Source organism: Pseudaquabacterium pictum (assembly GCF_005403045.1).
GTDB lineage: Bacteria > Pseudomonadota > Gammaproteobacteria > Burkholderiales > Burkholderiaceae_C > Pseudaquabacterium > Pseudaquabacterium pictum.
The window spans coordinates 56,233-155,464 of sequence record NZ_BJCL01000012.1; the positions used below are offsets into that span (position 1 = coordinate 56,233).

Here is a 99,232-nt window from a genome sequence, read left to right on the forward strand (position 1 = left end):
GGCGATGCGCGATCCGATCTTCGTCGGCGGCCAGGAGTGCTTCGTCACTGCCAGCGTGGGCATCGCGATGTACCCGCGCGATGGCCAGTCGGTGGCCGACCTGATGCGCAATTCCGACGTGGCGATGTACTCGGTGAAGGATGCCGGGCGCAATGCCAGCGCCGTCTACAGCCCGATGCTGGCCGGCCACGGCCGCAAGAAGCTGGAGCTGGAGAGCGCGCTGCACAAGGCCATCGAGCGCGACGAGCTGGTGCTGCACTACCAGCCCAAGATCGACGTGCGCTCGGCCCGCATGGTCGGCGTCGAGGCGCTGATGCGCTGGCAGCGCGGCAGCGTGCTGGTGCCGCCGGGCGATTTCATCCAGCTGGCCGAGGACACCGGCCTGATCGTGCCGATGAGCGACTGGCTGCTGCGCGAGGCGGCGCGCCAGGTCAAGGAATGGCAGACCAACTTCGGCTTCTCCGACTCCATCGCGGTGAACCTGCCGAACCGGCTGTTCGAGCGCAGCGACCTGGTCGAGAAGATCCACAGCTGCGTCTCGGCCTACGGCGTGCCGCACCGGTCGATCCAGCTCGAGATCACCGAGACGGGGCTGATGAAGGACCTGCAGAACGTCATCCCGTTGCTGCACCGGCTCACCGAGATCGGTGTCGAGATCTCGATCGACGACTTCGGCACCGGCTATTCCAGCCTGGCCTACCTGACCACGCTGCCGATCGCCGAGCTGAAGATCGACATCCAGTTCGTGCGCGATCTGGGCATCACGCCGCAGAGCTCGGCGGTGGTCACCGCCATCATCGCGCTGGCCCGCAGCCTGGGCCTGCGGGTGATCGCCGAGGGCGTGGAGAACCTGCGCCAGATGGAGGTGCTGCACCGGCTGGGCTGCGGCGTGATGCAGGGCTTCCTGTTCAGCCGGCCGATCCCGGCCAACGAGCTGGAAAGCTGGTTGCACCAGACCGTGCTGCCGCGCAAGGCGCCCTGGATCGTGCAGGCCGGCGGCGACCGGCTGGAGCCCCCGCGCAGCACCGGCGGCCGGCGGCCATGAGGCGTTGAGCATCGGCGCGGCTCAAGGCCGCGCCCCGCCGGCCGATGAAGAACCATCCCCGCTGATGAGTTCTGGAGCCGCTCCCGATGGACGCTGACCGTCCCGCCCCCGCGCAGCTGGCCAAGGGCGCCCTGCGCCGGCTGGCCATGTCCAAGCGCGAGCCCACCCCGGCCAACTTCGCCCGTGCCTATGCCGAGGAGGCCGGCGAGCCCGTCCCGGCCGAGGGCCTGCTGCCGCCGCGCGCGCGGGCGCAGGTCGAGCGTCTGGTGGCCCGCGCCAGCGACGACACCACCCTGCGCACCGAGCTCACCGCCGCGCTGATGGAGGCCCGCTACGACGATCTGCAGCGTGCGCTGGACCGCGGCGCCGGCGCCGCCGCCAGCCAGGGCGCGGCCTGGGCCCAGCTGATCGACCGGCTGGCACGCGGCCTGGAACGTGGCGCCCGCCATTGGACCGGCGCCCGCAAGAAGGACAGCCTGCAGCGGGTGCTCGACGGCAGCCGCAGCGATGCCCAGCGGCTGCAGCAACGGCTCAAGCAGCTGGTCAGCGCCTGGGAGAACGACCAGCCCGACGACGATGTGGATGTGGACGCGACCGACGCGGCAGCGCTGCCGGCCACCGAGCCGCTGCCGCCCGCAGCGGTGTCAGCCGCCGCGGCGCAGATCGCCGAACCTGCTGCGGCGAGCACCGACGCCCATCCCCGCATCGTCGACAACCTGCGCACCACGGTGTGCGCCGGTCTGCCGCCCGGCGAGCCGCGCGCCGTCGAGCTGGCCGACGAACTGTCCGCCCTGGCCGCCCGGGTGGCCCGCGAGGGCGCCACGCCGCTGCTGGCCGATGCCGTGGCCGATGTCTGCCACCGGGTGCAGCGGCTGTTCGGCCTGCGCCATGAGCTGGTGGACGAACTGCTGGCGCTGTGCCGCTCGCTCACCGAGGGCATGGCCGACCTGGCCGAGGACCGCCGCTGGGCCGAAGGCCAGGCCGAGGGCCTGCGCCAGCGGCTGCAGGGCGCCGCCGGCGCCCGGGCGGTGCGCGCCGCCCGCGAGCTGCTGGACGACACCCGCGCCGCCCAGCGCAGCCTGCAGGCCGAGCGCGCCCTGGCGCGCGATGCGCTGAAGGACATGGTGCGCCAGGTGCTGGCCGAGCTGGGCGAGCTCGGCACCGCCACCGGCCGCTTCAGCGACAAGGTGGCCGGTTACGCCCAGGCCATCGAGGCGGCCGATTCCCTCGACAGCCTGGCCGCCGCGGTGCGCGAGATGCTCGACGAAAGCCGCACGGTGCATGACCTGGTGGCCGGCGCGCGCGACCGCCTGGCCGCCGAGCATGCCCGTGCCAGCGCCCTTGAAGCCCAGGTGCTGGGCCTGGAGGCCGAGCTGCGCCGGCTGTCCGACGAGGTGTCGACCGATGCCCTGACCCAGGTGGCCAACCGCCGCGGCCTGGCCCAGGCCTTCGAGGTGGAGACCGCCCGCGTGCTGCGCGAGGGACCGGCGCAGGCGCCGCTGGCGGTGGGCCTGATCGACATCGACAACTTCAAGAAGCTCAACGACAGCCTGGGCCATGCCGCTGGCGACGTGGCGCTGCAGAGCCTGGCCGCGCGGGTGAAGGAATGGCTGCGGCCGGTGGACCACATCGCCCGCTTCGGCGGCGAGGAATTCGTGCTGCTGCTGCCCGGCACGCCGGTGGACGAGGCGCAGCAGGTGCTGACGCGGCTGCAGCGCCGGCTGAGCGCCAGCCTGTTCATGCACGAGGGGAAGGAGGTGTTCGTCACCTTCTCCGCCGGCGTGACGGCCTGGCGGCCCGGCGAGACGGTGGACACCGCGCTGGCCCGCGCCGACGAAGGCCTGTACGAGGCCAAGCGCACCGGCAAGAACCGCAGCTGCATCGCCTGAACGGCAGCGCGCCCGCTTGATGCCCGGCAGGCTTGGCGTCAGGTGGCTGTGGTCAGATCGCCAGCGGAGCCCCGCTGACGCATGCCACACCCTGATCCAGCCACCGCCGGTCCGATGCCTGCCGATCTGGACGCCGGCCTGGGCCGCCACCAGCTGCAGAGCCTGACGCTGGCGCCGGTGCGGGCGGTGGGCGTGCGGCCGCTGCACACGGTGGAGGCGGCCATGGATGTGGTGTCGGTGGTGCGGCTGTTCCGCAGCGCCCGCACGACGCAGGTGCTGGTGCGCGGCGACGGCCTGCCGCAGCCGGGACTCGGCATCTTCAGCACCTCGGGGCTGCAGCGGGCCATCCTCGACGGCCGGCCGCTGGCGCAGCTGGCGGTGGGCGTTCTGGCCAGCCAGCCGCTGGTGGTGGTGGCGCTGGACACGCCGGTGTTCGATGCCCTGGCGCTGATGATCCGCCACCGGGTGCAGCGCCTGGTGGTGCTGCACGCACCGCATGACCAGCTGCCGGCCGTGCCTGCCGAGGCCGACGTGGCCGGCGTGCTGGAGCAGGCCGACCTGCTGAGCTTCCTGTCCAACCACAGCTACCTGGTGACGCGGCAGATCCTGGACGCGGCCGACCTGGCGGCGCTGGAGGCGGCGGCGGCGCAGATCACCCGGATGATCGGCCTGATGCATGCCAGCGGCACCCGGGTGGCCCTGATCGCGCGGCTGGTGCAGGCGTTGAATGCGCGCCTGTTCGAGCGCGCCTGGCAGCTGATCGCCCCGGGCGACCTGGTGGCCCACAGCTGCCTGTTCGTGATGGGCAGCGAGGGCCGCGGCGAGCAACTGCTGAAGACCGACCAGGACAACGCCCTGGTGCTGCGTGACGGCTACCAGCCGCCGGCCGACCTGGACGCCATCTGCCAGCGCTTCAGCCAGGCGCTGACCCGCTTCGGCTACCCGCCGTGCCCGGGCCGCATCATGCTCAGCAACCCCGACTGGCGCGGCAGTGCCAGCGCGCTGGCGCAGCGGGCGCGGCGCTGGCTGCTGATGCCCACCGCCGACAGCGTGATGGCGCTGGCCATCTTCCTGGATGCCCATGCAGTCTGCGGCGATGCGCGCCTGCTGGCCCAGGTGCAGGGCGCGGTGTGGGATCTGGCGGCCGACAACGATGCGCTGCTGGCCCGCTTCGCCGCGGTGGCGCTGGCTTTCGACGGCGCCGCCGAGGCCGCCCACGGCAGCTGGTGGAGCCGCCTGCTGCACCCCGGCGCGCCGCCGCCGCCCGAGGCCGCGCTGGACCTGAAGAAGGCCGGCCTGTTCCCGCTGGTGCACGGCGTGCGGGCGCTGGCCCTGGCCGGCCATGTGCCGGCCACCGGCACGGCCGAACGGGTGGCTGCCCTGGTGGCCGCCGGCAGCCTGCCGGCCGACCTGGGCACTGCCCTGGTGGAGGCCCTGCATGTGCTGATGCGGCTGAAGCTCGACGCCGGCCTGGCGGCGCTGGCCGCCGGCCGGGCCGATGACGGCGTGCACCTGGCCGCGCTGAGCACGCTGGACCGGGACCTGCTGCGGGACACGCTGGCGGTGGTGCGTCGCTTCAAGGCGCTGCTGAGGCAGCGCTTTCATCTCGACGCGCTGTAGCAGCGCCGGCGGCCGGGGCGCCCGCCGGGCACCACTTGCTCAGCATCGCCGACACGGGCTGGTGCCCGGCTGCAGGCCAACGCGCGACAACACGCTCATGCAGGCAGGCGGGACGGTGTTCAAGGGGAGATGCCGATGGCCGCGGCGCGCATCAGGTCCGCGTCGCCCAGTCCAGCGCCGCCTTGCCGCCGGCCGCCGAGGCTGTGCTGACCACCGTGCCCCAGGCCATGTCGATCAGCGACAGACCCAGCGGCCAGCCCTTCAGCGTGGCCAGGTTGGTCAGATCGTAGGTGGCGTAGGCGAAGAAGCCGAACAGCGCCGCCATGCCCAGCGTTTCGGCCCAGCCGCGCGGCGCGGCCGGCGCCAGCTGCGGTGCCACCGCGAACACCACCACCGCCACCGCGTACAGCAGGTAGAACAGCACGGCCACCGGCACCACGGGCTGCTCGGCCATCAGGTGGCCGATGCCCTGCTGGTACAGCGGCTTGGCGATGACGCCCAGCCACAACAGGTCGAGCGCCACCAGCACGGTGGCGGTGCCGGCGTAGGCGGCGGCGTAGCGGTTCATCGTTTCGGCTTCCAGGGTCAGGGTCAGGGTCGGGGGTGGTAGGCCGGAGGCGGCGGCGGGGGGGCAGGAAGTCGCGGCATGATGGCGCCACGGCACGACCATCAAGGCGCAGCGGTCACGCGCCAGACGGTGTTGCCCACGTCGTCGGCCACCAGCAGGCCACCGCGCGTGTCGACGGCCACACCCACGGGCCGGCCCCAGGCGTCGCCATCGCCACTGAGGAAGCCGCCCAGCAGTTCCACCGCCGGCCCAGCCGGGCGGCCATCGCGGAATGGCACGAAGACGACCTGGTAGCCGCTCTTCGGGCGCCGGTTCCACGAACCGTGCAGGCCGACGAACATGCCCCGCGCGAACGGCGCCGGCAGGTCGCTGCCCGCCGACGCGGCCAGCCCCAGCGGCGCCACGTGGGTTCCCAGTGCGAAATCGGGCGTGACGGCCGAGGCCACGCGCGCCGGGTCGCCGGGCTGCACCCGCACGTCGACATGGTGGCCGTGATAGCTGTACGGCCAGCCGTAGAAGGCGCCGTCTCGCACCGACGTCAGGAAATCGGGCACCAGGTCGCTGGTCTATGCGGAACTGTTCAAGCGCCATCGCTCGGCCCAGCACACCGAGATGGCCGGCCAGCTGCTGGAGGCGAGCTGGACGTTGCACAATGTCGAGCAGCGCTTTGCCACCATTCTCGATGTGGCCGAGGCCATCCTGCGGCGGCAGCGGCACTTCTTCGAGTTCGGACCCATGGCGATGAAGCCGATGGGTCTGAAGGAGATCGCCGAGGAGGTGGGCATCCATGAATCCACCGTGTCACGCGTGACCAGCAACAAGTACATGTCCACCCCCTTGGGCGTGTTCGAGCTGAAGTACTTCTTCTCGCGGGCGATGGTCAGTGCCAGCGGCAGCGCATGCTCAGGTACCGCCATCCGCGGGCTGGTCAAGGACATCATCGAGGCGGAGCGGCAGGCCGCGCCACTGTCCGATGCCGACATCACCCGCCAGCTGGCAGACCAGGGCCTGGTGGTGGCGCGCCGCACGGTCACCAAGTACCGTCAGATGCTGCGCATCGAGTCGGTGGAGCGGCGCCGCCGTCAGGCCTGAGCGGGCGTTCGGGCGCAGGCGCTGGCCTGGCGCGGTCCCGGCCAGGGCCGGACGCCAGTCGATCCATGGCATCGCAGCGTTCGTCCAGTGTCTTGGCTGCCGGCGGTTGCCGTCGCCACCTGGGTGGCAACCCGCAGGCCTGTGGCTGTCTGTTGCCACCCGTGTTGCGCGGGCATGCCGTTTGCCCGATCTGGACGGGCGAATCCCCGCCCGACCAGGAGCACGACGCATGAACAAGGACCAGATCAGGGGCGCCGCCAAGGAAGTGGCCGGCAAGATCCAGCGCAAGACCGGTGACTTGTTGGACAGCCCCGAGCAGGAAGCCAAGGGCACGGCCAGGGAAGTGGCCGGCAAGGTGCAGAAGCAGGTGGGCAATGCCAAGGAAGCGTTGAAGGACGGCGCCCGCAAGACCTGACCGCCTGCGGCGCGCCTGCGGCGCGCCTGCGGCGCCGCCCTTGCCATCGGCTGCGCTCCGTGTCAGGTGGCCGGGCCGGGCATGCTGGAAACCTGGACATGACCGGCGCCTTGGCCAGCCCTCACGGCGACCTGTTCAACGCGCGCCCGTGTCTGCGCGCATGGCCATGCCGGTCAGACGCGGTGGCTGGCTCAGGGCTTGATCCGCAGTTCATTGCGCACGCTGGTCGTGCCGCTGGCGCGGGTGGCCACCAGGGCGGCTTGGTCGATCTGGGCCTGGTTGTCGACCAGACCGGTGAGCTTGACCTCGCCCTTGATGGTGTCGACGCTGATGTCCAGGCTCTTGATGTCGGGCTCGCCGAGCAGGGCTGCCTTGACGTTGGAGGTGATGACCGCGTCATCGATCTGGGTGCCGACCGTGCCGGATGAGGCAGGGGTGGGCGCGGTGGGCTCGGGTGCCTTGTTGCAGGCCACCAGCAGAGAGGCTGCCAGGGCCGTGGCAACTGCCGTCAGCAACAGGCGAGATGGGTGTGTCGTCATGGTGGACTCCAGAGTGGGTGAGGAAGGCGTCAGGCCGATCACGGAACCTTAGCGGTCGGCGAGGGCCACCGTCGGTGCGCTGGCGGACCGACGGGCGCGTTCATCGCCGGGGTGGCTTGCCGAGCCAGTGGTTGGCGCACCGCCAGGCACTTCTTGATCGAGCCCCATGCTGTCCATCCAGTCCATCCCGCGGCCGTCGCTGACGCTGCTGGGCGCCGAGCCGCTGCGCGCCGCGGTCGAAGATGTGTCCCACCGTGCCTTCACACCGGCGCGCTGTCCCGTTGCCGGTGATGGCCATCCGGTGGTCATCTTCCCTGGCCTGGGCACCGACGGCCATGCGGTGGCCCCGCTGCGCCGCCACTGCGAGTCGCTGGGCTATGCGGCGCTCGACTGGGGCCGGGGCTTGAACCGCGGCCCGCAAGGCGACCCCGAGGCCTGGCTGGCCGACCTGCAGGCGCATGTGACCGATCTGCTCGGCGGATTCGAGCAGCACGCCACGTTCATCGGCTGGAAGCTGGGGGGCATCTGTGCGCGCGGGTTGGCAAAGTCCTTGCGTCCGCTGGTGTGTCAGGTCATCACCTTGGGCACGCCGTTCGATGCCGGCGCAGGACACACCCATGCGGGCTGGATCTTCCGGTTGCTGGGCGGTGCGGCGCCGCCCTTGACCGCCGCCTGGTCAACCCGGCTGCGCAGTGCGCCAGGCCTGCCCACGATGTCGATCTACAGCCGCACCGACGGCGTGGTGGCTTGGCAGGCATGCAGGCATGCGGTGGAGTCCGACCGGGTGCAGGACATCGAGGTGAGCGGCAGCCACATCGGCCTCGGCTGGAACCGGGCCGTGCTTGGCATCGTCGGGGACCGGCTCGCCCAGGTGCCTGCCCAGTGGAAGCGGTCTGCGGCCGAAGCGGGTGACGACACGCGGCGCTGACAGACGGCGCTGTCCGCGCGATGATCCCGCGGGCATCGGAGCCCTCTGCTGGCGGCCCGTCAGTCGCGCGGCAGCCGCATGACCTCGCTGGCGATCGCAGCGCGCTGGGTTGTCAGCAGCGTCCCGATGCTGGCGTGGCTGGCCACCTCGCGCTGCTGCAGCGCCTTGTCGTAGACGCCGCACAGGGACTCCTCCCCGTCGCGCACCGCCGGCAGGACATTCCGGTCCAGACTGGAAAGCCAGTCGCGCAGCATCACCACGACCTTGTTCACCGTGCCCTGCAGCGAGGTATCGTCTTCACCCGCATCGCGCAGCCGCACCAGCTCGGCCTGCTGTTCCTGCGCATGCCCTTCGTGCAGGCCGATCAGCCGCCGGATGTCGGGCTGGATCTCCGGCTGCGCCCGCGCGAGCATCTCGCGGTAGCCCGTCAGCACGTCGTTCGTGGCGGTGTGAATGTCATGCAGTGCGTTGATTGCCCTTGCGGTCATCGTCATCTCCAGTCAGTGGGTGGCACCGATGGTCATCGCACCGGCGGCGGCGGCGCGGCAGACAGGGCCGCGATGGCTTGTAGGCCAAGACCACATGCAGGACCAGGCGCTGTGCTGGCAGGTGCCGAGCCCGTGCCGGTGTGCAGGCCTTGCTGCAGATGTTGCAAGATCGGCCATCGGCGCCGCTGGTGCCAGGCGCGCACGCAGGCAGGGCGCGGCGCCTGGCCTTTGCGCCCGTTGAGCGGGTCTACCGCCTGCATGCTGGCGGCCTGCGGCGTCAGGTCAGCCGCAGTTCACCGTGCTCGCCCAGGTCGGTGGGTGGGGTGCCGGTGATCGCCGCCCGGGTCATCTTGACCACCTGGGTCAGCTTGCTGTCCTGCACGTCCCAGTAGCTGGCGTGGCTGATCCGCACCTGCACCAAGGCCAGGTCGCTGTCGTCGGCTCCGCCCGGGAACCAGGCAGCGGCCATCGGCGACCACAGCGCGTGCTTCATGGCGGCGTCGTCGACCACGGCGGCGGTCCCCGACACCGAGACATACCGGTCTTCGCCTGGATCGGCGTAGCCGATGTTGACCTGCGGCTCGACCAGCAGGTCGCTGACCGGTGCGCCCTGTGCCGACATGAAGAACCACAGGCGGTCGTCTTCGCCGATCGCCCGGTTCTGCATCGTCATGGGCCGCCCATGCAGATGGCCATTGCCGTGGCGTGTGGTGAACAGCGCAAAGCGGATGCCCTTGATCAACGACCACAGTTGGTCGCGCTCTGCGGCGGCGTCATCGGGATGCGGGGCATTGGACATGGTGTGATGGCCTTGGTGGAGGTGGGGGGTTGGCGAGCCAGCGGCGCCGTTTCCGGTGCCCCGTGGATCACGGTGGGCGCAGCAACCGCCGTCAGGGGGCGTGTCGCCGCGGCGGGCTGGATGCCTGCTGCCGCGGGGCAATCGGCGCGCCCGGGCATCCACGGCGACACGGCGCCCGCATGGCCGTGCCGCGGCCTCGTTCCGCGACGCGGCACGCCGATTGCCCGGGAGACGGTCACCTCATCCACCGCGCACAGGAGCCATCCATGGTCACCGCATCCACCCCAGACTTCGTCAGCCAGCCCGATCAGCAGACCGCCACGACCGGCGCCGATGGCCTCTCCCCAGGCACCAACGGCAGCCGCCCCGACCTGCTGGACGCCATGGCCGACACGGCGCACCAGACCATCGACCGCCTGGCCGAGCAGGTGGCGCCCCAGGTGCAGCGCCTGCAGGCCGAGATGGCCGGCGCCACCGACATGCTGGATGAGCGCGCCGACCAGGTTCGGGACATGACCGCGGACTGGCTGGAGAGCGTGCGCTGCACCGTGCGCGAGAACCCGCTGGCCGCGGTGGGCGCCGCTCTGGCAGTGGGCCTGCTGGTGGCCCGCCTGTCGCGCTGACCCAGCATGGCCGACTCGTCGTTGCCGCACAGCCCGCCCGCGGCTGTGTGGCCTTCCTCAGCGCCGGACGGCGACATCGATCTGGACATCCGCATCCGCCGGATGGAAGAGCAGCTGGTCGCGCGTGAGCAGCGGGTGCGTTCGCGGGTGCAAGACCTGGGCATGCGGGCGCGGAAGGCGACGGCGCCTTCCGCCCTGCTGCTGAAGCTGGCGGCCGTGGCCGCAGCTGGCGGTGCGCTGGTGTGGGGGCTGCAGCGGCGCCACCACCCAACGGCGCCCCTGCGTCCACGTGGCCCTGCGGCCCAGGCTGCCGGGCCCGCGGCGCTGCTGCTGAGCCTGCTGCCGATGGCGTGGCCGATGCTGCCTGCGCGTTGGCGTCAACGGGTGAGCCTGGCCACCGCTGTCACGGTGGTGGGTGTGGCCGTGCCGTTGCTGCAGCGCTTGATGGCAGGCCGCAGCGACCATGCGGCCACTGGCGAGCGCCCGGCGCCCGCCACCGTGGCGCACCTGGACCTGGTGCGCTTTGTCGGCACCTGGCATGAACAGGCCCGACTGCCACAGCCGTTCGAACACGGCTGTGCGGCACCGTCGCGCGTCAGCTACACCCCACAGGGTGGCCTGCTCGGCGTGCGCAACGAATGCCGCAACGCCAAGGGTCGGCTGCGCTCGACTGACGGGGTGGCCCGGGTGGTGCCCGGCAGCGGTGGCGCCCGGCTGGAAGTGAGCTTCCTGCCGGCCTGGCTGCGCTGGTTGCCGCTGGCATGGGCCGATCGGTGGGTGCTGCATGTCGACGAGGCGGCGGCCAACTACCGGGTGGCGATCGTCGGCCATCCCTCCCGCAGGGGGCTGTGGCTGTTGTCGCGCAGCCCGCACTTGCCTGCCGACGAACTGCAGCGCCTGGTGGCACTGGCCAACGGCGTGGGCTATGACACCAGCCGTCTGCTGCCGCTGTGCCGTGCGCACAAGGCGCCGTGACGGCTTGCCACCAGCCAGTGCAGGTCGGGCCGGCGTTCGAACAGCGCCTGCATCGGCAGCACGTTGATCGCGTCGTCCTCGACGCACAAGCCTGCCGTGTCCGCCTGGGGCGGGCACGGCGATTGCCGATGCCGTGACGTCGATCCGACACCGCCGATGCCGGCTGCGGCCCGACATCCCACTTTGATCTCAAGGAGCATTCCCATGGCAGACACCTCACGCGTCATCACTGGCCTCTTCCCTGACCGCGACAGTGCCGAACGCGCCTACCAAGGCGTGGTCGACCGCGGCTACGGCAAGGACGATGTCAACCTGGTCATGTCCGACGCCACCCGTGAGCGCCACTTCGGCAACCGCAGCGCGGGTGGTGGCGACGGTGTCGAGACCGCACTGGGCAACAAGGCGGCCGAAGGTGCCGGCATCGGCGCGGGCATTGGCGGCACCGTGGGGGCCATCGCCGCGGTGCTGGCGGCCGTGGGCACCAGCATCGCGCTGCCCGGCCTGGGCCTGGTGATCGCCGGCCCGGTGGTTGCGGCACTGGCCGGCGCCGGCGCCGGCGGAGCGGCCGGCACGCTGGTCGGTGCGCTGATCGGCCTGGGCATCCCCGAGGAGCGCGTCAAGGGCTATGAGTCCGGCATTGCGCAGGGCGGCATCCTGCTCGGCGTGCGCCCGCGCAGCGACGAGGACGCCGACCAGCTCGCCAGGATGTGGCGGGACGCACGCGGCGCCGACATCCACCGCTGACGCGCCGAGGTCACCGCAGGGCTGCGTGGCACGCAGCCTTGGACCGACCACCGGACGGCGACAACGCCGCCCGGCCCCGGCGCTGGCTCCGGCCGGTCCGCGTGGCCGACCGGCTGCCATGTGCAGCGGCGGGGTCCGCATCCAGGCGCGCTGGGCCGCCGCATGCGCCCGCATCCGTCGGTAGCGTTGCACCACCTGGCGCAGCACCAGGGGCCAGTCGTGCGCCCGGGCATGGTCCAGGGTGCCTGGGCAGCAGCCGACCCGCTTTCCGCGGGGTGGCCGTGGGTCGGCGCCGGCGGCCACCAGCAGGTGCCCGGGGCCCAGCAGGTCCACCGCCCCGGCCAGCATGTCGAGGTGCTTGCCGGCCTCGAGACCGCCGGTGCACACCAGCAGCCGGGTGCCCGATGGAACGCACAGGTGGCGCAAGCTGCGCCGCCGCACCAGCGGGTCGGCCTGCCCGGGATGGAAGATGGCGCAGTCCACCCCCAGCGGCTGGTGCTGGACGTGGCGCAGGCCCCACTGCCGCAGGCGTTGCACCATGCCTTGGCTGGATGCAAGCACCCGGTCGAAACCTGCGCAGAGATTGGCCACGTGCGCCTGGGCGCAGCGTGCCAGGATCGGCCACTTCGATCAGGTCCGGCCTGCGTGCGCCATCAGCTGCACCAGCCGCTCGCGACCCAGCGGCAGCCTGTGGCCACTGGTCCAGGGCAAGGCCACACCGCCGGCGTCGATCAGGCCGCTGCCGGTGGCGCCTGGCGCCATCACGGTGTGACGCCAGTCCAGCCCGGTCAATGCCGCCTGGCGCGCCAACAGCATGCCTTGCTGGCTGGCCCCCGGCCCCCAGGTCGCCGACACATCCAGCAAGTGCGGTCCTCGGGCCACGCGCATGGGTGGAGGAGGCTGCGCACAACGCGTGGTCGACAAAGTGAACATGGCGGCCTCGGGCAATCGGCATGCCCGGTGCGGCGCGCCGTTGCCCTGGCTCGGCAGGAGCGATGCACCGCCAGTCCCACCGATCGCCTTGACCTCGACCCGGTGGTCACCCTGGCCAACCAGCATCCGGATTGGACGCGGGCCCTGGCCATGCCGTTCGTGAAGATCGACGCCGCCACGCGGCCCCGCCGGCCCGACACCCACTGGCTGGGCATGCAGTCCCGCGGGCGCCCGCCACACGCCGGTCACGTCGACTGCATGGACCGTGGCCTGATCTGCCAGCGGGCAACCGGTGCCGACCGGGGCGTCGGCTCCGGCGGGTTCTGGCGTGGCGAACACCACGGCTCCACCAGCAGGGCAACGGGCGCCATCGGCGCACCGAATCCTGCCGATCCAAGCGTGGCGTGCGTCGCGAGGGTTTGCCGGGGCGACCCACGCGACCACGCCGCGCTTGCAGTCCAGGTCTGCGCGCTCGCCAGCGCGCATGCTTTCGGCCGGCGGCCGCCTTCGAATCCTGACGGCTGCGCGGGGGCGTCGTGTTTTGGCCTCGGGCAATCCCGCCCGGCACAGACTGGCGTTCGCCATGTCGCTGCCGCAGGCGCGGCACGTGCTGTTGCGGCGCGTGCGGCGCCGCCCCTGCTTCGAGGGCTGCGGGGCACTGGACGTGCCCCTGGTTCGGTCGCTGGGCGCAGGTCGGGTCAGATGAGGCAGATCCGCCGGATGTGGAGCTCGAAGCTGCCGGCCTGGCGTGCCGCGATCATCAGGCCGACCTGGCGGATGTTTGCGGGGGCCAGCGGTGGTGCACCGGTGACCTCGCGCCCGCGGAAGCTGGCGCGGAAGTCGGCGAGTGGCAGGTGCACGGTCTGCCAGTCGGTCCCCTGGGGGGTGAAGCTGGCCTGGTGGTTCAGGCTGTCGAAGCCGTCGTCGGTCAGCAGGCTGAGCTTGAACCGCTTGTTGTCACCGCGCACTTCGATGAGGCAGGCCTGGGCGCCAGCCAGGCCCCGTTCGCCAGGGCTCGACCGCACCGAGGCAAAGCCTCCGTTGCGCTCCAGCGAGACGGTTCCCTCGAACACGGCGTGACCGGCTGGGGCGTGGCGCATTGCGCTGCGGGAGATGCCGCCCATCACGCGGTCGTCGATGGCCCGCCACGCGGTCGCGGCGTCCGGATCAGTGAAGTCGAACAGTGGTTTGCGCATGGCCGGTGCGCCGCCCATCCGAGCGGGTGGGAAATCCGAACTTCCTTGCACGCGTTCGGATGGCGCTGATCACTGCGCGTCGGTCCATCGGCACCAGTTTGTTCCTGTTGGCAGACGGACGGCAAGAGACGTCTCGGGACTACTCCAGGTTCTGCACCTGCTCGCGCATCTGCTCGATCGCGACCTTCATCTCCACCGACACATTCGTCAGCTCCAGCGCCGACGACTTGCTGCCCAGGGTGTTGGCTTCGCGGTGCAGTTCCTGGATCAGGAAATCCAGCCGTTTGCCCAGCTCACCGCCGGCCAGCAGCAGGCGGCTGATCTCGTCGAGGTGGGCGCCGAGGCGGGCCAGCTCCTCGGCCACGTCGATGCGCAGCGCATAGGCGGCAGCCTCGTTCAGCGCACGGTCGCGCAGCGCCTCGGCCGTCACGCTGCCGCCCGCACCGGCGTTCTGCAGTGCCTCGTTCCATCGGTCCAGGAAGCGCTGCTGCTGGCGCTGCACCACCGCCGGCACCAGCGGTGCGGCCTGCGTGGCCAGCTCGCGCAGGCGGGCGATGCGCTCCTGCAGGATGGCCACCAGGCGGGCACCTTCGCGCGCCCGGGCCTCGCGCAGGCCGTCGATGGCCACGCGCGCCGCGGCCAGCGCCGCCTCGTCCAGCCGCTCGGGCACGCCGCCCTGGCGGCACCAGCCCAGCGCCTCGTTCACGCTCAGCGGCCGGGCGTTGGGCAGCCAGCTGGTGACGGTGGATTCCAGCCGCGACAGCCGGTTCAGCTGCTCGGCCTGGGGCTGCGGCCAGGCGCCATCGGCTTCGCGCTGGGTGGCCACCCGCAGCTCGATCTTGCCGCGCTTGAAGGTCGCGCCGACCAGGTCGCGCAGCGCCGGTTCCAGGCCGCGCAGCTCATCGGGCAGGCGGAAGGCCAGGTCGAGGAAGCGGCTGTTGACCGAGCGCACCTCCACGCTGACGGCCGACGCTGCCGAGGTGCCGCGGCTGGCGGGTTCGTCGGTGCTGCCCCCCGCGCCGTGCGTGGCATGGGCAAAACCGGTCATGCTGTAAACTGACATCGACCCACCAGACAAGGGAAAACACGGATTATGTCAAAGCCCAAGCCTGCCCCTTTGCCCGCGGGCACGGTGGTCGGCGGCTATGCCATCGTCAAGAAGCTGGCAGCCGGTGGGTTCGGCGTGGTCTACCTGGCGGAAGACGCCGACCGCCACAACGTGGCGATCAAGGAATACCTGCCCGCCTCGCTGGCCGAGCGCTCGCCCGGCGAACTGACGCCGCGGGTCAAGCCCGAGAAGCAGCCGCTGTACCGGCTGGGCCTGAAGAGTTTCTTCGAAGAAGGCCGCAGCCTCGCGCAGATCAGCCACCCCAGCGTGGTGAGCGTGCTGAACTTCTTCCGCGAGAACGAGACCGTCTACATGGTGATGAACTACCTGCAGGGCGACACCCTGCAGGATTTCATCGTCACCGCGCGGGACTTGAAGCGCGACAAGGTGTTCCGCGAGAGCACCATCCGCAGCCTGTTCGACGAGATCCTGCGCGGCCTGCGCATCGTGCACCAGCACAAGATGCTGCACCTGGACATCAAGCCGGCCAATGTCTTCATCACCAACGACAACAAGGCGGTGATGCTGGACTTCGGTGCCGCGCGCGAGGTGCTGTCGAAAGAGGGCAACTTCATCCGGCCGATGTACACCCCCGGCTTCGCCGCGCCCGAGATGTACCGCCGCGACGGCACCCTGGGCCCGTGGACCGACATCTATGCCATCGGCGCCTGCCTCTACGCCTGCATGCAGGGCTATCCGCCGAATGACGCACCGCAGCGGCTGGAAAAGGACCGCCTGGCGCTGAGCCTCTCCCGCCTGCGCAATGTGTACTCCGACAACCTGATCGAGGTGACGGAATGGTGCATGTCGCTGGACCCGCTGAGCCGGCCGCAGAGCGTGTTCGCGCTGCAGAAGGAACTGGCCCGCGAGACCGAGCGCCGCTACACCAAGCTGAGCTTCTCCGAGCGCATGAAGCTGCAGTTCGAGAGTCTGAAGACCGGGGCCAAGACGTGATCTGCGGAGCCAAATTCTGGAGGCGGGCCGAGCGCCGGGCCGCTCCCAAGCCGGCCCGCCATCCCCTTGGGGGATCGCGCGGCGTACCCGCCGGGCGAGGGGCTGCACGGTCATGAGGTTCAACGTCTACCAAGTCAGCCGCAAGGGTGGCCGGCCCAAGAACGAAGACCGGATGGGCTATTGCTACACCCGCTCGGCGGGGCTGTTTGCGCTGGCCGACGGCATGGGCGGTCATCCGGAGGGCGAGGTGGCCTCGCAGCTGGCGCTGCAGACGCTGTCGGCGCTGTTCCAGCGCGATGCCAAGCCCACGCTGAAGGATCCGCTGCGCTTCCTGCAGGATGCCGTGATGGCCGGCCACCAGCAACTGCTGCGCTATGCCACCGACCGCGGCCTGATGGACACGCCGCGCACCACCGTGGTGGCCTGCGTGCTGCAAGGCACCTCGGCCTACTGGGCGCACTGCGGCGACAGCCGCCTGTACCTGGTGCGCGGCGACAAGCTGCTGGCCCGCACCCGGGACCACAGCTACAGCGAGCTGCAGGGCGCGCTGGCGCAGTCCGGCCAGCCGCTGCCGGGTGATGCCCACCGCTACAACCGCAATGTGCTGTTCACCTGCCTGGGCAGCCCCGGCAAGCCGGTGGTCGACACGTCGGGCCCGATGGTGCTGCAGGCCGGCGACCGGCTGATGCTGTGCAGTGACGGCCTGTGGGGCGCCGTGAGCGACGAGGCCATCGTGCAGACGCTGGGTGCCCGCACCGTGTCCGACGCCGTGCCCGACCTGGCCGAGCAGGCCCTGCGCAGCGCCGGCAGCAAGAGCGACAACGTGACGGTGCTGGCGGTGGAGTGGGAAGGTGCCGAGCCGCACGCCGCGCCGCCGGTGGTGCACACCCGGGCGCTGGGAGACGAGGTCTTCGCCTCCACCATCCAGGCCAGCCTGGCCGCCGGCGAAGTGCCGGCCGAAGAACTGGACGACGCCGAGATCGAGCGCTCGATCCGTGAGATCAACGAGGCGATCAAGCGGTCGTCTCACAAGAAACCCTGAGGTTCCCGATGAGCCATTTCCAGCGCGGCGATGGCCGCGCGCACGACGCTTTGCGCCCGGTCAGCATCCAGCGCGGCTTCACCCGCCATGCCGAGGGGTCGGTGCTGGTCAGCTTCGGCCACACCCAGGTGCTGTGCACCGCCTCGGTGGAAGAGAAGGTGCCGCCGCACAAGCGCGGCAGCGGCGAGGGCTGGGTGACGGCCGAGTACGGCATGCTGCCGCGCGCCACCCACACCCGTGGCGACCGCGAGGCCGCCCGCGGCAAGCAGAGCGGCCGCACGCAGGAGATCCAGCGCCTGATCGGCCGCAGCCTGCGCTGCGTGTTCGACCTGGCGGCGTTGGGCGAGCGCAGCATCCTGATCGACTGCGACGTGCTGCAGGCCGATGGCGGCACCCGCACCGCGGCCATCACCGGTGCCTACGTGGCGGCGGCCGATGCGGTGGCCTGGCTGATGGCCCAGGGCAAGCTGCAGGCCAGCCCGATCAAGGATGCGGTGGCCGCGGTCAGCGTGGGCATCGTCAACGGCACGCCGCTGCTGGACCTGGAGTACACCGAGGATTCGAGCTGCGACACCGACATGAACGTGGTGATGACCGGCAGCGGCGGCTTCGTCGAGCTGCAGGGCACGGCAGAGGGTGCATCGTTCAGCCGGGCCGAGATGGATGCCCTGCTGGCGCTGGCCGACAAGGGCATCCGCGAACTGGTGCTGGCGCAGCGCGCCGCGCTGGCGAAATAGGGCGGCCGGGCCATGCTGCGCCTGGTGCTGGCGTCGAACAACGCCAAGAAGCTGAGCGAGCTGCGGGCCCTGCTGGCTGGCCTGCCGCTGCAGCTGGTGACGCAGGGCAGCCTCGGCATCGCCGAGGCCGAGGAGCCGCACCACACCTTCATCGAGAACGCGCTGGCCAAGGCCCGGCATGCCGCGCGGGCCTGCGGTGGTGCGGCGCTGGCCGATGACTCCGGCCTGTGCGTGGGCGCACTGGCTGGTGCGCCAGGCGTCGTCTCGGCGCACTACGCAGGCGAGGTGGCGGTGGTGGATGGCGAAGACCGCGAAGCCCGCCGCCGCCGGCAGGATGCCGCCAACAACGCCGCGCTGCTGGCCGCGCTGGCGCCGCACGCCGACCGCCGCGCGCACTTCATCAGCACCCTGGTGGCGGTGCGCCATGCCGACGACCCCGAGCCGCTGGTGGCCGTGGGCCGCTGGCCCGGCGAGATCCTCACCGCCCCGCGCGGCAGCCACGGCTTCGGCTATGACCCGCTGATGTGGATTCCCGCGCTGGACGCCACCGTGGCCGAGCTGCCGGCCGCGCTGAAGAACCAGCACAGCCACCGCGCGCGTTCGGCCGCCGTGCTGCGCGAGATGCTCGGCACGGCCTGGCATCTTTGAAGGCACTGCCGTGAGCCAGGACCTCGTCAGCCGCTACCTGCGCCCCGGCACGCTGCAGCTGGGCGATGCGCCGCCGCTGTCGCTCTACGTGCACCTGCCGTGGTGCATCGCCAAGTGCCCGTACTGCGACTTCAACAGCCACGCCCGGCCGGCCGATGCCGACGGCGGCCTGCCCGAGCAGCGCTACCTCGATGCGCTGGTGGCAGACCTGGAGGCCGCGCTGCCGCAGGTCTGGGGCCGGCCGGTCGTCAGCGTGTTCATCGGTGGCGGCACGCCCAGCCTGTTCTCGCCCGACGGCATCGACCGGCTGCTGACCGCCATCCGCGCCCGCCTGCCGCTGATTCCGGGCTGCGAGATCACGCTGGAGGCCAACCCGGGCAGCTTCGAACGGGCGCGCTTCCGCGCCTTCCGCACCGCCGGCATCACCCGGCTGAGCGTGGGTGTGCAGAGCTTCGACGATGCGATGCTGGCCAAGCTGGGCCGGGTGCACGACGGCACCCAGGCCCGGGCGGCGTTGGCCGAGGCAGCCGCCTGCTTCGACACCTTCAACCTCGACCTGATGTACGCGCTGCCCGGCCAGACTCTGGCGATGCTCCAGGCCGACCTGGACGCGGCGCTGGCCTTCAACCCGCCGCACCTGTCGATCTACCACCTGACGGTGGAGCCCAACACCGTGTTCGCCACCGCGCCGCCGCCGGGCCTGCCCGACGACGACCTGGCCAGCGACATGCTGGATGCGATCACCGCCCGCACCGCCGCCGCCGGGCTGCAGCGCTACGAGGTCTCCGCCTTCGCGCGGCCGGGCCACCGCTGCCTGCACAACCTGAACTACTGGACCTTCGGCGACTACCTCGGCATCGGTGCCGGCGCCCACGGCAAGCTGAGCTACCCGCACCGGGTGGTGCGCCAGGTGCGCTGGCGCGAGCCGCGGCGCTACATGGACGAGGCCCTGTCGGGCGACGGCGGCCGGGCGATGAGCAACGACGACGAAGTGCCGCGCGGGCAGCTGCCGTTCGAGTTCATGCTCAACGCGCTGCGGTTGAAGGATGGTTTCGCGCTGGCCGACTTCCAGGCCCGCACCGGCCTGCCGCTCAGCGCGGTTGCCCGGCCGCTGGCCGCTGCCGAGGCGCAAGGCCTCATCGCGCGGGATTTCGAGCGGGTGTGGCCGAGCGCGCGCGGCTTCGACTTCCTGTCGGACCTGCAGCAGCTGTTCCTGCCGGACTGAGCGCCGGGATCGCCGCCAGCGCCGCGGCCGACTGCGCCAGCTCGTCCTGCAGCCAGTCGCGCAGCGCCAGCAGCGGTGGCCAGTCGGCCCGCGCCGGCGTGGTGGCCAGCCAGAAGCGGTCGGGGCCTTCCTCGGCCACCGTCACCGGAGACAGTTGCACCAGCCGCCCATCGGCCAGCGCATCGGCCGCCAGCAGCTGGCGTGACAGTGAAATGCCCAGCCCCTGCTCGGTGGCCTGCAGCATCAGCCCGGCATCGTTGAAGGCGGCCACCGGCGTGATGCGCGGTGCCAGTCCCTGCAGCGCAAACCAGTCGCGCCACTGGCCGGTGTTGCCCAGCAGAGGCTCGTCGGCCAGCGCCTGGGCACCGCGCCCGGCCAGGCGCTGCGCCACCGCCGGCGAACCGACCACGATGCGCGGCGAGTCCAGCAGCGCCCAGGCCACCAGGCCGCGCCAGGGGCCACTGCCCTGGCGCAGCGCGGCATGGTGGCTGCCGTGGGCCAGGTCCTCGATGTTCTGCGAGGTGTGCAGGTCCAGCACGACGCCGGGATGCCGGGCCCGCCAGCGGCCCATGCGCGGCAGCAGCCAGCGCTGCGCGAACGAGGGCAGGGTGGTCAGGCGCAGCACGGTGGCGGCGTTGGCGCTGGTGGCGGCGGCGTCGCGCAGGGCGCTGTCCAGCTGGGCGAGCGCGGGCGCCACGCCGCGCAGCAGGGCCTCACCGGCGGCATTGAGCACGATGCGCCGGCCCGGCCGGTCGAACAGCTGCAGGCCGGTCTGCGCCTCCAGGTGCTGGATCTGCTGGCTGACGGCGCTGTGCGTCAGGTGCAGCACGTCGGCGGCGGCGCGCAGGTTGCCCCGGCGCGCCACTTCAACGAACGCGGGCAGGGTGTTCAGCGGAAGGCGTGCCATGCTGGTCAGTCTAGCTGACCGTTCCTGCCAGAAATCATCGATTCCCAAGGTCGATCCGGTTGCCTATGCTGACCAGACTGATCCACTGGAGATGTCCATGACCACCGTCTCGATCACCCGCTGCCCGCCGATCACGCTGCCCGAGCGTGGGCTGCGCTTCCTGGCAGCCGGGCTGCTGGCGGCGGCCGATGGCTGGCGCCGGCGCCAGCTGCAGCGCGCCGACGCGCGGCAGCAGCGGCTGGATGCCGCGCTCAGCGAGGACCTGAGCCCGGCCCTGCTGCGCGACATCGGTGCGCCCGCATGGCTGGAGGTGGCGGCCCGCGCCCGGCGGGCTGCCGACGATCAACGGCTGCAGGCCCAGCGGCTGGACGCCTGCCGGATGTTCCTGTAGCGCGACCGCGCCGTGTTCAGACGCGGTGGATGGCCGTGCCCACGGTGCTCTTGAGCCGCTCGATCAGCGCCGGCGCGATGCGCTGCAGCGGCAGCACCTCGTGCGCCGCACCGGCGGCGATGGCCTCGCGCGGCATGCCGAAGACCACGCAGCTGGCCTCGTCCTGGCAGAGGTTCCAGCTGCCGGCGTCGCGCATGGTCTTCATCGCGCGGGCGCCGTCGGCACCCATGCCGGTGAGCATCACGCCCAGGGCATTGGGGCCCACCACCTTGGCGGCGGAGTCGAACAGCACTTCCACGCTGGGCTTGTGGCGGTTGACCGGGTCGCCGTCGCGCACCCGGGCCACGTAGTTGGCGCCCGAGCGTTCCACGCTCAGGTGCATGCCGCCCGGGGCGATGTAGGCATGGCCGGGCAGGATGCGGTCGCCGTCCACCGCCTCTTTCACCCGGATGCGGCACAGGCTGTCCAGCCGGGTGGCGTAGCTCTTGGTGAAGCCCGGCGGCATGTGCTGGGTGATGACCACCGCCGGCGCGTCGGGCGGCAGGTTCATCAGCACTTCCTTGGTGGCCTCGGTGCCGCCGGTGCTGGCGCCGATGAAGATGATCTTCTCGGTCGACAGCCGGCCCAGGTTGGCCACCGGCGCGGCCGGGCGCACGCTGCCGGCGCCGGGACCGGCAGCGGTGGCCGTGCTGCCCGTGCCGCCGGGCGCTGCCGCCGGCGGCAGGCGGCGCACATGGGCGCGGGCGGCGGTGCGCACCTTGTCGGTGATGTCCTCGGCCAGCAGGCGCAGGCCATCGGCCACGCCGATCTTGGGCTTGGCCACGAAGTCGATGGCGCCCAGTTCCAGCGCGCGCAGGGTCACCTCGGCGCCGCGCTCGGTCAGCGTGCTGACCATCACCACCGGCATCGGCCGCAGGCGCATCAGCTTGCTGAGGAAGTCGATGCCGTCCATGCGCGGCATTTCCACGTCCAGCGTGATCACGTCGGGGTTGAGGTTGCGGATCATCTCGCGTGCCACCAGCGGGTCGCTGGCCGCGCCGATGCACTCCATGTCCGGCTGGCGGTTGATGATCTCCGCCAGCAGGCCGCGCACCAGGGCCGAATCGTCCACCACCACCACGGTCGTCTTCTTGTTGGGCATGTTGTCGCGCTCTAGAACAGGTCCACGGAGCCGCCGGCACTGGAGACCGGAGCGGCCCGCTGGGCGGCGATGCGGTCCTGGGCCACGAAGGCGTCGTTGTGGGTGGCCGCCAGGCGCTTGACCATGGCCTTGCCCGACGCAGGCAGGAAGCACACCTTGCGCGGGTAGATCTCCATGACGTCACGGCTGACGATCGGGATGCGCTCGGTCTGCAGGTAGTTGATGACGAACTGCGTGTTGCGCTCGCCCACGTTGATGCTGCTCATGCCGCCGATGACCGCACCGCCGCCGAAGATCTTGGCCTCCAGCGTCAGCCGCGAGGCGCCTCTTTTCAGCAGCTCGTTGATCAGCAGTTCCATCGCGTAGCTGCCGTAGCGGCCGGAATCGCCGGCGCCGTCGGGCAGCATGAAGTGGTTCATGCCGCCGATGCGGCGCTCGCGGTCCCAGATGCAGGCGGCGATGCACGAGCCCAGCGTGGTGGTGATCAGCAGGTCCTCGTCATGCACGAAGTATTCGCCGGGCAGCACCTTCACCGCGTCGTTGCGGAAGTGCGCGTCCCAGAAGAAGAACGAGGCTTCTCCCGGCTTGCGCGGCGCAGACTTCAGGCGCTCCAGCCGGGCTTGCCCGCCCGCGGCAGGCAAGGCGCCTGCAGTCGGGAGGGCACGGGCTGCCGGCGCGCGCGCCGTGATTGGGGTCGACATCATGGGCTGGGTTGTCCTTGCTCGGATGAATATCGGCCGCAGCCGGACAAACTTCAGCCGCGCCGCCGCGGCGGCACGTTCAGACGCGCTGGTAGATGGTCTTGCCGCGCAGTTGGAACAGGTCGCGCGACTCGGTGAAGTTCTCCGAATGCCCCACGTACAGCAGGCCGGCGGGCTTGAGCACCGCATGCATCTGCTGCAGCACCTGGCGCTGCGTGGGGTTGTCGAAATAGATCATCACGTTGCGGCAGAAGATGATGTCGAAGGGCTCGCCCAGGCCGCCGGCGCCGGTCCAGCCGCGGCTCATCAGGTTGAACGGGCGGAACTCGATCAGCTTGGCCAGTTCGGGCTTGACCCGCATGAAACCGGCATTGGCGCCCTTGCCGCGCAGGAAGTGCCGCTGCAGCCGGTCGGGCGACAGGCCGCGGGCGTCGGCGTCGTAGACGCCGCGCTGGGCGGTGGCCAGCACCTTGGTGTCGATGTCGCTGGCGACGATGCGCACAGGCGCTGCGCTGCCCAACGCCTCGACCACGGTGATGGCGATGGAGTAGGGCTCCTCGCCGGTGCTGGCGGCACTGCACCAGATGCGCAGCGGCTTGCCCGGGTTCTTGCCGGTGATGGCCTTCAGGTCGTCGACCAGCGCGTGGAAGTGGTGGTCCTCGCGGAAGAAGGCGGTCAGGTTGGTCGTCAGGCAGTTGATGAATTCCTGCCATTCCGCGTCACCCGACGCACCGGTGTTGGCCTGCAGCCATTGCAGGTAGCTGGCAAAGCTGCGGTGGCTGGTCTCGCGCAGGCGGCGCGACAGCCGGCTGTAGACCATGGCCTGCTTGCCCGCATGCAGGCTGATGCCGGCGCGCTGGTAGATCAGCTCGCGCACGCGGTCGAAGTCGGCCGCGGAGAAGCTGAATTCCTGGTCGGCCGCCAGCGGCGGGCCGGCGGTGGCGCGCGCGTCCGCGGCTTTGGCCGTGGCGCGTGGCGCCGGGGTGGTCGCAGTGGGGGGAGGCAGCAGATCGCTCATGCGTCCAGTCTGGCCGCTGCAGGCGTGGTGCAAGTGCCGAAATGCGGCGGCGGCACCCGCCATCTCCAACCGCGGCCGCGCAGCCGCAGCCTTAGACTGGGCGTGCAATCCCATCGACCCTGCCAAACGCCAGCCCTGCCCGCCGTGGACGCCGCCGCCGCCCCTGCCAACACCAGCGCCTTGCGGCTGGACGTGGCGCTGGCCCTGCTGCGCCAGGCCGGCCAGGCCGAGCCCGCGGGCGACGCCGGCTCGCCGGCCTACCTGCAGGCGCTGATCGACCAGCTGGTCGACCTGTCCAGCCGCGACGCGCTGACCGGCCTGGCCAACCGCCGCAACTTCGAACTGGCGCTGGCCCGCGAGGTCGACCGCGTCGCCCGCTCGGGCGAATCGGCCTTGCTGCTGATGGTCGACATCGACCACTTCAAGCGGGTCAACGACACCCACGGCCACGGTGCCGGCGACCTGGTCATCCGCGCCGTGGGACAGGCCCTGACCGACAGCGTGCGGCCCATGGACCTGGTGGCCCGCATCGGTGGTGAAGAATATGCCGTGCTGCTGCCGAACTGCCCGGCCGCCTTCGGCCCGCAGGTGGCCGCCCGGGTGCGGCAGCGGGTGGCGCGCAGCAGCGTGGCCCTGCCCGACGGCCAGCAGCTGGCCGTCACCTGCAGCGTGGGCGGTGCCTTTGCGCCGCAATGGGTGCGCTCCACCCCGGGCATCTGGCTGCAGCGTGCCGACCTGCAGCTCTACCGGGCCAAGGCCGAGGGGCGTGACCGGGTGTGCCTGGAACACACCGCCGCGCCCGACGTCAGCGTGCAAGAGCGTGAGATGCTGCTGGGCAGCCACGCCATCCAGGATTCGGAATGAGCCAAGCAGATCGAGTGGCCAGCACCCCGCGCGGCGCCGTCATCACGGCGATCACCAGCGGCAAGGGCGGCGTGGGCAAGACCCTGGTGGCCGCCAACCTGGCGGCGGCGCTGGCCCGTGCCGGCCAGCGGGTGCTGGTGCTCGATGCCGACCTGGGCCTGGCCAACCTCGATGTGGTGCTGAACCTGTCGGCCCGCATCACCCTGCATGACGTGTTCACCGGCAAGGCCACGCTGGACGAGGCGCTGCAGCCGGCACCCGGCGGCTTTTCGGTGCTGCTGGCCGGCTCGGGCCTGGTGGAGTACAGCCGCATGACGCCCGAGGTGCGCGACAAGCTGCTCGACGTCATCGCCCAGGTGCGTCCGCGCTTCGACCAGGTGCTGCTGGACACCGGCGCCGGCATCTCCGACGTGGTGCTGTTCACCGTCTCGCTGGCCGATGAAGTGCTGATCGTGGCCACGCCCGAGCCCACCTCGCTGACCGATGCCTATGCCACGGTGAAGGTGCTGGCCACCACCCAGCCGGCGCGGCCGATGCGCCTGCTGGTCAACCAGGTGCAGCGCACCGGCGAGGCACGCACCGTGGCCGCCCAGCTGCAGCAGGTGGTCGACCGTTTCGTCTCGCCCGCGCTGGCGGCGCCGGTGCGGCTGCTGCCGCTCGGCGAGGTGCCGATGGACGCGGCGGTGCGTGAATCGGTGCAGCGCCGGCAGCTGCTGATGGAAGCGCTGCCCGGCAGCCCCGCCGCCGTGGCCCTGGGCGCCGCCGCCGCCCGCCTGCTGCCGCCATGAGCCCGGGCCGCCGCCGGCGCTGGCACACTGCCGGCCCATGCAAGATGACGATGTGGACACCCCCGAGCCCGTGCCGCCGTTCCAGCGCCTGGGTGGCGAGCCTGGCGTGCGCGCCCTGGTCGACCGCTTCTACGACCTGATGGACCTGGAGCCGGCATTCGCCGGCATCCGCGCGCTGCACCCGCCCACGCTGGATGGCTCGCGCGACAAGCTGCACTGGTTCCTGTGCGGCTGGCTGGGCGGGCCCAACCATTACATCGACCGCTTCGGCCATCCGCGGCTGCGCGCCCGCCACCTGCCGTATGCCATCGGCATCGCCGAGCGCGACCAGTGGCTGGTCTGCATGGGCCAGGCGATGGCCGAACAGGCCGTCGACCCGGCGCTGGCCCAGCGCCTGGCCGAGAGCTTCTTCGGCACCGCCGACTGGATGCGCAACAAGGGGGGCTGAGCCCGTGGGTGGGGCGGCTCAGCGCCGCCCGCGCCGGGCCATGGCACCGACGGCGGCCAGCCCGCCCAGCATCAGCGCCCAGGTCTGCGGCTCCGGCACCGGCGCCGCCGCCTCGATGTTGTAGCCCGCCATCTGCGCGCCGACGAACCCGCCCACCAGATTCAGGCCCAGCGGGTCGTTCTCACAGGCGGTGTCGCAGATCACTTCGCCGTCCTCGGGGTTGGTCGGGCCGAGGTAGCGGTAGAACTCGTAGCGGCGCATCACCGCCTTGCCGGCATCGGCTTCGCCGATGTCGTCGACCTTCTCCTTGACCTCGTTGGCGCCCGGGTCCTTGCCATCGCCGATCTTGTCCAGCGGCCGCCGCTGCAGGATGCTCCATTCGCTTTCCACCTCGGCCGCTTCCATCTCGTGGTCGTCCTGCAGCAGATTGCCCAGGTCGATGCGCCGATCGACCTTGGTCTTGAAGGTGCGCACCCAGAAGGCCTCGCCCCACTGGTCGTGCACCTCGGGCAACTCCAGCGCGGCCGGTTCGGCCGGGCGCACCGGGGCGATGGCCTGGATCTGCACCTGCACCTGGGCCGGCGCCGCCGGCTGGCCCACCGGCGGCGGGCTGTAGACCAGGTTCACCGCCGGGATGCCGGCCAGCACCCTGGTGTAGTCGGCGAAGCTCGCCGGCGCCGGGTTGGCCGGGTTCAGCACCAGCCAGGCATAGCGCGTGGTCGCCGGCGTCCTGGCCGACTGCACGCCGTAGTGGTCGCAGGGCGAGGTGATCCAGCCAGCGCCCTTGGCGCCCGGCCAGCAGCTCTCGCCCGCGGTGCTGAAGCCGCCGGCGTTGTCCGGCGTGGTGATGCCGCTGGCGAACACGCCGCCGTAGGTGATGCGCACGCCCGCATGCTGACCCGCGGCGTCGGTGTAGTCCGACACATCCACCGTGCCGAAGCGCACCACGCCGGTGGTGCCCCAGACGCCGAAGTTGCGGTTCAGGCCGAACACGCTGCCCACATCCGCCTTGTGGAAGCTGCTGTCCTCGAACTCGATCTCGAAGCCGTATGCCGGCCGGCCAGTGTTGTTGACGACGTCGAAGTTGGCGAGGCTGCCGACCACGCTGACCACGGCGTGTGACGGCATCGGAACCAGGGCTGCCAGCGCGGCGGCGGCCAGTGCAGTGCGGGAGAGACGGTGAAATGGTCGGACCAAGGCAAGCTCCTGAAATGGCCACCAGCGGGCCCATCTGCACATGATCCGGACCGCGCTGAACACGACCTGAACACGGCCCGCCGTCCCCGCGTCTGCGGGGGCGGCGGCGTCAGCCGGGCTGGGTGTCGCTGCCGAAGTCCAGCACCGCCGCAAAGCCGCGGCCGTCGGCCACCGGTGACTGCAGCTGCAGCTGCGCGCCCGACTGCCGGGCGATGGTGTCCACCATCGCCAGCCCGAGGCCGCTGCCCTGCAATGCATGCCCGGGCCCGCGGTCGAACGGGCGCACCAGCGTCGGCAGCAGGGCTGGCGCCACGCCGGGGCCGTCGTCCTGCACCGCCAGCTGCTGGCCGGCGACGGTCACCACCACCTGGCTGGCGCTGCCACCGTGCTTTAGCGCGTTGTCAATCAGGTTGCGCAGTGCGATGCCCAGCGCGTCGATGTCGCCGCTGACCGGCACCGACGGGCCGCGCACCTGCAGCTGCAGCTGGCCGCTGCGGGTGGCTTCGGCGAACTCGTCGACCACCAGCACCGCCAGCTGCACCAGGTCGACAGGCTCGCGCTGCAGCGCCACGCCCGATTCCACCCGCGCCAGCTGCAGCAGCCGCGTGGCCAGGCCGGTCAGCCGGTCGAGCTGGCGCAGCAGGGACTGGGCCTGGGTGCGGGTGCCGTCGTCGGTGCTGGCCTGCACCAGGCGCTGGGCCTGGGCCCGTGCGGCGGCCAGCGGCGTGCGCAGCTCGTGCGCGGTGTTCGCGGCGAAGGCGCGCTCGCTGTCGATCAGGCCAGCCACCCGCGCCAGCAGGCTGTTGACGGTGGCCAGCCAGGGCTGCAGTTCCACCGGCACCTGCTGCACCGACAGCGGCCGCAGGTCATGCAGCGGACGCTGCGCCAGCTCGCGGCGCGCCGGCTCCAGGCTGTCGAAACCGCGGCGCAGCAGCCAGTCCATCGCCAGCCAGGCCACCGGCAGCAGCGCCAGCAGCGTGCCCAGCAGCCAGCCCACGCCGGCGCGCATGCCGGCATGGCGGTGCGCCAGCGTCTCGGCCACCTGGGCGCGGCGGCGGCCGTCTTGGGCGGTCAGCGTCAGCACCAGCCAGTCGCCGGCGGGCCGCACGCCGTCCGGCGCGCCAGGGTCCAGCGCCGTGGGCGGGGCGCTGGACGAGCGCAGCACCAGCCCGGCCTGCGCGTCCTGCACCTGGTAGACGATGAACTCGTCATGCGGTCGCAGCATGCCCTGGCGCGCGGCGGTGTCGGGCGTGGCCAGCGCGGCCTCGGGCAGCATCAGCAGCCGCTCGGCGGTCTCCTTCAGGGCACTGTCGAGCACCTCGTCGGTGCGGGCCCACAGGCCGGCGCCGGTGGCCCCGGCGGCCAGCAGCCACAGCACCACCAGCAGGCTCAGCAACCGCCGGCGCAGCTGGGCATGCAGGCTCCAGGCCGGCGCGGGCAGGGCCGCTGCCGGCGCCCGCCGACGCAGCCGCCCCAGCGCCCGGGTGGCCGGTGCGCCGCCGCTGGCGAGGTCGGGCTCAGCGCTCAAGCCGGTAGCCCAGGCCGCGGTGGGTGCTGATCAGCCCGCCGCCCAGCTTCTTGCGCAGCCGGCTGACGATCACCTCCAGCGAGTTGCTCGACGCCTCGGCCAGGCCCAGGGCCTGCAGCCGGCCCTCGATCTCGCCGCGGCTGAAGATGCGGCCGGGCCGCTGCGCCAGGCAGGCCAGCACCGCCCATTCCATCTGGGTCAGGTCCACCGGCGCGCCGTCCAGCCAGGCCTGGTGGGCATCGGTGTCCAGGCGCAGGCCGCCCACCGACCCGGCGGCCGCCGCTGGCGCGGTGCGGCGGGCCACGGCCAACACCCGCGCCAGCAGTTCATCCAGGTCGAAGGGCTTGACGAGGTAGTCGTCGGCACCGGCGTTCAGGCCGCGGATGCGGTCGCTGACCTGGTCGCGCGCGGTCAGCACGATCACCGGCCACAGCTGGCCGGCGCCACGCCACAGGCGCAGCAGGTCCAGGCCATCGCCGTCGGGCAGGTGCAGGTCGATCAGCGCCAGATCGGGTGGCGGCGCGTCCCAGGCCTCGGCCACCTGCCGGCACCAGTGCACCACATGGCCGGCGTTGCTGCAGTGGTCGGCCACGGCGCGGCCCAGGTCATGGTCGTCTTCGAGCAGCAGCAGGTTCATGGCGGGGGCAGCGGGGATGCAGCCCGGAGTGGACCCGCCCGGGCTTAACGCTGCCTGAAACCGCGGCACCATGTGGCGGGGCTCAGCGCGACAGGCCGGCCAGCAGCACCACCAGCGCGCCGGCGCCGCCCTGCGGACCGCTGGCCTGGGCGAACGCGATGACCTCGGCGCTTTGCGCCAGCCAGCGCTGCACCTTGGCTTTGAGCACAGGCTGGCGCCCCGGCGAGCCCAGGCCCTTGCCATGCACCACCCGCACGCAGCGCATGCCGCGGCGGTGGCATTCGCGGATGCTGTCGGTCAGCATGCTGCGGGCCTCGTCGCGGGTGTAGCCGTGCAGGTCGATGTTGCCCTGCAGCGCCCAGTGGCCGCGGCGCAGCTTGGTCACCACGTCGGGCCCGATGCCGGGGCGGCGGAAGCTGAGCCCGTCGTCGGTGAGCAGCAGCGATTCGATGTTGACCTCGTCGGACAGCGATTCGGCCAGCGCCGCGGCCTCGTCGGCCTCCCGCATGCGCGGGTGCGGCGGCGGGCGGGGCAGGTCCAGCTCGGCCAGGCCGCGGTCGGGCATCGGATGCACCGGGCCCACGGTGCGGGCGAACAGGCTGTGGGCGTCCTGCTGACGGCGCTGCTGCAGGCGCTGGGCCGCCAGCGCCCGGGCCTGGCGCTCGGCCGCCTCGCGGGCGCGCTGCTGCAGTTCGTCGCGCACCTGGGCGAGGTCGGCCAGGCTCCTGAGCTTGGCGCGGTTCACAGCAGGCCCCGCTCGGCGAAGCTGACCACCAGGCCGCAGCCGACCACCAGGTGGTCGAGCACCCGCACGTCCACCAGGGCCAGGGCGTTCTTCAGCGCCTGGGTGAGGTGCTCGTCGGCGCGCGAGGGCTCGGCCACGCCCGAGGGATGGTTGTGCGCCAGGATCACCGCTGCCGCGTTGCGCGCCAGCGCGCGCTTGACCACCTCGCGCGGGTAGACGCTGGTCTGGCTGACGGTGCCGGTGAACAGCGTGTCCAGGCTGATCAGCCGGTGCTGGCTGTCGAGGAACAGCACCGCGAACACCTCGTGCGGCAGGTGGCCCAGGTGCAGCTGCAGGTAGTCGTTGACCTGCTGCGGCGATTCGAACACCGGGGTGTGCGCCAGGCGCTGGGCCAGGGCGCGGCGGGCCATCTCCACCACAGCGGCCAGCTCGGCGCGCTTGGCCGGGCCCAGGCCCTTGATGCCCTTCAGGGCATCGGCGCCGCCATGCAGCAGGCCGGCATAGCCGCCGGTGCGGGCCAGCACGTCGTCGGCCAGTTGCAACACGCCCTGGCCGCGCACGCCGGTGCGCAGCAGCAGGGCCAGCAGCTCGGCGTCGGCCAGGCTGGCGGCGCCATGCTGCAGCAGCTTTTCACGCGGGCGGGCGGCGGCGGGCAGGTCCTTGATCGACATGGGCAGGTGGCGGGTCCGGAAGGCAGGCCGGCACAGTCGCCGCCCCGTAGAATGCCAGCTGAGTCTATGCGGCGCCGTCGCGCCCCGGCATCCCCCTTCAGCCCCCCATTCAGCCTCCATCGGCACCCCCATTGGCGTGAACACCATTCAGGAGGGGTCGTTCCTGACCCTGCACTACCGGCTGGCCGGCCCCGACGGCGCGGATGTGATCAACACCTTCGCCGACAAGCCCGCCACGCTGTCGCTGGGCACCGGCCAGCTGGCGCCGGCCATGGAGCGGCGGTTGCTCGGCCTGGCCGAGGGCACGCGCACCAGCTTCAGCCTGGCTGCCGGCGAAGCCTTCGGCGAGCGCAATCCGCAGATGCTGCAGCGGGTCAAGCGCAGCCTGCTGGCCGAGCTGGGCGACCCGGATGCCGAGTACCAGGTCGGCGACGTGGTGCAGTTCCCCACGCCCGACGGCAGCGGCCAGTACGCCGGCGTGGTGCGCGAGGCGGGCGAGGGCTGGCTGCTGTTCGACTTCAACCACCCGCTGGCCGGCCAGCCGGTCACCTTCGAAGTGCAGGTCATCGGAGTGCTCTGAGATGGACACCAAGCCCGCCACCGAGCAACACCTGGTCAGCGATGTGCTGCTGGCCGAGCCGCGCGGCTTCTGCGCCGGCGTCGACCGCGCCATCGAGATCGTCGAGCGGGCCATCACCCGCTTCGGCGCGCCGATCTACGTGCGCCATGAGATCGTGCACAACACCTACGTGGTCAACGATCTGAAGACCAAGGGCGCGATCTTCATCGAGGACCTGGCCGACGTGCCGCCCGGCGCCACCCTGGTCTTCAGCGCCCACGGCGTCAGCCGCGAGGTGCGCGCCGAGGCCGACCGCCGCGGCTTCCAGGTCTTCGACGCCACCTGCCCGCTGGTCACCAAGGTGCATGTGGAGGTGGCCAAGCTGGCCAAGGAAGGCTTCGAGTTCATCATGATCGGGCACAAGGGCCACCCCGAGGTCGAAGGCACCATGGGGCAGCTGAGCGACGGCATCTACCTGGTCGAGGACGTGGCCGACGTGCAGAAGGTGCAGCCGCGCGGCCGCCAGCTGGCCGTGGTGACGCAGACCACGCTGAGCGTGGACGACGCCGCCGCCATCCTGGCCGAGGTCAAGCGCGTGTTCCCGCATGTGCGCGAGCCCAAGAAGCAGGACATCTGCTACGCCACCCAGAACCGCCAGGACGCCATCAAGATCATGGCGCCGCAGGTCGACATCGTCATCGTGGTGGGCAGCCCCACCAGCAGCAACAGCAACCGTCTGCGGGAGCTGGCCGAGCGGCTGGACACGCCGGCCTACATGGTCGACATGGCCGACGATCTGCAGCCGCACTGGTTCGAAGGCCGGCCGCGGGTGGGCCTGACGGCCGGCGCCTCGGCGCCCGACATCCTGGTGCAGCAGGTGATCGCCCGGCTCAAGGCGTTGGGTGCGCTCAGCGTGCGCCGCATGGCCGGCGTGGAGGAAACCGTGCACTTCCCGCTGCCCAAGGGCCTGGGCGACAAGTCGATGCGCGAGTTCTCCGCCTCCCGATCCTGAGGCCGCCGCTCACGTGGATTCCGCATCCCCCACACGTTGAACGGCACCCACGCGGTGCCGTTTTCACACAGCCAGCACACCGCAAGACCCGATCAGGACCGACCCATGCTCGACATCAACCAACTGCGCCGTGACCTGCCCGCGGTGCTGGCCGCCCTGGAGGCGCGCAAAACCCCGCAGCCCTTCCTCGATGTGGACCGCTTCACCGCGCTGGAAGCCGAACGCAAGACCCTGCAGACCGCCACCGAGGAGCTGCAGGCCCGCCGCAACAGCCTGAGCAAGCAGATCGGCCAGGCGAAGGGCAAGGGCGGTGACGCCAGCGCCGTGCCTGCACTGATGGCCGAGGTGGCCAGCATCGCCGACGCGATGAAGCAGGGCGCCGAGCGCCTGGAGGCGCTGCAGGCCGAGCTGCAGGGCCTGCTGATGGGCATCCCCAACCTGCCCGACGCGGGCGTGCCGCGCGGCGTGGACGAGACCGGCAACCAGGAGGTGCGACGCTGGGGCACGCCCGCTGCGTACGACTTCCCGGTCAAGGACCATGTCGACCTGGGCGCGCCGCTGGGGCTGGATTTCGAGACCGGCGTCAAGTTGAGCGGCGCGCGCTTCACCTTCCTGCGCGGGCCGGTGGCGCGGCTGCACCGGGCGCTGGCCCAGTTCATGGTCGACACGCACACCCAGTCGCATGGCTACACCGAGTGCTACACGCCCTACCTGGTGCAGGCCAAGGCGCTGGTGGGCACCGGGCAGTTGCCGAAGTTCTCGCAGGACCTGTTCCACGTCACCTCGGGCGATGGCGACGAGGCCGGCAGCAAGTGGTACCTGATCCCCACCTCGGAGGTGACGCTGACCAACACCGTGGCCGACACCATCCTGCAGCCCGACGAACTGCCGATCAAGCTGACCGGCCACACGCCGTGCTTCCGCAGCGAGGCCGGCAGCGCAGGCCGCGACACCCGCGGCATGATCCGCCAGCACCAGTTCGACAAGGTGGAGATGGTGCAGATCGTCGCGCCTGACCAGGGCGAGGCCGCGCTGCACGAGATGGTGGGCCATGCCGAGGCCATCCTGCAGCAGCTGGAGCTGCCCTACCGGGTGATGCTGCTGTGCACCGGCGACATGGGCTTCGGCGCGGCGCGCACCTACGATCTGGAGGTGTGGCTGCCGGCGCAGGGCACCTACCGCGAGATCAGCTCGTGCAGCCACATGGGCGCCTTCCAGGCCCGGCGCATGCAGGCGCGCATGCGCACCGCCCAGGGCAAGACCGAGTTCGTGCACACCCTCAACGGCTCGGGTCTGGCGGTGGGCCGGGCCCTGGTGGCGGTGCTGGAGAACCACCAGCAGGCCGACGGCAGCATCCGCGTGCCGGTGGCCTTGCGCCCCTACCTGGGCGGTGCTGCGCTGATCCAGCCCTGACCGGCCGATTTTGTGGCTAGAATCGAGAGCTTCACCCAGAGACCACGGGTGCACAGACACCGGAGCGGTGGCAGAGTGGTCGAATGCGCCGGACTCGAAATCCGGTAAACGGTTATACCGTTTCGAGGGTTCGAATCCCTCCTGCTCCGCCAGGACAATCCCCCTGCAACGTGCACGACAGTGCAAATAACGTGCAGGGGGTTTTTGTTTAAGTCGTTGATTTGACGGCTGTTTTCCCCCCTCCGACACTGTCCACCGTGCAGCACGGCTGCAACAACGTGCACCAGCAGTCCGCGACCTTCTGGCGGACTGGCTGGCGGACAGACTGGCGGACTGGGGGACAAGATGGCTCGAAAGACGGCGGCGAAACTCAACCTGCTGACGGTGCGCGAGGCGCAGACGGCAGGCGAGGGCGATCACACGGACGGCGGGGGCCTGCTGCTGCGGGTTCGGGGTGAATCGGCATCCTGGGTGCTGCGGTACACCGCCCCGACTGGCCGGCGGCGAGAGATGGGGCTCGGCGTGGCCCGGCGGAACAACGCGGCGGCCACCGGTGACAGCCTGACCACCGCCCGCCGGCTGGCGCATGAGGCCCGCGACCTGCTGCAGCGTGGCGGCGATCCCATCGACGAGCGCGACGGCCGGCGAGAGACGGCCCGCCAGGCCGAGCAGGCGCAGAAGGTGCAGAAGGCCCGCCAGCAGATGACGCTGGCCAGGGCAGCCCGGGACTATCACGAGCGGGTGATCGAGCCGACCCGCACCAGCAAGCACTCGGCGCAGTGGATCGCCTCCCTGGAGAACCACATGCCTGCGAGCCTGTGGCATGCCCCGGTCGACAGCATCGAGCCGCCGGCCCTGCTGGCCGCCCTGCTGGCGATCAAGCCCCACGAGCGGGCGCGCAACCTGACCAGCGGCGACAAGCTGCCCGAGACGCTGCAGCGAATCCGCCAGCGCCTGGATGCGGTGTTCGAGGATGCGATCTTCCACCGCCGGTGCACCAGCAATCCCGCGGCGGCGATCCGCCGGAAGATGGCCGAGGCCCAGGACAAGCGCAAGCGGGGCGAGTTCCGGGCGCTGCCCTACCGAGAGGCGCCGGCCTTCATGCTGCAACTGCGCGAGGCCGAGGGCACCGCCGCCCGCTGCCTGGAGCTGGCCGTGTTGACCGCCGCCCGCACTGGCGAAGTGCTGGGCGCGACCTGGGGGGAGTTCGACCTCGACCGAGCGACCTGGGTTGTGCCCGCTGAAAGGATGAAGGGTGGTGAGCAGAACGGTGACCACACCGTGCACCTGACGCCCCGCGCCGTCGAGATCCTGCAGGGGCAGCTGGGCCAGCACGCCGCCTGGGTGTTCCCGTCGCCGATGCTGAGTGCGGACGGAGAGGCCCGCCCGCTGTCCAACATGGCCATGCTCACGGTGCTGGACCGCATGGGCATGCGTGAGCGCACCACCGTGCATGGCCTGTGCCGCGCCACCTTCAGCACCTGGGCCAACGAGACAGGCGCGGCCCGGCCCGACGTGATCGAGGCTTGTCTCGCCCACAACGAGGCCGACCGGGTGCGCGCCGCCTACAACCGGAGTCAGTTCACCCAGGAGCGCGCCGCCCTGCTGGTGGCGTGGGCCGAGTACCTGGCCGAGCTGCCCGCGTCCAACGTGGTGCCGCTGCGCGCAGCATGAGTCACTGAGTTAGCGCATACAAAAAGCGCTTTTAGTCGTCAGAGTTTGCGCATACATTAACCCGCATGCCGACGACAAAGACCACGACGAAGCCAGCAGCGAAGCGCCCGGGGCGCCCGTCACTGCAGGAGGGGGCAGAAACCGTGCCCGTGACCATCCGCATGACGCCGCCGCAGAAGGACAAGCTGGCCCGGCTGGGTGGCCCGCAGTGGGTGCGGACCAAGATCGACAAGGCACCGGAACCGGAGAAGAAGCAATGAACGCACGCGCCTTCGGCATCGGGCTTGCTGTCACCGCCCTGGTGTTCTTCATCGGTGCCGGCGCTGCTGTGCGCTTCATGGACACCGGGCCGGCGCTGCTGGTGGGGCTCACCACCTGGCTGGGGGCTGCGGCAGCTTTCGCCAATGGCATGACCGGCGCCCGGCGCCGCTGATCTTGAACCGGCGCCGCAGCGGTCCTGCGGCAAGGCGGCCGAGCCGGAAGGGTGAGAGCTTCCGGCCCGACCTGACAACCACCACGATCAACAGGAGATCGAAATGACTGCTACCCCGATTGTCGCCGGCACCGAGCCGGCACTACTTGACCGCTGGGGCCGCCCCTGCCCCATCGCTGACGCCCTGGATCGCTTCGACAGCTGCGGCTTTGAGTGCGTCGCAGCTGGGCGGAAGATGGAGACCTATCACCTGGTGCACACCATCGCCCGCAAGCTGGGCGAGCTGGTGGATCGCATGGAGACAGTCAACCACACGTTGGAGGCGATGGACGAGAAGCTGGGCGGCAGCACCGACCACGACGCGGCCCGTGCGCTGATTGAAGTGGTCAGCTCCTACCACACGCAAACCGCGAATCGGGCCTTCGAGCTGGGCGGCATGGTGATGGCTGCGCTTGAGCGTGGCGGCATGGTCGGTGCCAGCGCCAGCGCCAGCGCCAGGACGGAGAAGGCCCATGGCTGACCTCATCCCCCTGGTGCCCCCGCACGAAAGCCAGCACCGCACCGGCGGCAGTGTCGGTGTCGAGACCGACTGCGCAGTGATGGTGAATCCGGCCGCGTCGCTCACCGCCTTGATGGCTGCGACGCAGTCGCGCGCCGCGCTGCTGTACGCGCAGCTCGACGAGTGGACCTGCGCGCATCCTGGGACCGACACGACCGCCGAGAAGCTGGCCACGTTCCTGGCGCCCACTGCCTACGAGCTGCAGGCACTGATGGAAGTCATGCGGCTGAAGGTTGCCGCGCTGGAGGGCCCGCGCAATGGCTGACCTCAACCAACGGCGCGCCCGGAAGCCGAAGCAGTTGGGCGGGTTCGACCGGTTCCGCAGCGCCATCCTGGCCGATGGTGGCCAGTCGCTGGTGAAGCAGGAGCCATGCGCTTGGCCGTTCCGAGTGCTGGACATGGCCGATGTCTCGCTGACCTTGATTCCAGACGGCGAACTTGTGACCGCGCGATACGCTGGACCGGTGAACGCATCGTTCCTGCTGATGGGGCATGCTTGGGCTCAGGCATCTGTCCGCACCTTCGCCCGCGCCGTGGTGTTGGACTTCACCCAGGCCAGCATCCACTTCAAGGGAAGCGACCTTGACGCGGCGTTGAACTGTCTGTCGGCCGAGCATCGGACGCTCCCTCGTGCGCTGCTGGTCCAACCGAGACACGCGGGCATGTTCAAGGAGTTCGCCCAGCGGATCGCTGTGAGCCAGGGCATCCTTCAGCGCGGGTTCTTTGACCGGGCCCAGGCAGAAGCGTGGGTGCTTGAAGCAGCAGCCCGGCCATACGACTGAGCGCCTTCGGCATGGCCAAACCCAAGACCGGGCCCACCAGCCCGGCCAGCACTGCGGCAACGTCGGGAGACGTGGCCAAGGCTGCCGCCAAGTCGAAGGGCGGCAGACCACCCAACACCGCCCGCCGCGGCATCAGGCAGCAGGACGAGGCAATCGCAGCGGCCGTCACCACCATGTGGGCGCTTGGCTGGCCGCGGCGCGATGCCTGCAAGGCTGTAGCCGCTGCAGCCACCGGGATCTGGAGCAGCCGCGACCTGAGCGCTGATGGTGTCGAGGCGATCCACGAGCGGTGCAGCGATGCCTACGGCAGCGGCCGAGCGCCGAAGCTGGGGCGGATTGACCTAGCCTGGAGGCGCGACAGGGCCAGCCGCGCCAGTGTCGACCACCTTCCACCCGTCGAGATGGCGGCAATGCTGCTGGTGCGCCAGGGGCTGCTGCCAGAGCCGCCGCCGGCCGAGGATGGTGGCTTCTTGGGTGGGGATGCACCACTGACCGCCGGAGCGCACCGGGACTACCTGCTCAGCCGCATCAAGGTCAAAAAGGGGTAAACAACCCCTCGGTTCAACTGCCGTTCTAGAGACTCCGCCGCATGGCTGCTAGGTGCAGCGACGGAGCGCGAACAGTGTTGAATCCAGATGATGGCGGACAGGGCAGCAGCCAAACCACCAGCAACGGCAGGGCTTCCAGCCCAGCGACCCGCCAATCCCCCGTTCGTTCCGCCACCGCGGCGCTACTGACCGATGAGCAGGCCGCCCGGGACGTGCTGGGAATGTCGGCCCGCAAGTTCGCCGACGTGATGAAGGAGCCTTGGATGCCGAGGCCGGTGGTTCTCGGCCCGCGCATGCGTCGGTGGGTTCGCTCCGAACTGGAGGCAGCGATCCTCAACGCGCCGCGCCAGGCGAACCCTGGCAGCGAACCGGCCCAGCTGCGCCGCGCCAAGATTGACCGCATGAAGGCCCGCGGGGTGCCGGCATGAACGCCCGGACCACACCACCGCCCGCCCGGTCGCCCGAAGCGCGCACCGCAGATGCACTCGCGCTTGTCGCGTGGCAGCTGGGCGAAGTCACGGACCTGCTGGAAACCCAGGGCGCCCAGCCCGCCGGGCTGCCTGTGGGCGGCGTGATCGAACTGGAGTACACGGCATGGAATGGCCGGCGCCAGCAGCTGATCGTGAGGCGCACCAAATGAGCCCCGACACGCTGGAAATGCTGCAGATGCTCAGCGTTGCGCTGCCGGTGATCGAGCAGGACGAGCAACGACGGGCGGCACTGGTCAAGCGCCAGGCGACTGCCACCGCTCGTGCTGCCCTGATCGGTGCCATCGTCACGCCGAGCCACAACGACCGCGGGCAACCGACCTGGCTGCTGAGCCGCTGGAGCCTCACCCGGGAGTTCGCCAGCCTGGACGAGCTCGAGGCGCTGCTCACGCGCATGGGGGCGGCTGCATGAGTGGCATGGCCGACCTGGCGCGAGCCCGCGACGCTCTGCAGGCCATCCCCCCCGATCTGCCGCGGGATGAGTGGGTGCGCGCCGGCATGGCTGCCAAGGCCGCGGGCCTGAGCTTCGAGGACTTCGACAGCTGGAGCGCCCAGGCCGACAGCTACAACGCCGCTGCAGCCCGCGACACTTGGCGCAGCATCAAGGACGGCAAGGGCATCGGCCCGGGAACGCTGTTCCACCTGGCAGCCGGCGCCGGCTGGCGGCCGGATGGAGCCCGCCCGGGAGCTGGGCGCAAGGTCCAACAGCAGCGCGAGAGCGCGCCAGTGCCGACCCAGCGCAGCACGGGGGCCGCCGAGGTGTGGGCGCGGTGCCTGCCTGCGACTTCCGATCACCCGTACGTAGTCGCCAAGGACGGCGCGCCGCATGGTCTGCGCGTGGTGCCGGCCGGCGACCCGCTCTGCATTGCTCGCTCATCGGTGGCCGGGTGGCTGGTGGTGCCAGTGCTCCCGCTGAGCGGCGGCGAGCCGGTGAGTCTGCAGTTCATCCCGCCGCCCGGCTCCGGCAAGAAACTGAATCTGCGCGGCGCTCCTATGGCCGGCGTCTTCGTGGTGGGCGACCTGCAGCCCGGCGGGCTGGCCTACGTGGTCGAGGGCATCGGCCAGGCTTGGGCATGTTGGAAGGCAACCGGCGCCGCTGCTGTGGTGGCCTTCGGCTGGGGCAACGTCAAGCGCGTGGCCGCCGAGCTGCGCGAACGCGACCCCGCTGCGCGTGTGGTGCTGGTGCCGGATGCCGGCAAGGAGGCCGACGCGGTCGCAGTGGCCGCAGAGCTGGGCGTCGAGGTGGTGACGATGCCGGCGGGCAGTCCCGACAACTTCGACGCGAACGACTACGCGAGGGCTGAGGGCTTTGACGCGCTGGAGGTGCTGCTGGCCAGCACCCTGCCGGCAGCAGGTCCGGCAACGTTGCCGGACCCCTGGCGCGTGGTGCCGCTGGATGACCTCGACAGCGCCGAGCTGCCGCAGCAGCAATGGGCTTGGCACGGGTACATCCCGGCCGGTGAGGTGACGATGCTCGGTGCCCACGGCGGGACAGGCAAGAGCACCATTGCGCTGATGCTGGCTGCTGCGGTGCCGCGTGGTGCGCCGCTGTTCGGGGTGGCGACAACACCGGCGCCGGTGGTGTTCTTCAGCGCCGAGGATGGCGCGGACACCGTGCGCCGCCGGCTTCGGCATGTGCTGCGCGCCGCGGGTCTGTCAGCGGCCGATCTGGCTGGCATGGTCACCGTGCTGGATGCCACCCACGGCGCGCCTGAGCTTGGTTCGCCCATGACGGATGCAGCTGGCCGGCAGACCTTCGGGCCGACCCCGACCGGCGAACGGCTGCGCGAGTTCCTGGCGGACAAGCCCGGCGCGCTGCTGATCGTCGACAACGCCAGCGACACGATGGGCGGCAATGAGAACGCACGGCCCGAGGTGCGGGCCTTCGTTCGGCTGCTGGCCAGCATGGTGCGCGACACCGGCGGCGCCGTGCTGCTGCTGGCCCACGTCGACAAGGGAACCAGCCGCGGCGAGCGCTCGGGCAGCGAGGGCTACTCGGGCTCGACTGCCTGGCACAACAGCGCACGGTCCCGCCTGTACCTGTCCAGGGACAAGGACGGAACGCTGTTGCTGGAGCACCAGAAGAACAACCTCGGACCGCTGCGCGAGCCGTTGCGGCTGGTGTGGCCCGCCGATGGGCTGCCGACGCTGGATCAACCGCTGAGCGGGACAGTGCAGCGGATCGCCAGCGACAACGACACCCGGGCTCTGCTGCGCCTGGTGCACGAGTTCACCGGGCGCCGCGAGTTCGTCACCACCGCGACCAACAGCCGCACCCATGCCGGCGTCCTGATGCGGGGTGAGGCTTCATTCCCCCGCCGGCTGAACAACGGCCAGGTGTTCGACCTGCTGCGCAACGCTGAGCGGCGCGGCTGGCTGCAGAAAGTCGAGTACCGGGGCAGCGACCGGAAGCCGCGGGAGCGCTGGCAGGTGACGCCGGCCGGTGCACAGGTGGCCGACATCGCAGACTTTGCGGCGACTGCGGCGACTGCGGCGACTTCAGATGATCCCGCAGCCACCGCACCGGGCGCGGCGAGTCCCGCGGAGCCTGCGGCGACTGCGGCGACTTCGCCGCCGGGGGGTATGGGGGGAACAGCGCGCACACAAGTCACCGCGGAGACCACCCCATGAGCGCCGAAGCCGCCTTCACTCGCTCCTGGCGCGTGGGTGCCTACCGGGCCACCCTGAGCTGCCCGAGGCCGCGCCCTGGCGTGACTGCTTCCGCCTGCATCGAATGGGAGCCGAGCATCCCGCAGCGCATGACACCCGCTGAGGTGACCGAGTACCGAGCCGGCCGCGATTCCGCGCTGGCAGACCTTGCCCGAGAGCTGCGCGTGAGCGTGGCAGTGGTTGACCTGTAGGAGCGCGCCAAGTGGCAGCGAACGACATGCGAGACGAAGACGAAACCCGCGCCAATGCTGGCGATCCGGCTGCACCCCCCGCCCGGATGCGGCTGCCGCTGAAGACGATGGACGACGTGAAGGCCGAGCTGGCGCGCCTGTATCGCGACGGCAAGGCCGGGAAGCGCGACATTGCCGACGTGTCGAAGCTGGCCAACGTGCTGAGCATCCTCGGGCGGCTGATCGAGGGCGCCGAGCTGGCAGACCGCATCGCGGCGCTGGAAGAAGGGTCCAAGCGATGACACACCCCATGCGCGCCCGCGTGCGCCGTCTGGAGCAGCGCATTGCAGAGGCCACCCGCCCAGGCATCGCCCAGTTGCTGCGCGAGGCCCGCGAGCGATTGAAGGAGCGCCGCGAGACGACGCCGCCCGAGGTCATCAAGGCCGAGGACAGGGCAAGGTGGGAGCAACTCGCCGCCCGCACGGACGACGACAGCATCGCGGTATGGCTGGCCCGCGCGCGCCTGCGGCTGCTGGCTGAAGAGGGCAAGGATTGACACCCGCCGAGCGCGCCCGCTGGCTGCGCGCCGCTGCACAGTGGCTGCCCACGGTCCCCGCCCTGGCCGGGACTGCTGGCGCGCCGTTCGTGGCCGGCGTGCTTGAGCAGCTGGCCCGCGCCCAGGCCGCGCCGCTGACCTTCCGCCAGCTGGGCCCTGCGCGCTGGCTGATCGGCACGGACAGCCCGGCAGAGTTCGAGGCCGACCTGATGGGCCTGCGGGCGGCATGGACTGCCATCGATGCGGGACGGGGGCAAACAGTGATGGCGAGCGACTTCGCCGCGCCTGGTGCGCGACAGCCCGCGAACGTGGTGCGGGCTGCGATCCGTGAGACGGCAGCGCCATGGGTCGAGCGTGAAACGGGCTCATGGGATCTGGCCGCCGCGCTGCGGAGCATCACCATCGAGCGCGGGGCGCTGCGGTACCGGCCGGTGCATGGGGCTCGGGCGATCATCACCCGCTGAGCCAGCGCGGCCACGTTCGTCGGCGGTCGCCGGCAACGACCACCGACCGGTCAGGCGGTCGAGCGCCACGACCGCCAGAAGCGGCCCCTCTGGTGCAGTCGACAGCAACGACCGCACCAAGCGGCAACATTGCCGCTTGATCGCCGCGCCGGCTGCCAGGCTTGAAGGAGTCGGCAGGGTTCAAAGGCCGCGCCGTTGCTGGCTCTGCGCGTGGTCCTGGCTGCAGTCCCTTGCTGGTCCGCCGCGTGTGTTTCTTGGGTGTGCGGACATTGCCGCCCGAGGCTACGCCACCGACAGTGGCGACACCTCAACACCGGAGCATCCATCGTGATCCTCGACCAGCATTCCGAGCTCGGCACTGCCGTTGCGCTGAACACCGGCGCGGCCGGGACCTACAACCTGGGCGACGTGATTGACACGCAAGGCCAGCAGATCGGCGCCGGCAACTCGACGCGGGCACTGCCGGGCGCCTACCTCGTGGTGCTGGTGTCCACCACCGCAACGTCTGGCGGTGCTGCAACTGCGCAGTTCCGCCTGGTGAGCGACAGCACCAGCACGCCCAGCACCAGCACGCCCACCGTGCACGCCAGCAGCGGCCCGCTTGCGCTGGCCGCGCTGACCGCCGGCCGGCGGGTGTTCTGCATTTCGTGCGAGGACCTGCAGGGCGCCAAGCGCTATCTGGGCCTGCAGCAGATCACGGCTGGCGCTGCCTTCACTGGTGGAGCCGTGTCGATCTTCTTCACCAGCGACCCGAGCGCCTGGCGCGCCACCGCCGACAACGTCCTCTGACTCACCACCGACTGGAGCCACACATGGCAACCGCCCCGAACGTCGCCGCACTGGAAGCGCGGATCCGCACCATCAAGGCCGACCGCGACAGCGCCACCACGCTGCTGCGTGACAAGTCCTTCGACCTGACCATGGCCCCGGGCAGCACCCAGCTACGCGCTGAGGTGGAGACGCTCGAGCGCGAGATCGCCGGGCATGACCGCGAACTCGGCCGCCTGGAAGCTGCCATCCATGAGCTGCGCCGCCGCGGCAGCGCAGCAGAGCGCCGCAAGCGCCTGGCGGAGCTGTCCGAGCATCGTCAGGAGGTGACGGTCACGGGCAAGCGAATGGCCGCGCTGTCCGAGAAGCTGCTGGCCCACGTCGAGGCCATCGGGCCGATGCTGTCCGAGTTCGCAACGCTGAGCGACACCCACCGCGAACTGTGCCGGGCCGTCATGCGTGGCAACTTGCCGTCTGACGATCGGTCGAGGTACGACAACGCAATGAGCTGGCGCGCCGCCCCTGTGTCGGCGTCGATTGCCGCTGCCCTGTGGCGGGCTGGTGTGGGCCGCCTGGGCCTGGACCTTGACCCGTTCGTCAGCGTGGTTCCGCCCCGGGCTGGCGAGAAGGGTGACCGCTACGTCAAGGGCGACCTGCTGCAGATCCTGCGCGAGGACATCGCCAAGTGCGACGAGCTGCTGACCTATGGCCTGGCCGCCGCGATCAAGGCCGCCACCGACGAACTGGCCACCGACGAGCAGCGCGCCGCAGCCTGACGCTATGGCCGCCTTCTACGACAACAGCCCCGGCATGGTGGACGACCTGACGCCGCCACCAGCAGCGCCAGCCGCGCCGGCTGCCCCGCCGGCTGCAGCAACACCGCCGGCCTCCAACACCGCCGACATGAGCGCACCACCAGCGCCGCCGCCGGCCGATGCCGCAGAGGTCAAAGCCCGCGGCAGCCTGGTGGAGACCCTGGCGGCCCAGGCCGATGCAATGCCGCACGGCAGCGAGGTGGTAGTCCACCTGGGCCGCGCAGCTGAGGCCGCCGGCCTGGCTGGCGATGATGCTGCAGCAGTGGCCAGCGAGTGGGCCGGCACCTTCAAGGCCCACGGGATCGCCGCCAACGATGCGGTGCAGCTGGTCGACATCGGCGCCAGCATCCACCGCGACGGACCGCCCGACGAAGCAACGGAAGTCGAATGGCTGCGCGAGGTCGACGAGCGCTTGCGGAGGGAATTCGGCAGCGCTGAGGCCGCCGACCGTGCCGCCGACCTGGCCCGGGCCTGGGTGCAGCGCGATGCGCGCCTTCTGGCCTGGCTGGAGGCCACCCGGCTCGGCAGTCATCCGCGGGTGGTGCTGGCGCTGGCCAAGGCGGCGCACACGGCGCACAAGGCTGGCAAGTGGCAGCCGAAGTGAAGCGGCAGGAGGCCACCCGGTGAGCGTCACTGCCCTCGTCACCGGCAAGCTGATTGCCGATCCAGACCGGCGCAGCGGCACCGGCAGGAAGCCCTACGTCCTGGCGAAGATGATCGCCCACGATGGCGAGGCCGACTCGCTGGTGAGCCTGATCGCCTTCGGCAGCACCGCCGAGCAGATCGGCTCCTTGAGCAAGGGCGACGCGCTGGCCGTCAACGGCAGGGCCAAGGTGAAGACCTGGCAGGACCGCGACGGCGCAACGAAAGCCGGCCTGAGCATCACTGCCGATGCCGTGATGACTGCCTATCAGCTGACCCGGAAGCGGCAGGCCGTAGCGTCGGCCAGCGCGCCCCGCACCGCCCAGACCGACACCGGCTCGCCACCCTGGGGCGACGATCAACCATGAGGGCCACAGCTGGCTGCAGTCCGTGGTGTTGACGGTCGGCCGGACCCTGAGCAAAGTCCGCAGCTGTTGCCAGCTGCAAGGGGGGGTCAATGGTCAAGCCGCGTCGCTTCAGCCTTTGGTGGGTCGGGGCCGCCTGGCTTCTCGTGGGCTTCGCTGGTTCGATCCTTCACCACTGGGCGCTGGCAAGCCGCGAGGTTGCAGAAGGGCTGCTGATCGTCTACGGATCGGCGCTCTACGCGATCTGCAGCTGGTGGGTCATCAAGTGGGTAGATGCGGAAACGGAGAGACGGGCACGGCAAGACGCCAAGCGAGACTGACGAACGGGCGGCCCGCGACTCGGCAAGTCCTAGCCACGCCAGGAGGTGCCGCGGCACTCAAGGATTGGGAGCCGCAGCTCGGCTGTCTACGATCCTCAGCAGGTGAGAGGCCAGAACGATCATTTCCCGCGCCTCTGCTGCCTCCACACCCACGCGACGGTGACTCTGCGGGTTCTTGTAGCTGCCAATTGCGCCAGCCATGAGATGCATCAGGGATTCCTGTTCGCCAGCTTCGCTGTCCGGGTTCGTGAGGGGGCCGGACCCAGTCTTGAACGCGGCGCGCATGAGGGCTACGCCCAGGAGCGAATCGCCTAGCCCGGCCGCGCGACGAACTGCCACCTCTAGAGTCTTGAAGGCTTCAAACACCGCGGTGTCGAAGATCCCCTGTCGGAACAGAGACATGCAGGTGATTCGAAGGTCGGGGTGCACCAGTTCATCTGGGAGCAGCCGGTCCGCAGACCATGCAGCAAAGTCGGGGGCCTGTGCAGCTTCGCGCCCCAAACGAGTAAGCGTGTACCACTGCTCGCCATGATCTGGCGCCCTGCACAGCAGCTTCTCCGTCCAGAGCCAGGTGATCGCCTCGGACACCGCAAAGGCGGACTCCCAACGGTTGTAGATGCTCCGCACCTCCGACAGCAGGTTTTGGGTGCATACGGCATCAGTGACCCGAGGCAACTTGATGGCGATGCTTCGCAGCACGCCCGCTGCAATCTCGACAACTGGCGCCCGCTCGAGATCCTGATACGCGGGGAAGAAGCTCTGTAACCGGTTCATCTGGCCCCCTATGTCGTGAAGATCGGGACCAGTATCCGCGCTGCCGTCCGCCAGGCGCCACTGGGTCGGTTGCTGAGCCAGCCGCGGCCGACCATGGCGGGCATGCTCACCGACTCCGCCCTCGAAGCCCTGCAGCGTGCTTGCTGGCACTGCCACCACTACCGCGGCTTGACGCCCTCCGGGAACTCCGCCCGCTGCATGTTCCGCGGCCGGCTGCACATTCACGCGCCGCTGGGCAGCTGCTGCTACTTCGAGCGTGAGCCGGGCTCCGACGACTGCCTGACGCCGCCGGCCGGGTTCGACATGGGCGGGCTCAGCGATGCCTGGCGTGAGATGGTTCGGGAGGTGTTGACCAGCAATCAGGCTGCATGAGTGCTGCCTGGCTTCCCACCTTTGGGGCCCCACCTGGGCGGGATTGCTGGCACCAGGCCAGGCGCAGACACTGCCCATCGGGCCGGCGCAGTGGTAGCCGAGAGGCGCACCGGACACGAGCAGCGATGCAGGGTGATCGCGCCGGCCCGACCCCGATAGAACCCCCGCACTGCTGGCGGACAAGCTGGCGGACAGAGGGGAAACGGCCCGGAAAGCTAGAATTGGCGCCACTCTTGACAGACTCCTGCTCCGCCAGCTTGCCAGCGCCGCCGCGCCCTGGATGCAGCTGCCGATCCGCCGCAGCACCGTGCTGCCACGGCACGCCGACGATGAAGCTCTGGACCTACCGCCGCAACTTCACCGTGAACGGCCAGCCGTTCCAGGTGAACATCGAGACCGGCCTCACCCACCTGCGCTCAGTCCTGCTGCGCGACGGCCAGGCCCTCGCCCAGGATGGGACCGCGCTGTCCGGCACCCTGGCCGACCACCGCAACCACCGGCTGCAGGCCGTGCTGCCTGATGGCGCGCTGCTGGAGGTGGAAGCCGGCTACGCCGGCTGGTGGACCACGGCCATTGCGGTGCGGGTCGACGGCGTGCTGGTGCATGAAAGCCACCCCGGTCGCACCATCGCCTGGCCGATGCTGGCAGGCAAGGGGCCGGTCACGCCGGAAGCGCTGCAGCAGCTGCGCGAGCAGGAGCAGCGCGACCGCGCACAGTGGCTGCGCAACAAGCCGTCGCTGATCGTCGACATCGCGCTGGGCCTGCTCTTCTTCATCGTCAGCAAGGCCACCGGCAGCCTCACCACGGCGGCGCTGGTGGGCGCGGCCGCCGGGCTGGCCGTCGTGGTGGTGCAGCGCTTCGTCAAGCTGGACCTGCTGGGTGGCCTGGCGCTGTTCGGCGTGTGCACGCTGTTGCTGTCGGCCGGCTTTTCGCTCTACTTCGAGGATGAGCGCATGGTGCAGCTCAAGGGCAGCATCCTCGGCACCCTGGTGGCAGCGGTCATCCTGCTGGACGCGCTGCTCAACCGCGGACGCTACTTCGGCGCGCGCCTCGCGCGCTACATGGTCGGCATGCCTGTCGACCCGCAGCGGCTCGCCCTTGGCCTGGCCGTGATGGGCCTGTGCATGGCGGGCCTCAACCTGCTGGCCACCCAGCTGCTGAGCAAGGACCACTGGCTGGTCTACACCACCTTCGTCGATGCGCCGCTGGCCCTGCTGCTGATGCTCGGCGTGTTCCGGTTCGCCCGCTCCGGCTGAACGGCCGGCTGCCGGACAGCGGGCACAATCCACCGCCATGAGAACAACGGGGGTGGCGGCGTGTGGCGCCGGGCTGGCAGCGCAGGCCATGCGGCGTGCGGCGGCCGTGGTGCTGGGCATCGGCCTGCTGGCGGGCTGCGCGACGCGGTCCGACCAGGTGGCGCCCAGCGCCGCCGACCCGGCCACCTACGCCGGCTGGGATTGCGACCGCCTGCACGACGAGCTCGACACCGTGCAGCAGCGCGCCGCCGATGTGGCCTATGCCGTCGACTCGCGCGTGGGCAACAACATGATCGCGCTGGGCCTGGGTGTCACCGTGTTCTGGCCAGCCTTGCTGGCGATGCGCCCCGACGGCCTCGAGGCCACCCAGCTGGCCGAGCTGAAGGGCCGCTACGAGGCTCTGCGCACGGTGCTGGCCCGCCAGTCCTGCCCGCCAGCGTCCGAGACCATGGCGGCCCAGCGCCAGGCTGCGCTGCCGGTGGCCCTGGGCGACCGCCTGGTCTACGAGGAGCGCAGCGCCACCGGCGCGCCGGTGCACCTGCTGGGCATGCAGGTGACCGCGTTGCGCCGCGACCAGATCGAATTCCGCGTCGACCTCGACAACAAGCCGTTCGACCAGGCCTGGCGCCAGGACCTGGCCGGCAACACCGTGCTGGAGAGCCGCGCGCCGCTGCTGGGCTGGCGCCGCCTGCTCAAGTCCGACCTGAGCCTGGGCCAGGTGCTGTCCGGCGACCTGGCTGCAGCCGACCAGGTGCGGGCCACGGCACGCGTGCGTGGCCAGGTGGTGGCCACCGGGCCGCAGACGATCGCCGGCCGCCGCTTCGACGTGGCGGTGATCGAGCTGTTTGGCGAGGCGCCGGCCACCAGCGCGGGCGTTGCGGGCCTCGATCAGGCCAGCACCCGGCTGGACGGCGTCATGGCGGTGGACCGCACCAACGGCCTGCTGCTGCGGCTGGAGCTGCGTTGTGCCAATCCCGAGTTCAGCGTGCGCCGGCGGCTGGTGCGGGTGGAGGGCGCACCGCGGCCCTGACCCCCGGTTCGTGGGGGTTTACCGATCTTTACCGTGTGAACAAGGCCAGGACACCCCGGTTGCCCAGAATTTGCTGCATCGACAACGCACACGGGACCCACCGATGACACCGACCACCATGCGCCTGCCCGCCCAGCGCAGCACCTTCCTCAAGCTCAGTGCCGCCGGTCTGCTGGTGGCCGTGGCCGGCCTCGGCGCCGGCCAGGTCCACGCCCAGCCGGCCGCGCCGCAACACGCCGCCCACCACCGCATGGCACCGGGCATGGGCATGCCGGGCATGGCCATCCCCGAGCGCCTCCTCGACGAGGTCGGCGCCAGCGCCGAGCAGAAGAGCAAGCTGCGCGAGATCTTCAAGGCCGCCGGCGACGACCTGCGCAGCCAGCGCGAGGCCGGCCGTTCCCTGCACGGTCAGATGCTGGCGCTGATGGCGGCGCCACAGGTCGATGCGGCCGCTGCGGAGTCCCTGCGCCAGCAGCAGCTGGCCCGGCACGATGCCGTCACCAAGCGGTCGCTGCAGGCCATGCTGGATGCGCAGGCTGTGCTGACACCCGAGCAGCGTGCCAAGATCGCCGAGCGCATGGCTGCGCGGCACAACAGGATGGACCACCGCCACCATCCGCACGGCGGCCCGGCTGCGCCCAAGGGCTGACCTCGGCGGTGCCGGCACCACAGGCCTCCAGGATTCGCCCCGGCGCACTGTAGCGCCGGGGCGCTTTTTCATTGCAAGACGACAGGCAGGACGGGAGCACCATGAACGGCAAGCTGCTGCTGATCGATGATGACGTGCGGCTGACGGCGATGGTGGGCGACTACCTGCGTGCCAACGGCTATGAGGTGGACGCCGCCGGCTCGCTGGCCGCCGGCCGCGAACGGCTGCGCGGCGGCCCCTACGATGCGCTGGTGCTCGACCTGATGCTGCCCGACGGTGACGGACTCGACCTCACCCGTGAGTTGCGGGCCGATGCCCGGCTCAAGCGCCTGCCGCTGCTGATGCTGACCGCCCGCGGCGAACCGCTGGACCGGGTGCTGGGCCTGGAGCTGGGTGCCGACGACTACCTGTCCAAGCCCTTCGAGGCGCGCGAGCTGCTGGCCCGGGTCAAGGCCCTGCTGCGCCGCGCCAGCCCCGAGCCGGCGGCCGACGAGGTGTTGCGCTTCGGCCGGCTGGAAATCGACCTGGGCGCGCGCCAGGCCCGCATCGACGGCAAGCCGGCCGACCTGACCGGCCACCAGTTCGACCTGCTGGTGGTGCTGGCGCAGAGCGCCGGCCGGGTGCTCAGCCGCGACCAGATCATGGACGCGCTCAAGGGCCACCCGATGGAAGCCTTCGACCGCAGCATCGATGTGCATGTCTCGCGCATCCGCGCCTGCATCGAGGACGACCCGAAGATGCCCAAGCGGGTGCTCACCGTGCGCGGCTCGGGCTATGTGTTCGCCCGCAAGCAGGACGCCGATGAATGAGCCGCACTGGCGGCGGTGACGGCTGCAGCAGCAGCGGCGGTGGGGAGCGGGCATGAAGTCGCTCTACCTGCGCATCTGGCTGACGGTGGTGGCGGCGCTGGCGCTGTTCGCGCTGGTGTCGGGCTGGCTGTGGCAGCAGCATGTCGAGCAGGAGCGCGCCCGCCTGGAGGCCGCCGCCGGCGAGCGCCTGGCGGCCTGGGCCGACCTGGTGCAGCGTGCGCTGCCGTCGGCCGATGCGCCGCTGGCCGAGCAGGCGGAAGCGCTGCGCGACTGGTCGGCGCGGCTGCAGGTGCCGCTGGCGCTGGATGACCGCCGCGGCGTGCGCATCGCCGCCTCGGAAAGCTACATGCGGCGCGAGGGCGGCCGTGGCATTGCCGCCACCGCCGTGCGCCTGGACGACGGCCGCACGCTGTGGCTGGCGCGGCGCAGCAGCCTGCGGCGTCCGCCGGGGCCCGAAGGCGCGGCCACCGAGGAGATCCTGGCCTGGCGCAACGGCAATGGCGGCGGTGGCGTGATGATGCTGCGCGCCCAGCGCGGACCGCTGCTGGGCGAGCAGCAGCCTGGGCCGGCGCTGGGCGAGCGGCCGCCGCCCGTGGGTCCGCTGCCGCCCCTGCTGCCCATGCCCTTCGGCCTGCCTGGCGCGGTGGGGCCGCTGGTGCTGGTGGCGCTGTTGTTCGTGGCCGTGGCCGCCGGCGCCTACCCGGTGGTGCGGCGGCTCACCCGCCGGCTGGAGGCGCTCAAGCTCGGCGTGCAGGCCTTCGGTGCCGGGGACCTGGCCCAGCGGGTGGACGACAACGGCAAGGACGAGGTGGCCGCCGTGGCCACCACCTTCAACCTGGCGGCCGAGCGCATCGAGGCCCTGGTGCGCAGCCACCAGACGCTGCTGGCCAATGCCAGCCACGAGCTGCGCTCGCCGCTGGCCCGGCTGAAGATGGCGGTGGCCATGTACGCCGAGCTGCCCGAGAGCCAGCGAGCCGGCCTGAAGCGCGAGATCGACACCAACGTGGCCGAGCTCGATGCGCTGGTCGAGGAGGTGCTGCTGGCCAGCCGGCTGGACGCCGGGGCCGCGCTGGACCTCAGCGATCCGGTCGACCTGCTCGGCATCGCCGCCGAGGAGGCCGCGCGGGTGGATGCCGAAGTCGAGGCCCAGGGCGAGCCGCAGCACCTGGTGCGCCCGGGCAATGAGCGCCTGCTGCGCCGCGCGCTGCGCAACCTGCTGGAGAACGCCCGTCGCTACGGCGGTGGCGGCGAGATCCAGGCCCAGGTGGTGGCGGCGGCCGATGGCGCGGTGCAGCTGCGGGTGAGCGACCGTGGCCCTGGCGTGCCGGCCGACCTGCGCGAGCGCATCTTCGAGCCCTATTTCCGCCTGCCCGGCCATGCCGAGCGCGAGGGCGGCGTGGGCCTGGGGCTGAGCCTGGTGCGCCAGATCGCCGAGGCCCACGGCGGCACGGTGCGCTGCGAGCCGCGTGAAGGCGGCGGCAGCTGCTTCGTCATCCGCCTGCCGCGGCCGGCCTGACCGCGGCGCCGCCGCGCTGGTGCAGCACCCAGGCCAGCAGCGCCACCAGGCCCACGGCCGACAGCGCCAGCCCGGCGGTGGACGCGATCCAGAAGCCGCGCGCACCCTGCCAGTCGGCCGGCACGCCGCCGCCCAGGTTGAAGGCCAGCAGGTGGCCGCCCCCCAGGCCCACGCCCCACAGCGCCAGCACGTAGATCAGGGTGGGCAGGGTGGCGATGCGCCAGGCGCGCAGCACGAAGGCCGCCACCGCCTGGGCCGCGTCCACCGTGTGGAACAGCGCCACCCAGGCCAGCAGCGGCAGGGCGGCGGCCACCACCGCCGGGTTGCTGGTGTAGAGCTGCAGCACCTGCTCCCGGCCGACGAACACCGCCGCGCCCACCAGCGCCGCCAGGCCCACGCCCAGCTGCAGACCGTGCCAGCACAGGCAGCGGGCATCGGCCAGGTCGCCGGCGCCGATGCGCTGCGCCACCAGGGTGCTGCTGGCATTGCCCAGCGCCAGCGGCAGCATGAACAGCAGCGACACCAGGTTGGCGGCGATCTGGTGGCCGGCCACCGGCGTGGCGCCCAGGCGCGAGATGAAGATCGCCATGAAGGCGAAGCCGGTCACCTCCACGCCGATGCCCAGGCCCATCGGGATGCCCAGGCGCAGCAGCGCCCGGATCGACGGACCATGCGGCCGCCGCACATCCGGCGCCAGCAGGTCGAAGCGCTGGTAGAACGGATCGCGCCGCAGCAGCACCACGGCCACGGCGGTCTGCGCCCACATCGCCACTGCCGTGGCGATGCCGCAGCCCACCACGCCCAGCGCCGGGATGCCCAGCGCCGGCACGCCGGAGACCAGGGCCAGCGACAGCGGCACCTTCAGCGCCAGCCCGCCCAGCTGCAGCGCCATCACCGCCTTGGGGCGGGACACCGCATTGTTGAAGCCGCGGTAGACGGTGAACAGCAGCGAGGCCGGCAGCGCCACCGCCAGTGCCAGCAGGTAGCCGCGCACCTTGTCGGCCACCTCGGGCCCGGCCTTGCTCAGCGCCAGGAACGGCGCCGGAAAGGCCAGCACCGCGCAGCCCAGCACCGCGCAGCCCAGCGCCAGCCACAGCGCCTGCCAAACCTGGCGGCCGGCCTCGTGCAGGCGCTGCGCGCCGTAGAGCTGGCCCACCGTGGGGCTGATGGCCAGCACCACACCCATCAGGCCGATGAACACGGTGATGTAGCTGGCACTGCCCACCGCCAGCGCCGCCAGGTCGGTGGGCGAATGGCGGGCCACCAGCACGGTGTCGATGGTGGCGAACGCCAGCACCGCCAGCTGGCCGATGAACAGCGGCCAGGCCAGCGGCAGGATGCGCTGCACGCTGGCGCGCAGCCCGGTCGGCGCGGCCGGGGTCATGCGCCGCCGGGCGCCGTGCCCCCTGGCTGGGCCCGTTCGGCATAGCGGTTGAAGCGCCAGGCCGTGCCTTCCATGGTGATGCGGCGCCACACCGCGCGCTTCTCGCCGGGGCTCAGCACCGGCCAGTCCTGCACCTCGTCCTCGGTGCGGCCGCAGCCCTTGCAGAGCGCATCGCCCTGGGCGGTGGAGCAGATGGCGATGCAGGGCGCGTCGGGCGTGTGGGCGTACCAGGCCAGCCAGGCGTCGCGGGCGCGGGCCGGCATGCTGTCCTCATCGGCCAGGCTCTCGCGGTAGTACACCAGCAGGGCATACACCTCGGCCAGCGCCCGCACCTCGGCGCAGGCGGTGATGCCGTCGGGTGACGGAGAACGGGCGCGCCACCAGTTGATGGCGGCCTCGATGTCGGTGATGTGGATGCCGGCCATGGGGGCGCGAAGCATAGCGCGCGGGGCGTGCCGTGGGCGGGCACGGGGCATGCATACTTTCGTCCATGCGTGTTGCACCGTTCCCGATCCCGTTGCCAGCCTGGCGCCGCCTGGCGGTGTGGGGTCTTGCGCTGCTGGCCGTGCTGCCGGCCCGGGCGGGCGAGTTCAGCGACGAGTTCGACCGCCAGCGCTTCCGCACGGCGTTCCAGCACGAGATCGCCTTCCGCGAGGCGGCGCTGCATGTGGCCTGGGCGGCCGAGCCGCTGTGCGACGACACCAGCGAGATCGAACCCTTCGTGCTGTGGTCGCTGCGCGGCGTGCGCAAGAGCCTGTCGGCCGACCAGCAGAAGCTGTTCACCCAGGCCACCGGCATGGACGAGCACTGGCGCATCGCCTGGCTGGACGAGGCCGCGCCCGAGGCGCTGCGTCTGGGCCAGCGGGTGGTGGCGGTCAACAACCGGCCGCTGCCTGCGCCGGGCAGCAAGGTGGAGCTCACCGCGGTGCTGCGCGGCGGCTCGGCCTTCAGCGTCGACGACCAGGCCTTCTGGCAGGTGATGCACCAGGCGCGGCAGGAAGCCATCGCCGATTCGGCCATGACCCTCACGCTCGACGGTGGCCAGCAGATCAAGGTGTCCACCCAGACCGGCTGCGCCGGCACGGTGACGGCCACCGCCTTCGACGACGAGCCGCAGAACTTCCTGCGGCAGGAAGGCCTGCGCAGCAAGATCCCCGGCAATGCGATGCTGGCCGCGCACAGCCGTGACGAGCGGCGCTGGCTGGCGGCCTTCGGCACCTACCTGCTGGCCAGCGAGCGCAGCATCCTGCGCCAGCGCTCGTCCGACAGCGTGGGCAATGCCTTCCTGGTGGGCAAGGTGCTGGCGCTGGCGGTGCCGGGCGTGGGCACGGTGCTGTCGGCGATGGAGAGCAAGACCCAGCGCGGCCTGCAGGTCGACGGCCTGATCGGCGGCGCCGACCTGTTCGCCAACGAGGTGCTGCTGGCCATGGGCGGCGACCCGGCGGTGGGCCTGAAGCTGTCGGACCGGCTGGCCCGTGACAAGGTGCCCGCCGACATCCTGCCGATGTCGGCCTTCCGCCGGTCGAACGTCGAGATCCAGCTGCAGCAGCTGCAGGCGATCGAGACGGCACGCCGGCAGGCCGAGCTGGCGGCCGAGGCCGGTGCCGACACGCCGGGCGCTGCCAAGCCGGCCGCACGACAGTAAGGTCGCGCCCGCAGCGGCGACCAAGGGCCTTGTGCCACCCAGGCCGCCTGCGCGCGGTGCCGCCATGCCCGCTTCACCCGTCCTTGCCTTCGCGGCGCTGCTGTTCGGCGGCTGGACCGCCGCTGCCGCCCAGCCCGGCGGCTGTGCCGCGCAGTCGGCCCGGCAGCAGACCCCTCTGGTCGAGCTCTACACCTCCGAGGGCTGCAGCAGTTGCCCGCCGGCCGACCGCTGGCTGTCGTCGCTGTCCAGTGCCCCGGCCGCCGGCCAGGGCCAGCCCGCGGTGCTGGCGGCGGCCTTCCACGTCAGCTACTGGGACCGCCTGGGCTGGCCCGACCGCTTTGCCAGCGCCGACTTCACCGCCCGCCAGGCGGCGCTGATGCGCCCCTCGGGCGCGCGCTACGTGTACACGCCGCAGGTGGTGTGGAACGGGCGCGACTGGCGCGGCTGGCCGGTGTTGCCGGTGGCTGCCGAGGCGCCGGCGCGGGCCAGCATCGCGCTGCAGCGCCGCGGCGGCCAGGTGCACGTCAGCGTGGCGCCGGGGCCGGGCGCACCGGCGCAGCTGGGCCTGTGGTGGGCGCTGTTGGAAGACGGCCACGGCTCGGCCGTGACGGCCGGCGAGAACCGCGGCGAACAGCTGCGCCACGACCATGTGGTGCGCCGCTACGGCCAGCTGCCGGCGTGGGCGGCGCAGGCCGCCGCGGCACTGCCACCGCTGACGGTGCCCGCCAAAGGCGAAGGCGGGCGCACGGCCCGCCTTCTGGTGGTGGTGACCGATGCGGCCACCGGGGCGCCGTTGCAGGCGGCCCAGCTGGTCTGTCCCGGCGCGGCCTGAGCCGCGCGCGGACGATCAGTCCGGCTTGCGGCGCGGCGCTCCGAAGGGCTTGCCGGCCGGCCGGTCGCCCGCCGGGCGGTCGCCGCCGAAGCCGGCGCGGGCCGGGCGGTCGCCACCGCCGAAGCCTTCACCACGCGGGGCGTGGCTGCGGCTGTCGTTGCGGAAGCCACCTTCACGGAAACCACCGTCGCGGAAGCCGCCCTGCGGCGCGCCACCGTCACGGAAGCCACCGGCCTGCGGCCGGTCGCCACCGCGGAAGCCGCCTTCACGGAAGTTGCCTTGCGGCGCACCTTCGCCGCGGAAGCCGCCACCCTGCGGACGGGCGTCGTCGCGGAAGCCGCCCGGGCGGCGGTCGCCCTGGAAGCCGCCGCCGAAGCCACCACCACCATGGGGCCGCGGGCCGCCGAAGCCACCCGGCCGGCGCTGGCCGAAACCAGGCTTGCCGCCGCCGAAACCGGGGCCGTTCATCGACGGTGCGGTGAACTTCGGCTCCAGGCCGGCCACCACCGCCACCGCGATGGGCTGGGTGGTGAAGCGCTCGATGCGGCGGATCATGCCGACGTCCCGGCGCTCGGCCAGGGTGATGGCCAGGCCGCTGCGGCCGGCCCGGCCGGTGCGGCCGATGCGGTGCACATAGTCCTCGGCCTTCATCGGCAGGCCGTGGTTGATCACATGGCTGATGGTCGGCACGTCGATGCCGCGGGCGGCGACATCGGTGGCCACCAGGATGCGCAGGTGGCGGCTGCGCAGGTCCTGCAGCACGCGGTTGCGGCGGCCCTGCGGCATGCCACCGTGCAGCGCGGCCACGGCATGGCCGATCTGCTGCAGCTTGTAGGCCACTTCATCGGCATCGCGCTGGGTGCTGGTGAAGACCACGCACTGGTCCATGTCCTTGTCGGTCAGCAGTTGTTCCAGCAGGGCGTGCTTGTGGTGGATGCTGTCGGCCCAGTGCAGGCGCTGCTCGATCGACGCATGGGTGTCGGTGTGCTTGTCCACGCTGATGCGCTGGGCTTCGCGCGTCAGCTGGTTGGCCAGGTGGCCGACGCTGCCGTCGAAGGTGGCCGAGAACATCATGGTCTGGCGCTCGGCCGGCAGGGATTCGGCGATCAGCTTGATATCGTCGATGAAGCCCATGTCGAGCATGCGGTCGGCTTCGTCGAGCACCAGCAGTTCGACGTTGGCCAGGATGGCGGCGCCGCTGTTCATCAGGTCCATCAGGCGGCCGGGGGTGGCGATCAGCAGGTCCAGCGGGCCGCGCAGGGCCTTGAGCTGGGCCTGGTAGGGCACGCCGCCGACCACATGCGCCACGCGCAGGCCGGAGACGCCATGGCCGTAGACGCTGCAGGCGCGCGACACCTGTTGCGCCAGCTCCCGCGTCGGGGCCAGCACCAGCACGCGCGGGCCATAGGTGCGGCCCTTGTCGCGGCGCTTGGCCGGGTCCTGCCGGGCGGCGAGGATGCGCTCCAGCGCCGGCCAGACGAAGGCGGCGGTCTTGCCGCTGCCGGTCTGCGACGACACCAGCAGGTCGCGGCCGCTCATGGCCGCCGGCACGGCGCGGGCCTGCACATCGGTGGGCGCGGTGTAGCCGGCGTGGGTGATGGCCTTCACCAGCTCGGTCGACAGGCCCAGGGCGGCGAATTCGGCGCCGGGGGCGGCGGTGGCCTCGGTGGTCTCGTCCGACGCGGGCAGGTCGGTGGGGGCCAGTTCGGTGGCCAGTTCGGGAATCAGGTCGAAACTCATGTTCAGGCTTTCAGCAAGGCAAGGCCGGCCCCGGTGGTTTGTGGCCACGGCAAGACCAGCCACGGCGCCGCTGACTTCAGCGGGCAGCCGCAGTGGGGTCGCACTTCGGTGGAAGGGTGGGGCGGAACGAGGCGACTGGCTGTGCCTGCGGTGCGGCGGCCCATGCGGGTGCATGACGGCTGCTGCGGAGCCCTAAACGTCCTGAAGCGACGGCATCGCCGCCAACCAGGACGGCAAGACACGGTGTGGATGCCCTGAAGGGGTCAGGGCCCGGCTCGCCAAGGGTCAGAGGGGATGAACGAATTCGCTGGCAGCAAACACGCCACCAGCGAAGCCTACGATTATGTCAGAGAACCTGAGCAGCTGCTGCGGTTTCGGTCTGTGCGCCGGCCAACGCGGGGCTGGCCGTGGTGCCCGTCACGCCCGTGGCTGCGCGCTGGCGGGCGGCGCGCACCAGGTCGGCCGCCTTCTCGGCAATCATGATGGTCGGCGCATTGGTGTTGCCGCCGACGATGCGCGGCATGATCGAAGCGTCGACCACCCGCAGCCCCTGCAGGCCATGCACCCGCAGCTCGGCGTCCACCACGTCCAGCGGGCCGGGCCCCATGCGGCAGCTGCCCACCGGGTGGTAGATGGTGTCGGCATGCTGGCGGATGAAGTCGGCGATCTGCGCTTCGGTCTGCGCGCCGGCCGAGGCGGCCAGTTCACGGCCGCCCAGCGCCGTCAACGCTGGCTGCGCCAGGATCTGCCGCATGCGCTGGAAGCCGCGCACCAGGCGCGCCAGGTCGTCGGGGTCGGCCAGGAAGGCCGGGTCGATGCGCGGCGGCACCAGCGGGTCGGCGCTGGCCAGCGTCAGGCTGCCACGGCTCTTGGGGTGCAGCAGGCAGACGTGGCAGGAGTAGCCATGGCCGAACACCGTCTTGCGGCCATGGTCGACCAGCTTGCCGATGACGAAGTGCAGCTGGATGTCGGGCGCCGGCTCGCCGGCCTGGCTGCGGAAGAAGCCGCCGGCCTCGGCGAAGTTGGTGGTCAACCGGCCGGTGCGCTGGTTGCGCCACTCGCCGATGTCGCCCAGCGTGCGCCAGGCCGCCGGCAGCGACAGGCCGAAGGACTCGGTCGAGCCCGGTGTGTCCATCACCTGCACCACGTCCACGTGGTCGTGCAGGTGCTGGCCGACGCCGGGCAGGTCATGCAGCACCGCGATGCCATGCTGCTGAAGGTGCGCGCCGGGTCCGACGCCGCTGGTCATCAGCAACTGCGGTGATTGCAGCGCGCCGGCGCTCAGCAGCACCTCGCCGCGCACCTGCAGGTTGTGGCGGCTGCCGGCGCGCAGGTATTCGACGCCGCTGGCACGGCGGCCGTCGAACAGGATGCGGGTGGCCTGGGCGCCGGTGATCACCTCCAGGTTGGGCCGGCCCAGCGCCGGCGTGAGGTAGGCCTTGGCAGCGCTGCAGCGCTCGCCGTTGCGGTGGGTGGCCTGGTACCACCCCACGCCGTCCTGGCTGGGGCCGTTGAAGTCCGCGTTCAGCGGCAGGCCGGCCTGCACGCCGGCGTCGATGAAGCGCTGGGCCAGCGGGTTGGGGCAACGCAGGTCCTGCACGCTCAGCGGGCCGTCGTCGCCATGCAGGGCATCGGCGCCACGCAGATTGCCCTCGGCCTTGCGGAACCAGGGCAGCACCTCGTCGAACGACCAGCCGGGGTTGCCGGCGGCGGCCCAGCCGTCGTAGTCCTGCTGCTGGCCGCGGATGTAGATCATCGCGTTGATCGAGCTCGATCCGCCCAGCACCTTGCCGCGCGGCTGGTAGCCGCGGCGGCCGTTCAGTCCCGGCTGCGGAACGGTCTGGAATGACCAGTTGATGCCCTTGGTCTTGGCCATCAGGGCCAGGCCGGCGGGGCAGTGGATCAGCACGCTGCTGTCGGCGCCGCCGGCTTCCAGCAGGGCCACGCGCACCTGCGGATCCTCGCTGAGGCGCGCCGCCAGCACACAGCCGGCCGAGCCGCCGCCGATCACCACGTAGTCGTACATGCCTGAGTCTCCTGATGTCATGGCCGGGCGCCGGACGCCGAGCGAATCGATCATAGCCAGCGGGGTCCGGCGGCCCTAGGTTGGAGTCCTGCCTCTAGAGCGCTCGGGCACCGGCCTGCAATTGAGGCGATGGCCGTGACGAAACCCTGTTACATTGGGTCCACAGACATGCACGAGGCCGTTTCCACAAGGTCTTATCCCCGTACCGCTGGAGGTGATGGTTGCGACACACGCAGCACCCGCTGAAGGCCGGCCCAGGTTTGATGAACTCCCGGTTCGACGTTTCTTGAGTGTCTCTGTCCGCGCTGGCGTGAGCTTGCGCGGTGGTTTTTCTTCTTTCACAGACTCAACAAGGAACATCCCCATGAGTACCAATACCCAGACCGGCGTCGTCAAATGGTTCAACGATGGCAAGGGCTTCGGCTTCATCACGCCGGAAGACGGCAGCAAGGACCTGTTCGCCCACTTCAGCGAGATCCGCAACAACGGCGGCTTCCGCACCCTGGCTGAAAACCAGCGCGTGGAATTTGAAGTGAAGCAGGGCCCCAAGGGCCTGCAGGCCGCGAACATCCGCCCGCTGTAAGGCGCGCCGGATCTGGCCGCCTCGGCGGCCGGGCCAACAAAAAACCGCAGCCTTGGCTGCGGTTTTTTTTCGTCTGCTGCGGCTGGTGCGGTCAGCTGGCGGCGGGTGGCGGTGCCTCGGGCGCTGCCGGCGATTCGGCCGCCGGCTCGTGGGAACCCGCATCGCCCGGCCCGCTGGGGCCGCCATGCAGCTTCTTCTGCTTCTTCTCTTCGGCCTTGCGCTTCTTGGCCAGCTCTCGCTGACGCTTCTCGTATCCGTAGTTCGGGGTCGCCAAGGCGGTGCTCCTTTGAATGGCTGGCGCGCACCGGTGGCGCGTCGAAGCTTGGCGCAGCATAAGGCAAAGCGCTGCGGGTCCGGAAAAAGCCAAGGGCCACATGACGTGGCCCTTGATGCTCACGGACGGGCCTGCAGCACAGGCCCCACCGGGTGTGTCGGCGCCGGGTACGGGTTCCGGTGTTCCGCCCATTGGTGCGGTCGGTTGTCGCCTTGACAAGGTCAGTATCGGCTGTTCGCGTGACGGCGAGATGACGAACAGCAAGGTTGGTGCACCGCAATTCGACGGCGCGGCGGACGGCGGATTGCTGCAATGCACAATCAGCAGCTTCTGCTTCGATCGACCAGACCCGGGAGCCACGCGCCATGCGCTTTGTCGTCTTCAACCAGAAGGGCGGGGTGGGCAAGTCCACCATCACCTGCAACCTGGCCGCCATCAGCGCCCAGCAGGGGCTGCGCACCCTGGTGGTCGATCTCGACCCGCAGGGCAACAGCACCCGCTACCTGCTGGGCGCCGGTGCCGACGAGGACCGCGACACCGCGGCCGAGTTCTTCGACCAGACGTTGAAGTTCACCCTGCGCAACCAGGACACCGACGAGTTCATCACCGCCACGCCGTTCGAGCACCTGGACCTGCTGCCGTCCAGCCCGAAGCTGGAAGAACTGCATTCGAAGCTGGAGTCGCGCTACAAGATTTACAAGCTGCGCGATGCGCTGGACGCGCTGGGCGCGCGTTACGACCGCATCTACATCGACACGCCGCCGGCGCTGAACTTCTACACCCGCTCCGCGCTGATCGCCGCCCAGGGCTGCCTGATCCCGTTCGACTGCGACGACTTCTCACGCCGGGCGCTGTACGCGCTGCTGGAGAGCGTGCAGGAGATTCAGGCGGACCACAACAAGGCGCTGAAGGTGACCGGCATCGTGGTCAACCAGTTCCAGCCGCGGGCCAATCTGCCGCAGCAACTGGTGCAGGAGCTGATCGACGAGGGCCTGCCGGTGCTGCAGCCCTACCTGAGCGCCAGCGTGAAGATCAAGGAATCGCACCAGCGCGCGCTGCCGATGGTGCACCTGGACGCCCGCCACAAGCTGACGCAGGAATACCTGGCGCTGCATGCCGCGCTGCAGCCGGCGCCGGCGCGGCGCAAGGCCGCGCGCTGAGCCTGGCCGGGCTGAGTCCGCTCTTCAGTGGGCCTGGCGGACGAAGCGCTTGTCGAACCACTCGCTGAGCATGCGCTGCTCGTAGGGCAGGCGCTCGGTGCCGCCGGCACGGGTGCTGCGCATCAGGTAGGCCATGTCGCTGACCACCTCCTGGCCCTCGGCCAGCACGCGGCCGCCGTCGCGCAGGGTGTAGCGCAGGCTGATGCGGGGCCAGTCGGGGTGCTGGCCCATCACCCGCACGTCCTGCATGCGGCGGGTGGTGGGCTCGATCTCGCCGGCCAGGTCGATGTCGGTGATGGCCAGGGTCAGCGACTGGTTGGCCGGCAGGCGTTCGGCCGCCAGTGTCTGCAGGATGCCGCGCAGGGCCGTCTGCACCGCGGTGGCATCGGAACGCGGGCCGACATCGGTGTAGCGGTCGGGTTGCTCGAACTGCACCTCCACCGTCCCGGCGTGGGCCAGGCCGGCGCACAGCAGGGCGGCGGACATCAGGGCGATGGGCTTGCGCATGGTGGGGCTCCTGAACAGGCTCAGACAGCGGAATTGTCTGCCCGGGATGGACCGGCTGCCCGCGGGAGAAGTTCCACCGCGCCGGGGGCCAGCAGCGTCAGGTCGCTGTCGGCGCAGGCCACGCAGGGCAGCACCCAGCCCTCGGCCTGTTCCTCGGCCAGCAGGCCGGGCCAGTCGATGCGGTGGTGCGCCCGGCCATCGGCCAGCCGCGCCATGCAGGCCCGGCAGGTGCCGTTGCGGCAGGACCTGGGCAGGCGCACGCCGGCGTCCAGCGCGGCCTGCAGCAGGGTCTGGCCGGCGGGCACCGGCACGCGCCAGCCACCCGGCAGCACGGTCATCCAGTGCGTCGGGGTGGCGTCGCTCATGCGCGGCGGAACACCAGCAGCAGGTTGTTGGCCGGCATGTCCAGCCGCTGCAGCCATTGCAGGCCGGCCGCGGCGGCCTCGGCCTGCACCGCATGCAGCCAGCGCACGCCCCAGGCGGGGTTGCGGGCCTGCAGGTCGGCGTCGAAGGCGGTGTTGCCGGGCGACGGCGCCTCACCGTCGACGAAGTACGGCCCGTAGGTGAGCAGCAGCCCGCCGGGCACCAGCCACTGCGCCGCACCCTCCATCAACGCGGTGCAGCAGGCCCAGGGGGCGATGTGCAGCATGTTGGCGCAGTACACGGCATCGAAGCGCTGGTGAGGCGGCAGCGGCCAGGGCTGCTGCAGCACATCCAGCTGCAGCGGCGGCAGCAGGCCGGGGGAGGGCTGCTGCTGCGCCCAGGCGTTGATCGAGGCCAGCGCCCCGGCGGACGGGTCGGTGGGCTGCCACTGCCAGCCGGTCAGGCCGGCAGCGCAGTGCGCGGCATGCTGGCCGGTGCCGGCGGCGATCTCCAGCAGCCTGCCTGCCGGCGGCAGCAGTTGCTGCAAGGCCGCCAGGATCGGGCCCTTGTTGCGTTCGGCCGCGGGGCTGGTCTGGGCCTGGGAAGTGAACGGCATGCCAGCCAGTCTGCCATGGCTGCAGGCGCACCCCTTGGGCGGTGCCGGTCAGGCCAGCACAGGCCAGGCGCGCGCGGCAATCCAGCCGGCAAGCAGGACCAGGTGGCCGACCACCGTCGCCCAGTACGTGTGGCGGAAGGCGGGCTTGCGCGACTTGTGGCGCAGCAGCTGTTGCGCCCACCAGGCCGCGGGCCAGCCACCGGCCAGCGACAGCATGTGCAGGGTGTTCTCCTGCACCCGCCAGGCACCCCGCTGCGCGGCATCCTTGTCATGCCAGTACAGCCAGAACGTGACGAGGTTCAGCGCCGGCAGCAGCGCCAGCGCCATGGCCGGCAGGGCCGCTCTCACGACACCGGTGGCGAGCAGCGCCAGTTCCAGCGCCAGTGCTGCGAGGAACAGCGGAAGGCTGGCGCTCGGCGTGCCGGGCGCGTGGCGGGTGTCGCGCGCGGCGGGGGCGATCGCGGGGCGTGGAGTGCGGGAGGCGGTGCTGGCCGAGGCCTGGCCGACCGGGCGCACCGCCATCGCGCGTGGGCCCTTGCCACCGACATGGATCTCTTCGAACGTGACGGCCAGGCCCACCCTTGGAGGGCCCTGGCGCCGGTCGAAGTCACGGACGTGGAAAAAGACATCGGCAGGTGACTGCGGGCTGTGCAGAAAGCCGAAGCCCCGGTCTGGATCGAAACGTTGGACAGTGCCGATGCGTTGCATGCCGTGCGCGCCTGGTTTGCAGGCGCCACATTCTGCAGGCGGACCGCCGACAATCCGTGCTTTTGGTGTGGCATCCGATGCAAACCCTCTCGTTTGAACTGCGCGGCGAATTCATCACTCTCGACCGCCTGCTCAAGGCCACCGGCATCGCGCCCAGCGGCGGGGCGGCCAAGGCCCTGGTGGCCGAGGGCCGGGTGCAGGTGGACGGCCGCGATGAACTGCGCAAGACCGCCAAGCTGCGCGCCGGCCAGGTGGTGGCGCTGACCGGCGTGCGCATCACACTGCTGTCGCCGGAGGCGGACGCGCCACCCGGCTGACATCGGCGAGAATGCGGACCAGAACGCCGGCTTCGTGCCCCCGAAGCCGGCGTTTTCCATTTCCCGGGGCCATGTCGAGGACAACCATGTCAAAAAACCTCTCGCGCGCCGCCATTGGCGCGCTGGCAGCCGCTGCACTGTCTGCAGCCATACCCGTCGCCAGCCAGGCCCAGCCGGCCGCACCGCTGCAGGCCTGCTTCGTGCACGTGAGCCCGGTCGGCCAGGCCGGCTGGACCTACCAGCATGACCTGGGCCGCCAGGCGATGGAGCAGGCGCTGGGTGCCAGGGTGCGCACCCGCACCGTGGAAGCGGTGCCCGAGGGCCCCGACAGCGAGCGGGTGATGCGCGACCTGGCCGCCCAGGGCTGCGGCCTGGTCTTCGCCACCAGCTTCGGCTACCTGGAGCCGGCATTGCGGGTGGCGGCCGACTTTCCGGCGGTGAAGTTCGAGCATGCCGGCGGCTACAAGACCGCGCCCAACCTCAACACCTACAACGCCCGCTACTACGAGGCCCGCTGGCTGGCTGGCTGGCTGGCCGGGCGGCAGAGCAAGGCCGGCGTGGCCGGCTACGTGGCCGGCTTCCCGGTGCCCGAGGTGGTGCAGGGCATCAATGCCTTCACCCTGGGCATGCGGGCGGCCAATCCCAAGGCCGAGGTGCGGGTGGTCTGGTTGAACGCCTGGTTCGACCCGCCGCGCGAGCGCGAGGCCGCGCTGACCCTGGTCAACCAGGGTGCCGACGTGCTGACCAACCACAGCGGCTCGCCCGCCGTGCCCCAGGTGGCCGAGGAGAAGGGCGTGCTGCTGCTGGCCTACCAGAGCGACATGGCCCGCTTTGCGCCCAAGGCGCAGCTGGCCGCCGTCACCCACCACTGGGGCGGCCACTACACCCGGGTGGTGCAGTCGGTGCTGGACGGGCGCTGGTCGAACAAGCCGGTGTGGGGCGGCATGGCCGACGGCCTGGTGCGCCTGAGTGCGGTGAGCCCGGCACTGCCTGCCGAGGTGAAGGCCGGGCTGGCGCAGCGCCAGCAGGCGATGGTGGCAGGCCAGCTGCTGCCGTTTGCGGCGCCATTGGTGGACAACACCGGCCGGGTGCGCCTGGCCAGCGGTGCGCTGGACGATGCCGGCATCAGCCGCATGGACTGGCTGGTGCAGGGCGTGGCCGGCAGCGTGCCGGCTGCGCGCTGAGGTTCACCAATCCGCCGGCTGCACGAAGGCGGGGTGGGTCAGTTCCAGCAGGTGGTGGTCGCGCCAGGCGCCGTCGATGAACAGGTAGCTGCGCGCCAGGCCGATCTGTGCAAAGCCCAGCCGCGCCAGCACCGCCAGGCTGCGGTGGTTCTCGGGCCGCACCGCGGCCTGGATGCGGTGCAGGTTCAGCCGCGGCGAGAAGGCCTCGTCGATGACGCGACGCAGCGCCTCGTGCATCAGGCCGCGGCCCTGGCAGCCGGCGTCCAGCGCGTAGCCCAGGTGGCAGCTCTGGAAGGCGCCGCGCACCAGGCTGGACAGGTGCACCTGGCCGATCACCCGGCCCGGCGTGCCGGCCGGCAGCAGCCACCAGCGCAGCGCGCGGCCGGTGGCGAAGGCCTCGGCACCATCGGCCAGGGCCTGGGCGATGCGCTCGGGCGCGGCATGGTCGGCCGGCAGCGGCGGATCCCAGGGTGCGAAATGGGCGGCGTTGCGGCGGTAGAAGTCCGCCACCGCCGCCACCTGCGGGCTGCCGGGCGTGGCATCGGGCGCCTGCAGCAGCAGGCGGGCGGTGTGCAGTTGCTGGTGGGCGGCGGTCACGCCGCCAATCTACCCGCTCAGGCCGGCAGTGCGGCGGTGTCCAACCGCTCGGCGAGGGAGGCCGCGCCGGCCCCGAAGGCATAGGCGTCCATGCCCAGGCAGCCGTAGGTGAGGCTGCTGTGGATGCGCACACCGGTCGGCTCGGCACCGGCCGCACCGGCAGCCACGTAGAACGGCAGCAGGTGCTCGTCGGTGGGGTGCATCAGCACCGCATGCGGCGCCTGCTGGCGGTAATCGGCCAGGGCCGGCCAGTCGGCACGGGCGCTGCGCTCGGCAAACCAGCTGCGGAAGGCGGCGCTCTGCGGGATCTCCGGCGCGTCCAGCGCCGGCCGGGCGCCGCTGCCGAACAGCAGGCGCAGGTTGTGGGTGATGCTGCCGGTGCCGTAGACCAGCACGCCCTGCTGCGTCAGCGGCGCCAGCGCCTGTCCCAGGGCCAGCAGCTGGGCCGGGCTCCAGTTCGGCGGAAAGGCCAGCGGCAGCACGGGGATGTCGGCCTCGCGCCAGATGAAGCGCAGCGGCGCCCAGATGCCGTGGTCCAGGCCGCCCTCGTCGACCTGGTGCACCGGCAGGCCGGCGGACTGCAGCAGACCGGCGACCTGCTGCGCCAGGGCCGGCGCGCCGGGCGCGTCGTAGCGCAGCTGGTACAGCGGCTCGGGGAAGCCGCCGAAGTCATGCACCGTGGTGTGCCGGGCCGCGGCCATCAGCAATGGCTCCCGGGCCAGCGAGTGGGCCGAGACGGCCAGGATGGCGCGCGGCCGGTGAGCGCCCGACAGCACGGCGCCCAGCCGCTGCCAGAACGGGCCGACCTCGCCTGGCTCCAGCGCGGTCATCGGCGAGCCGTGGGACAGGAAGAGCGGCGCCAGCGGGGTGGGGGTGGTGTCCATGCCGCTGATTACAGCAGCGCCCGGCCGCACCGGGGTTCACCGCCGCTGCATGCCGGGTTCAAACCGGCTGGGGGTGGCGGGCCTTTGCTGCGCTGCCGCAGTCTCGGCGGGCGGCTGGTGTACCGTGCCGCCCATGCAAACCCATGCGCTGCAGATTTCGGTGTTCGGCCTGGCCTGGCGCCAGGGCTGGCGTGACTTCCGGGCCGGTGAGCTGCGCCTGCTGATGGTGGCGGTGATGCTGGCCGTGGCCGCCCTGACCGCCGTGGGCTTCTTCGCCAGCCGGCTGGAGGCCGCGCTGGCGCGCGACGCCGGCGCGCTGCTGGGCGGCGACGCGGTGGTGGCCAGCGACAAGCCGCCGCTGCCGGCCTTTGCCGAGCGTGCCCGGGCGTTGGGCCTGCAGCAGGCCACCAGCACCAGCTTCCCGAGCATGGCGCGGGCGCTGGATGAGCAGGGCGGCGAGGCGCGCCTGGTGTCGGTGAAGGCCGTGAGCAGCAGCTACCCGCTGCGCGGCCAGCTGCGCCTGCGCGACCGCGCCGACGGCCCGGTGCTGACCGTGGCCGCCGCGCCGGAGCCCGGCACGGTGTGGGTGGAGGCCGGCGTGCTCGACACGCTGCAGATCCACCTCGGCGACAAGCTGCTGCTGGGCGACCAGCGCTTCACCATCACCCGGGTGGTGGTGCAGGAGCCCGACCGCGGCAGCGGCTTCCTCGGCTTCTCGCCCCGGGTGCTGATGCGCGACAGCGACCTGGCCGCCACCGGGCTGATCCAGCCGGCCAGCCGCGTCACCTACCGGCTGATGGTGGCCGCCAACGGCAACCGTGGCGCCGCCGACACCGGTGTGCGCGAGTTCCTGCGCTGGGCCGATGCCCAGGTGGCCGACGGCAAGCTGCGCGGCGTGCGCACCGAATCGCTGGAGAGCGGCCGGCCCGAGATGCAGCAGACGCTGGACCGGGCCAAGCGCTTCCTGAACCTGGTGGCGCTGCTGGCCGCGCTGCTGGCGGCGGTGGCGGTGGCAATTGCCGCGCGCGACTACGCCCAGCGCCACCTGGACGACTGCGCCATGCTGCGGGTGCTGGGCACGCCGCAGCGGGCGATGGCCGGGGCCTATGCGCTGTCGCTGGGCGTGGTGGGGCTGATCGCCAGCGTGGGCGGCGTGGCGCTGGGCTTCGCGGTGCACTTCGTCTTCGTCAGCCTGCTGGCCGGCCTGCTGGATGCGCAGCTGCCACCTGCCACCGCCATGCCGGCGCTGTTCGGCCTGGGCGTGGGCATGACCTTGCTGGTGGCCTTCGGCCTGCCGCCGGTGCTGCAGCTGGCGCGGGTGCCGCCGCTGCGGGTGATCCGGCGGGACCTGGGCCAGCCGCGCGCGGCCTCGGCTGGCGTGCTGATCGCCGGCACGGCCGGCTTCGCGGCGCTGCTGGTGGCGGCCTCGTCCGATCTGCGCATGGGCCTGCTGGCAGTGGGCGGGTTTGCCGCGGCGGTGGCGGTGTTCGCGGTGCTGGCCTGGTTGGCCGTCTGGCTGCTGCGCCGGCTGGTGCCGCAGGCGGGCGCGCCGCGCTGGCTGGGCCTGGCCACGCGCCAGCTGGCGGCGCGGCCGGCGCTGGTGGTGCTGCAGGTGTCGGCGCTGGCCGTGGGCCTGCTGGCGCTGATGCTGCTGGTGCTGCTGCGCACCGACCTGATCAGCGCCTGGCGCGCCGCCACGCCGGCCGATGCGCCCAACCGCTTCGTCATCAACCTGCAGCCCGAGCAGGGCGAGGCCTTCCAGGCCGCGCTGAAGGCCGCCGGCGTGGCCCGCTACGACTGGTACCCGATGATCCGCGGCCGGCTGGTGGCCATCAACGGCGCCGCGGTGGCGCCGGGCCGCTACACCGACGACCGCGCCCAGCGCCTGGTCGAGCGCGAGTTCAACCTCAGCCACGCCGCGCAGATGCCGGCGCACAACCTGCTTGCCAGTGGCGCCTGGGTGCCCGACCAGGCCGACGGCCTGAGCGTGGAAGATGGGCTGGCCACCACGCTGAGCCTGAAACTGGGCGACAGCCTCACCTTCGACATCGCCGGCATCCAGAAGACCGGCCGCATCACCAGCCTGCGCAAGGTGGACTGGGGCTCGATGCGGGTGAACTTCTTCGTGATGTTCCCGCTGGCGCGCATGGACGACGTGCCGCTGAGCTACATCAGCGCCTTCCGCGCGCCCGACACGCCGGGCTTCGACCGGGCGCTGGCGCGGCAGTTTCCCAACCTGACCAATGTCGACCTGTCGGCCAGCCTGGCCCAGGTGCAGAAGGTGCTGGACCAGGTGATCCGGGCGGTGGAGTTCCTGTTCGGCTTCACGCTGGCGGCGGGCCTGGTGGTGCTGTTTGCCGCGGTGAGCGCCACCCGCGAGAGCCGGGCGCGTGAATACGCGGTGATGCGCGCCGTGGGCGCCGGCAGCCGGCTGCTGCGCCAGGTGCAGCGGGCCGAGCTGCTGGGCGTGGGCGCGCTGGCTGGCCTGCTGGCCGCGGTGGCGGCCCTGGTGGTCGGCGGCGTGCTGGCGCGCCAGGTGTTCGAGTTCAGCTGGGCGCCGTCACCCTGGGTGCCGATGTTCGGCGCCGTGGCCGGTGCGCTGCTGGCGCTGGCGGCCGGCTGGTGGGGCCTGCGCGAGGTGCTGCGCCGGCCGGTGATGGACACCCTGCGCCGGGCAGCCGACTGATCCCCGGCCGATCCGGCCTGCGGCCGCTCAGCCAGCCTGACCGGCCGGCAGCCGGAACACCGACACCAGCTCCACCAGTTGCAGCGCCTGCTGGCGCAGGCTGTCGGCCGCCGCGGCGCTCTGCTCGACCAGGGCTGCGTTCTGCTGTGTCGAGGTGTCGAGCTGGCCCATGGTCTCGCCCAGGCGGTGCACGCCGCCGTGCTGGGCCAGGCTGGCGGCGGAAATGGTTGCGACGATGTCGGTCACCTCGCGGATCGACGCCACCGTCTGCTGCATCGCGCTGCCGGCACGGTCGACCAGCGTGGTGCCGTCCTCCACCGTCTGCACGCTGGCCTGGATCAGCTGCTTGATCTCGCGGGCCGCATCGGCCGAGCGGCGCGCCAGGCTGCGCACCTCGCTGGCCACCACCGCGAAGCCGCGGCCCTGTTCGCCGGCGCGGGCGGCTTCCACCGCCGCGTTCAGCGCCAGGATGTTGGTCTGGAAGGCGATGCCGTCGATCACGCCGATGATGTCGGCGATGCGCCGGGAGCTGTCGTTGATGCCCTGCATCGTCTGCACCACCTCGCCCATCACCTCGCCGCCCTGCACCGCCACCTGGGAGGCGCCCTGGGCCAGCGCGTTGGCCTGGCGCGCGCTGTCGGCGTTCTGCGCCACGGTCGTGCCCAGCTCCGCGGTGGACGCGCTGGTGCGCTGCAGCGAGGCCGCCTGCTGCTCGGTGCGCAACGACAGGTCCTGGTTGCCCTGGGCGATCTGGGCGCTGGCCGAGGCCACGCTCTCGGCATTGACGCGCACCTGGGCCACCACATGGGCCAGGCTGTCGCGGATGCGCGCCAGCGCCTGCATCACGGTGGCCGCTTCACCGGCCTGCTGCACCGGAATGTCCACCGCCAGGTCGTAGGCGGCCAGCCGGTTGGCCAGCGCGCAGGCCAGCGCCGGCTCGCCGCCCAGGCGGGAGAACACCACGCGGTAGAGCTGGGTGCCGATCAGCAGCAGGGCCAGCGCGCTGCCGGCCGCCCCGGTGGCGCCCAGCAGCAGCAGGCGCGATTCGGCCTGCTGCGCTGCCTGTTGCTCCGCCGCTTCCACGGCGGCAACGGCCTTGACCAGCGGCTCAGACAGACCGGCCACCTTGCCGTAGGCCAGCATCGACGCATCGTCCGATGCCGACACGCCCTTGATCTTCAGCAAGGCCTGGGCGGCGGCAGTCATCGCGGTCCAGGCGGGCTGCACCTCCTGGCGCAACGCCAGGCCGACGGCATCGTCGCCATGGTGGGTCAGCAGTTGCTGCAGGCGGCGCTCGAAGCCGGCGCCGGCATCCTTGACCATCGCGGTGGCGGTCGACGAGCCGTCGGTCAGCAGCATCTCGTTGAGGCCACGCAGGTAGACCTGCAGGTCGGTCTGGGCCTGGCTGGCCCGTGCGGCGGTGTCGCGGCTGGTGGTGGCCTGGTGGTGCAGGGCGCCGATGCCGCAGGCCAGGGCCAGCAGCACCAGGGCCAGCAGACCCAGGCAACTGAGCAGCCAGCGGCGCAGGCTCCAGGCGGTGTCGGGACGGGTCATGGCGGGACTTCTCGGTCAGTGGACAGTGGTGGCGTGCGGCGGCGGGGCGGGTCAGCGCTCCACCGGCAGGGCCTTGGCCTGCCAGTCGGCCAGGCCGCCGCGCATGTACAGCACCTGCTTGTGCCCGGCCTTCACGCTCAGCACGGCGGCCTTGTAGGACTTCCAGCCCGTCGGGCCATCGCTGTAGAAGACCACCGGCGCGTTCTTGTCCTTGGGCAGCTTGTCGAGCTCGAAGCTGTCGGCCGACACGTCGAAGTCGGCAACCGGCTCGCTCTTCTCCTTGTACGCGGCCGTCACCGCGCCCGGCACCCGGCCCTTGCCGAAATTCACGACGCTGCGGGTGTCGACGAAGACCGCGGACTTGGCATCGAGCAGCTTCTTGCCTTCCTCCACGGTGATCACCTTGCCGCCGGCCAGCGTGGTCGGCGTCTCGGGCTTGCTGGCCCAGCCGGTCTGGCTGGTCAGCAGGGTGGCCACGGCCAGGCTCAGTTGGGCGACGTGGCGGCGGTTGAAAGGCATGGGAACTCCTTGTCGGTCAGCGGTGTGGAAGGGGTTTCGCGCTGGTGGCACCGGCAGTGGCGCCGCACAGCTTCCCGGGTATCGGCACCACACCGGTGCATCTGTAGGGAGACCTTGCGCAGATTGTCAGGAAAGCACGCAGTGCGTGCCGCCGCCGGCTGCGCCGCGTTGGCGGCTGCACACGTGACGAGGGGTGCCGCGGCGGTCTGCGCCGGGGCACCCCTCGTGGTGGGCGGGTCAGGCCCGCCGGATCAGAACGATTCCCAGTCGTCGTTGGATGGCGGCGAGACCGGTCGCGAGGTCTCGCGGGCCTGGGCGATGGCGGCCTGCGCGGCTTCCGGCGGACGGGCCGGAGCGGCAGGGCGCGGGGCGGGTGCGGCGGCGCGCAGTGCCGGTGCGGCGGCAGCGGTGATCTCGCCGATGACGTCGGTCACCCGCTGCACACTGGCCACGATCTCGCCCATGGTGCTGCCGGCGTCCTGCACCAGACGGGCACCGGTCTCCACCTTCTCGACGCTGGTGCCGATCAGGGTCTTGATCTCGCGGGCGGCCTCGGCGCTGCGCTGGGCGAGGCTGCGCACCTCGCTGGCCACCACGGCGAAGCCGCGGCCCTGCTCGCCGGCGCGGGCGGCTTCCACCGCCGCGTTCAGCGCCAGGATGTTGGTCTGGAAGGCGATGCCGTCGATGGTGCCGATGATGTCGGCGATGCGCTTGGACGAGCTGTTGATCTCGTCCATGGTGCTGACCACCTGGCTGACCACCTCGCCGCCGCGCTGGGCGACGGTCTGGGCGCTGGCGGCGAGCTGGTTGGCCTGGGCAGCGGCATCGGCGCTCTGGCGCACGTTGGCGGTCAGCTGCTGCAGGCTGCCGGCGGTTTGCTGCAGGTTGCTGGCGGTCTGCTCGGTGCGGTGGCTCAGGTCGGCATTGCCGCTGGCCACCTCGCTGCTGGCCACCTGGATCGATTCGGCCGACTGCCGCACCTGGCCGACGATGCCGCGCAGCGCATCGCGCATGGTGGCCAGGGCCCGCTGCACGGCGCCGATCTCGTCCTGCCGGTGGGTCTCGACCTCGACATCGAGGTCGCCATCGCCGATGCGGCGGGCCACCTCGACCAGGCGGTCCATCGGCCGGCAGACCGCGCGCACCGTCAGCACCGTGCTGACCAGCAGCAGCGAGACGACCGCCACCACCACCGCCAGCACGGCCCACACGGTGCGCATGCGCTCGGCGCCCGACTGCGCCCGCACCGCGGCCGTGTGCTCGCGCTGCAGGTCCACATAGGCCTGCTGCGCCGCCAGGTAGGTGGTGATCGCCGGCTGCACCTTGTCGGCCAGCATCGCCTTGGCGGCGGCGGCATCGCCAGCGGCCTTGGTCTTGCTGGCAGCGTCACGCGCGGCGATGTAGGCCTTGCGGGTCTCGGCGATGCGGTCCATCGCTGCGCGCTCGTGGGCTTCGGTCGCGGCGGCATCCACCCGCTTCTGGATCTCGGAGATGCGGGCCGAGGTCTCGGCGATCTCGGGTTTCAGCGCGGCGTCCACCGCCGGGTCGCTGCTGACCAGGCTGGCGACGACGCGCACCACGTTGGATTGCGTCAGCCCGCGCCAGGCCGAGGCATCCATCAGTTTCTCTTCGGCGACGCGCAGCTGGTCGGAGGCCTGCTGGATCTGGCCGGTGGTGCGCACCGACACCGTGGCGCCGACAAGCAGCAGCAGGCCGGTGATGGCCAGCGTGGGCAGCCACAGGCGGTTGGCAATGTTGAGGCGCATGGTGGTGGCGCTTTCGATGCAAGACGGCGGGCGCGGTGCGCCCGCGGGAAACTCAGGCTGACAGGCTGTCCATCAGGCCCATGTCGCTGCTGCCCATCAGGGCTTCGATGTCCATCAGGATCAGCATGCGGTCGGCGACGCTGCCGATGCCGGTGATGAAGCCGGCATCGATGTTGGCGTTGAGCTGCGGCGCGGGGCGGATGGCCTCGCCGGACAGCTCCAGCACGTCGGACACCGAGTCGACCACCGCACCGACCACCCGGCCGCGCACGTTGAGCACGATCACCACGGTGAAGTGGTTGTACTCGGCGCTGTCGCAGCCCAGCTTCAGCCGCAGGTCGACGATGGGCACGATGACGCCGCGCAGGTTGACCACGCCCTTGAGGAAGCCGGGCGCGTTGGCGATGCGCGTGGGCTGCTCGTAGGAACGGATCTCCTGCACGCGCAGGATGTCGATGCCGTACTCCTCGGCACCGAGGCGGAAGGTGAGGTATTCGCCATGTGCGGCCTGGCTGGCTGCGGCGCGGCTGCCGGCGGCCTGGATCGCGCGGTTGGCCTCGTGGCGCGCCACCTGGGCGGCGTCGGTGATCATGTCCATGGTGGGGCTGGCTCCGGTGGGGCTGGATGGCGACGGCGGGATGCCGTCAGGGGAATATCGGCCGGCGGTGGCGGCACTTGAGGCTGCCCCGCCCGGCCATGCGCACAAGGGCTCAGGCCGGCACCTGGAACCGCGAGACCACCGCGTTCAGGCGGTGGGCCTGGTCCTTCAAGCTCTCGGCCGCGGCGGCGCTCTGCTCGACCAGGGCGGCGTTCTGCTGCGTCATGCCGTCCAGGTCGCTGACGGCGCCGTTGATCTGGCCGATGCCCTGGCTCTGCTCGCTGGCGGCCTGGCTGATGGTCTCGATGGTGGCCTGCACCCGCTGCACGCTGGCGACGATCTCGTCCATGGTGCCGCCGGCTGCCTGCACCAGGCGCGTGCCGTTGTCGACCTTGTCGACGCTGGCGGCGATCAGGGACTTGATCTCGCGGGCGGCGGCGGCGCTGCGCTGGGCGAGGCTGCGCACCTCGCCGGCCACCACGGCGAAGCCGCGGCCCTGTTCGCCGGCACGGGCGGCTTCCACCGCCGCGTTCAGCGCCAGGATGTTGGTCTGGAAGGCGATGCCGTCGATGGTGCCGATGATGTCGGCGATGCGCCGGCTGGCGGTGTGGATCTCCTCCATGGTGCGCACCACCTCGGCCACGGTGGCGCCGCCGCGCTCGGCCACGCCGCTGGCCGACTGCGCCAGCGCGCTGGCATCGCGCGCCGATCCGGCGCTCTGTTGCACGCTCTGGGTGAGCTGCTGCATCGCGCCGGCGGTGTGCTGCAGGCTGCCGGCCGTCTGCTCGGTGCGGCTGCTGAGGTCCTGGTTGCCGGAGGCCACTTCCTCGCTGGCACCCTGGATGTTGCCGGAGGCCTGCCGCACCTCGCCCACCAGGCCCGCCAGGGCCTGCTGCATGCCGGCCAGGGCGCGCAGCAGGGCGGCAGCCTCGTCCTTGCCGTCCACCTGCACCGGCCGGGTCAGGTCGCCCTCGGCGATGGCCAGGGCCAGGTCGCGGGCCTGCTGCATCGGCAGGATGATCGAGCGGGAGTTCATCAGCGTCAGCGGCACCACCACCACCACCACCACGCCCAGGGCGACCAGGAACATCCACATCGCCTGCTGCATCGAGGCGTCGAAGTGCCCCTGCGTCTCCACGGCCTCGGCGTTGACGATCTTGTCGATGGCGGCCAGGCGCGACTCGACGGCGCTGACATGCTGCTTGGCGCGCGCCAGCATCTTGTCGGCGGCGATGGCGGTGTCGTAGGCGCCGTTCTGGATCTGCTCCAGCACCTTGGCGGTGGCGGTCTCGTAGGCCACCAGTTCCTTCAGCGAGTCACGGGCCAGCGGGTTGTCCTCGTCCTCGTCGCCCTCGAGCATGCTGGAGAACGCGCTGCGGGTCCGCCCCAGCGCCGCCGCCCAGGCCTCGCGGGCCTTGAGCACGGCCACGCCATCCTCGTAGTGGATGACCATGTCCTTTTCGTGCCGGCGCACCTCGCCCAGGCTGTTCAGGGCATCGGCGACGTTGCGCACCTCCTTGATGGAGTGGTGCATGAAGTCATGGTTCAGCGCCATCAGCTGGCGGCCACCCAGCAGGCCGATGGCGCCGACCAGGCCGAACAGGCCCAGCACCAGCAGGATGGCGCCCTGCATGCGCAGGCGGATGGAAAAGCCGCGGATCCAGGTGGAGGAAGTCATGCCCGGGTTCCAGTGCAGTCATGGCGGGCGGTGCGACCGGGTCGTGTCAGAACGATTCCCAGTCGGCGCCAGCAGGTTCAGGTTCGGACCGTTGGACTGCGGCGGCCGGCGGGACAGCAGGGCCCGGCCGTGCGGCCGGACGTGAGGGGGCAGGGCGGGGCGCTGCAGCGGCCATGGCCGGCTTGGCGCTCGGCCTGGCGGCGGCGGCTGGCGCGGGAACCGCCACGTCGCCCAGGTGGAAGGTGCCCACCACCTGGGTCAGGCGATGGGCCTGGTCTTTCAGGCTCTCGGCGGCGGCGGCGCCTTCTTCCACCAGGGCCGCGTTCTGCTGGGTCATCTGGTCGAGGTTGGCCACTGCGCCGTTGACCTGGCCGATGCCTTCGCTCTGCTCGGCGGCGGCGGCGGTGATCTCGCCGATGACGTCGGTCACCCGCTGCACGCTGGCCACGATCTCGCCCATGGTGCTGCCGGCGTCCTGCACCAGGCGGGCACCGGTCTCCACCTTCTCGACGCTGGTGCCGATCAGGGTCTTGATCTCGCGGGCGGCCTCGGCGCTGCGCTGGGCGAGGCTGCGCACCTCGCTGGCCACCACGGCGAAGCCGCGGCCCTGCTCGCCGGCGCGGGCGGCTTCCACCGCCGCGTTCAGCGCCAGGATGTTGGTCTGGAAGGCGATGCCGTCGATGGTGCCGATGATGTCGGCGATGCGCTTGGACGAGCTGTTGATCTCGTCCATGGTGCTGACCACCTGGCTGACCACCTCGCCGCCGCGCTGGGCGACGGTCTGGGCGCTGGCGGCGAGCTGGTTGGCCTGGGCGGCGGCATCGGCGCTCTGGCGCACGTTGGCGGTCAGCTGCTGCAGGCTGCCGGCGGTCTGCTGCAGGTTGCTGGCGGTCTGCTCGGTGCGGTGGCTCAGGTCGGCATTGCCGCTGGCCACCTCGCTGCTGGCCACCTGGATCGATTCGGCCGACTGCCGCACCTGGGCGATGGCGGCCACCAGGGTCTGGCGCATCTGCTCGGCCTGGCCGGCGAGTTCACCGATCTCGTCGTTCCGTGTGCGCACGACCGGGCGGGTCAGGTCGCCGGCGGTCACGGCGGCCAGGCTGTGGCTCAGCGCCCGCAGCGGGTCGGCCACCTGGCGCCGCAGCGTCCAGGCCAGGCCGAGACCGAGCCCTGCAGCGGTCAGCCCGAACAGACCCAGGAAGGGCATCAGGGAGGCGTAGTGCGGCGCCATGACTTCACGCTGCGACGCCTCGGCCACCACCAGCCAGCCGGACAGCTTGCTGCGGCGGGTCACGGCCCAGCGGTCGTTGCCGCTGGCCAGCAGCGGCGTGGCCATGTCGACCACGGCACCGTCGGCCGCGGACAGGGCGGCCAGCGTGGGCTCGGCACCGGGATAGGCCTCCAGCACCTTCTTGCCCTTGGCACTGGGATGGGCCGTGAAGACCGCATCGGCGGCCTTCTTGCGGGGATCGATCACCAGCACGCCGCCGGTCTCGAACAGCTTGCTGTCGGCCACCAGCTGTTCCAGCTGCGTCTGGAAGGTGGACAGGTCAAAGCCGGTGAACAGGATGGCCACCACCTTGCCGCTGCCGTCCTTGACCGGTTGGTAGCGGGTCATGTAGGGCTTGCCGAACAGGAAGGCCCGCCCGGTGTAGGCCTGTCCGGCCATGGCCAGGGCATGGGCCGGGTGCTGGGCACCCAGCATGGTGCCCATGGCCCGCTCGCCGTTTTCCTTCTTCAGTGACGTGGTGATGCGCTTGAAGTCGTCACCCTGGCGCATGAAGACGGTGGCGACGCCGCCGGTGTTGGCCTGGAAGGCATCGACGGCGGTGAAATTGCCGTTGAGCTTGTCGCCCTGGTGCGTCAGCACGCCGGCGGCTTCGTCGAGCGTGAAGTCTGCCGAGAACGCGCCGGCGAAGGTGCCGTGGAAGCGTTCTGCCAGCAGCGTGGCGGCGCCATCGAAGGCGTCGAGCGACTGTGCCAGTGCATCGGCCTTGGCCGTGGCCAGGTCGACGGCGGCGCGGTGCGTCTCGCGGCTGGTGCTCCACGCCATGGCGGCGCAGATGCCGGCAATGGCCAGGCCGATGGCAGCACTGCCCATCCAGGCCACCCGCGTGGACACCGATGAGGTCGAGGTTCTGGCCGTCACTTGCAGTCTTTCTGGTCGGGAAGGGCGGCGTGCTGCCGCCCGGGTTCAGTGCCGGCTGCGCTTGACGAGCGTGCCGATGTCCAGGATCAGGGCCACGCGGCCGTCACCCATGATGGTGGCGCCGGAGACATCGGGCACCTTGCGGTAGTTGGCTTCCAGGTTCTTGACCACCACCTGCTGCTGGCCGAGCAGTTCGTCGACCAGCAGGGCCACGCGTTGGCCTTCGGCCTCGACGACGACCATGATGTTGCTGACGTTCTCGAAGTCGAAGCGCGGCACCTCGAAGACCTTCTCCAGGTCGATGACCGGCATGTACTCCTGCCGCACCTCCACCACGCGGCCGGTGCCGCCGATGGTCTTGATCATCTCGGGCTTGACCTGGAACGACTCGACCACGCTGCCCAGCGGCAGGATGTAGCACTCGTCGCCCACGCCCACGCTCATGCCGTCCATGATGGCCAGCGTCAGCGGCAGGCGCACCTTGACGCTCATGCCGTAGCCCTCGGCGCTGTCGATGTCGACGCTGCCGCCGAGCGCGGTGATGTTCTTCTTCACCACGTCCATGCCCACGCCGCGGCCGGAGACGTCGGTCACCACCTCGGCGGTGCTGAAGCCGGGGGCGAAGATCAGGTTCCATACCTCGTTGTCGGTCATCGAGTCGGGCGCATCGATGCCCTTCTCGCGGGCCTTGCTGATCAGCTTCTGCCGGTTCAGGCCCTTGCCGTCGTCGCGCACCTCGATGACGATGCTGCCGCCCTGGTGGCTGGCCACCAGGGTCAGCGTGCCGTGCTCGGGCTTGCCCTTGGCCAGTCGCTCGGCCGGCAGCTCGATGCCGTGGTCGCAGCTGTTGCGCACCAGGTGGGTCAGCGGGTCGGTGATCTTCTCGACCATGCCCTTGTCCAGCTCGGTGCTTTCGCCCAGCGTGACCAATTCCACCTTCTTGCCCAGCTTGGCCGCCAGGTCGCGCAGCATGCGCGGGAAGCGGTTGAACACCATCGACATCGGAATCATCCGGATCGACATCACCGCTTCCTGCAGATCGCGGGTGTTGCGCTCCAGGTCGGCCAGGCCGCTGCTCATCTGCTGGTTCAGGCCGGCATCCAGGTTCTTGCTGTTCTGCGCCAGCATGGCCTGGGTGATGACCAGCTCGCCCACCAGGTTGATCAGCTGGTCGACCTTCTCGACCGACACCCGCAGCGTGGCCGATTCCAGCGCGGCGCCGGCCTTGCCTTCGGCCTTGGGCGCGGCGGCGCGGGCGGCAGCGGGCTTGGCGACCGGCTCGGCCGGGGCGCTGCTGGCAGCGGTGGCCTCGGCCGGGGCGGCGGGCCGGGCACCATCGGGTGCGCCGGGCGCCTCGTCGAAGAAGCCGTAGCCCGCATCCTTGGCCGGCGCGGCCTCGGGCGCGCCCGGCGCACCGTCGTAGAAGCCGTAGCCCGGCGTCATCGGCTGCAGGCTGACCGCCTCGCGCGGGACATGGAAGGTGAACAGGTCCAGCAGGTCGTTGTCGCTGCTGGTGGTGGTGACCTTGAAGCGGCGCATGCCGTCGGCCGAGCGGCCGGCGTCCAGCGGCTCGATCTGGCCCAGGCCCACGATCTCCTGGAACAGTTCCACCAGGCTGTCGCACAGGCTGGGATCGGGCAGGGTGCCCACCGTCATCTCCAGCACCCGCTGGCCTGGCACCACCGGTGCCGCAGCGGCCACAGGCGCTGCGGCTGGGGCGGCGGCCGGCGCAGCGGCCAGCGCCGGGGCGGCGGTGTCCACGCGGCCACCGGCGCACAGGGTCTTGATGGTGATCAGCAGCTCGGTGGTGTCAGGCACGGCGTCGCCGGTGCCCTGGTGGCGGGCCAGCAGGGCCTTCAGCGCGTCGCCCGAGGCCAGCAGCACATCCACCATCTGGGTGGTCGGCGTCAGCTCATGGCGGCGCAGCTTGTCCAGCAGGGCCTCCATCTGGTGCGTCAGCTCGGCCACGTCACCGAAGCCGAAGGTGGCCGCGCCGCCCTTGACCGAGTGCGCGCAGCGGAAGATGGCGTTGAGCTCCTCGTCGTCGGCGGCGTTCACGTCGAGTTCGAGCAGCATCTGCTCCATCGACTGCAGGTTCTCGCCGGCTTCTTCGAAGAAGACCTGGAAGAACTGGCTCAGGTCGATGCCGGCGCTGGCACTGGCGCCTTCGTTGCTCATCTCAGCCATGGCTGGAAGTCTCCGGGGTAAAGGGGTACGCGGGCCGCCGCACCAGGGGGCGGCGGCTGATCCGGCAGGGTCAGCGGATGACCTTGCCGATCACTTCGATCAGCTTGGCCGGATCGAAGGGCTTGACCAGCCAGCCGGTGGCACCGGCGGCGCGGCCGGCCATCTTCATCTGGTCGCTGGACTCGGTGGTCAGGATCAGGATCGGCGTGGCCTTGAACTTGGGGTTCTCGCGCAGCTTCTTGGTCAGGCTGATGCCGTCCATGCGGGGCATGTTCTGGTCGGTCAGCACGAGACTGAAGTCACGCTGGCCCGCCTTTTCCCAGGCGTCCTGACCGTCCACCGCCTCGACGACGTTGAAGCCGGCGTTCTTCAAGGTGAACGAAACCATCTGGCGCATCGAGGCGGAATCATCGACGGCGAGGATTGAGTGCATCGTTATCTCCGGGAATCTGGGGTGTTTTCGGAAGCGATCCGGAAAACTTGAAACCTAGTGTTCAGAACAGCTCGATCGAGCCGGCGTCCATCTCGTCCTGCGTGACAGGGTTGGGGCGCAACGGCGCCTCCTCCACCACGGCCTCGCCGTCCTCGTCGTCGCCCATCACGTCTCGGGCGAGGCGGTCGGCACAGTTGCGCAGCCGGCGCTGCGTGTGGTTGACAAGCTGGGACGCCATGTCCTGGAACTGCAGCGCGGTCACCGCGCCGGCCAGGTGCTGCATGGTCTCGTGCAGGTGGCTCTCGGGCAGCTCGGGGTGCTGCGCGGCGGCGCGCGAGAGCTGCTGGATCTGCGCGGTGGCGCCGTAGAAATGCCCCATCAGCGTCTCGGTGGCGTCGGTCAGCAGGCGCTGCAGGCGTTCCAGATCGTTGCTGGCCACCATCAGGCTGTCCTGCAGGTCGGCGGCCGTCAGCAACTGCACCTGCAGGCCGGTGGGTCCGTCAGGCCCGGGGAGCTCCGGGGTGGGGTCGTCATTGAGCATCGTTACTCCGATGGAATGGGCGCCGGCGCACGCAGTGGCACAGGCATGGGCATTTTTCGGCCCCACCCGCCGGAAGTTGAGGAAAAGAAGCGGTGTCTGCGGGGTCGACTTCCGCGTTGGCGGGGGCCGCGGGCGGGCAGCGGCCATGCTTTGCCATACTTGGGCCATGGTTTCCACCCCCGCCACCCGTGCCGAGGCGCGGCCGCTGCGCGTGCTGCACCTCGAGGACAGCGTGCCCGACCACGAACTGGCGCTGCTGCACCTGCTGCGCGCCGGCCTGCGGGTGCAGACCACCCGGGTGGACACCGAGGCCGGCCTGCGCGAGGCCCTGGCCACCGACGACTGGGACCTGGTGCTGTCGGACTTCAACCTGCCCGGCTTCAACGGCCTGCGGGCGCAGGACATCCTGCGCGAGAGCGGCAAGGACCTGCCGTTCATCCTGGTCTCCGGCGAGATCGGCGAGGACACCGCGGTGGCCGCCATGCGCAACGGCGCGGCCGACTACCTGCTGAAGAACAACCTGTCGCGGCTGGCGCCGGCGGTGGAGCATGCGATTGCCGCCCACCGCGACCGCCTGGCCCGCGCCCGCGCCGACCGCGAACTGGCCGCCAGCCGCCAGCGGCTCTCCGAGCTGGCCCAGCACCTGCAGACCAGCGTGGAGATGGAGCGCGCGGCCATCGCCCGCGAGATCCATGACGACGTGGGCGGCAGCCTGACCGCCATCCAGTTCGATCTGGCCTGGATCGGCCGCCATGCGGCGGCCGGTGATGTGCCGCCGGCCGAGGTGGCGCAGCGTGTGCAGACGGCGCTGGAGACGGTGCAGCATGCCATCGAAGCCAGCCAGCGCATCATGCACAACCTGCGCCCGGCCATCCTGGAGCAGGGCCTGGTGGCGGCGCTGCAGTGGATGGCGGTGCAGTTCGAGAAGCGCAACCGCATCGCCTGCCAGTTCCGCACCAGCCATGACAGCATGCAGCTGCCCGCCGGCGTGCCGCTGGTGGCCTACCGCTTCGCCCAGGAGGCGCTGACCAATGTCAGCAAGCATGCCCAGGCCACGCGGGTGATGATCGACCTGTCGATGAGCCGCGGCGTGCTGAGCCTGGAAGTCAGCGACAACGGCCGCGGCCTGAGCCAGGCCGACCTGGCCAAGACCCGCAGCTTCGGCCTGCGCGGCCTGCACGAGCGCGCCAGCACCGTGGGCGGCTGGGTCGACATCAGCAGCGACGCCGCGGGCACGGTGCTGATGCTGTCGGTGCCGATGCGCCGCGGCGGCGACGATGAAGCCGCCTTCGACGACGACGATGACCACGATCCCACCGGATGGGGCACCCCATGATTTCAGTGATCCTCTGTGACGACCATGCGCTGATCCGGCGTGGCATCCGCGACACCCTGGCCGATGCGGCCGACATCCAGGTGGTGGGCGAGGCCGGCGACTATGCCGAGCTGCGCGGTCTGCTGCACAGCCTGCGCACGCCGGCGGCTGGCCGCCCGGCCGGCTGCGATGTGCTGGTGCTCGACATCAACCTGCCCGGCCGCAGCGGGCTGGACGTGATGCATGCGCTGAAGGACGAGGGCAGCACGCTGAAGGTGCTGGTGGTCAGCATGTACCCGGAGGACCAGTACGCCATCCGCGCGCTGCGGGCCGGTGCCTACGGCTATGTCAACAAGGGTGGTGATCCGCAGCTGATCGTGCAGGCGGTGCGCACCGTGGCCCAGGGCCGCAAGTACGTCACGCCCGAGATCGCCCAGATGCTGGTGGAGAGCCTGACCACGCCCACCCACGAGAACGCGCATGACAAGCTGAGCGACCGTGAGCTGCAGACCCTGGTGATGATCGCTTCCGGCAAGCGCCTGTCCGACATCGCCGAGGAGCTGACCCTGAGCCCGAAGACGGTGAGCGTCTACCGCGCCCGGGTGCTGGAGAAGCTCGGGCTGCAGAACAACGCCGAGCTGACGGTCTACGCCATCCGCAACGGCTTGGTGGGGGAATAGGACGGCTTCGGGCTCTTTGCGGACGTTTGGTTCTGCGCGATCGCGCCGGGCCGGGAGGGCCTGTTTTGCTCCATGTCCCCCGTCCTACACGCCGCAAGCGGCGAATAGGACTCCGCCTCTACCTCCGCCAAACAGGCCCTCCCGGCCCGGCGCTCAGGCGCCACCGAGATACGCGCTGCATGCGGTGATGGTGGCTGGACGAGGACAGTGGGTGACTGGCCGACGCAGGTAAGAGGAAGGAGGGCCGGCAGGCCCGGGGGGACACGGAGTCGGCCAGTTGCCCGCTGGCCTCGGCCTCGCGCAGATCAATGGATGTCCGCAGAGAGCCCGAAGCCGCCCAACACGCGGTCCTCGTCGCCTACAGCCGATACGGTCCGTCGCACAGGCTGATGGCCTCACCCGTGCGGGCTGACTGCTCTGCCGCCAGGCCGATCAGCACCGCCTTCAGGCCATCGTCCAGGCCCACTTCCACCGGTTGGCCCGACACGCCGCGCACCAGGTCGAAGAAGCGACGGTGCTGGTAGTAGGTGGAGCCGTTGTGGTCGCCGGCGGCCAGCAGCGCCGAATCGACCGGGATGTCCAGCGCGCGCGGGCCGGGCGGCTGGCGCGGGCTGATCACCAGCTGCGCCACCGGTGGCGCGCCCAGCTGGTCGTGGGCCCAGAAGCGGGTGGGGCCGGGCACCTTGCATTCCAGCTTGCCGCACGGGCCGACGACGGAGATCTCCTCCTGGTAGCGCGAGCCTTCGGCGAACATGCACAGCTCCAGCACCGCGCGGCGCTGGTCGGGGAAGTCCAGCACCACCAGGGCGTTGTCCAGGATGTCGGGCGTGCGGCCGCCGTAGCGCTCGTCCAGGTGGTTGTGGTTGACCGCGCCGGACGCATACAGCCGCAGCGGGTCGGCCTGCATCAGCAGACGCATCAGGTCGAAGAAGTGGCAGCACTTCTCCACCAGCGTGCCGCCGGTGTTGGCCGAGAAGCGGTTCCAGTCGCCCACCTTGGCCAGGAAGGGGTAGCGGTGCTCGCGGATGGCCAACAGGGTGCTGCCGCCGGTGTCGGTGCCGGCGTGGGCGGCCTGCACCAGCGCGGCGATGGGGGGCATGTAGCGGTACTCCATCGCCACCCACAGCGGCGCCTGCAACCGCGATGCCAGTGCGCGCACCTGCGCCACCTGGTCCAGGTTCACGCACAGCGGCTTCTCGCACAGCACCGCACGCGGCGCGCTGTCGGCAATGGCCACCAGCTGCGGCGCATGGACATGGTTGGGGCTGGTGATGACCAGCGCGTCCAGGTCGGTGCGGGCCAGCAGGCTCGCCAGATCGGGCAGGCGCTGCGCCGTGGGTGCCAGGGCCAGGGCCTGCGCCGCCATGCCGTCGTCGGGCTCGAAGATGGCGCGCACATCGGCGCCGTCGATCAGTGCCAGGTTGCGCAGGTGCTCCTGGCCCATCATGCCGCAGCCGATGAAGCCGTAGCGGACGGTGCTTGGCAGGGAAGGGTGCATGGCGGTGTCTCGGGGCAGGGTTTGTTTTGGAGAGTTCGGCCTCAGCGCCAGCGGGCGGCATAGCGGGCCACGGCTGGGTTGAACCAGGTGTGCGAGACCTCGTGCAGCCGGCCATGCTGGTCCCAGGCGCTGCGCGCCACGGCGCCGGCCGCGGCGCCGGCGGGCAGGCCGAAGGCCGGCGGCGCCCAGGCGGGCACGGCGGCCACGCTGACATGGTCCTCGACATGGTCGATCCACCTGCCCAGGCGGGTTTGGTAGAAAAGATAAAGCGATTCATGCAGGTCGGCAGCGTCCAGCGCCGGCAGGGCGCTGCCGTCGAACCACACCTGCTCCAGCGCCACCGGCTGGGCGTCAAGCAGGCGCAGGCGGCGCAGCCGCCAGACCGGCTGGTCCTGGCCGGGCGCTGCGCCGCCCAGCGCCGGCAGCGGCTGCAGCAGGCCGGCATCGGCACCCTGCACGGCCTGGCGCTGCACGCGCTGCAGTTGCAGCAGCTGCGCGCCCGGCAAGCCGGCGCCGCCCAGCAGCTCCAGCCGGAAGAAGGCGTAGACGCTGCGCTGCCCCTCGGCCTGCTGCACATAGGTGCCCGAGCCCTGGCGGCGGGCCAGCACGCCGCGGGCAGCCAGCTCGGCCAGCGACTTGCGCAGCGTGCCCACGGCCACACCCAGCTGGGCGGCCAGCGTGTTCTCCGGCGGCAGCCGCTCGCCGCGCCGCCAGCGGCCGGCGGCGATCTCGCGCTGCAGCAGCTCGGTGATCTGGATGTAGCGCGGCAGCAGCTGCGGCTGCGGCGCCAGGGGCGTGGCGGTCATCGGTGTGGGGCGGGCGGGGGCAGTGTACGGGTGCGCACGGGGTGTCGGCCAGCCGAATTCCTCTACCATTCCTGCAGTGACGTTTCCGGAGCCTCCACCCATGCTGCAGCAGGCCGTGCCCATCCGCGCCGACGGACTCGCCGCCATCGAGGTGGCGTGGTTCGCGCCGCTGTGCTCCGACGACTTCCGCCACCTCGGCGTGCCCGATGGCGCACTGCGCAGCAGTTATGCCAACACCCGCGACATCCTGCTGCGCGCCGAGGCGCTGGGCTTCGGCAATATCCTGTGCCCGTCGTCGTACCAGGTGGGGCAGGACACGCTGAGCTTTGCCGCCGCCATGGCGCCGCAGACCAGCCGCATCAACCTGCTCACCGCCGTGCGCTGCGGCGAGATGCAGCCGGCCATGCTGGCCCGCACGCTGGCCACGCTCGACCACATGCTGCAGGGCCGGCTCACCGTCAACATCATCTCGTCCGACTTCCCCGGCGAGGTGGAGGACAGCGCCCGCCGCTACCGCCGCAGCCATGAGGTGGTCGAGATCCTGAAGCAGGCCTGGACCCAGGACCGCATCGACTACGACGGCGAGATCTACCACCTCAAGGGCCTGTCGGCCGATCCGGTGCGGCCCTGGCAGACCGGCGGGCCGCTGCTGTACTTCGGCGGCTATTCGCCCGATGCGCTGGAGCTGTGCGGCCGCCACTGCGACGTCTACCTGATGTGGCCTGCGCCCGAGGCCACGCTGGCCGCCCAGATGCAGGCGGTGCATGCCCGTGCCGCCGCCCATGGCCGCACGCTGGACTACGGCCTGCGGGTGCATGTGATCGTGCGCGACACCGAGGCCGAGGCCCGCGAGTACGCGCAAGACCTGGTCTCGCAGCTCGACGACGACATCGGCCGGCAGATCCGCGCCCGCGCGCTGGACGCCACCAGCCTGGGCGTGGCCCTGCAGGCCCAGGTGCGCAGCCAGGCCGATGCCGACGGCTATGCCGAGCCCGGCCTGTGGACCGGCATCGGCCGCGCCCGCTCGGGCTGCGGCGCCGCCCTGGTCGGCAGCGTCGACCAGGTGATGACCAAGCTCGAGCGCTACCAGCGCCTGGGCATCCGTGCCTTCGTGCTGTCGGGCTATCCGCACCGCGGAGAATGCGACCAGTTCGGCAGCAAGGTGCTGCCGCAGCTCCAGACCTGCCAGTTCAACCACGTCTACGGCCGTGTGCCGGCCGGCGTGCCCGCCACCCCGCTGGGCACCGGGCCGCGCCGCTGAGCAGCCCCACCGGCCACCGTTTGCAACCGTCCATGTCCACTTGCCCCACCATCCAGCTGCACGCCAGCGTGCAGCCCTTCAGCCGCATCGTCTACGGCGCCTGGCGCCTGGCCGACGCGCCCGACACCTCGCCCCAGGCGGTGCTGGCCAAGCTGCACGCCTGCCTGGACCAGGGCATCACCACCATCGACCACGCCGACATCTACGGCGACTACCGCTGCGAGACGCTGTTCGGCGAGGCGCTGCGCACCGCGCCTGCGCTGCGCAGCCGGCTGCAGCACGTGAGCAAGTGCGACATCATGCTGCTGTCGTCGCAGTTCCCCGAGCGGCGGGTGAAGCATTACGACACCACGCCGGCGCACATCCGGGCCTCGGTGCAGCGCTCGTTGCAGCGCCTGCATGTCGAGCGGCTGGACGTGCTGCTGCTGCACCGGCCCGATCCGCTGATGGATGCCGACGCCACCGGCGCCTGCCTGGATGCGCTGGTCGACAGCGGCGAGGTGGCGGCCGTCGGCGTCTCCAACTTCCTGCCGCATGACTGGCAGCTGCTGCAATCCCGCATGCGCCATCCGCTGGTGACCAACCAGATCGAGCTGAGCCTGGGCGCCCGCAGCGCCTTCACCGATGGCCAGCTGGCCTTTGCGCAGCAGCACCGCATCCGGCCGATGGCCTGGTCGCCGCTGGGCGGCGGCGCGCTGATGACCGGCGCCAGCCCGGCCGGCGCCCGGGTGCTGCCGGCGCTGCAGCGGCTGGCCGCCCAGCAGGGCGTGGGGCCCGAGGCGGTGGCCCTGGCCTGGCTGCTGGCGCACCCGGCGGGCATCCTGCCGGTGGTGGGCACGCAGCAACTGGCCCGCATCGCCCGCCTGCACGAGGCCTGGCGCACGGTGATCGACCGCGAGACCTGGTTCGAGCTGTGGACGCTGGCCGCCGGCAGCGAGGTGCCCTGAGCCGCCGCGCCAGGGTCTGCATCCAGCATGGCTGAAGTGTTGTTGCGCCAGGTGCGCAAGTCCTACGACGGGCGCACGCCCGTGCTGCACGGCATCGACCTCGAGGTGCGGCATGGCGAGTTCACCGTCTTCGTCGGGCCGTCGGGCTGCGGCAAGAGCACGCTGCTGCGCAGCATCGCCGGACTGGAGACCATCGACAGCGGCGAGATCTGCATCGGCGGCCGGCCGGTGCAGCACCTGCCGCCGCGGCTGCGCGACATCGCCATGGTCTTCCAGGACTACGCGCTGTACCCGCACAAGACCCTGTTCGAGAACATGGCCTTCGGCCTGCGGCTGCGCAAGACGCCGGAGGCCGAGATCCAGCGCCGTGTCGGCGAGGCCGCCGACCTGTTGAAGATCACCCACCTGCTGCAGCGCAAGCCGGCCGCGCTGTCGGGCGGCCAGCGCCAGCGGGTGGCCATCGGCCGCGCCATCGTGCGCCAGCCGCAGGTCTTCCTGTTCGACGAGCCGCTGTCCAACCTGGATGCCCAGCTGCGGCAGGAGATGCGCAGCGAGATCAAGCGCCTGCACCAGCGGCTGGGTGCCACCATCATCTACGTCACCCATGACCAGGTGGAGGCGATGACGCTGGCCGACCGCATCGCCGTGCTGCGCGGCGGCCATGTGATGCAGTACGACCGGCCGCAGCAGATCTACCACCAGCCCGCGGCCGACTTCGTGGCCGGTTTCATCGGCTCGCCGCCGATGAACTTGGCGGACGTGGCAAGGGTGCCGGGTGCGACGCCGGCGCTGGACTTCGGCGGTCTGGCCTGGCCGGTGCCGGCGGCCCTGCAGCCGGCGCTGGCGGCGGCGCCGGCCGCTGCGCGGCTGCGCCTGGGCGTGCGGCCCGAGCACCTGCACCTGCAGCGCAGCCAAGCCGACGACATCGCCTGGCCCGGCACGCTGCAGTTGCTGGAGCCGCTGGGCGCCGAGACCCTGGCCACCGTGCGCATCGGCCAGGCCGAGCTGGTGGCCCGGGTGCCGGCCAGCTTCGAGGCTGCGCCTGGCACCGCGCTGCAGCTGCATGTGCAGCCGGCGCAGCTGCACCTGTTCGATGCCGACAGCGGGCATGCCTGGCATGCCACGCCTTCTTCCAACCCCCACGCCGAGAGCTGAGCCCATGTCCCCACTGAACCGCCGCACCCTGGCCGCGCTGGCCTGCACCGCTGTCGCCCTGTGGGCGGCCCCGACACCGGCCGATGCCCAGGCCACCACGGCCACCAAGCTGCGGGTCTTCTCGGGTGGCCAGAACCAGCGGCCCGACCTGGTCCGCAAGCTGCTGGACCAATACCAGGCCCGCAACCCGGGCGTGACGGTGGAGATCGAGACCGGCGGCGCCACCAGCGAGCTGCAGCGCCAGTACCTCAGCACCGTGCTCAATGCCAAGGATTCGGCGATCGACATCTACATGATCGACATCGTCAACCCGGCGCAGTACTTCGGCGCCGGCTGGCTGGAGCCGCTGGACGCCTATGTCGGCCCGGCCGCCGAGGTGTTCAAGCCCTACCTGCCGGTCTATGCCCAGTCCAACGTGGTCGATGGCAAGGTGGCCGCGCTGCCGGCCTTTGCCGACGCGATGTTCCTGTACTACCGCAAGGATCTGCTCGAGAAGCACAAGCTGCCCGAGCCCAAGACCTGGGACGAGCTGGCCGCCACCGCGCGCAAGGTGCAGGCCGCCGAGGCGGCGGCCGGCAATGCCAACCTGCAGGGCCTGAGCCTGCAGGGCGCGCCGATCGAAGGCGCGGTGTGCACCTTCCTGCTGCCGTACTGGGGCCAGGGCAAGGAGTTCAACGATGCCGCCGGCAAGCTGACGCTGGACAAGCCGGCCGCCGTCAAGGGCCTGAGCACCTGGCTGGGCATGGTCGACCAGGGCGTGGTCAAGAAGAACGTGGCCGAAGTGCGCACGCCCGACACCGTCAACGAGTTCAAGGCCGGCCAGGTGCTGTTCGCCATCAACTGGGGCTTCGCCTGGGACCGCTTCAAGGACGACGCCGACAGCCAGGTCAAGGGCAAGGTGGGCGTGCTGCCGCTGCCGGCCATGGCCGGCGGGCGCAGCGCCACCTGCGTGGGTGGCTGGCAGTGGGCGGTCAGCGCCTTCAGCAAGCACAAGGCCGAGGCGGCCAAGCTGGTCAAGCACCTGGCCAGCCCGGAATCCAGCAAGATGCTGGCGGTCGAAGGCTCGCTGCTGCCCACCTACCAGCGCATCTACACCGATGCCGACGTGGTGCGCCAGGCGCCGTGGTTCAACGACGCGGCGGCGGTGGTGGTGGCCGGCAAGAGCCGGCCGATGTCGCGCGACTATGGCCAGGTCAGCGACATCCTGCGCACGACCACCAGCGCGGTGCTGGCCCGCACCAAGACGCCCACCGAAGGCGTGGACGAGATCGAGAACCGCCTGCGCCGGCTGATGCGCTGAGCGACGCCGCACACTGTGACACCCGTTCCGCGCCCCAGCCTGCTGGAGCGGCTGCGCGACCCCAGCGAACGGCTGCTGGGCGCGCTGCTGCTGGCGCCCACCTTCGCGCTGCTGGCGCTGATCGTGGCCTACCCGATCGGCAAGCTGGTGTGGAACAGCCTGTTCGACCTGCGGCTGTCGGGCGGCGGGGTGCCCAAGTTCATCGGGCTGGAGAACTACCAGCTGGTGTTCACCGACCCTGATTTCTGGAACGCCACCAAGAACACGCTGCTGATCACCGTGGTGACCGTGCCTGGCGCGCTGCTGGTGGGGCTGGGCCTGGCGCTGCTGGCCAACCTGCCGTTCAAGCGGCGCTGGCCGGTGCGCCTGGCGCTGCTGCTGCCCTGGGCCTTGCCGCTGTCGTTTGCCGGGCTGATCTTCGCCTGGTTCTTCCACACCGAGTACGGCATCGTCAACGATGTGCTGCAGCGCCTGGGCCTGGCTGACCGGACAGACCCGACGATGTGGCTGCTGAAACCCGGCTGGGCGCTGGCCGCGGTGTGCCTGACCATCATCTGGAAGACCAGCTCCTTCATGGCGCTGATCCTGCTGGCCGGGCTGCAGATGATCCCGAAATCCCTGTACGAGGCGGCCGAGGTCGATGGCGCCACGCCCTGGCAGCAGTTCTGGCAGGTGACGCTGCCGATGCTGATGCCGTCCATCGTGGTGGCGCTGATCTTCCGCACCATCACCGCGCTGCAGACATTCGACATCCCCTACACCATGACGCGCGGCGGCCCCGGCCAGGCCACGCAGACGCTGGCCATGCTGATCCACGCCCACACCATCGACTACCTGGACATGGGCTATGGCTCGGCGCTGGCGGTGTGCCTGTTCGTGCTGTCGCTGGTGGTCAGCGCGGTCTACCTGCGCCAGGTGGGGCGGCAGGCGGCATGAGCGCCACCCTGCACACGCCGGGCATGCCCGGTGCCGGCTGGCTGAGCGGCCCGGCGCTGCGCTGGGTGGCCGCCGGCCTGGTGGTGTTCAACGGTTTCTTTCCGGCGCTGTGGATCCTGCTGACCTCGCTGAAGAGCGAGGCCGAGCTGGTGCGCAAGCCGCTGCAGTACTTTCCCGACAAGCTGACCCTGGCCAACTACCTGCAGGCCTTCACCGACCAGCCGCTGGGCCTCTACCTGGCCAACAGCGCGGCGGTGGCGCTGGCGTCCACCGCGCTGTCGCTGCTGGTCTCCGCCATGGCGGCCTATGCCATCGCCCGGTTGAACCTGCGCTGGCGCCAGACGGCGCTGACCTGCATCGTCGCGTCCAGCATGTTCCCGCTGGTGACGCTGCTGGTGCCGATCTTCGAGACCATGCGCAGCCTGGGCCTGCTCAACACCTACACCGCCCTGGTGCTGCCCTACACCGTGCTGAACCTGCCGGTGTGCACGCTGGTGCTGGTGAGCTTCTTCCAGAGCATTCCGCGCGACCTGGAGAACGCCGCCATGATCGACGGCTGCACCCGGCTGGGCGCGCTGGTGCGCATCGTCGTGCCGCTGGCCGCGCCGGGGGTGTTCACCGCCGGCATCCTGGCCTTCGTCAACGCCTGGGACGAGTTCCTGCTGGCGCTGAGCCTGAACGCCAGCGCGCAGATGCGCACCGTGCCGGTGGGCATCGCGCTGTACCAGGGCGAGTACAGCTTTCCCTGGCCGGTGATCTCGGCCGCGCTGATCGTGGCCATCGTGCCGATGGCGGTGCTGATCGCGCTGTTCCAGGAGCGGGTGGTGGGCGGGCTGACCCAGGGTGGCCTGAAGGGATGACGGGCGGGCCGGCCGGCCCGCGCGGCCTCAGCTGACCAGGCCCTGCCGCACCGCGTACAGCACCAGCTCGGCATTGCTGCCCACGCCCAGCTTGTCCAGGATGTGGCCGCGGTGGGTGCTCACCGTCTTCACGCTGATCATCATCTCCAGGCCGATGTCGGTGAGCGACATGCCCTTGACCAGCATCTGCATGATCTGGTGCTCGCGCACGCTCAGCCGCTCATGCGGCAGGCGCTGGTCGTCGCCCTGCAGCACCTGGCGCACCAGGGCCGCGGCCTGGGCGCTGAGGTACTGGGCGCCACCGGCCACGCGGCGGATGGCGCGCAGCAGTTCGTCCGGCTCGGCATCCTTGGGCAGGTAGCCCATGGCCCCGGCCTGGATGGCCGGCAGCGCGTACTGCTGCTCGGGGTACATCGACAGCACCAGCACCGGCGTGCCCAGCCCGTCGGCCCGCAGCGAGGCCAGCAACTCCAGCCCGCTGCGCCCGGCCAGGCTGATGTCCAGCAGCACCAGGTCGAAGGCCTGCCGGCGCAGCAGGCCCAGCGCATCGCCGGCATTGGCGGCCTCGCCGGTGATGGCGATGTCGGGCTCGTCCTGGAACAGGCGCTTCAGGCCCGACCGGAAGATGGTGTGGTCGTCCACCAGCAGCAGGCGGATGCTCACAGCAGCGGCAGCCTCAGGCTCAGGCGCGTGCCGGCACCGGGTGCGCTGCTCAGGTGCAGGGCGCCGCCCAGCTCGCGCGCCCGCTCATGCATGCTGGCCAGGCCCATGGCCAGCGGTTGCTGTGCGGCCACGGCCACCGGGTCGAAGCCGCAGCCGTCGTCCTCCAGCACCAGCCGCAGCTGCCCTGCCTCGGCCCACAGCTGAAGCCGCACCTGGCCGGCCTGGGCATGGCGGCCCACATTGGTCAGCGCCTCCTGCACGATGCGGTAGGCGGCGGTGGCGCGGCGCGGCGACACCAGGGCATCGTCGAGCTGCAGGTCCAGGTGCAGGCACAGCTCGCCGCGCTCGGCAAAGGCGGTCAGGGACTGGCGCAGCGCAGCGCTCAGGCCCAGGTGGTCCAGGCTGCTGGGGCGCAGGTCATGGGCCAGGCGGCGCACGGTGGCGATGCAGTCCTGCGTCAGGCGGCGCAAATCTTCGCTGATCTGCCGCAGCGCCGGCCTGTCGGCCCGGCGCTGCAGCCGCGCCACGTCCAGCTTCACCGAGCTGAGCATGCCGCCCAGCTCGTCGTGCAGCGCGCTGGCGTACTGTGCGCGCTGCTGCTCCAGCCGGTCCTGCCCGTAGGCGGCCAGGGCCTGCAACCGCGCCTGGGAGTCGCGCAGCGCCTGCTCGTTGTGCACGCGCTCGGTCACATCCACGCCGATGCCCACCACCGCCGGGCGGCCACGGTAGAGCATGCGGGTGCCGTGCACCTCGATCAGCACCGTGTGGCCGGCGCGGTGCAGGCCACGGGTGATGAAGCGGATGCTGGGCGGATCAGCCGCCAGCCGCAGGTGGTACAGCCGCAGCACCTCGGGCAGGAAATCGGGCGGCACGAAGTCGCGCAGGTGCCGGCCCACCATCTCTTCGGGCAGGTAGCCGGCCAGGGCCGCCCAGGTGCGGTTGGCGTACTGGAAGCACTCGTCCTGCAGCACATAGATGCCCGCCAGCGATTGCTCCACCAGCGCCTGGAACGGGAAGTCGGCACCGGCATGCGCGGCGTGGGGTTGCGTGCGCAGAAGCGGGTCCGGCATCGGCCAGGATGATAGGGGCCAGGCACCGGCGCACATCCCCTGGACGGGCTCCGGACAAGCCCTGAGCCGGTGCCGGAATGTTCTGATGGCCGGCTGCAGGTGTGCTGGCTACGCTGGCAGGCCAAGGCGCAGGCCCGCGGTGCCACACCGGTTGCCGCGCCGCACCCAGCACAGAGGTCGATGTCCATGATCCCAACCCAATCCCATCCTGCCCTGCACCTGCTCCGAGCCTGCCGCGCCTGGCGGCGACCCGCCGGTCTGGCGCTGGGCGTGGCCGCCAGCATGCTGGCCGCGCCGGCCTGGGCCACGCTGCCCTGTTCGGCCCTGGTGGGCCAGACCCTGCCGGCCAGCGCCTTGGTCCTGGCCACCGGCGGCGCGGTGGTCGACAGCGCCACCAGCGTGACCACCACCTCCGGCCTGCCGCTGGGGGTGTCGCCGGCCTGGATCACCTATTGCAAGGTGCTGGGCCGCATCCTGCCGGCCGAGCCCGTGGGCCCGGACAACACCGTGGCCACCGGTGGCCTGCCGATCCACTTCCAGCTCAACCTGCCGGTGGCCTGGACCCAGCGCGCCATGCAGTTCGGCGGCGGCGGCTACGACGGAACCCTGGTCACCGCCACCGGCCATGTGGCCCATGCGGCCGCGGGCGACCGCAGCCCGCTGCAGCGCGGCTACGCCACCTTCGGCAGCGATTCCGGCCACCAGGCCAAGGGCTATGACGGCCGCTTTGCGCTGCGGCCCGAGGCGCTGCGCAACTTCACCGGCGATGCGATCAAGAAGGTGCGCGACGTGGCACAGCACCTGATGGTGCTGCACTACGGCCAGGGCCCGCGCTATGCCTACATGCAGGGCGGCTCATCCGGCGGCCGCGAGACCCTGGCGGCCATCCAGCGCTGGCCGAATGACTACCACGGCGTGGTCTCGCACTACCCGGTGCTGCAGTTCGTCGGCCTGGGCCTGCATGCCAACGACATGGCCAAGGCCATGTACGCGCCCGGTGGCTTCGTCGACTCGGCGAAGTTCAACCACCTGAACCAGAAGGTGATCGCAGCCTGCGACAAGCTCGACGGCCTGGAAGACGGTTTGATCAACAACGTGGCCGCCTGCCGCTTCGACCCGCAGGTGCTGCGCTGCCTCGGCAATGTGGACTGGGGTTCCAGCTGCCTGACCGATGCCCAGCTGCGCACGGTGCGCGCCACCGCGGGCGACCTGAACCTGGCCTTCCCGCTGGCCCAGGGCATCACCCGCGCGCCGGGCTACGAGGTTCTGGCCGGCGCCAACTTCGGCGGGCCGGCCGATGCCGGCTGGCTGGGCCTGCCGCTGGACACGCCCACGCTGGTGCTCAACGGCTATGTGTTCACCATGCACAACGAGTGGCTCAAGTATTTCGTCACCGGGAATGCGAACTACGACTTCCGGCAGTTCAACCCCGTCACCGCCGGCGGCTACATGGCGCGCGTGCAGCAGCTGTCGGCCATGCATGACGCGATGTCGACCGACCTGGACGTGTTCAAGGCCCGGGGCGGCAAGGTGCTGATGCTGCACGGCACCAGCGACACCATCGTCACGCCGCGCATCAGCGTCGATTACTTCGAGCGGCTGACGCAGCGCTACGGCAGCCCGGTGCTGCGCGACTTCCTGCGCTTCTACACCGTGGCCGGCTTCGGCCACGGCGAGGGCCGCTACCAGATGAGCTGGAGTGCGCTGGACCTGATCGAGAACTGGGTCGAGCGCGGGCAGGCGCCGGTCAATCCCACCAGCACCGATCTGCTGAACCTGTTCGGCCGCAGCCGGCCGCTGTGCGAGTACCCGGCCTTCCCGCGCTACCAGGGCGGGCCCACCCACGCGGCCAGCAGCTTCAGCTGCGCCCTGCATTGACGCCCCGGCATGCGCGCCGGTCGGGCGGGGAACCCGGTGCCCGGCCCGCTACTGGAATTGCTCCACCAGGCGCTGCAGCGCCATGGTGAAGGGCATCTCCATCAGCGGCAGCGTCAGCAGCATGCCGATCAGGCCCACCGTCACGGTGATCGGGAAGCCCACCGAGAACACGCTGATCTGCGGCGCCACCCGCGAGATCATGCCCAGCACCAGGTTGACGAACAGCAGCATGCCCACCAGCGGCAGCGCGATCCACAGGCCCAGCATGAAGATTTCGCTGCCCCACTGCTGGGGCTGCAGCCGGTTCAGGAAGGCGAACGGGGTCTCGCCCACCTGAAACACCTCGAAGCTGCGCACCAGGGCCTGGATCATCATCAGGTGGCCGTTGCCCAGCACGAACAGGAAGGCCACCATGGTGCCGAACAGCCGGCTGCTGGCCGTGCCCTGGCTGGCGGTGGCGGGGTCGAAGAAGCCGGCGAAGTTCAGGCCCATCTGCAGGCCGATCAGCTCACCGGCCAGTTCCACCGCGGCGAACACCAGGCGCACCGCAAAGCCCATGGTCACGCCCACCAGCACCTGCTGCGCCACCACCATGAAGGCCAGCGGACTGTCCAGCGGCACCACCGGCATCGGCGGCAGGCTGGGCTGGGCGGCCAGGGCGATGAAGCCGGCCAGACCGATCTTCACCCGCATCGGCACCGACCGCTGGCCGAACACCGGCAGCGTGCCCAGCATGGCCAGCGCCCGCAGGAACGGCCACAGCAGCGGCGTGATCCACGCCAGGATCTGCGATTCGCTGAGCTGGATCACATCAGCCCACAGCCGTCGGGATGGCCAGCAGGGTGCGCTGGATGTACTCCACCAGCATGGTCAGCATCCAGGGGCCGGCCACCGCCAGCACGGCCACCGCGGCCACCACCTTGGGCACGAAGCTGAGCGTGGTCTCGTTGATCTGGGTGGCCGCCTGGAAGACGCTGACCACCAGGCCCACCACCAGCACCGCCAGCAGGATGGGCGCCGACACCAGCAGCAGCATGTACAGGCCCTGCTGGCCGAGGTGGAACGCTTGTTGACTGTCCATGGGTTGCTCGCTCAGGAAACTAGGTGGCAAATGACGCGGCGAGCGATCCGAGCAGCAGATTCCACCCGTCGGCCAGCACGAACAGCATCAGCTTGAACGGCAGGCTCACCAGCACCGGGCTCAGCATCATCATGCCCAGGCTCATCAGCACGCTGGCCACGATCATGTCGATGATCAGGAACGGGATGAAGATCATGAAGCCGATCTGGAACGCGCTTTTCAGCTCGCTGGCCACGAAGGCCGGCACGATCACCGTGAACGGCATCTGCTCCGGCTTGACGTCGGCCGGCACCTTGGCCAGCCTGGCGAACAGCGCCATGTCGCTGTGCCGCGTCTGCTTGAGCATGAAGGCGCGCATCGGCGCACCGGCGCGTTCCACCGCCTCCGGGAACTGGATCTGCTGCGTCGAGTAGGGCAGCCAGGCCTCCTTGTAGACCTTGTCCAGCGTTGGCTGCATCACGAAGAAGGTGAGGAACAGGCTCAGCCCGATGATCACCTGGTTGGGCGGCGCGGCCTGCGTGCCCAGGGCCTGGCGCAGCAGGCTCAGCACGATGACGATGCGGGTGAAGCCGGTCATCATCAGCACCACCGCAGGCAGGAAGGTCAGCGCGGTGAAGAACAGCAGGGTCTGGATCGGCACCGAATAGGCCGTGCCGCCACCGGCCTGGCCCACCAGCAGCGGCAGGCTCGGCCCGCCCGTGGCAGATTGCGCTAAAGCCGCTGAAGAAACGGCCGACAACACCGTGACGGCCAGCACCGTGCCGGCGCGGCGCACCTGGCGGCAGGAAACCGGTGCGTGGTCAGCGCGCATCGCTGCTCCCCGGCTTCTGCTGCTTCTTCAGCAGCTGCGCAAACGCCAGGCCCGTGGCGGCCGGGGCCGCCGGCAGCTCGGCCTGCGGTGGCATCTGGTGCAGCGTGCTGATGCCCGCCGGCGAGACGCCCAGCACCAGCCAGCGGCGGTCGTCGCCCTGGCCCACCTCCACGGTGACCAGGCGCTGGTTCGGCGCCAGGGGCAGGGCGCCCACCAGCCGCATCGGCGTGCCGGTGGCCGCGCCGCCGATGGGCGTGCGCTTGAGCAGCCACAGGGCCGCCGGGATCAACGCCAGGATCGCCAGGAAGGCGAACACCGGGCCGATGAAGTCGGTTCCGCTCATGATCGGTGTCAGGTCCTGGACAGGCGGCGCATGCGCTCGCTGGGGGTCACGATGTCGGTGAGGCGGATGCCGAACTTGTCGTTGACCACCACCACCTCGCCCTGGGCGATCAGGTAGCCGTTGACCAGCACGTCCATCGGCTCGCCGGCCAGCGCTTCCAGCTCCACCACCGAGCCCTGCGCCAGCTGCAGGATGTGCTTGATCGGAATGCGGGTACGGCCCAGTTCCACGGTCAGCTGGACAGGGATGTCCAGGATCATGTTCAGGTCGTTGCCCGGCGCGATCGTGCCCGGCGGCACGCTGTTGAAGTTGGTGAACTGCGCCGCCTGCACCGCGCCCAGCGGGTCGGTCACTTCGCTGGCTGTCTCGGTCTTGCCGCTGGCGGCAGGCTTGCTCTCGTCCAGCGCGGCGGCCCATTCGGCCGCCATGCGGTCTTCTTCGGACATGCCGGCGGTGTCGTCACTCATTCTCAGCTCCCAACCAGCCCGCGTCGGCGCCGGTCAACAGTTTGTCGATCTTGATGGCATTGCGGCCATTGCTGGTGCCGTAGTGGCAGTCGAACACCGGCACGCCGTCCACCTTGGCCTGGATCATCGGCAGCAGGTCCAGCTCGATGAAATCGCCCGGCTTGAAGCCCAGCACCTGCTCCACCGTCACCCGGGCGGTGGCCAGTTCGGCCACCAGCGGCACGTCGGCGCTCTGGATCTGGGTGCGCAGCAGCTTGATCCAGCGGCGGTCGGGCTCGGCATCGCCCTGCATGGCCGAATACAGCACGTCGCGGATCGGCTCCAGCGTGCTGTAGGGGATGCAGAAGTGCACCGTGCCGGTGGTGTCGCCCACCTCCAGCGTGAAGCTGGTGGCCACCACCACCTCGCTGGGCGTGGCCACGTTGCAGAACTGCGGCTGCATCTCGCTGCGCTGGTACTCCAGCTCCACCGGATAGATGCCGGCCCAGGCCTTCTTGTACTCGGTGATGATCACGTCCACCAGGCGCTCGATCACGCGCTGCTCGGTGGCCGAGAAGTCGCGCCCCTCGATGCGGGTGTGGTACTTGCCATTGCCGCCGTACAGCGCGTCGATCACCGCGAACACCAGCGACGGATCGCAGACGATCAGCCCGCTGCCGCGCAGCGGCTTGACGCTGACGATGTTGAAGTTCGTCGGCACCACGATCTCGCGCAGGAAGGCGCTGTACTTGATCACCTTGGCGCCGCCGATCGACACCTCGGGGCTCTTGCGGATCAGGTTGAACAGCCCCAGGCGGATGTTGCGGGCAAAGCGCTCGCCGATGATCTCCATCGTGGGCATGCGCCCACGGACGATCCGCTCCTGGCTGGCGATGTTGTAGTCGCGGATGCCCTCGGTCTTGACCTCCTCGGTCTCGACCTTCTGGCTCTCGCCGGTGATGCCCTGAAGCAGCGCATCGACCTCGTCCTGCGACAGGATCTGCTGATTCACTGGAGCCCCTCGGATTGCGGGCACGCAAACCGATCCCCTGAGGGGATCGCGGGCCGGCTTGGGGCGGCCCGGCGCTCGTCCCGCGCCGCTTCGATGCCCATGGGCGTCATGCCGAGTTCACTGAACGATGAAGTTCGAGAAGTGCACAGCCACGACCGGCAGGTTGGTCGGCGGCTTCTTCTTCTTTTTCTTCTTCTTCGGCGGCGGTGCGTCGGCGGCGGGCTCTTCCTCCTCCTCCTCTTCCTCGATGTCGTAGCCCAGCGGGCGCACCGAGGCGTACAGGATGGACTGGGCCAGCTTGTCCTTGCCCTCGCGGGTCAGCAATTGGGCGGCGGTCTTGTGCGACAGCACCATCAGGATGTTGTTGCGGATGGCCGGCATGTAGATCTTCAGCTCGGCCTCGGTCTTGGCGTCCTCCAGCTCCAGCGTCACGCCAATCTGGGCATAGCGCTCGGTTTCCTTGTCGGCCAGGTTCACGGTGAACGGGTCCAGCGGCACGAACACCGGCGGGTGCTTGGGGTCGTGCTTGGGCCGGGGCTTGGGCGCGGGTTCGGCGGCCTCGGCCTTGGCATGGCCGCCCTCGGCGCCTTCCTCGCCCTCGGCAGGCTTCTTCTTCAGCAGGAAGAACGCGGCACCGCCACCGATCAGCACCACCAGCAGCACGGCGACGATGATGATGATCAGCTTCTTCTTGCCGCCCTTGGCGGGCGGGGCGGCATCGGCAGCGGCAGCGGCGGACATGGTGCTTCTCCAGGACTTGCCGGCTCAGCCGGCAGGGCGGGGGCGCCACACCTGCAAACGGCATGGCGGCCTTCTCAGTCGATTATTCGGACGGGTGCCGGTCCCAGAAGCCTTGAACAGCGGTGCAAACCGCCCGGTAATGCCGGGTGGGCGGCGGCGGCGCGCAGGTGTGCATGCGCACCCGCGTCGGCGGGTGCGCAGGGAACTGGGCGGTCCGCCGGCGCGGCAGATCCGCCGGCGCAGGCGCCGT

Annotated in this window: 109 protein-coding genes, 1 tRNA gene and 2 pseudogenes (1 of these 112 cut by a window edge); 63 read left to right on the forward strand and 49 right to left on the reverse strand. The window is 70.9% G+C overall.

Going from position 1 to position 99,232, the window contains the following annotated elements:
* The 3 genes from FFT10_RS19920 to FFT10_RS19930 form a co-directional block, all read left to right on the forward strand.
* Positions 1-1,045: the end of a two-component system response regulator gene (locus FFT10_RS19920; RefSeq protein WP_137734621.1), read on the forward strand. The gene continues 1,208 nt to the left of window position 1, outside the view; only the last 1,045 of its 2,253 coding nucleotides appear in the window; the start codon falls outside the window, past its left edge; the stop codon is at positions 1,043-1,045.
* Between the two features lie 86 nt (positions 1,046-1,131).
* Positions 1,132-2,934 carry a GGDEF domain-containing protein gene (locus FFT10_RS19925; RefSeq protein ID WP_137734622.1) on the forward strand — a complete coding sequence of 601 codons (1,803 nt, stop codon included), beginning with the start codon at positions 1,132-1,134 and terminating at the stop codon, positions 2,932-2,934.
* 114 nt (positions 2,935-3,048) lie between these two features.
* A complete protein-coding gene (locus FFT10_RS19930; protein ID WP_228027200.1) occupies positions 3,049-4,554 on the forward strand; it encodes a DUF294 nucleotidyltransferase-like domain-containing protein in 1,506 nt (501 codons plus the stop codon).
* 151 nt (positions 4,555-4,705) lie between these two features.
* On the opposite strand, the gene FFT10_RS19935 is transcribed toward FFT10_RS19930, so the two are convergent.
* Positions 4,706-5,122, reverse strand: coding sequence for a DUF2177 family protein (locus FFT10_RS19935; RefSeq protein ID WP_137734624.1), 417 nt, complete (start codon positions 5,120-5,122; stop codon positions 4,706-4,708).
* Between the two features lie 101 nt (positions 5,123-5,223).
* Positions 5,224-5,685, reverse strand: a pseudogene (locus tag FFT10_RS19940) (PQQ-dependent sugar dehydrogenase); the annotation flags it as partial.
* A 1-nt stretch (position 5,686) separates the two neighbouring features.
* Here FFT10_RS19940 and FFT10_RS19945 point away from each other — a divergent pair.
* Both FFT10_RS19945 and FFT10_RS19950 read left to right on the forward strand, forming a co-directional pair.
* A pseudogene (locus FFT10_RS19945) lies at positions 5,687-6,214 on the forward strand (RNA polymerase factor sigma-54); the annotation flags it as partial.
* Between the two features lie 229 nt (positions 6,215-6,443).
* Positions 6,444-6,629, forward strand: coding sequence for a CsbD family protein (locus tag FFT10_RS19950; protein WP_137734625.1), 186 nt, complete (start codon positions 6,444-6,446; stop codon positions 6,627-6,629).
* Positions 6,630-6,820: 191 nt separating this feature from the next.
* Here the strand turns inward: FFT10_RS19950 and FFT10_RS19955 are convergent, their stop codons facing one another.
* Entirely contained in the window at positions 6,821-7,168 is a 348-nt protein-coding gene (locus FFT10_RS19955) for a BON domain-containing protein (RefSeq protein WP_137734626.1), read from the reverse strand.
* Positions 7,169-7,334: 166 nt separating this feature from the next.
* Between FFT10_RS19955 and FFT10_RS19960 the strand changes: the two genes are divergently transcribed.
* On the forward strand, positions 7,335-8,096 hold the full coding sequence (locus FFT10_RS19960; RefSeq protein ID WP_137734627.1) for an esterase/lipase family protein: 762 nt from the start codon (positions 7,335-7,337) through the stop codon (positions 8,094-8,096).
* Between the two features lie 59 nt (positions 8,097-8,155).
* On the opposite strand, the gene FFT10_RS19965 is transcribed toward FFT10_RS19960, so the two are convergent.
* Positions 8,156-8,590, reverse strand: a complete 435-nt coding sequence (locus FFT10_RS19965) for a DUF2383 domain-containing protein (RefSeq protein ID WP_137734628.1) — start codon at positions 8,588-8,590, stop codon at positions 8,156-8,158.
* Between the two features lie 271 nt (positions 8,591-8,861).
* A complete protein-coding gene (locus FFT10_RS19970; RefSeq protein ID WP_137734629.1) occupies positions 8,862-9,383 on the reverse strand; it encodes a pyridoxamine 5'-phosphate oxidase family protein in 522 nt (173 codons plus the stop codon).
* Positions 9,384-9,649: 266 nt separating this feature from the next.
* Between FFT10_RS19970 and FFT10_RS19975 the strand changes: the two genes are divergently transcribed.
* From FFT10_RS19975 to FFT10_RS19985, 3 genes are all read left to right on the forward strand, one after another.
* Positions 9,650-10,006 carry a DUF883 family protein gene (locus FFT10_RS19975; RefSeq protein ID WP_137734630.1) on the forward strand — a complete coding sequence of 119 codons (357 nt, stop codon included), beginning with the start codon at positions 9,650-9,652 and terminating at the stop codon, positions 10,004-10,006.
* 45 nt (positions 10,007-10,051) lie between these two features.
* Entirely contained in the window at positions 10,052-10,981 is a 930-nt protein-coding gene (locus tag FFT10_RS19980; protein ID WP_137734631.1) for a lipocalin family protein, read from the forward strand.
* A 204-nt stretch (positions 10,982-11,185) separates the two neighbouring features.
* Positions 11,186-11,725 (forward strand): hypothetical protein, encoded by a 540-nt coding sequence (locus FFT10_RS19985; RefSeq protein WP_137734632.1) that lies wholly within the window; start codon positions 11,186-11,188, stop codon positions 11,723-11,725.
* 630 nt (positions 11,726-12,355) lie between these two features.
* Here FFT10_RS19985 and FFT10_RS19990 read toward each other — a convergent pair.
* The 3 genes from FFT10_RS19990 to FFT10_RS20000 form a co-directional block, all read right to left on the reverse strand.
* The gene (locus tag FFT10_RS19990; RefSeq protein WP_137734633.1) at positions 12,356-12,997 is read right to left on the reverse strand and encodes a hypothetical protein; all 642 of its coding nucleotides are present in this window, start codon (positions 12,995-12,997) and stop codon (positions 12,356-12,358) included.
* A gap of 359 nt (positions 12,998-13,356) precedes the next feature.
* Positions 13,357-13,854 (reverse strand): CIA30 family protein, encoded by a 498-nt coding sequence (locus FFT10_RS19995; protein WP_137734634.1) that lies wholly within the window; start codon positions 13,852-13,854, stop codon positions 13,357-13,359.
* A 139-nt stretch (positions 13,855-13,993) separates the two neighbouring features.
* Complete coding sequence (locus FFT10_RS20000; RefSeq protein ID WP_137734635.1) at positions 13,994-14,917, reverse strand: YicC/YloC family endoribonuclease; 924 nt, start codon at positions 14,915-14,917, stop codon at positions 13,994-13,996.
* Positions 14,918-14,947: 30 nt separating this feature from the next.
* Here FFT10_RS20000 and FFT10_RS20005 point away from each other — a divergent pair, with 30 nt between their 5' ends.
* The 5 genes from FFT10_RS20005 (at position 14,948) to hemW (ending at position 19,568) form a co-directional block, all read left to right on the forward strand.
* Positions 14,948-15,916 (forward strand): serine/threonine protein kinase, encoded by a 969-nt coding sequence (locus FFT10_RS20005; protein WP_137734636.1) that lies wholly within the window; start codon positions 14,948-14,950, stop codon positions 15,914-15,916.
* Positions 15,917-16,028: 112 nt separating this feature from the next.
* Positions 16,029-16,958, forward strand: coding sequence for a PP2C family protein-serine/threonine phosphatase (locus tag FFT10_RS20010; RefSeq protein WP_137734637.1), 930 nt, complete (start codon positions 16,029-16,031; stop codon positions 16,956-16,958).
* An 8-nt stretch (positions 16,959-16,966) separates the two neighbouring features.
* Positions 16,967-17,695, forward strand: a complete 729-nt coding sequence (gene rph / locus FFT10_RS20015; protein WP_137734638.1) for a ribonuclease PH — start codon at positions 16,967-16,969, stop codon at positions 17,693-17,695.
* Positions 17,696-17,707: 12 nt separating this feature from the next.
* Entirely contained in the window at positions 17,708-18,343 is a 636-nt protein-coding gene (locus FFT10_RS20020) for a non-canonical purine NTP pyrophosphatase (RefSeq protein ID WP_174246134.1), read from the forward strand.
* Between the two features lie 10 nt (positions 18,344-18,353).
* Positions 18,354-19,568: a radical SAM family heme chaperone HemW gene (hemW, locus tag FFT10_RS20025; protein ID WP_137734639.1), complete on the forward strand. Its 1,215-nt coding sequence runs from the start codon at positions 18,354-18,356 to the stop codon at positions 19,566-19,568.
* Here hemW and FFT10_RS20030 read toward each other — a convergent pair.
* Positions 19,480-20,475 (reverse strand): LysR substrate-binding domain-containing protein, encoded by a 996-nt coding sequence (locus tag FFT10_RS20030; protein ID WP_137734640.1) that lies wholly within the window; start codon positions 20,473-20,475, stop codon positions 19,480-19,482. The genes hemW and FFT10_RS20030 overlap by 89 nt on opposite strands.
* Before the next feature lie 97 nt (positions 20,476-20,572).
* Between FFT10_RS20030 and FFT10_RS20035 the strand changes: the two genes are divergently transcribed.
* A complete protein-coding gene (locus tag FFT10_RS20035) occupies positions 20,573-20,866 on the forward strand; it encodes a hypothetical protein (RefSeq protein WP_137734641.1) in 294 nt (97 codons plus the stop codon).
* A 16-nt stretch (positions 20,867-20,882) separates the two neighbouring features.
* On the opposite strand, the gene FFT10_RS20040 is transcribed toward FFT10_RS20035, so the two are convergent.
* The 3 genes from FFT10_RS20040 to FFT10_RS20050 form a co-directional block, all read right to left on the reverse strand.
* Entirely contained in the window at positions 20,883-22,007 is a 1,125-nt protein-coding gene (locus FFT10_RS20040; protein WP_137734642.1) for a protein-glutamate methylesterase/protein-glutamine glutaminase, read from the reverse strand.
* A gap of 11 nt (positions 22,008-22,018) precedes the next feature.
* Positions 22,019-22,711: a chemoreceptor glutamine deamidase CheD gene (gene cheD / locus FFT10_RS20045; protein ID WP_373282551.1), complete on the reverse strand. Its 693-nt coding sequence runs from the start codon at positions 22,709-22,711 to the stop codon at positions 22,019-22,021.
* Positions 22,712-22,787: 76 nt separating this feature from the next.
* The gene (locus tag FFT10_RS20050; RefSeq protein WP_137734643.1) at positions 22,788-23,726 is read right to left on the reverse strand and encodes a CheR family methyltransferase; all 939 of its coding nucleotides are present in this window, start codon (positions 23,724-23,726) and stop codon (positions 22,788-22,790) included.
* Positions 23,727-23,870: 144 nt separating this feature from the next.
* Between FFT10_RS20050 and FFT10_RS20055 the strand changes: the two genes are divergently transcribed.
* From FFT10_RS20055 to FFT10_RS20065, 3 genes are read left to right on the forward strand one after another with little or no spacing between them, the layout of a single operon-like run.
* On the forward strand, positions 23,871-24,590 hold the full coding sequence (locus FFT10_RS20055) for a GGDEF domain-containing protein (protein WP_228027201.1): 720 nt from the start codon (positions 23,871-23,873) through the stop codon (positions 24,588-24,590).
* Complete coding sequence (locus tag FFT10_RS20060; protein ID WP_137734644.1) at positions 24,587-25,378, forward strand: MinD/ParA family protein; 792 nt, start codon at positions 24,587-24,589, stop codon at positions 25,376-25,378. Before FFT10_RS20055 ends, FFT10_RS20060 begins: the two co-directional genes overlap by 4 nt.
* Before the next feature lie 37 nt (positions 25,379-25,415).
* Positions 25,416-25,826 carry a group II truncated hemoglobin gene (locus tag FFT10_RS20065; RefSeq protein ID WP_137734645.1) on the forward strand — a complete coding sequence of 137 codons (411 nt, stop codon included), beginning with the start codon at positions 25,416-25,418 and terminating at the stop codon, positions 25,824-25,826.
* 18 nt (positions 25,827-25,844) lie between these two features.
* Here the strand turns inward: FFT10_RS20065 and FFT10_RS28310 are convergent, their stop codons facing one another.
* From FFT10_RS28310 to radC, 5 genes are all read right to left on the reverse strand, one after another.
* Positions 25,845-26,954: a PEPxxWA-CTERM sorting domain-containing protein gene (locus FFT10_RS28310; protein ID WP_228027202.1), complete on the reverse strand. Its 1,110-nt coding sequence runs from the start codon at positions 26,952-26,954 to the stop codon at positions 25,845-25,847.
* A gap of 178 nt (positions 26,955-27,132) precedes the next feature.
* Positions 27,133-28,551: a sensor histidine kinase gene (locus FFT10_RS28615; RefSeq protein ID WP_137734646.1), complete on the reverse strand. Its 1,419-nt coding sequence runs from the start codon at positions 28,549-28,551 to the stop codon at positions 27,133-27,135.
* Positions 28,541-29,188 (reverse strand): response regulator transcription factor, encoded by a 648-nt coding sequence (locus tag FFT10_RS20080; protein ID WP_137734647.1) that lies wholly within the window; start codon positions 29,186-29,188, stop codon positions 28,541-28,543. Before FFT10_RS20080 ends, FFT10_RS28615 begins: the two co-directional genes overlap by 11 nt.
* A gap of 82 nt (positions 29,189-29,270) precedes the next feature.
* Positions 29,271-29,933 carry a Smr/MutS family protein gene (locus tag FFT10_RS20085; protein WP_137734648.1) on the reverse strand — a complete coding sequence of 221 codons (663 nt, stop codon included), beginning with the start codon at positions 29,931-29,933 and terminating at the stop codon, positions 29,271-29,273.
* Positions 29,930-30,604: a RadC family protein gene (radC, locus tag FFT10_RS20090; protein ID WP_174246135.1), complete on the reverse strand. Its 675-nt coding sequence runs from the start codon at positions 30,602-30,604 to the stop codon at positions 29,930-29,932. The genes FFT10_RS20085 and radC overlap by 4 nt, the downstream gene beginning before the upstream one ends.
* Before the next feature lie 136 nt (positions 30,605-30,740).
* Between radC and FFT10_RS20095 the strand changes: the two genes are divergently transcribed.
* The 23 genes from FFT10_RS20095 (at position 30,741) to FFT10_RS20200 (ending at position 44,842) form a co-directional block, all read left to right on the forward strand.
* Positions 30,741-31,184 carry an FKBP-type peptidyl-prolyl cis-trans isomerase gene (locus tag FFT10_RS20095; protein WP_228027203.1) on the forward strand — a complete coding sequence of 148 codons (444 nt, stop codon included), beginning with the start codon at positions 30,741-30,743 and terminating at the stop codon, positions 31,182-31,184.
* Between the two features lies 1 nt (position 31,185).
* Positions 31,186-32,175 carry a 4-hydroxy-3-methylbut-2-enyl diphosphate reductase gene (ispH, locus tag FFT10_RS20100; protein ID WP_137734650.1) on the forward strand — a complete coding sequence of 330 codons (990 nt, stop codon included), beginning with the start codon at positions 31,186-31,188 and terminating at the stop codon, positions 32,173-32,175.
* Positions 32,176-32,280: 105 nt separating this feature from the next.
* Positions 32,281-33,588 (forward strand): serine--tRNA ligase, encoded by a 1,308-nt coding sequence (serS, locus tag FFT10_RS20105; protein ID WP_137734651.1) that lies wholly within the window; start codon positions 32,281-32,283, stop codon positions 33,586-33,588.
* 61 nt (positions 33,589-33,649) lie between these two features.
* Positions 33,650-33,740 (forward strand) — tRNA-Ser (locus tag FFT10_RS20110).
* Positions 33,741-33,933: 193 nt separating this feature from the next.
* On the forward strand, positions 33,934-35,262 hold the full coding sequence (locus tag FFT10_RS20115; protein WP_137734652.1) for a tyrosine-type recombinase/integrase: 1,329 nt from the start codon (positions 33,934-33,936) through the stop codon (positions 35,260-35,262).
* 256 nt (positions 35,263-35,518) lie between these two features.
* On the forward strand, positions 35,519-35,695 hold the full coding sequence (locus FFT10_RS27690; RefSeq protein WP_154694095.1) for a hypothetical protein: 177 nt from the start codon (positions 35,519-35,521) through the stop codon (positions 35,693-35,695).
* Positions 35,696-35,798: 103 nt separating this feature from the next.
* The gene (locus FFT10_RS20120; protein WP_162520856.1) at positions 35,799-36,215 is read left to right on the forward strand and encodes a hypothetical protein; all 417 of its coding nucleotides are present in this window, start codon (positions 35,799-35,801) and stop codon (positions 36,213-36,215) included.
* Positions 36,208-36,519 carry a hypothetical protein gene (locus tag FFT10_RS20125; protein ID WP_137734654.1) on the forward strand — a complete coding sequence of 104 codons (312 nt, stop codon included), beginning with the start codon at positions 36,208-36,210 and terminating at the stop codon, positions 36,517-36,519. Before FFT10_RS20120 ends, FFT10_RS20125 begins: the two co-directional genes overlap by 8 nt.
* On the forward strand, positions 36,512-37,036 hold the full coding sequence (locus tag FFT10_RS20130; protein WP_137734655.1) for a hypothetical protein: 525 nt from the start codon (positions 36,512-36,514) through the stop codon (positions 37,034-37,036). The genes FFT10_RS20125 and FFT10_RS20130 overlap by 8 nt, the downstream gene beginning before the upstream one ends.
* Before the next feature lie 11 nt (positions 37,037-37,047).
* Positions 37,048-37,584 (forward strand): hypothetical protein, encoded by a 537-nt coding sequence (locus tag FFT10_RS20135; RefSeq protein WP_137734656.1) that lies wholly within the window; start codon positions 37,048-37,050, stop codon positions 37,582-37,584.
* Positions 37,585-37,661: 77 nt separating this feature from the next.
* Positions 37,662-38,012, forward strand: coding sequence for a helix-turn-helix transcriptional regulator (locus FFT10_RS20140; protein WP_137734657.1), 351 nt, complete (start codon positions 37,662-37,664; stop codon positions 38,010-38,012).
* Positions 38,009-38,224: a hypothetical protein gene (locus FFT10_RS20145; protein WP_137734658.1), complete on the forward strand. Its 216-nt coding sequence runs from the start codon at positions 38,009-38,011 to the stop codon at positions 38,222-38,224. Before FFT10_RS20140 ends, FFT10_RS20145 begins: the two co-directional genes overlap by 4 nt.
* Positions 38,221-38,484, forward strand: coding sequence for a hypothetical protein (locus FFT10_RS20150; protein ID WP_137734659.1), 264 nt, complete (start codon positions 38,221-38,223; stop codon positions 38,482-38,484). The genes FFT10_RS20145 and FFT10_RS20150 overlap by 4 nt, the downstream gene beginning before the upstream one ends.
* Before the next feature lie 5 nt (positions 38,485-38,489).
* Entirely contained in the window at positions 38,490-40,703 is a 2,214-nt protein-coding gene (locus tag FFT10_RS20155) for an AAA family ATPase (RefSeq protein ID WP_162520857.1), read from the forward strand.
* Positions 40,700-40,933 (forward strand): hypothetical protein, encoded by a 234-nt coding sequence (locus FFT10_RS20160; protein WP_137734661.1) that lies wholly within the window; start codon positions 40,700-40,702, stop codon positions 40,931-40,933. Before FFT10_RS20155 ends, FFT10_RS20160 begins: the two co-directional genes overlap by 4 nt.
* A gap of 11 nt (positions 40,934-40,944) precedes the next feature.
* Entirely contained in the window at positions 40,945-41,214 is a 270-nt protein-coding gene (locus tag FFT10_RS20165) for a hypothetical protein (protein ID WP_228027204.1), read from the forward strand.
* Between the two features lie 8 nt (positions 41,215-41,222).
* Positions 41,223-41,468 (forward strand): hypothetical protein, encoded by a 246-nt coding sequence (locus FFT10_RS20170; RefSeq protein WP_137734662.1) that lies wholly within the window; start codon positions 41,223-41,225, stop codon positions 41,466-41,468.
* Positions 41,465-41,932 (forward strand): hypothetical protein, encoded by a 468-nt coding sequence (locus FFT10_RS20175; protein WP_137734663.1) that lies wholly within the window; start codon positions 41,465-41,467, stop codon positions 41,930-41,932. The genes FFT10_RS20170 and FFT10_RS20175 overlap by 4 nt, the downstream gene beginning before the upstream one ends.
* Before the next feature lie 327 nt (positions 41,933-42,259).
* Positions 42,260-42,721, forward strand: a complete 462-nt coding sequence (locus FFT10_RS20180; RefSeq protein ID WP_137734664.1) for a Bbp16 family capsid cement protein — start codon at positions 42,260-42,262, stop codon at positions 42,719-42,721.
* A gap of 23 nt (positions 42,722-42,744) precedes the next feature.
* Entirely contained in the window at positions 42,745-43,476 is a 732-nt protein-coding gene (locus tag FFT10_RS20185) for a hypothetical protein (protein WP_137734665.1), read from the forward strand.
* 4 nt (positions 43,477-43,480) lie between these two features.
* Entirely contained in the window at positions 43,481-44,119 is a 639-nt protein-coding gene (locus FFT10_RS20190) for a hypothetical protein (RefSeq protein ID WP_137734666.1), read from the forward strand.
* Between the two features lie 19 nt (positions 44,120-44,138).
* Positions 44,139-44,525, forward strand: a complete 387-nt coding sequence (locus tag FFT10_RS20195; RefSeq protein WP_162520858.1) for a single-stranded DNA-binding protein — start codon at positions 44,139-44,141, stop codon at positions 44,523-44,525.
* Between the two features lie 89 nt (positions 44,526-44,614).
* Positions 44,615-44,842: a hypothetical protein gene (locus FFT10_RS20200; protein WP_137734668.1), complete on the forward strand. Its 228-nt coding sequence runs from the start codon at positions 44,615-44,617 to the stop codon at positions 44,840-44,842.
* A gap of 57 nt (positions 44,843-44,899) precedes the next feature.
* Here the strand turns inward: FFT10_RS20200 and FFT10_RS27810 are convergent, their stop codons facing one another.
* Entirely contained in the window at positions 44,900-45,616 is a 717-nt protein-coding gene (locus FFT10_RS27810; RefSeq protein WP_162520859.1) for a TIGR02391 family protein, read from the reverse strand.
* Between the two features lie 102 nt (positions 45,617-45,718).
* Here FFT10_RS27810 and FFT10_RS27815 point away from each other — a divergent pair, with 102 nt between their 5' ends.
* The 6 genes from FFT10_RS27815 to FFT10_RS20230 all read left to right on the forward strand — a co-directional run bounded on the left by FFT10_RS27815 (position 45,719) and on the right by FFT10_RS20230 (position 51,248).
* Complete coding sequence (locus FFT10_RS27815; protein ID WP_162520860.1) at positions 45,719-45,988, forward strand: hypothetical protein; 270 nt, start codon at positions 45,719-45,721, stop codon at positions 45,986-45,988.
* A gap of 329 nt (positions 45,989-46,317) precedes the next feature.
* Complete coding sequence (locus FFT10_RS20210; protein ID WP_162520861.1) at positions 46,318-47,244, forward strand: septation protein IspZ; 927 nt, start codon at positions 46,318-46,320, stop codon at positions 47,242-47,244.
* Between the two features lie 37 nt (positions 47,245-47,281).
* Positions 47,282-48,274, forward strand: a complete 993-nt coding sequence (locus FFT10_RS20215; RefSeq protein ID WP_228027205.1) for a hypothetical protein — start codon at positions 47,282-47,284, stop codon at positions 48,272-48,274.
* Positions 48,275-48,377: 103 nt separating this feature from the next.
* Entirely contained in the window at positions 48,378-48,923 is a 546-nt protein-coding gene (locus FFT10_RS20220) for a Spy/CpxP family protein refolding chaperone (RefSeq protein ID WP_228027206.1), read from the forward strand.
* A 101-nt stretch (positions 48,924-49,024) separates the two neighbouring features.
* Positions 49,025-49,732: a response regulator transcription factor gene (locus FFT10_RS20225; RefSeq protein ID WP_137734671.1), complete on the forward strand. Its 708-nt coding sequence runs from the start codon at positions 49,025-49,027 to the stop codon at positions 49,730-49,732.
* A 52-nt stretch (positions 49,733-49,784) separates the two neighbouring features.
* On the forward strand, positions 49,785-51,248 hold the full coding sequence (locus tag FFT10_RS20230; RefSeq protein WP_137734672.1) for a sensor histidine kinase: 1,464 nt from the start codon (positions 49,785-49,787) through the stop codon (positions 51,246-51,248).
* Here the strand turns inward: FFT10_RS20230 and FFT10_RS20235 are convergent.
* Positions 51,223-52,632 carry an MATE family efflux transporter gene (locus tag FFT10_RS20235; RefSeq protein WP_137734673.1) on the reverse strand — a complete coding sequence of 470 codons (1,410 nt, stop codon included), beginning with the start codon at positions 52,630-52,632 and terminating at the stop codon, positions 51,223-51,225. The genes FFT10_RS20230 and FFT10_RS20235 overlap by 26 nt on opposite strands.
* The gene (locus FFT10_RS20240; protein WP_137734674.1) at positions 52,629-53,057 is read right to left on the reverse strand and encodes a DUF3717 domain-containing protein; all 429 of its coding nucleotides are present in this window, start codon (positions 53,055-53,057) and stop codon (positions 52,629-52,631) included. The genes FFT10_RS20235 and FFT10_RS20240 overlap by 4 nt, the downstream gene beginning before the upstream one ends.
* 65 nt (positions 53,058-53,122) lie before the next feature.
* Between FFT10_RS20240 and FFT10_RS20245 the strand changes: the two genes are divergently transcribed.
* Complete coding sequence (locus FFT10_RS20245) at positions 53,123-54,277, forward strand: hypothetical protein (RefSeq protein WP_137734675.1); 1,155 nt, start codon at positions 53,123-53,125, stop codon at positions 54,275-54,277.
* A 64-nt stretch (positions 54,278-54,341) separates the two neighbouring features.
* Positions 54,342-55,109, forward strand: a complete 768-nt coding sequence (locus FFT10_RS20250; RefSeq protein ID WP_137734676.1) for a DUF1223 domain-containing protein — start codon at positions 54,342-54,344, stop codon at positions 55,107-55,109.
* Positions 55,110-55,124: 15 nt separating this feature from the next.
* Here the strand turns inward: FFT10_RS20250 and FFT10_RS20255 are convergent, their stop codons facing one another.
* Both FFT10_RS20255 and FFT10_RS20260 read right to left on the reverse strand, forming a co-directional pair.
* The gene (locus FFT10_RS20255) at positions 55,125-56,849 is read right to left on the reverse strand and encodes a DEAD/DEAH box helicase (RefSeq protein ID WP_137734677.1); all 1,725 of its coding nucleotides are present in this window, start codon (positions 56,847-56,849) and stop codon (positions 55,125-55,127) included.
* Positions 56,850-57,195: 346 nt separating this feature from the next.
* Complete coding sequence (locus FFT10_RS20260; protein WP_137734678.1) at positions 57,196-58,875, reverse strand: GMC family oxidoreductase; 1,680 nt, start codon at positions 58,873-58,875, stop codon at positions 57,196-57,198.
* A 364-nt stretch (positions 58,876-59,239) separates the two neighbouring features.
* Here FFT10_RS20260 and FFT10_RS20265 point away from each other — a divergent pair, with 364 nt between their 5' ends.
* Entirely contained in the window at positions 59,240-59,458 is a 219-nt protein-coding gene (locus FFT10_RS20265; protein ID WP_137734679.1) for a cold-shock protein, read from the forward strand.
* A gap of 91 nt (positions 59,459-59,549) precedes the next feature.
* On the opposite strand, the gene FFT10_RS20270 is transcribed toward FFT10_RS20265, so the two are convergent.
* Complete coding sequence (locus FFT10_RS20270; protein ID WP_137734680.1) at positions 59,550-59,732, reverse strand: hypothetical protein; 183 nt, start codon at positions 59,730-59,732, stop codon at positions 59,550-59,552.
* A gap of 365 nt (positions 59,733-60,097) precedes the next feature.
* Between FFT10_RS20270 and FFT10_RS20275 the strand changes: the two genes are divergently transcribed.
* The gene (locus FFT10_RS20275; protein WP_137734681.1) at positions 60,098-60,892 is read left to right on the forward strand and encodes a ParA family protein; all 795 of its coding nucleotides are present in this window, start codon (positions 60,098-60,100) and stop codon (positions 60,890-60,892) included.
* Positions 60,893-60,916: 24 nt separating this feature from the next.
* Here FFT10_RS20275 and FFT10_RS20280 read toward each other — a convergent pair whose 3' ends face one another.
* Genes FFT10_RS20280 through FFT10_RS20295 form a run of 4 tightly spaced genes read right to left on the reverse strand, consistent with a single transcriptional unit; the run spans position 60,917 to position 63,086 of the window.
* Positions 60,917-61,399 carry a DUF3016 domain-containing protein gene (locus tag FFT10_RS20280; RefSeq protein WP_137734682.1) on the reverse strand — a complete coding sequence of 161 codons (483 nt, stop codon included), beginning with the start codon at positions 61,397-61,399 and terminating at the stop codon, positions 60,917-60,919.
* Positions 61,400-61,419: 20 nt separating this feature from the next.
* Positions 61,420-61,764 carry a 2Fe-2S iron-sulfur cluster-binding protein gene (locus FFT10_RS20285; RefSeq protein WP_137734683.1) on the reverse strand — a complete coding sequence of 115 codons (345 nt, stop codon included), beginning with the start codon at positions 61,762-61,764 and terminating at the stop codon, positions 61,420-61,422.
* Positions 61,761-62,378 carry a DUF938 domain-containing protein gene (locus tag FFT10_RS20290; protein ID WP_137734684.1) on the reverse strand — a complete coding sequence of 206 codons (618 nt, stop codon included), beginning with the start codon at positions 62,376-62,378 and terminating at the stop codon, positions 61,761-61,763. The genes FFT10_RS20285 and FFT10_RS20290 overlap by 4 nt, the downstream gene beginning before the upstream one ends.
* 48 nt (positions 62,379-62,426) lie before the next feature.
* Positions 62,427-63,086, reverse strand: a complete 660-nt coding sequence (locus tag FFT10_RS20295) for a DUF1294 domain-containing protein (RefSeq protein ID WP_137734685.1) — start codon at positions 63,084-63,086, stop codon at positions 62,427-62,429.
* A gap of 77 nt (positions 63,087-63,163) precedes the next feature.
* Between FFT10_RS20295 and FFT10_RS20300 the strand changes: the two genes are divergently transcribed.
* Both FFT10_RS20300 and FFT10_RS20305 read left to right on the forward strand, forming a co-directional pair.
* Entirely contained in the window at positions 63,164-63,403 is a 240-nt protein-coding gene (locus FFT10_RS20300; protein WP_137734686.1) for an RNA-binding S4 domain-containing protein, read from the forward strand.
* A gap of 86 nt (positions 63,404-63,489) precedes the next feature.
* A complete protein-coding gene (locus FFT10_RS20305; RefSeq protein ID WP_137734687.1) occupies positions 63,490-64,587 on the forward strand; it encodes a BMP family ABC transporter substrate-binding protein in 1,098 nt (365 codons plus the stop codon).
* Positions 64,588-64,590: 3 nt separating this feature from the next.
* Here the strand turns inward: FFT10_RS20305 and FFT10_RS20310 are convergent, their stop codons facing one another.
* Both FFT10_RS20310 and FFT10_RS20315 read right to left on the reverse strand, forming a co-directional pair.
* Entirely contained in the window at positions 64,591-65,184 is a 594-nt protein-coding gene (locus tag FFT10_RS20310; protein ID WP_162520862.1) for a GNAT family N-acetyltransferase, read from the reverse strand.
* Positions 65,185-65,201: 17 nt separating this feature from the next.
* A complete protein-coding gene (locus FFT10_RS20315; protein WP_137734689.1) occupies positions 65,202-66,068 on the reverse strand; it encodes a dioxygenase family protein in 867 nt (288 codons plus the stop codon).
* Positions 66,069-66,201: 133 nt separating this feature from the next.
* Here FFT10_RS20315 and FFT10_RS20320 point away from each other — a divergent pair, with 133 nt between their 5' ends.
* Complete coding sequence (locus FFT10_RS20320; RefSeq protein WP_137734690.1) at positions 66,202-68,754, forward strand: ABC transporter permease; 2,553 nt, start codon at positions 66,202-66,204, stop codon at positions 68,752-68,754.
* A 27-nt stretch (positions 68,755-68,781) separates the two neighbouring features.
* On the opposite strand, the gene FFT10_RS28320 is transcribed toward FFT10_RS20320, so the two are convergent.
* The 9 genes from FFT10_RS28320 to FFT10_RS20365 all read right to left on the reverse strand — a co-directional run bounded on the left by FFT10_RS28320 (position 68,782) and on the right by FFT10_RS20365 (position 80,179).
* Complete coding sequence (locus FFT10_RS28320; RefSeq protein WP_137734691.1) at positions 68,782-70,308, reverse strand: methyl-accepting chemotaxis protein; 1,527 nt, start codon at positions 70,306-70,308, stop codon at positions 68,782-68,784.
* 51 nt (positions 70,309-70,359) lie between these two features.
* On the reverse strand, positions 70,360-70,827 hold the full coding sequence (locus FFT10_RS20330; protein WP_137734692.1) for a rhodanese-like domain-containing protein: 468 nt from the start codon (positions 70,825-70,827) through the stop codon (positions 70,360-70,362).
* 251 nt (positions 70,828-71,078) lie between these two features.
* Positions 71,079-72,593 carry a methyl-accepting chemotaxis protein gene (locus FFT10_RS28775; protein ID WP_137734693.1) on the reverse strand — a complete coding sequence of 505 codons (1,515 nt, stop codon included), beginning with the start codon at positions 72,591-72,593 and terminating at the stop codon, positions 71,079-71,081.
* Between the two features lie 52 nt (positions 72,594-72,645).
* Positions 72,646-73,191 (reverse strand): chemotaxis protein CheW, encoded by a 546-nt coding sequence (locus FFT10_RS20340; protein WP_137734694.1) that lies wholly within the window; start codon positions 73,189-73,191, stop codon positions 72,646-72,648.
* Positions 73,192-73,303: 112 nt separating this feature from the next.
* Entirely contained in the window at positions 73,304-74,869 is a 1,566-nt protein-coding gene (locus tag FFT10_RS20345) for a methyl-accepting chemotaxis protein (RefSeq protein WP_137734695.1), read from the reverse strand.
* A gap of 46 nt (positions 74,870-74,915) precedes the next feature.
* A complete protein-coding gene (locus tag FFT10_RS28780) occupies positions 74,916-76,970 on the reverse strand; it encodes a methyl-accepting chemotaxis protein (RefSeq protein WP_444544325.1) in 2,055 nt (684 codons plus the stop codon).
* A 93-nt stretch (positions 76,971-77,063) separates the two neighbouring features.
* Complete coding sequence (locus FFT10_RS20355; protein ID WP_137734696.1) at positions 77,064-79,205, reverse strand: chemotaxis protein CheA; 2,142 nt, start codon at positions 79,203-79,205, stop codon at positions 77,064-77,066.
* A gap of 70 nt (positions 79,206-79,275) precedes the next feature.
* A complete protein-coding gene (locus FFT10_RS20360; protein ID WP_137734697.1) occupies positions 79,276-79,638 on the reverse strand; it encodes a response regulator in 363 nt (120 codons plus the stop codon).
* Between the two features lie 61 nt (positions 79,639-79,699).
* Positions 79,700-80,179 (reverse strand): hypothetical protein, encoded by a 480-nt coding sequence (locus FFT10_RS20365; RefSeq protein WP_137734698.1) that lies wholly within the window; start codon positions 80,177-80,179, stop codon positions 79,700-79,702.
* A 166-nt stretch (positions 80,180-80,345) separates the two neighbouring features.
* On the opposite strand from FFT10_RS20365, the gene FFT10_RS20370 reads away from it, so the two are divergent.
* Together FFT10_RS20370 and FFT10_RS20375 are read left to right on the forward strand one after the other, a co-directional pair.
* Positions 80,346-81,515: a hybrid sensor histidine kinase/response regulator gene (locus FFT10_RS20370; protein ID WP_137734699.1), complete on the forward strand. Its 1,170-nt coding sequence runs from the start codon at positions 80,346-80,348 to the stop codon at positions 81,513-81,515.
* A complete protein-coding gene (locus FFT10_RS20375; protein WP_137734700.1) occupies positions 81,512-82,174 on the forward strand; it encodes a response regulator in 663 nt (220 codons plus the stop codon). The genes FFT10_RS20370 and FFT10_RS20375 overlap by 4 nt, the downstream gene beginning before the upstream one ends.
* Before the next feature lie 358 nt (positions 82,175-82,532).
* On the opposite strand, the gene FFT10_RS20380 is transcribed toward FFT10_RS20375, so the two are convergent.
* Both FFT10_RS20380 and FFT10_RS20385 read right to left on the reverse strand, forming a co-directional pair.
* Positions 82,533-83,672, reverse strand: coding sequence for a Gfo/Idh/MocA family protein (locus FFT10_RS20380; RefSeq protein WP_228027207.1), 1,140 nt, complete (start codon positions 83,670-83,672; stop codon positions 82,533-82,535).
* 41 nt (positions 83,673-83,713) lie between these two features.
* Complete coding sequence (locus FFT10_RS20385) at positions 83,714-84,478, reverse strand: GntR family transcriptional regulator (protein ID WP_137734701.1); 765 nt, start codon at positions 84,476-84,478, stop codon at positions 83,714-83,716.
* Between the two features lie 100 nt (positions 84,479-84,578).
* Between FFT10_RS20385 and FFT10_RS20390 the strand changes: the two genes are divergently transcribed.
* The 6 genes from FFT10_RS20390 to FFT10_RS20415 are packed head-to-tail and all read left to right on the forward strand — an operon-like array spanning position 84,579 to position 90,937.
* Positions 84,579-85,739: an LLM class flavin-dependent oxidoreductase gene (locus tag FFT10_RS20390; RefSeq protein ID WP_137734702.1), complete on the forward strand. Its 1,161-nt coding sequence runs from the start codon at positions 84,579-84,581 to the stop codon at positions 85,737-85,739.
* Between the two features lie 32 nt (positions 85,740-85,771).
* Positions 85,772-86,686, forward strand: a complete 915-nt coding sequence (locus tag FFT10_RS20395) for an aldo/keto reductase (protein WP_137734703.1) — start codon at positions 85,772-85,774, stop codon at positions 86,684-86,686.
* 27 nt (positions 86,687-86,713) lie between these two features.
* A complete protein-coding gene (locus FFT10_RS20400; RefSeq protein ID WP_137734704.1) occupies positions 86,714-87,841 on the forward strand; it encodes an ABC transporter ATP-binding protein in 1,128 nt (375 codons plus the stop codon).
* A 4-nt stretch (positions 87,842-87,845) separates the two neighbouring features.
* Positions 87,846-89,141 carry an ABC transporter substrate-binding protein gene (locus FFT10_RS20405; RefSeq protein WP_137734705.1) on the forward strand — a complete coding sequence of 432 codons (1,296 nt, stop codon included), beginning with the start codon at positions 87,846-87,848 and terminating at the stop codon, positions 89,139-89,141.
* Positions 89,142-89,156: 15 nt separating this feature from the next.
* Positions 89,157-90,077, forward strand: a complete 921-nt coding sequence (locus FFT10_RS20410; protein ID WP_137734706.1) for a carbohydrate ABC transporter permease — start codon at positions 89,157-89,159, stop codon at positions 90,075-90,077.
* Complete coding sequence (locus tag FFT10_RS20415; protein WP_137734707.1) at positions 90,074-90,937, forward strand: carbohydrate ABC transporter permease; 864 nt, start codon at positions 90,074-90,076, stop codon at positions 90,935-90,937. The genes FFT10_RS20410 and FFT10_RS20415 overlap by 4 nt, the downstream gene beginning before the upstream one ends.
* Positions 90,938-90,964: 27 nt before the next feature.
* Here the strand turns inward: FFT10_RS20415 and FFT10_RS20420 are convergent, their stop codons facing one another.
* A complete protein-coding gene (locus FFT10_RS20420; protein WP_228027208.1) occupies positions 90,965-91,600 on the reverse strand; it encodes a response regulator in 636 nt (211 codons plus the stop codon).
* Positions 91,597-92,670, reverse strand: coding sequence for a PAS domain-containing sensor histidine kinase (locus FFT10_RS20425; RefSeq protein ID WP_162520863.1), 1,074 nt, complete (start codon positions 92,668-92,670; stop codon positions 91,597-91,599). The genes FFT10_RS20420 and FFT10_RS20425 overlap by 4 nt, the downstream gene beginning before the upstream one ends.
* A 186-nt stretch (positions 92,671-92,856) precedes the next feature.
* Between FFT10_RS20425 and FFT10_RS20430 the strand changes: the two genes are divergently transcribed.
* A complete protein-coding gene (locus FFT10_RS20430) occupies positions 92,857-94,548 on the forward strand; it encodes a tannase/feruloyl esterase family alpha/beta hydrolase (RefSeq protein ID WP_162520864.1) in 1,692 nt (563 codons plus the stop codon).
* A 48-nt stretch (positions 94,549-94,596) separates the two neighbouring features.
* Here FFT10_RS20430 and fliR read toward each other — a convergent pair whose 3' ends face one another.
* From fliR to FFT10_RS20465, 7 genes are all read right to left on the reverse strand, one after another.
* On the reverse strand, positions 94,597-95,358 hold the full coding sequence (gene fliR / locus FFT10_RS20435; RefSeq protein WP_137734710.1) for a flagellar biosynthetic protein FliR: 762 nt from the start codon (positions 95,356-95,358) through the stop codon (positions 94,597-94,599).
* Position 95,359: 1 nt separating this feature from the next.
* Positions 95,360-95,629: a flagellar biosynthesis protein FliQ gene (gene fliQ, locus FFT10_RS20440; protein WP_137734711.1), complete on the reverse strand. Its 270-nt coding sequence runs from the start codon at positions 95,627-95,629 to the stop codon at positions 95,360-95,362.
* A 19-nt stretch (positions 95,630-95,648) separates the two neighbouring features.
* Positions 95,649-96,440 (reverse strand): flagellar type III secretion system pore protein FliP, encoded by a 792-nt coding sequence (gene fliP, locus FFT10_RS20445; protein WP_137734712.1) that lies wholly within the window; start codon positions 96,438-96,440, stop codon positions 95,649-95,651.
* Positions 96,430-96,783, reverse strand: coding sequence for a FliO/MopB family protein (locus FFT10_RS20450; protein ID WP_137734713.1), 354 nt, complete (start codon positions 96,781-96,783; stop codon positions 96,430-96,432). The genes fliP and FFT10_RS20450 overlap by 11 nt, the downstream gene beginning before the upstream one ends.
* 8 nt (positions 96,784-96,791) lie before the next feature.
* Positions 96,792-97,250: a flagellar motor switch protein FliN gene (gene fliN / locus FFT10_RS20455; protein WP_228027209.1), complete on the reverse strand. Its 459-nt coding sequence runs from the start codon at positions 97,248-97,250 to the stop codon at positions 96,792-96,794.
* Complete coding sequence (fliM, locus tag FFT10_RS20460) at positions 97,243-98,241, reverse strand: flagellar motor switch protein FliM (RefSeq protein ID WP_137734714.1); 999 nt, start codon at positions 98,239-98,241, stop codon at positions 97,243-97,245. Before fliM ends, fliN begins: the two co-directional genes overlap by 8 nt.
* Before the next feature lie 117 nt (positions 98,242-98,358).
* The gene (locus tag FFT10_RS20465) at positions 98,359-98,982 is read right to left on the reverse strand and encodes a flagellar basal body-associated FliL family protein (protein ID WP_137734715.1); all 624 of its coding nucleotides are present in this window, start codon (positions 98,980-98,982) and stop codon (positions 98,359-98,361) included.
* Positions 98,983-99,232 lie beyond the last annotated feature (250 nt).

Excerpts from the sequence above, each read along its gene's own strand:
- FFT10_RS20285 (WP_137734683.1), bottom strand. The coding sequence starts at position 61,764 with ATGAGCGACGCCACCCCGACGCACTGGATGACCGTGCTGCCGGGTGGC.
- FFT10_RS20245 (WP_137734675.1), top strand. The coding sequence starts at position 53,123 with ATGCGTGTTGCACCGTTCCCGATCCCGTTGCCAGCCTGGCGCCGCCTG.
- FFT10_RS19975 (WP_137734630.1), top strand. The coding sequence starts at position 9,650 with ATGGTCACCGCATCCACCCCAGACTTCGTCAGCCAGCCCGATCAGCAG.
- FFT10_RS20345 (WP_137734695.1), bottom strand. The coding sequence starts at position 74,869 with ATGACTTCCTCCACCTGGATCCGCGGCTTTTCCATCCGCCTGCGCATG.
- FFT10_RS20395 (WP_137734703.1), top strand. The coding sequence starts at position 85,772 with ATGTCCACTTGCCCCACCATCCAGCTGCACGCCAGCGTGCAGCCCTTC.
- ispH (WP_137734650.1), top strand. The coding sequence starts at position 31,186 with ATGGACACCAAGCCCGCCACCGAGCAACACCTGGTCAGCGATGTGCTG.
- FFT10_RS20265 (WP_137734679.1), top strand. The coding sequence starts at position 59,240 with ATGAGTACCAATACCCAGACCGGCGTCGTCAAATGGTTCAACGATGGC.
- FFT10_RS27815 (WP_162520860.1), top strand. The coding sequence starts at position 45,719 with ATGCTCACCGACTCCGCCCTCGAAGCCCTGCAGCGTGCTTGCTGGCAC.
- FFT10_RS20330 (WP_137734692.1), bottom strand. The coding sequence starts at position 70,827 with ATGCCTTTCAACCGCCGCCACGTCGCCCAACTGAGCCTGGCCGTGGCC.
- FFT10_RS20405 (WP_137734705.1), top strand. The coding sequence starts at position 87,846 with ATGTCCCCACTGAACCGCCGCACCCTGGCCGCGCTGGCCTGCACCGCT.
- FFT10_RS20080 (WP_137734647.1), bottom strand. The coding sequence starts at position 29,188 with ATGAACCTGCTGCTGCTCGAAGACGACCATGACCTGGGCCGCGCCGTG.
- FFT10_RS20135 (WP_137734656.1), top strand. The coding sequence starts at position 37,048 with ATGGCCAAACCCAAGACCGGGCCCACCAGCCCGGCCAGCACTGCGGCA.
- FFT10_RS20040 (WP_137734642.1), bottom strand. The coding sequence starts at position 22,007 with ATGCCCAACAAGAAGACGACCGTGGTGGTGGTGGACGATTCGGCCCTG.
- FFT10_RS20150 (WP_137734659.1), top strand. The coding sequence starts at position 38,221 with ATGAGCCCCGACACGCTGGAAATGCTGCAGATGCTCAGCGTTGCGCTG.
- FFT10_RS19950 (WP_137734625.1), top strand. The coding sequence starts at position 6,444 with ATGAACAAGGACCAGATCAGGGGCGCCGCCAAGGAAGTGGCCGGCAAG.
- FFT10_RS20130 (WP_137734655.1), top strand. The coding sequence starts at position 36,512 with ATGGCTGACCTCAACCAACGGCGCGCCCGGAAGCCGAAGCAGTTGGGC.
- FFT10_RS19985 (WP_137734632.1), top strand. The coding sequence starts at position 11,186 with ATGGCAGACACCTCACGCGTCATCACTGGCCTCTTCCCTGACCGCGAC.
- FFT10_RS20115 (WP_137734652.1), top strand. The coding sequence starts at position 33,934 with ATGGCTCGAAAGACGGCGGCGAAACTCAACCTGCTGACGGTGCGCGAG.
- FFT10_RS20450 (WP_137734713.1), bottom strand. The coding sequence starts at position 96,783 with ATGAGCGGAACCGACTTCATCGGCCCGGTGTTCGCCTTCCTGGCGATC.
- fliP (WP_137734712.1), bottom strand. The coding sequence starts at position 96,440 with ATGCGCGCTGACCACGCACCGGTTTCCTGCCGCCAGGTGCGCCGCGCC.
- fliQ (WP_137734711.1), bottom strand. The coding sequence starts at position 95,629 with ATGGACAGTCAACAAGCGTTCCACCTCGGCCAGCAGGGCCTGTACATG.
- FFT10_RS20295 (WP_137734685.1), bottom strand. The coding sequence starts at position 63,086 with ATGCAACGCATCGGCACTGTCCAACGTTTCGATCCAGACCGGGGCTTC.
- FFT10_RS20255 (WP_137734677.1), bottom strand. The coding sequence starts at position 56,849 with ATGAGTTTCGACCTGATTCCCGAACTGGCCACCGAACTGGCCCCCACC.
- FFT10_RS20260 (WP_137734678.1), bottom strand. The coding sequence starts at position 58,875 with ATGTACGACTACGTGGTGATCGGCGGCGGCTCGGCCGGCTGTGTGCTG.
- FFT10_RS28775 (WP_137734693.1), bottom strand. The coding sequence starts at position 72,593 with ATGCGCCTCAACATTGCCAACCGCCTGTGGCTGCCCACGCTGGCCATC.
- fliN (WP_228027209.1), bottom strand. The coding sequence starts at position 97,250 with ATGAGTGACGACACCGCCGGCATGTCCGAAGAAGACCGCATGGCGGCC.
- FFT10_RS20210 (WP_162520861.1), top strand. The coding sequence starts at position 46,318 with ATGAAGCTCTGGACCTACCGCCGCAACTTCACCGTGAACGGCCAGCCG.
- FFT10_RS20380 (WP_228027207.1), bottom strand. The coding sequence starts at position 83,672 with ATGCACCCTTCCCTGCCAAGCACCGTCCGCTACGGCTTCATCGGCTGC.
- FFT10_RS20430 (WP_162520864.1), top strand. The coding sequence starts at position 92,857 with ATGATCCCAACCCAATCCCATCCTGCCCTGCACCTGCTCCGAGCCTGC.
- FFT10_RS20185 (WP_137734665.1), top strand. The coding sequence starts at position 42,745 with ATGGCAACCGCCCCGAACGTCGCCGCACTGGAAGCGCGGATCCGCACC.
- rph (WP_137734638.1), top strand. The coding sequence starts at position 16,967 with ATGAGCCATTTCCAGCGCGGCGATGGCCGCGCGCACGACGCTTTGCGC.
- FFT10_RS20120 (WP_162520856.1), top strand. The coding sequence starts at position 35,799 with ATGACTGCTACCCCGATTGTCGCCGGCACCGAGCCGGCACTACTTGAC.
- FFT10_RS27690 (WP_154694095.1), top strand. The coding sequence starts at position 35,519 with ATGAACGCACGCGCCTTCGGCATCGGGCTTGCTGTCACCGCCCTGGTG.
- radC (WP_174246135.1), bottom strand. The coding sequence starts at position 30,604 with ATGTCGATCAAGGACCTGCCCGCCGCCGCCCGCCCGCGTGAAAAGCTG.
- FFT10_RS20060 (WP_137734644.1), top strand. The coding sequence starts at position 24,587 with ATGAGCCAAGCAGATCGAGTGGCCAGCACCCCGCGCGGCGCCGTCATC.
- FFT10_RS19970 (WP_137734629.1), bottom strand. The coding sequence starts at position 9,383 with ATGTCCAATGCCCCGCATCCCGATGACGCCGCCGCAGAGCGCGACCAA.
- FFT10_RS20385 (WP_137734701.1), bottom strand. The coding sequence starts at position 84,478 with ATGACCGCCACGCCCCTGGCGCCGCAGCCGCAGCTGCTGCCGCGCTAC.
- FFT10_RS20275 (WP_137734681.1), top strand. The coding sequence starts at position 60,098 with ATGCGCTTTGTCGTCTTCAACCAGAAGGGCGGGGTGGGCAAGTCCACC.
- FFT10_RS19930 (WP_228027200.1), top strand. The coding sequence starts at position 3,049 with ATGCCTGCCGATCTGGACGCCGGCCTGGGCCGCCACCAGCTGCAGAGC.
- FFT10_RS28310 (WP_228027202.1), bottom strand. The coding sequence starts at position 26,954 with ATGCCGTCACACGCCGTGGTCAGCGTGGTCGGCAGCCTCGCCAACTTC.
- FFT10_RS28780 (WP_444544325.1), bottom strand. The coding sequence starts at position 76,970 with ATGGGCAGTGCTGCCATCGGCCTGGCCATTGCCGGCATCTGCGCCGCC.
- FFT10_RS20155 (WP_162520857.1), top strand. The coding sequence starts at position 38,490 with ATGGCCGACCTGGCGCGAGCCCGCGACGCTCTGCAGGCCATCCCCCCC.
- FFT10_RS20280 (WP_137734682.1), bottom strand. The coding sequence starts at position 61,399 with ATGCGCAAGCCCATCGCCCTGATGTCCGCCGCCCTGCTGTGCGCCGGC.
- FFT10_RS20300 (WP_137734686.1), top strand. The coding sequence starts at position 63,164 with ATGCAAACCCTCTCGTTTGAACTGCGCGGCGAATTCATCACTCTCGAC.
- cheD (WP_373282551.1), bottom strand. The coding sequence starts at position 22,711 with ATGATGTCGACCCCAATCACGGCGCGCGCGCCGGCAGCCCGTGCCCTC.
- FFT10_RS20465 (WP_137734715.1), bottom strand. The coding sequence starts at position 98,982 with ATGTCCGCCGCTGCCGCTGCCGATGCCGCCCCGCCCGCCAAGGGCGGC.
- FFT10_RS20220 (WP_228027206.1), top strand. The coding sequence starts at position 48,378 with ATGACACCGACCACCATGCGCCTGCCCGCCCAGCGCAGCACCTTCCTC.
- FFT10_RS20005 (WP_137734636.1), top strand. The coding sequence starts at position 14,948 with ATGTCAAAGCCCAAGCCTGCCCCTTTGCCCGCGGGCACGGTGGTCGGC.
- FFT10_RS20360 (WP_137734697.1), bottom strand. The coding sequence starts at position 79,638 with ATGCACTCAATCCTCGCCGTCGATGATTCCGCCTCGATGCGCCAGATG.
- FFT10_RS20010 (WP_137734637.1), top strand. The coding sequence starts at position 16,029 with ATGAGGTTCAACGTCTACCAAGTCAGCCGCAAGGGTGGCCGGCCCAAG.
- FFT10_RS20125 (WP_137734654.1), top strand. The coding sequence starts at position 36,208 with ATGGCTGACCTCATCCCCCTGGTGCCCCCGCACGAAAGCCAGCACCGC.
- FFT10_RS20340 (WP_137734694.1), bottom strand. The coding sequence starts at position 73,191 with ATGGACATGATCACCGACGCCGCCCAGGTGGCGCGCCACGAGGCCAAC.
- FFT10_RS20315 (WP_137734689.1), bottom strand. The coding sequence starts at position 66,068 with ATGGACACCACCCCCACCCCGCTGGCGCCGCTCTTCCTGTCCCACGGC.
- FFT10_RS27810 (WP_162520859.1), bottom strand. The coding sequence starts at position 45,616 with ATGAACCGGTTACAGAGCTTCTTCCCCGCGTATCAGGATCTCGAGCGG.
- FFT10_RS20415 (WP_137734707.1), top strand. The coding sequence starts at position 90,074 with ATGAGCGCCACCCTGCACACGCCGGGCATGCCCGGTGCCGGCTGGCTG.
- FFT10_RS20240 (WP_137734674.1), bottom strand. The coding sequence starts at position 53,057 with ATGGCCGGCATCCACATCACCGACATCGAGGCCGCCATCAACTGGTGG.
- FFT10_RS20355 (WP_137734696.1), bottom strand. The coding sequence starts at position 79,205 with ATGGCTGAGATGAGCAACGAAGGCGCCAGTGCCAGCGCCGGCATCGAC.
- FFT10_RS20320 (WP_137734690.1), top strand. The coding sequence starts at position 66,202 with ATGCAAACCCATGCGCTGCAGATTTCGGTGTTCGGCCTGGCCTGGCGC.
- FFT10_RS28320 (WP_137734691.1), bottom strand. The coding sequence starts at position 70,308 with ATGACCCGTCCCGACACCGCCTGGAGCCTGCGCCGCTGGCTGCTCAGT.
- FFT10_RS20230 (WP_137734672.1), top strand. The coding sequence starts at position 49,785 with ATGAAGTCGCTCTACCTGCGCATCTGGCTGACGGTGGTGGCGGCGCTG.
- FFT10_RS20035 (WP_137734641.1), top strand. The coding sequence starts at position 20,573 with ATGACCACCGTCTCGATCACCCGCTGCCCGCCGATCACGCTGCCCGAG.
- FFT10_RS20235 (WP_137734673.1), bottom strand. The coding sequence starts at position 52,632 with ATGACCCCGGCCGCGCCGACCGGGCTGCGCGCCAGCGTGCAGCGCATC.
- FFT10_RS20425 (WP_162520863.1), bottom strand. The coding sequence starts at position 92,670 with ATGCCGGACCCGCTTCTGCGCACGCAACCCCACGCCGCGCATGCCGGT.
- FFT10_RS20400 (WP_137734704.1), top strand. The coding sequence starts at position 86,714 with ATGGCTGAAGTGTTGTTGCGCCAGGTGCGCAAGTCCTACGACGGGCGC.
- FFT10_RS19960 (WP_137734627.1), top strand. The coding sequence starts at position 7,335 with ATGCTGTCCATCCAGTCCATCCCGCGGCCGTCGCTGACGCTGCTGGGC.
- FFT10_RS20145 (WP_137734658.1), top strand. The coding sequence starts at position 38,009 with ATGAACGCCCGGACCACACCACCGCCCGCCCGGTCGCCCGAAGCGCGC.
- FFT10_RS20225 (WP_137734671.1), top strand. The coding sequence starts at position 49,025 with ATGAACGGCAAGCTGCTGCTGATCGATGATGACGTGCGGCTGACGGCG.
- FFT10_RS19965 (WP_137734628.1), bottom strand. The coding sequence starts at position 8,590 with ATGACGATGACCGCAAGGGCAATCAACGCACTGCATGACATTCACACC.
- FFT10_RS20365 (WP_137734698.1), bottom strand. The coding sequence starts at position 80,179 with ATGCTCAATGACGACCCCACCCCGGAGCTCCCCGGGCCTGACGGACCC.
- FFT10_RS19925 (WP_137734622.1), top strand. The coding sequence starts at position 1,132 with ATGGACGCTGACCGTCCCGCCCCCGCGCAGCTGGCCAAGGGCGCCCTG.
- FFT10_RS20200 (WP_137734668.1), top strand. The coding sequence starts at position 44,615 with ATGGTCAAGCCGCGTCGCTTCAGCCTTTGGTGGGTCGGGGCCGCCTGG.
- FFT10_RS20375 (WP_137734700.1), top strand. The coding sequence starts at position 81,512 with ATGATTTCAGTGATCCTCTGTGACGACCATGCGCTGATCCGGCGTGGC.
- FFT10_RS20290 (WP_137734684.1), bottom strand. The coding sequence starts at position 62,378 with ATGCCGTTCACTTCCCAGGCCCAGACCAGCCCCGCGGCCGAACGCAAC.
- FFT10_RS19955 (WP_137734626.1), bottom strand. The coding sequence starts at position 7,168 with ATGACGACACACCCATCTCGCCTGTTGCTGACGGCAGTTGCCACGGCC.
- FFT10_RS20250 (WP_137734676.1), top strand. The coding sequence starts at position 54,342 with ATGCCCGCTTCACCCGTCCTTGCCTTCGCGGCGCTGCTGTTCGGCGGC.
- FFT10_RS19995 (WP_137734634.1), bottom strand. The coding sequence starts at position 13,854 with ATGCGCAAACCACTGTTCGACTTCACTGATCCGGACGCCGCGACCGCG.
- FFT10_RS20390 (WP_137734702.1), top strand. The coding sequence starts at position 84,579 with ATGCTGCAGCAGGCCGTGCCCATCCGCGCCGACGGACTCGCCGCCATC.
- FFT10_RS20370 (WP_137734699.1), top strand. The coding sequence starts at position 80,346 with ATGGTTTCCACCCCCGCCACCCGTGCCGAGGCGCGGCCGCTGCGCGTG.
- FFT10_RS20170 (WP_137734662.1), top strand. The coding sequence starts at position 41,223 with ATGCGCGCCCGCGTGCGCCGTCTGGAGCAGCGCATTGCAGAGGCCACC.
- FFT10_RS20030 (WP_137734640.1), bottom strand. The coding sequence starts at position 20,475 with ATGGCACGCCTTCCGCTGAACACCCTGCCCGCGTTCGTTGAAGTGGCG.
- FFT10_RS20305 (WP_137734687.1), top strand. The coding sequence starts at position 63,490 with ATGTCAAAAAACCTCTCGCGCGCCGCCATTGGCGCGCTGGCAGCCGCT.
- FFT10_RS19935 (WP_137734624.1), bottom strand. The coding sequence starts at position 5,122 with ATGAACCGCTACGCCGCCGCCTACGCCGGCACCGCCACCGTGCTGGTG.
- FFT10_RS20065 (WP_137734645.1), top strand. The coding sequence starts at position 25,416 with ATGCAAGATGACGATGTGGACACCCCCGAGCCCGTGCCGCCGTTCCAG.
- FFT10_RS20190 (WP_137734666.1), top strand. The coding sequence starts at position 43,481 with ATGGCCGCCTTCTACGACAACAGCCCCGGCATGGTGGACGACCTGACG.
- FFT10_RS20215 (WP_228027205.1), top strand. The coding sequence starts at position 47,282 with ATGAGAACAACGGGGGTGGCGGCGTGTGGCGCCGGGCTGGCAGCGCAG.
- FFT10_RS20050 (WP_137734643.1), bottom strand. The coding sequence starts at position 23,726 with ATGAGCGATCTGCTGCCTCCCCCCACTGCGACCACCCCGGCGCCACGC.
- FFT10_RS20160 (WP_137734661.1), top strand. The coding sequence starts at position 40,700 with ATGAGCGCCGAAGCCGCCTTCACTCGCTCCTGGCGCGTGGGTGCCTAC.
- FFT10_RS20000 (WP_137734635.1), bottom strand. The coding sequence starts at position 14,917 with ATGTCAGTTTACAGCATGACCGGTTTTGCCCATGCCACGCACGGCGCG.
- FFT10_RS20020 (WP_174246134.1), top strand. The coding sequence starts at position 17,708 with ATGCTGCGCCTGGTGCTGGCGTCGAACAACGCCAAGAAGCTGAGCGAG.
- serS (WP_137734651.1), top strand. The coding sequence starts at position 32,281 with ATGCTCGACATCAACCAACTGCGCCGTGACCTGCCCGCGGTGCTGGCC.